Source organism: Arthrobacter sp. AFG20 (assembly GCF_002892795.1).
Classification (GTDB): Bacteria; Actinomycetota; Actinomycetes; order Actinomycetales; family Micrococcaceae; genus Arthrobacter.
This window is the reverse complement of sequence record NZ_PJMC01000008.1, coordinates 113,390-222,991: the sequence shown is the minus strand read 5'-3', so window position 1 is coordinate 222,991 and position 109,602 is coordinate 113,390. Positions and strand designations below refer to the sequence as shown.

Annotated in this window: 103 protein-coding genes, 1 tRNA gene and 1 other RNA gene; 40 read left to right on the top strand and 65 right to left on the bottom strand. The window is 66.8% G+C overall.

Annotation, left to right across the window (positions count from 1 at the left end):
• Window positions 1-124 (top strand): DUF3151 family protein (locus tag CXZ05_RS11915; RefSeq protein ID WP_146033091.1); only part of this gene is annotated, 124 nt, incomplete at its 5' end.
• 73 nt (window positions 125-197) lie between these two features.
• On the opposite strand, the gene CXZ05_RS11910 is transcribed toward CXZ05_RS11915, so the two are convergent.
• Window positions 198-830, bottom strand: a complete 633-nt coding sequence (locus tag CXZ05_RS11910; RefSeq protein ID WP_102972795.1) for a uracil-DNA glycosylase — start codon at window positions 828-830, stop codon at window positions 198-200.
• A gap of 221 nt (window positions 831-1,051) precedes the next feature.
• On the bottom strand, window positions 1,052-2,263 hold the full coding sequence (locus CXZ05_RS11905) for a cobalamin-independent methionine synthase II family protein (protein WP_102972794.1): 1,212 nt from the start codon (window positions 2,261-2,263) through the stop codon (window positions 1,052-1,054).
• 308 nt (window positions 2,264-2,571) lie between these two features.
• Between CXZ05_RS11905 and CXZ05_RS11900 the strand changes: the two genes are divergently transcribed.
• The 4 genes from CXZ05_RS11900 to CXZ05_RS11885 all read left to right on the top strand — a co-directional run bounded on the left by CXZ05_RS11900 (window position 2,572) and on the right by CXZ05_RS11885 (window position 6,066).
• Window positions 2,572-3,861 (top strand): adenylosuccinate synthase, encoded by a 1,290-nt coding sequence (locus CXZ05_RS11900; RefSeq protein WP_102972793.1) that lies wholly within the window; start codon window positions 2,572-2,574, stop codon window positions 3,859-3,861.
• 239 nt (window positions 3,862-4,100) lie between these two features.
• Entirely contained in the window at window positions 4,101-4,640 is a 540-nt protein-coding gene (locus tag CXZ05_RS11895) for a hypothetical protein (RefSeq protein WP_102972792.1), read from the top strand.
• A 104-nt stretch (window positions 4,641-4,744) separates the two neighbouring features.
• Window positions 4,745-5,293, top strand: coding sequence for an RNA polymerase sigma factor (locus tag CXZ05_RS11890; RefSeq protein WP_102972791.1), 549 nt, complete (start codon window positions 4,745-4,747; stop codon window positions 5,291-5,293).
• Window positions 5,290-6,066, top strand: coding sequence for a hypothetical protein (locus CXZ05_RS11885; protein WP_102972790.1), 777 nt, complete (start codon window positions 5,290-5,292; stop codon window positions 6,064-6,066). Before CXZ05_RS11890 ends, CXZ05_RS11885 begins: the two co-directional genes overlap by 4 nt.
• A gap of 284 nt (window positions 6,067-6,350) precedes the next feature.
• On the opposite strand, the gene CXZ05_RS11880 is transcribed toward CXZ05_RS11885, so the two are convergent.
• The 4 genes from CXZ05_RS11880 to acs are packed head-to-tail and all read right to left on the bottom strand — an operon-like array spanning window position 6,351 to window position 11,632.
• Window positions 6,351-6,845: a CoA-binding protein gene (locus tag CXZ05_RS11880; RefSeq protein ID WP_102972789.1), complete on the bottom strand. Its 495-nt coding sequence runs from the start codon at window positions 6,843-6,845 to the stop codon at window positions 6,351-6,353.
• Window positions 6,842-8,194, bottom strand: coding sequence for an O-acetylhomoserine aminocarboxypropyltransferase/cysteine synthase family protein (locus CXZ05_RS11875; RefSeq protein ID WP_102972788.1), 1,353 nt, complete (start codon window positions 8,192-8,194; stop codon window positions 6,842-6,844). Before CXZ05_RS11875 ends, CXZ05_RS11880 begins: the two co-directional genes overlap by 4 nt.
• Window positions 8,194-9,402, bottom strand: coding sequence for a dimethylsulfone monooxygenase SfnG (gene sfnG, locus CXZ05_RS11870; RefSeq protein WP_102972787.1), 1,209 nt, complete (start codon window positions 9,400-9,402; stop codon window positions 8,194-8,196). The genes CXZ05_RS11875 and sfnG overlap by 1 nt, the downstream gene beginning before the upstream one ends.
• A 10-nt stretch (window positions 9,403-9,412) precedes the next feature.
• Window positions 9,413-11,632, bottom strand: a complete 2,220-nt coding sequence (gene acs, locus CXZ05_RS11865; protein WP_258006553.1) for an acetate--CoA ligase — start codon at window positions 11,630-11,632, stop codon at window positions 9,413-9,415.
• 286 nt (window positions 11,633-11,918) lie between these two features.
• Here acs and CXZ05_RS11860 point away from each other — a divergent pair, with 286 nt between their 5' ends.
• Window positions 11,919-12,344, top strand: a complete 426-nt coding sequence (locus CXZ05_RS11860; RefSeq protein WP_102972786.1) for a CoA-binding protein — start codon at window positions 11,919-11,921, stop codon at window positions 12,342-12,344.
• Window positions 12,345-12,362: 18 nt separating this feature from the next.
• Here CXZ05_RS11860 and CXZ05_RS11855 read toward each other — a convergent pair whose 3' ends face one another.
• Window positions 12,363-13,391 (bottom strand): isopenicillin N synthase family oxygenase, encoded by a 1,029-nt coding sequence (locus CXZ05_RS11855; protein WP_102972785.1) that lies wholly within the window; start codon window positions 13,389-13,391, stop codon window positions 12,363-12,365.
• 45 nt (window positions 13,392-13,436) lie between these two features.
• On the opposite strand from CXZ05_RS11855, the gene CXZ05_RS11850 reads away from it, so the two are divergent.
• The 6 genes from CXZ05_RS11850 to CXZ05_RS11825 all read left to right on the top strand — a co-directional run bounded on the left by CXZ05_RS11850 (window position 13,437) and on the right by CXZ05_RS11825 (window position 16,748).
• Window positions 13,437-13,841: an MmcQ/YjbR family DNA-binding protein gene (locus CXZ05_RS11850; protein WP_102972784.1), complete on the top strand. Its 405-nt coding sequence runs from the start codon at window positions 13,437-13,439 to the stop codon at window positions 13,839-13,841.
• Complete coding sequence (locus tag CXZ05_RS11845; protein WP_102972783.1) at window positions 13,834-14,382, top strand: DUF1990 family protein; 549 nt, start codon at window positions 13,834-13,836, stop codon at window positions 14,380-14,382. The genes CXZ05_RS11850 and CXZ05_RS11845 overlap by 8 nt, the downstream gene beginning before the upstream one ends.
• Window positions 14,383-14,395: 13 nt before the next feature.
• On the top strand, window positions 14,396-15,046 hold the full coding sequence (locus CXZ05_RS11840) for a hypothetical protein (RefSeq protein WP_102972782.1): 651 nt from the start codon (window positions 14,396-14,398) through the stop codon (window positions 15,044-15,046).
• A 5-nt stretch (window positions 15,047-15,051) separates the two neighbouring features.
• Window positions 15,052-15,369, top strand: coding sequence for a putative quinol monooxygenase (locus tag CXZ05_RS11835; RefSeq protein ID WP_102972781.1), 318 nt, complete (start codon window positions 15,052-15,054; stop codon window positions 15,367-15,369).
• A gap of 24 nt (window positions 15,370-15,393) precedes the next feature.
• The gene (locus CXZ05_RS11830; protein WP_102972780.1) at window positions 15,394-15,687 is read left to right on the top strand and encodes a DUF503 domain-containing protein; all 294 of its coding nucleotides are present in this window, start codon (window positions 15,394-15,396) and stop codon (window positions 15,685-15,687) included.
• A gap of 119 nt (window positions 15,688-15,806) precedes the next feature.
• On the top strand, window positions 15,807-16,748 hold the full coding sequence (locus CXZ05_RS11825; RefSeq protein ID WP_258006552.1) for a hypothetical protein: 942 nt from the start codon (window positions 15,807-15,809) through the stop codon (window positions 16,746-16,748).
• Between the two features lie 79 nt (window positions 16,749-16,827).
• On the opposite strand, the gene purL is transcribed toward CXZ05_RS11825, so the two are convergent.
• Genes purL through purS form a run of 3 tightly spaced genes read right to left on the bottom strand, consistent with a single transcriptional unit; the run spans window position 16,828 to window position 20,178 of the window.
• Complete coding sequence (gene purL / locus CXZ05_RS11820) at window positions 16,828-19,155, bottom strand: phosphoribosylformylglycinamidine synthase subunit PurL (protein WP_102972779.1); 2,328 nt, start codon at window positions 19,153-19,155, stop codon at window positions 16,828-16,830.
• Window positions 19,155-19,925: a phosphoribosylformylglycinamidine synthase subunit PurQ gene (gene purQ, locus CXZ05_RS11815; protein ID WP_102972778.1), complete on the bottom strand. Its 771-nt coding sequence runs from the start codon at window positions 19,923-19,925 to the stop codon at window positions 19,155-19,157. Before purQ ends, purL begins: the two co-directional genes overlap by 1 nt.
• 1 nt (window position 19,926) lies before the next feature.
• Entirely contained in the window at window positions 19,927-20,178 is a 252-nt protein-coding gene (gene purS / locus CXZ05_RS11810) for a phosphoribosylformylglycinamidine synthase subunit PurS (RefSeq protein ID WP_003798434.1), read from the bottom strand.
• Between the two features lie 255 nt (window positions 20,179-20,433).
• Here purS and CXZ05_RS11805 point away from each other — a divergent pair, with 255 nt between their 5' ends.
• A complete protein-coding gene (locus CXZ05_RS11805; protein ID WP_102972777.1) occupies window positions 20,434-20,691 on the top strand; it encodes a hypothetical protein in 258 nt (85 codons plus the stop codon).
• Between the two features lie 347 nt (window positions 20,692-21,038).
• Complete coding sequence (locus tag CXZ05_RS11800; protein WP_374754653.1) at window positions 21,039-24,119, top strand: S8 family serine peptidase; 3,081 nt, start codon at window positions 21,039-21,041, stop codon at window positions 24,117-24,119.
• Between the two features lie 214 nt (window positions 24,120-24,333).
• On the opposite strand, the gene CXZ05_RS11795 is transcribed toward CXZ05_RS11800, so the two are convergent.
• From CXZ05_RS11795 to CXZ05_RS11785, 3 genes are read right to left on the bottom strand one after another with little or no spacing between them, the layout of a single operon-like run.
• Entirely contained in the window at window positions 24,334-24,738 is a 405-nt protein-coding gene (locus tag CXZ05_RS11795; protein WP_102972776.1) for a serine protease inhibitor, read from the bottom strand.
• On the bottom strand, window positions 24,735-25,691 hold the full coding sequence (locus tag CXZ05_RS11790; RefSeq protein WP_374754652.1) for a 3-methyladenine DNA glycosylase: 957 nt from the start codon (window positions 25,689-25,691) through the stop codon (window positions 24,735-24,737). The genes CXZ05_RS11795 and CXZ05_RS11790 overlap by 4 nt, the downstream gene beginning before the upstream one ends.
• A 4-nt stretch (window positions 25,692-25,695) precedes the next feature.
• Window positions 25,696-26,334 carry an SSI family serine proteinase inhibitor gene (locus tag CXZ05_RS11785; RefSeq protein ID WP_102972775.1) on the bottom strand — a complete coding sequence of 213 codons (639 nt, stop codon included), beginning with the start codon at window positions 26,332-26,334 and terminating at the stop codon, window positions 25,696-25,698.
• 241 nt (window positions 26,335-26,575) lie between these two features.
• Between CXZ05_RS11785 and CXZ05_RS11780 the strand changes: the two genes are divergently transcribed.
• On the top strand, window positions 26,576-29,020 hold the full coding sequence (locus CXZ05_RS11780) for a S8 family serine peptidase (protein WP_102972774.1): 2,445 nt from the start codon (window positions 26,576-26,578) through the stop codon (window positions 29,018-29,020).
• Between the two features lie 91 nt (window positions 29,021-29,111).
• Here the strand turns inward: CXZ05_RS11780 and CXZ05_RS11775 are convergent, their stop codons facing one another.
• On the bottom strand, window positions 29,112-29,561 hold the full coding sequence (locus CXZ05_RS11775) for a MarR family winged helix-turn-helix transcriptional regulator (protein WP_102972773.1): 450 nt from the start codon (window positions 29,559-29,561) through the stop codon (window positions 29,112-29,114).
• Between the two features lie 162 nt (window positions 29,562-29,723).
• Between CXZ05_RS11775 and CXZ05_RS11770 the strand changes: the two genes are divergently transcribed.
• Both CXZ05_RS11770 and CXZ05_RS11765 read left to right on the top strand, forming a co-directional pair.
• The gene (locus CXZ05_RS11770; RefSeq protein ID WP_194718022.1) at window positions 29,724-29,918 is read left to right on the top strand and encodes a hypothetical protein; all 195 of its coding nucleotides are present in this window, start codon (window positions 29,724-29,726) and stop codon (window positions 29,916-29,918) included.
• Between the two features lie 158 nt (window positions 29,919-30,076).
• Window positions 30,077-30,262: a hypothetical protein gene (locus tag CXZ05_RS11765; protein WP_258006550.1), complete on the top strand. Its 186-nt coding sequence runs from the start codon at window positions 30,077-30,079 to the stop codon at window positions 30,260-30,262.
• A gap of 88 nt (window positions 30,263-30,350) precedes the next feature.
• Here CXZ05_RS11765 and CXZ05_RS11760 read toward each other — a convergent pair whose 3' ends face one another.
• The 5 genes from CXZ05_RS11760 to CXZ05_RS11740 all read right to left on the bottom strand — a co-directional run bounded on the left by CXZ05_RS11760 (window position 30,351) and on the right by CXZ05_RS11740 (window position 36,646).
• Window positions 30,351-31,709, bottom strand: a complete 1,359-nt coding sequence (locus CXZ05_RS11760) for an aspartate kinase (RefSeq protein ID WP_102972772.1) — start codon at window positions 31,707-31,709, stop codon at window positions 30,351-30,353.
• Between the two features lie 114 nt (window positions 31,710-31,823).
• On the bottom strand, window positions 31,824-32,423 hold the full coding sequence (gene recR, locus CXZ05_RS11755; RefSeq protein WP_102972771.1) for a recombination mediator RecR: 600 nt from the start codon (window positions 32,421-32,423) through the stop codon (window positions 31,824-31,826).
• A 131-nt stretch (window positions 32,424-32,554) separates the two neighbouring features.
• Entirely contained in the window at window positions 32,555-36,121 is a 3,567-nt protein-coding gene (locus tag CXZ05_RS11750) for a DNA polymerase III subunit gamma and tau (RefSeq protein WP_102972770.1), read from the bottom strand.
• A 32-nt stretch (window positions 36,122-36,153) separates the two neighbouring features.
• An RNA gene (gene ffs, locus CXZ05_RS11745) (signal recognition particle sRNA small type) lies at window positions 36,154-36,250 on the bottom strand.
• 72 nt (window positions 36,251-36,322) lie between these two features.
• Entirely contained in the window at window positions 36,323-36,646 is a 324-nt protein-coding gene (locus CXZ05_RS11740) for a hypothetical protein (RefSeq protein ID WP_102972769.1), read from the bottom strand.
• Window positions 36,647-36,722: 76 nt separating this feature from the next.
• On the opposite strand from CXZ05_RS11740, the gene CXZ05_RS11735 reads away from it, so the two are divergent.
• Window positions 36,723-36,810 (top strand) — tRNA-Ser (locus tag CXZ05_RS11735).
• Between the two features lie 66 nt (window positions 36,811-36,876).
• Here CXZ05_RS11735 and CXZ05_RS11730 read toward each other — a convergent pair.
• On the bottom strand, window positions 36,877-37,785 hold the full coding sequence (locus CXZ05_RS11730; RefSeq protein WP_102972768.1) for an oxygenase MpaB family protein: 909 nt from the start codon (window positions 37,783-37,785) through the stop codon (window positions 36,877-36,879).
• 260 nt (window positions 37,786-38,045) lie between these two features.
• Between CXZ05_RS11730 and CXZ05_RS23595 the strand changes: the two genes are divergently transcribed.
• A complete protein-coding gene (locus CXZ05_RS23595; protein WP_308411002.1) occupies window positions 38,046-39,758 on the top strand; it encodes a M23 family metallopeptidase in 1,713 nt (570 codons plus the stop codon).
• Between the two features lie 618 nt (window positions 39,759-40,376).
• A complete protein-coding gene (locus tag CXZ05_RS11720; RefSeq protein WP_102972767.1) occupies window positions 40,377-41,288 on the top strand; it encodes a phosphodiesterase in 912 nt (303 codons plus the stop codon).
• A gap of 97 nt (window positions 41,289-41,385) precedes the next feature.
• On the opposite strand, the gene CXZ05_RS11715 is transcribed toward CXZ05_RS11720, so the two are convergent.
• On the bottom strand, window positions 41,386-42,957 hold the full coding sequence (locus tag CXZ05_RS11715; protein ID WP_258006554.1) for a stealth family protein: 1,572 nt from the start codon (window positions 42,955-42,957) through the stop codon (window positions 41,386-41,388).
• Window positions 42,958-43,115: 158 nt separating this feature from the next.
• Window positions 43,116-44,045 (bottom strand): hypothetical protein, encoded by a 930-nt coding sequence (locus CXZ05_RS11710; protein ID WP_102972766.1) that lies wholly within the window; start codon window positions 44,043-44,045, stop codon window positions 43,116-43,118.
• A 148-nt stretch (window positions 44,046-44,193) separates the two neighbouring features.
• On the opposite strand from CXZ05_RS11710, the gene CXZ05_RS11705 reads away from it, so the two are divergent.
• A complete protein-coding gene (locus CXZ05_RS11705; protein WP_043417724.1) occupies window positions 44,194-44,493 on the top strand; it encodes a type II toxin-antitoxin system VapB family antitoxin in 300 nt (99 codons plus the stop codon).
• Window positions 44,486-45,160 carry a LytR C-terminal domain-containing protein gene (locus CXZ05_RS11700; protein WP_102972765.1) on the top strand — a complete coding sequence of 225 codons (675 nt, stop codon included), beginning with the start codon at window positions 44,486-44,488 and terminating at the stop codon, window positions 45,158-45,160. Before CXZ05_RS11705 ends, CXZ05_RS11700 begins: the two co-directional genes overlap by 8 nt.
• Before the next feature lie 64 nt (window positions 45,161-45,224).
• Here CXZ05_RS11700 and CXZ05_RS11695 read toward each other — a convergent pair whose 3' ends face one another.
• Both CXZ05_RS11695 and CXZ05_RS11690 read right to left on the bottom strand, forming a co-directional pair.
• Window positions 45,225-45,872, bottom strand: a complete 648-nt coding sequence (locus tag CXZ05_RS11695; protein WP_102972764.1) for a TetR/AcrR family transcriptional regulator — start codon at window positions 45,870-45,872, stop codon at window positions 45,225-45,227.
• Window positions 45,873-45,994: 122 nt separating this feature from the next.
• Window positions 45,995-46,705 (bottom strand): DsbA family protein, encoded by a 711-nt coding sequence (locus tag CXZ05_RS11690; protein ID WP_102972763.1) that lies wholly within the window; start codon window positions 46,703-46,705, stop codon window positions 45,995-45,997.
• Between the two features lie 174 nt (window positions 46,706-46,879).
• Here CXZ05_RS11690 and CXZ05_RS11685 point away from each other — a divergent pair, with 174 nt between their 5' ends.
• A complete protein-coding gene (locus CXZ05_RS11685) occupies window positions 46,880-47,941 on the top strand; it encodes a glycosyltransferase family 4 protein (protein WP_102972813.1) in 1,062 nt (353 codons plus the stop codon).
• On the opposite strand, the gene CXZ05_RS11680 is transcribed toward CXZ05_RS11685, so the two are convergent.
• The 6 genes from CXZ05_RS11680 to CXZ05_RS11655 all read right to left on the bottom strand — a co-directional run bounded on the left by CXZ05_RS11680 (window position 47,904) and on the right by CXZ05_RS11655 (window position 53,406).
• Window positions 47,904-48,929 (bottom strand): Gfo/Idh/MocA family protein, encoded by a 1,026-nt coding sequence (locus CXZ05_RS11680; RefSeq protein ID WP_102972762.1) that lies wholly within the window; start codon window positions 48,927-48,929, stop codon window positions 47,904-47,906. The genes CXZ05_RS11685 and CXZ05_RS11680 overlap by 38 nt on opposite strands.
• A gap of 4 nt (window positions 48,930-48,933) precedes the next feature.
• Entirely contained in the window at window positions 48,934-49,191 is a 258-nt protein-coding gene (locus CXZ05_RS11675; protein WP_258006549.1) for a hypothetical protein, read from the bottom strand.
• Between the two features lie 112 nt (window positions 49,192-49,303).
• On the bottom strand, window positions 49,304-50,305 hold the full coding sequence (locus tag CXZ05_RS11670) for a sugar phosphate isomerase/epimerase (protein WP_102972761.1): 1,002 nt from the start codon (window positions 50,303-50,305) through the stop codon (window positions 49,304-49,306).
• A 1-nt stretch (window position 50,306) separates the two neighbouring features.
• Window positions 50,307-51,512 carry a Gfo/Idh/MocA family protein gene (locus CXZ05_RS11665; RefSeq protein WP_102972760.1) on the bottom strand — a complete coding sequence of 402 codons (1,206 nt, stop codon included), beginning with the start codon at window positions 51,510-51,512 and terminating at the stop codon, window positions 50,307-50,309.
• Between the two features lie 8 nt (window positions 51,513-51,520).
• A complete protein-coding gene (locus CXZ05_RS11660; RefSeq protein WP_102972759.1) occupies window positions 51,521-52,651 on the bottom strand; it encodes a Gfo/Idh/MocA family protein in 1,131 nt (376 codons plus the stop codon).
• The gene (locus tag CXZ05_RS11655) at window positions 52,648-53,406 is read right to left on the bottom strand and encodes a sugar phosphate isomerase/epimerase (RefSeq protein ID WP_102972758.1); all 759 of its coding nucleotides are present in this window, start codon (window positions 53,404-53,406) and stop codon (window positions 52,648-52,650) included. Before CXZ05_RS11655 ends, CXZ05_RS11660 begins: the two co-directional genes overlap by 4 nt.
• Before the next feature lie 136 nt (window positions 53,407-53,542).
• On the opposite strand from CXZ05_RS11655, the gene CXZ05_RS11650 reads away from it, so the two are divergent.
• From CXZ05_RS11650 to CXZ05_RS11635, 4 genes are all read left to right on the top strand, one after another.
• On the top strand, window positions 53,543-54,766 hold the full coding sequence (locus tag CXZ05_RS11650; protein WP_102972757.1) for an ROK family transcriptional regulator: 1,224 nt from the start codon (window positions 53,543-53,545) through the stop codon (window positions 54,764-54,766).
• 82 nt (window positions 54,767-54,848) lie between these two features.
• Window positions 54,849-55,943: a Gfo/Idh/MocA family protein gene (locus tag CXZ05_RS11645; RefSeq protein WP_102972756.1), complete on the top strand. Its 1,095-nt coding sequence runs from the start codon at window positions 54,849-54,851 to the stop codon at window positions 55,941-55,943.
• Window position 55,944: 1 nt separating this feature from the next.
• Entirely contained in the window at window positions 55,945-56,694 is a 750-nt protein-coding gene (locus CXZ05_RS11640) for a ThuA domain-containing protein (RefSeq protein WP_102972755.1), read from the top strand.
• Window positions 56,695-56,827: 133 nt separating this feature from the next.
• Window positions 56,828-58,021: a CynX/NimT family MFS transporter gene (locus tag CXZ05_RS11635; protein ID WP_102972754.1), complete on the top strand. Its 1,194-nt coding sequence runs from the start codon at window positions 56,828-56,830 to the stop codon at window positions 58,019-58,021.
• A 208-nt stretch (window positions 58,022-58,229) separates the two neighbouring features.
• Here the strand turns inward: CXZ05_RS11635 and aceB are convergent, their stop codons facing one another.
• Both aceB and aceA read right to left on the bottom strand, forming a co-directional pair.
• Window positions 58,230-59,900, bottom strand: a complete 1,671-nt coding sequence (aceB, locus tag CXZ05_RS11630) for a malate synthase A (protein ID WP_102972753.1) — start codon at window positions 59,898-59,900, stop codon at window positions 58,230-58,232.
• Between the two features lie 221 nt (window positions 59,901-60,121).
• Entirely contained in the window at window positions 60,122-61,438 is a 1,317-nt protein-coding gene (gene aceA, locus CXZ05_RS11625) for an isocitrate lyase (RefSeq protein WP_102972752.1), read from the bottom strand.
• A gap of 167 nt (window positions 61,439-61,605) precedes the next feature.
• On the opposite strand from aceA, the gene CXZ05_RS11620 reads away from it, so the two are divergent.
• Complete coding sequence (locus CXZ05_RS11620) at window positions 61,606-63,120, top strand: XRE family transcriptional regulator (protein WP_102972751.1); 1,515 nt, start codon at window positions 61,606-61,608, stop codon at window positions 63,118-63,120.
• A gap of 68 nt (window positions 63,121-63,188) precedes the next feature.
• On the opposite strand, the gene CXZ05_RS11615 is transcribed toward CXZ05_RS11620, so the two are convergent.
• A complete protein-coding gene (locus CXZ05_RS11615; protein ID WP_146033090.1) occupies window positions 63,189-63,698 on the bottom strand; it encodes a hypothetical protein in 510 nt (169 codons plus the stop codon).
• Window positions 63,699-63,928: 230 nt separating this feature from the next.
• On the opposite strand from CXZ05_RS11615, the gene CXZ05_RS11610 reads away from it, so the two are divergent.
• Window positions 63,929-65,677, top strand: a complete 1,749-nt coding sequence (locus tag CXZ05_RS11610; protein WP_102972749.1) for a pyruvate dehydrogenase — start codon at window positions 63,929-63,931, stop codon at window positions 65,675-65,677.
• 19 nt (window positions 65,678-65,696) lie between these two features.
• On the opposite strand, the gene CXZ05_RS11605 is transcribed toward CXZ05_RS11610, so the two are convergent.
• Window positions 65,697-66,053 (bottom strand): iron chaperone, encoded by a 357-nt coding sequence (locus CXZ05_RS11605; RefSeq protein WP_102972748.1) that lies wholly within the window; start codon window positions 66,051-66,053, stop codon window positions 65,697-65,699.
• A 223-nt stretch (window positions 66,054-66,276) separates the two neighbouring features.
• Here CXZ05_RS11605 and CXZ05_RS11600 point away from each other — a divergent pair, with 223 nt between their 5' ends.
• Entirely contained in the window at window positions 66,277-67,542 is a 1,266-nt protein-coding gene (locus CXZ05_RS11600; RefSeq protein ID WP_102972747.1) for a serpin family protein, read from the top strand.
• 12 nt (window positions 67,543-67,554) lie between these two features.
• On the opposite strand, the gene CXZ05_RS11595 is transcribed toward CXZ05_RS11600, so the two are convergent.
• From CXZ05_RS11595 to CXZ05_RS11580, 4 genes are all read right to left on the bottom strand, one after another.
• A complete protein-coding gene (locus CXZ05_RS11595; protein WP_102972812.1) occupies window positions 67,555-68,427 on the bottom strand; it encodes a hydroxymethylpyrimidine/phosphomethylpyrimidine kinase in 873 nt (290 codons plus the stop codon).
• 67 nt (window positions 68,428-68,494) lie between these two features.
• Window positions 68,495-69,508, bottom strand: a complete 1,014-nt coding sequence (locus CXZ05_RS11590; RefSeq protein ID WP_102972746.1) for a TAXI family TRAP transporter solute-binding subunit — start codon at window positions 69,506-69,508, stop codon at window positions 68,495-68,497.
• An 8-nt stretch (window positions 69,509-69,516) separates the two neighbouring features.
• The gene (locus CXZ05_RS11585) at window positions 69,517-71,016 is read right to left on the bottom strand and encodes a HAMP domain-containing sensor histidine kinase (RefSeq protein WP_102972745.1); all 1,500 of its coding nucleotides are present in this window, start codon (window positions 71,014-71,016) and stop codon (window positions 69,517-69,519) included.
• Window positions 71,013-71,681 carry a response regulator transcription factor gene (locus CXZ05_RS11580; protein WP_102972744.1) on the bottom strand — a complete coding sequence of 223 codons (669 nt, stop codon included), beginning with the start codon at window positions 71,679-71,681 and terminating at the stop codon, window positions 71,013-71,015. The genes CXZ05_RS11585 and CXZ05_RS11580 overlap by 4 nt, the downstream gene beginning before the upstream one ends.
• A gap of 397 nt (window positions 71,682-72,078) precedes the next feature.
• Between CXZ05_RS11580 and CXZ05_RS11575 the strand changes: the two genes are divergently transcribed.
• Both CXZ05_RS11575 and CXZ05_RS11570 read left to right on the top strand, forming a co-directional pair.
• A complete protein-coding gene (locus CXZ05_RS11575; RefSeq protein WP_102972743.1) occupies window positions 72,079-73,494 on the top strand; it encodes an MFS transporter in 1,416 nt (471 codons plus the stop codon).
• Between the two features lie 247 nt (window positions 73,495-73,741).
• Window positions 73,742-74,434: a queuosine precursor transporter gene (locus tag CXZ05_RS11570; RefSeq protein WP_102972742.1), complete on the top strand. Its 693-nt coding sequence runs from the start codon at window positions 73,742-73,744 to the stop codon at window positions 74,432-74,434.
• A gap of 55 nt (window positions 74,435-74,489) precedes the next feature.
• Here the strand turns inward: CXZ05_RS11570 and CXZ05_RS11565 are convergent, their stop codons facing one another.
• From CXZ05_RS11565 to CXZ05_RS11540, 6 genes are all read right to left on the bottom strand, one after another.
• On the bottom strand, window positions 74,490-75,449 hold the full coding sequence (locus CXZ05_RS11565) for a type IV toxin-antitoxin system AbiEi family antitoxin domain-containing protein (protein ID WP_102972741.1): 960 nt from the start codon (window positions 75,447-75,449) through the stop codon (window positions 74,490-74,492).
• Window positions 75,450-75,612: 163 nt separating this feature from the next.
• Entirely contained in the window at window positions 75,613-76,935 is a 1,323-nt protein-coding gene (tgt, locus tag CXZ05_RS11560; protein WP_102972740.1) for a tRNA guanosine(34) transglycosylase Tgt, read from the bottom strand.
• Window positions 76,936-76,968: 33 nt separating this feature from the next.
• A complete protein-coding gene (locus CXZ05_RS11555; RefSeq protein ID WP_102972811.1) occupies window positions 76,969-77,694 on the bottom strand; it encodes a hypothetical protein in 726 nt (241 codons plus the stop codon).
• Window positions 77,695-77,784: 90 nt separating this feature from the next.
• Entirely contained in the window at window positions 77,785-78,903 is a 1,119-nt protein-coding gene (locus tag CXZ05_RS11550) for a DUF6707 family protein (RefSeq protein WP_102972739.1), read from the bottom strand.
• Window positions 78,904-78,988: 85 nt separating this feature from the next.
• Window positions 78,989-79,528, bottom strand: a complete 540-nt coding sequence (locus tag CXZ05_RS11545) for an NUDIX hydrolase family protein (RefSeq protein WP_102972738.1) — start codon at window positions 79,526-79,528, stop codon at window positions 78,989-78,991.
• 103 nt (window positions 79,529-79,631) lie between these two features.
• A complete protein-coding gene (locus tag CXZ05_RS11540; protein WP_102972737.1) occupies window positions 79,632-80,360 on the bottom strand; it encodes a hypothetical protein in 729 nt (242 codons plus the stop codon).
• 121 nt (window positions 80,361-80,481) lie between these two features.
• On the opposite strand from CXZ05_RS11540, the gene CXZ05_RS11535 reads away from it, so the two are divergent.
• A complete protein-coding gene (locus CXZ05_RS11535) occupies window positions 80,482-81,084 on the top strand; it encodes a YdeI family protein (RefSeq protein ID WP_102972736.1) in 603 nt (200 codons plus the stop codon).
• 61 nt (window positions 81,085-81,145) lie between these two features.
• Window positions 81,146-82,807: a glycoside hydrolase family 32 protein gene (locus CXZ05_RS11530; RefSeq protein WP_102972735.1), complete on the top strand. Its 1,662-nt coding sequence runs from the start codon at window positions 81,146-81,148 to the stop codon at window positions 82,805-82,807.
• 77 nt (window positions 82,808-82,884) lie between these two features.
• On the opposite strand, the gene CXZ05_RS11525 is transcribed toward CXZ05_RS11530, so the two are convergent.
• The 4 genes from CXZ05_RS11525 to CXZ05_RS11510 all read right to left on the bottom strand — a co-directional run bounded on the left by CXZ05_RS11525 (window position 82,885) and on the right by CXZ05_RS11510 (window position 88,132).
• Complete coding sequence (locus CXZ05_RS11525; RefSeq protein ID WP_180987368.1) at window positions 82,885-84,048, bottom strand: ABC transporter ATP-binding protein; 1,164 nt, start codon at window positions 84,046-84,048, stop codon at window positions 82,885-82,887.
• Window positions 84,045-85,637, bottom strand: coding sequence for an iron ABC transporter permease (locus CXZ05_RS11520; RefSeq protein WP_102972734.1), 1,593 nt, complete (start codon window positions 85,635-85,637; stop codon window positions 84,045-84,047). Before CXZ05_RS11520 ends, CXZ05_RS11525 begins: the two co-directional genes overlap by 4 nt.
• Window positions 85,638-85,641: 4 nt before the next feature.
• A complete protein-coding gene (locus CXZ05_RS11515; RefSeq protein ID WP_102972733.1) occupies window positions 85,642-86,688 on the bottom strand; it encodes an iron ABC transporter substrate-binding protein in 1,047 nt (348 codons plus the stop codon).
• Between the two features lie 163 nt (window positions 86,689-86,851).
• Complete coding sequence (locus CXZ05_RS11510) at window positions 86,852-88,132, bottom strand: glycoside hydrolase family 76 protein (protein ID WP_102972732.1); 1,281 nt, start codon at window positions 88,130-88,132, stop codon at window positions 86,852-86,854.
• 170 nt (window positions 88,133-88,302) lie between these two features.
• On the opposite strand from CXZ05_RS11510, the gene CXZ05_RS11505 reads away from it, so the two are divergent.
• Both CXZ05_RS11505 and CXZ05_RS11500 read left to right on the top strand, forming a co-directional pair.
• Window positions 88,303-89,133, top strand: a complete 831-nt coding sequence (locus CXZ05_RS11505) for an SDR family NAD(P)-dependent oxidoreductase (RefSeq protein ID WP_102972731.1) — start codon at window positions 88,303-88,305, stop codon at window positions 89,131-89,133.
• Entirely contained in the window at window positions 89,130-90,362 is a 1,233-nt protein-coding gene (locus CXZ05_RS11500) for an acyl-CoA dehydrogenase family protein (protein ID WP_374754651.1), read from the top strand. The genes CXZ05_RS11505 and CXZ05_RS11500 overlap by 4 nt, the downstream gene beginning before the upstream one ends.
• A gap of 104 nt (window positions 90,363-90,466) precedes the next feature.
• Here CXZ05_RS11500 and CXZ05_RS11495 read toward each other — a convergent pair whose 3' ends face one another.
• Window positions 90,467-91,285 (bottom strand): DUF1684 domain-containing protein, encoded by an 819-nt coding sequence (locus CXZ05_RS11495; protein WP_102972730.1) that lies wholly within the window; start codon window positions 91,283-91,285, stop codon window positions 90,467-90,469.
• A gap of 75 nt (window positions 91,286-91,360) precedes the next feature.
• Here CXZ05_RS11495 and CXZ05_RS11490 point away from each other — a divergent pair, with 75 nt between their 5' ends.
• A complete protein-coding gene (locus CXZ05_RS11490; protein WP_102972729.1) occupies window positions 91,361-91,693 on the top strand; it encodes a hypothetical protein in 333 nt (110 codons plus the stop codon).
• Between the two features lie 115 nt (window positions 91,694-91,808).
• Window positions 91,809-94,619: a phosphoenolpyruvate carboxylase gene (gene ppc / locus CXZ05_RS11485; RefSeq protein WP_102972728.1), complete on the top strand. Its 2,811-nt coding sequence runs from the start codon at window positions 91,809-91,811 to the stop codon at window positions 94,617-94,619.
• Window positions 94,620-94,820: 201 nt separating this feature from the next.
• On the opposite strand, the gene CXZ05_RS11480 is transcribed toward ppc, so the two are convergent.
• From CXZ05_RS11480 to CXZ05_RS11470, 3 genes are all read right to left on the bottom strand, one after another.
• The gene (locus CXZ05_RS11480; protein WP_102972727.1) at window positions 94,821-95,579 is read right to left on the bottom strand and encodes an ABC transporter ATP-binding protein; all 759 of its coding nucleotides are present in this window, start codon (window positions 95,577-95,579) and stop codon (window positions 94,821-94,823) included.
• On the bottom strand, window positions 95,572-96,537 hold the full coding sequence (locus CXZ05_RS11475; RefSeq protein ID WP_102972726.1) for an iron ABC transporter permease: 966 nt from the start codon (window positions 96,535-96,537) through the stop codon (window positions 95,572-95,574). Before CXZ05_RS11475 ends, CXZ05_RS11480 begins: the two co-directional genes overlap by 8 nt.
• A 214-nt stretch (window positions 96,538-96,751) precedes the next feature.
• Window positions 96,752-97,885 carry an ABC transporter substrate-binding protein gene (locus tag CXZ05_RS11470; RefSeq protein WP_102972725.1) on the bottom strand — a complete coding sequence of 378 codons (1,134 nt, stop codon included), beginning with the start codon at window positions 97,883-97,885 and terminating at the stop codon, window positions 96,752-96,754.
• Window positions 97,886-98,068: 183 nt separating this feature from the next.
• Between CXZ05_RS11470 and CXZ05_RS11465 the strand changes: the two genes are divergently transcribed.
• Window positions 98,069-98,842, top strand: coding sequence for a DUF6390 family protein (locus CXZ05_RS11465; RefSeq protein ID WP_102972724.1), 774 nt, complete (start codon window positions 98,069-98,071; stop codon window positions 98,840-98,842).
• A gap of 53 nt (window positions 98,843-98,895) precedes the next feature.
• Here CXZ05_RS11465 and CXZ05_RS11460 read toward each other — a convergent pair whose 3' ends face one another.
• Genes CXZ05_RS11460 through CXZ05_RS11410 form a run of 12 tightly spaced genes read right to left on the bottom strand, consistent with a single transcriptional unit; the run spans window position 98,896 to window position 108,435 of the window.
• Window positions 98,896-99,270 carry a hypothetical protein gene (locus CXZ05_RS11460; RefSeq protein WP_102972723.1) on the bottom strand — a complete coding sequence of 125 codons (375 nt, stop codon included), beginning with the start codon at window positions 99,268-99,270 and terminating at the stop codon, window positions 98,896-98,898.
• Window positions 99,248-99,553 (bottom strand): HypC/HybG/HupF family hydrogenase formation chaperone, encoded by a 306-nt coding sequence (locus CXZ05_RS11455; RefSeq protein WP_102972722.1) that lies wholly within the window; start codon window positions 99,551-99,553, stop codon window positions 99,248-99,250. Before CXZ05_RS11455 ends, CXZ05_RS11460 begins: the two co-directional genes overlap by 23 nt.
• Before the next feature lie 13 nt (window positions 99,554-99,566).
• The gene (locus tag CXZ05_RS11450) at window positions 99,567-100,136 is read right to left on the bottom strand and encodes a hydrogenase maturation protease (RefSeq protein WP_102972721.1); all 570 of its coding nucleotides are present in this window, start codon (window positions 100,134-100,136) and stop codon (window positions 99,567-99,569) included.
• Window positions 100,133-100,237 carry a hypothetical protein gene (locus CXZ05_RS23695; RefSeq protein WP_374754650.1) on the bottom strand — a complete coding sequence of 35 codons (105 nt, stop codon included), beginning with the start codon at window positions 100,235-100,237 and terminating at the stop codon, window positions 100,133-100,135. The genes CXZ05_RS11450 and CXZ05_RS23695 overlap by 4 nt, the downstream gene beginning before the upstream one ends.
• Before the next feature lie 14 nt (window positions 100,238-100,251).
• Window positions 100,252-101,634: a phage tail assembly protein gene (locus CXZ05_RS11445; RefSeq protein WP_102972720.1), complete on the bottom strand. Its 1,383-nt coding sequence runs from the start codon at window positions 101,632-101,634 to the stop codon at window positions 100,252-100,254.
• Entirely contained in the window at window positions 101,631-102,284 is a 654-nt protein-coding gene (locus CXZ05_RS11440; protein ID WP_102972719.1) for a DUF6084 family protein, read from the bottom strand. Before CXZ05_RS11440 ends, CXZ05_RS11445 begins: the two co-directional genes overlap by 4 nt.
• Window positions 102,281-103,018, bottom strand: a complete 738-nt coding sequence (locus CXZ05_RS11435) for a DUF5947 family protein (RefSeq protein WP_219726549.1) — start codon at window positions 103,016-103,018, stop codon at window positions 102,281-102,283. The genes CXZ05_RS11440 and CXZ05_RS11435 overlap by 4 nt, the downstream gene beginning before the upstream one ends.
• 1 nt (window position 103,019) lies before the next feature.
• Window positions 103,020-104,252: a NifU family protein gene (locus CXZ05_RS11430; RefSeq protein ID WP_258006548.1), complete on the bottom strand. Its 1,233-nt coding sequence runs from the start codon at window positions 104,250-104,252 to the stop codon at window positions 103,020-103,022.
• Between the two features lie 3 nt (window positions 104,253-104,255).
• Entirely contained in the window at window positions 104,256-106,049 is a 1,794-nt protein-coding gene (locus CXZ05_RS11425) for a nickel-dependent hydrogenase large subunit (RefSeq protein WP_102972718.1), read from the bottom strand.
• 28 nt (window positions 106,050-106,077) lie between these two features.
• Window positions 106,078-107,136, bottom strand: coding sequence for a hydrogenase expression protein HypE (locus tag CXZ05_RS11420; protein WP_102972717.1), 1,059 nt, complete (start codon window positions 107,134-107,136; stop codon window positions 106,078-106,080).
• 30 nt (window positions 107,137-107,166) lie between these two features.
• Complete coding sequence (gene hypB / locus CXZ05_RS11415; RefSeq protein ID WP_102972716.1) at window positions 107,167-108,102, bottom strand: hydrogenase nickel incorporation protein HypB; 936 nt, start codon at window positions 108,100-108,102, stop codon at window positions 107,167-107,169.
• A gap of 3 nt (window positions 108,103-108,105) precedes the next feature.
• Window positions 108,106-108,435 carry a hydrogenase maturation nickel metallochaperone HypA gene (locus tag CXZ05_RS11410; protein ID WP_102972715.1) on the bottom strand — a complete coding sequence of 110 codons (330 nt, stop codon included), beginning with the start codon at window positions 108,433-108,435 and terminating at the stop codon, window positions 108,106-108,108.
• A gap of 174 nt (window positions 108,436-108,609) precedes the next feature.
• On the opposite strand from CXZ05_RS11410, the gene CXZ05_RS11405 reads away from it, so the two are divergent.
• On the top strand, window positions 108,610-108,915 hold the full coding sequence (locus tag CXZ05_RS11405) for a hypothetical protein (protein WP_102972714.1): 306 nt from the start codon (window positions 108,610-108,612) through the stop codon (window positions 108,913-108,915).
• A 33-nt stretch (window positions 108,916-108,948) separates the two neighbouring features.
• On the opposite strand, the gene CXZ05_RS11400 is transcribed toward CXZ05_RS11405, so the two are convergent.
• Window positions 108,949-109,578, bottom strand: coding sequence for a DedA family protein (locus CXZ05_RS11400; protein WP_102972713.1), 630 nt, complete (start codon window positions 109,576-109,578; stop codon window positions 108,949-108,951).
• Between the last annotated feature and the right edge of the window lie 24 nt (window positions 109,579-109,602).

Here is a 109,602-nt window from a genome sequence, read left to right as displayed (position 1 = left end):
GCGGGCGCTTTACTCGCTGGGCCGCGCCTCCGCCGCCATCAACGAGGCGGAGGAACCTGAGCGCATCGAGAAGTTCCTTAACGACTCGGACCCCGCGGCCAAGGCTGCCATCGAGGGCAAGTAGCAAAAGCAACGCGGGGTCACTTCCCGCCCAATCCACGTCGTGGAACGGGCGGGAAGTGACCCCGCGTTGTGGATTAAGAGGCCTTCTGCAGGCCGGTGCGGGCCATGGCGTCGGCGTAGGCAACGTGCATCTCGTCGAGGTACTGCTTCTGCCGCTCGGGGCTTCCGGCGAAGGAGCGGCCGCTCAGCGAACGGACCTTGTAGGTCTTCAGTCCCCGGCGCCACAGCAGCGGAACCTCGGTCTTGAGCAGCAGGCCGGCGAGGCGGTTGGCCTCGGTGCCGTGAGCCACGATGACCGAGGCACGGGGCACCAGGGCCAGGAATTTCAGCAGCGGCTTGAGGCCGGCCTGAATCTGGTCGGGGGTGAACTTGCCGTTCGGCTCACCCGGAATGTGCCACGGGTGCACGTTCCACGGCATCATGTACTCCGGCCGCAGGCCCAGTTTCCACTGGATGCCCAGCATGCGGGTGGCGGCATCGTCGTCGCCCGGCATGATGAAGCCGGTGGGCGATGCCGTGCCGATGTTGGAGTAGAGGCTGATGATGCGGCATTCATCAACGTCGTGCGCGGGATCGACGTACGGCACCTGGGTGCCCGGCTTGGCGCTCTGCAGTGCATCGCAGAGCTCATTGACAGCGGCAACGTTGGGTTCGTAACGGCGCCTCAGGAGCTGTTCATGGAAGGATTCGGTAGCCAAAGCTGTCATATGGTGCTGTGTCTCCTGCAGGTGGGTCGCGCTGCCGCGCCGCAGGCCAGCATGCCGCAGGCATGCCGAGTGCGGCGTGGTGTGAAATGAGGTGTGGACCGGTACCTGACCGGTCCTCTTCAGTTTAGCAAGGCGTCCCAAACCGCAAGGCCCCGACCCCGCACACCCCCGTAGCGGAGCCGCGCTGGAGAGGGCCTGAGGGGCAGCAAATGAGGGCTAAATCACTTCCAGAGCCGTTTGGTGGCGAGGCGCGCGCCCTCTCCAAGAGCCTCGAGTTTCGCGACGGCAATCTGCGGATGGACGCGGCCGCCAAGGCCGCAGTCGGTGGAGGCGATCACGCTCTCGCGTCCCACGAGCCTGGCGAAGCGCTCAATCCGGTCCGCCACCAGTTCCGGATGCTCCACGACGTTAGTCGCGTGCGAGACAACACCCGGAATGATGACCTTGCCTTCGGGAAGCTTCGTGTCTTCCCACACGCGCCATTCGTGCTCGTGCCGCACGTTGGCAGCTTCGAACGAGTAGCCGCCTGCATTGACCTGCAGGACGGAGCTGATGATGTCGGCAAACGGAATGTCCGTGGTGTGGGGGCCGTGCCAGGAACCCCAGCAGACGTGCAGCCGGATCTGCTCCTCGGGCAGGTCGCGGAGTGCCCAGTTGGTGGCCTCGACCCGGAGCTGGATGAAGCTGAGGTAGTCCTTGAGGCTGGGCTCCGGGTTGATCTGATCCCAGCTCTCCGCCAGCGACGGGTCATCGAGCTGCACGGTCAGCCCGGCGTCGACGATTGCCTTGTATTCCTCCCGCATGGCGTCGGCGCACGCGTAGACCAGTTCCTCTTCGGTCTTGTAGTAGTCGTTGGCAACCCGCGCGCAGGAGCCGGGCGAAAGCGACGCGACGAAACCCTCCGTAAGGCCGGCTGCCTGCATGCCGGTCTTGAGGTTGGTGACGTCCGAGGCCACGAGGTCCTGCCCGGTGTAGGTCAGCGGACCGGCGATCTTGGGCTGCGCGACGCTTTTGCGGTGGGCGAGGATCCCGGACGAAGGATCGCTGTAGGCGTCATTGAACTTCTGCCTGTCCCGGCGGTCCGGGAAGGACGTCAGGACGATGTTGCCCGGCGTGGAACGGTGCACCTCGGCATCGGCCCAGCGGTCCACGTCGGTGGGCTCCAGGCCGCCAAGGCGCGCAAACGAGTAGTTCCACCAGGCGCCGTAGTCAACGCTGCTGGACATCGCGTGCCCGTATTCGCCGTCGTTGGGGATGTCGATGCCCAGGTCCTTTTGGCGCTGGACGATGTCCACCACCGAGGTTTCCAGGAGGTCCAGGAACTCCGGCGTGATTCCGTCCGCTTCCTTGGCGGCGTTGGCGGCGATGAGCTCCGGGGTGCGGGGCAGGGATCCGGCGTGGGTGACGCGGATGTGGTCGTTGTTCAGTGACAAGCTGGGGTCTCCTCGGCCGCTCCGGGTGGTTCACTCTCACTTAAGTCTCCGGATGGAGACGGAGGCAAATCGCAGGTGGAATGTGTCGCCGGGATCTGCTGTAGGGACGAAACACCAAAAGCCATACTTTTGCCCCTCATCCGCTAAACTTGGGTGGTAAGAGCCCCGGAACTCTTGCGTCCCTTCCCCGGTCAGCGCCGCGGGTTTGGGCGACGAATTCGGGGCATTCTCATGAACGGCGCCGACCTCCGGTTGAAGCACCTCGGTGATGCAGCCGGGCTAGGCCCGAACGAATGGGGGAGGATCCCATGCCAGCAATCGTGATCGTCGGAGCCCAGTGGGGCGACGAAGGAAAAGGTAAGGCCACCGACCTGCTTGGCGGCCGCGTCGACTACGTAGTGAAGCCGAACGGCGGCAACAACGCCGGGCACACCGTCGTCGTAGGCGGTGAGAAGTATGAGCTCAAGCTCCTTCCGGCCGGCATCCTCAGCCCCAACGCCGTCCCCATTATCGGCAACGGCTGCGTCGTCAACCTCGAGGCACTTTTCCAGGAGATCGAAGGCCTCCAAGCCCGCGGCGCGGACACCTCCAAGTTGCGTGTCTCCGCCAACGCCCACCTCGTCGCGCCGTACCACCAGGTGCTGGACAAGGTCACCGAACGCTTCCTCGGCAGCCGCGCCATCGGCACCACCGGCCGCGGCATCGGGCCCACCTACATGGACAAGGTTGCCCGCCTGGGGATCCGCGTCCAGGACGTCTTCGACGAGTCCATCCTGCGCCAGAAGGTCGAAGGCTCACTTCGCCAGAAGAACGAGCTCCTGGTCAAGGTCTACAACCGCCGCAGCATCGAGGTCGAGGAAGTGGTCAGCTACTTCCTCTCCTTTGCGGACCGGCTGCGCCCCCTGGTCATCGACAGCACCCTGGTGCTGAATACCGCCCTGGACGAGGGCAAGGTGGTGCTCATGGAGGGTGGCCAGGCCACGTTCCTCGACGTCGACCACGGCACCTACCCGTTCGTCACCTCCTCCAACCCCACCGCCGGCGGCGCCTCGGTGGGTTCCGGCATCGGCCCCACCCGCATCTCGCGGTCCATCGGCATCATCAAGGCGTACACCACCCGCGTCGGTGCGGGCCCGTTCCCCACGGAGCTCTTTGACGAGATGGGCATGTACCTGCAGAAGACCGGCGGCGAATTCGGCGTCAACACCGGACGCCCGCGCCGCTGCGGCTGGTACGACGCCGTCCTGGCCCGCCACGCCTCCCGCGTGAATGGCTTCACCGACTACTTCGTCACCAAGCTGGATGTCCTCACCGGTATCGAACAGATCCCGGTGTGCGTGGCCTACGACGTCGACGGTGTCCGGCACGACGAAATGCCCATGACCCAGACGGAATTCCACCACGCCAAGCCCATCTTCGAATACTTCGAAGGCTGGACCGAGGACATCACGGGGGCCCGCACGCTGGCTGACCTGCCCGAGAACGCCCGCAACTACGTGCTGGCGCTCGAGAAGCTGTCCGGCACTCGCTTCTCCGCGATCGGTGTCGGACCGGACCGCGACCAGACCATCGTGGTCAACGACCTGATCAACGACTGACGCCGGAAGCGTCCGGCAGCAACAGCTCAAGCAAGCAGTTCCCGACGGCGGCGGGTCACCTTACGGTGGCCCGCCGCCGTCGTGCTTTCCGGGCAGAAACATCCCGTCAGAAAAAAGTTTCCGGAACCGCGTAACCTGCCGGCCCTCGGCTGCGATTACGTATATGTAAGCGCCGGGCAGGAGGTTGTCCCCCATCGGCCTCCGGCCCGGCCTTCAATCAACCAAAGGATTTTTTTCTGATGAAGAGTGTTAGCAAGACCACCAAGATTGCTGTCGCAGCCGCCATCGTCGCTGTTGGAGGTTTCTCCAGCATCGGACTGGCCAACGCCGCCCAGGTTTCCAGCTCGCAGCATGCAGAGGTGACCCCCGCTACGCCCGCCACCCCGGCCGTTCCCGCCACCCCCGAGGTTCCGGCAGTGCCCGCCGTCCCGGCCACGCCGGACACCCCGACGGTTCCTGCAGCCCCGGCCGCCAAGGCCAAGGCTGCCGGCGAAGCTGCGGACGCAGCCGACGCGGCAGTGGAAGCTGACAAGAACAACGCTGCCGCCAACGCCAACGTTTCCGCCGGAGACAAGGCTGCAGGCGCCAACGTGAACGCCGCCATCCCGGCCACCCCTGCTGTTCCCGGTGGCGCCGGCGTTCCGGCCACCCCGGCCCTTCCCGCCACCCCGGCTGTCCCGAACGTCGCGGACCACGTGGCCAAGCCGGCCGCGCCGTCCGTCGCTGCAGACGCTGACGTCAAGGCTGACGCTGCGGCCGACCTGCCCACCGGCAAGTAGTCCACAGCACGCGAAACAGGGCGTTCCCCGAATAGGGGCGTGAGGTGTGCGGCGGCTAGGCTTTACTACCGCCGCACACCTGCAGTAAAGGGAAGGACCGCTCCTTGGCAGCTCAGCTGACCGACGACGAATTGTCAGCAGCCCTGTCTGGCGACCCTTCCGGCTTCAGCGCCGTCTACAGTGTCATTTCCCCGGCCGTCCTGGGTTATTTCCGGGCCCGCGGAGTGGACGACGCCGAAGCCCTCACACAGGACGTCTTCGTAGATGTCCTGCCGAAGCTCAGCAATGTCAGGGGCGGCCACACCGGCCTGCGGACATTCATCTTCTCCGTGGCGCACGCCCGGCTCGTGGACTATCACCGCAGGTCCGCGAGAACGCCGCAGCTTACCGAATTCGACCCGCTCCTGGATGAGCGTCGGTCGAGTTCCGCCGAGGACGAGGTGCTCGGTTCGCTGGGCGGAATCACTTCATCACTTGCCATGCTCAACGACGACCAGCGGGAAGTGCTCGTCCTGCGGATCGTCGCGGACCTTTCGGTGGAACAGGTGGCCGGCATCATGGACAAGACCCCAGGGGCCATCAAACAGCTCCAGCGCCGCGGGCTGATAGCCCTGCGCGAACTCGTCAGGGAAAAGGACCACGCAGCATCATGAGTGTCACGCCGGCAGGCCGCGAAGAGGGAGAGATCCAGGCGATCCTCCTGGATTCCGGGCTCGAAGACGACGCCGACCTCCGCAGGTCCCTCGAAGTACTGCGCGGGCTCGCCCGGGACTCCGCGCCCCAACCGCGCGCCGATCTCGCCGCGATGCTCGCTCATCGGGCATCCGCTTCGGGTGTACCCGCGCCGGTCGTGCCCACCCAGGGCGGAGCCATGCGACGCGCCGCCTCCAACGTCGCGAGCCTCGAAATGCACCGCCGCAACCGGCAGCGACGCATGGGCTTTGTGGTGGGCGCCGCGGTGGTTGGTGCGATGGGGCTTGGGGCAGGCGCTGTCGCCGCCTCCAGCGAGGACTTCCGCAACAGCGTAGGCCACACCGTGGTCCGGATCTTCCAGCCGACCAGCGAGACGACCGCGCCGACGCCGGTGCCCACGTCGCCCGCCGGCATACCGGCGGCTCCGGCGCCGACTGTTACTGCACCCAAGCCATCGGTTACCGGAACGGCTGCTTCGCCGTCGGCACCCGTAACGCCCACCCAGACGGATCCGGCTCCCGCGAAGGGATCATCGAACTCCTCGGCGGCAAACGGTTCCTCCCGCGACGCAGCGAAGAGCCAGGCCCCGACGCCGGGCCGGCCCAGCCAACTGCCCACGGTCCCCGGAACCGGCGTGGCTCCCAAGCTTCCGGCCAAGCCGCTGCCGGCAGTGCCCTCGCTGCCAGGCGGCATGCCGACCGTCCCGGCCAAGCCGGTCCCCGGCACGCCGTAGAGGGAGCCGCCCGAGTTTTTGTCCACTTATTGGCCGCAAAAGGCCGCTGAAGTCGCGATACGTGGACAAAAACTCCCAGCTAGCCTGGTCGAGTAGACGGGCTAAAGCGGGCCAAGCCGGGCCGTAAAAAAGTTTTTGAAAAAGTTTTGGAATCGGCGTAACCCATTCGGGTTCCCCGTCGATTACCTAAATGAGAGTGCCGGGCTAGAAGTTGTCCCCCATCAAATTCCAGCCCGGCATTTTTAATGCCTTCGGCCCTGCCGGCCTGATTCCAGGCCAGTTTTCTAGGCCAGGACCTGGCGCTTCGAGGAGATCACTCCCGTATCAAATCCGGCCAGGTGAAGCCCGCCGTGGAAACGTGCGTGTTCGATCTTGACGCAGCGGTCCATCACCACGTTCAGTCCCGCGGCCTCGGCATCCTGCGCAACGCGCTCGTGCCACGAGCCGAGCTGCAGCCACAGGGTCTTGGCACCCGCGGCCACGGCCTCGTCCAGCACGCCGGGCAGGTCATCGTGCTTGCGGAAGACGTCCACGATGTCCGGGCTTTCGGGCAGGTCCGCCAGTGACGCGTACGTCGGTTGGCCGAGGATCTCCTTGACCACAGGGTTCACGAAGTACACCTTGTACCGTGTCGAGGACTGCAGATAGGTGGCCACGAAATAGCTCGCCCGGGACGGCTTGTCCGATGCGCCCACGATGGCAATCGACTTCGCCTCACGCAGCAGGTTCAAACGCTCCGGCGCAGACGGACCGGCCCAAGTTCTGTCAGTGGTGCTCATGCCCGTGCTCCGATCGTGCAGGAATCAGCAGGTTCTTCGAGGACGACGGCGTCATCCGCCGTCGCGCTCTGCGCTTCCGTCAGCGCCTGGTCCAGGTCCCACAGGATGTCGTCGATGTCCTCCAGGCCCACGGAGATGCGGACCAGGTCCTCGGGGACGCCGGCGGATTCAAGCTGCTCCGGGCTCAGCTGCTGATGCGTGGTGGAGCCGGGGTGGATGACCAGCGTGCGTGAGTCACCAACGTTCGCAAGGTGCGAGGCCAGCTGGAGCGACTCGATGAACTTCTGGCCCGCCGCACGGCCGCCCTTCACACCAAAGGAGAACACGGAGCCCGGCCCCAGGGGCAGGTACTTCTGCGCCCGCTCAAAGTGCGGATGGGACGGCAGGCCGGAGAAATTCACGTAGGCCACGCGGTCGTCGGCCTCGAGCCATTCGGCCACGGCCTGGGCGTTTTTCAGGTGCTCGTCCAGGCGCTGGGGCAGGGTTTCCACGCCTTGCAGCAGCTGGAACGCGGACTGCGGCGAGAGCGCCGGGCCGATGTCACGCAGCTGCTCGCAGCGCAGCTTGGTCAGGAAGCCGTATTCGCCAAAGTTGCCCCACCAAGAGACGTTGCCGTAGGAGGCCACGGGCTCGGTCATGGTGGGGAATTTGCCGTTGCCCCAGTTGAACCGGCCGCTCTCCACGATCACCCCGCCCAGCGTGGTGCCGTGGCCGCCGAGGAACTTGGTGGCGGAGTGGATCACGATGTCCGCACCGTGCTCGATCGGCCGCACGAGGTACGGCGTGCTCAAGGTGGCGTCGACGACGAGGGGGATACCGGCGTCGTGCGCTACCTTTGCCAGCCCCTCAAGGTCCTGGACCTCCGACGACGGGTTGGCCACCACCTCGACAAAGATCGCCTTGGTGTTCTCCCGGACGGCCGCCGCGTAGTCGGCGGGGTCGGTGCCGGGAACGAACGTGGTGTCCACTCCGAAGCGGCGCAGGGTCACGTCGAGCTGGGTGACAGTGCCGCCGTACAGCTGCGACGCCGCCACGATGTGGTCGCCCGCCTGGGTGAGGGCGGCGAAGGTGATGAACTCCGCGGCCATGCCCGACGACGTCGCAACCGCTCCGATCCCTCCCTCGAGGGATGCAATGCGCTCCTCGAACGCGGCCACCGTCGGGTTGCCGATGCGGGAGTAGATGTTCCCGTACTTCTGCAGCGCGAAAAGGTTGGCGGCATCCTGGGTGTCCTTGAACACGAAGGACGTGGTCTGGTAAATGGGGACGGCACGGGCGCCATGCTCGGCGTCGGGGGTGCCGCCGGCGTGCAGGGCGCGGGTACGGAACCCGAACTTGCGGTCAGCCATTACGCGTTCACCAGCCCGGTGGTTGAGCTTGCAGAAGCCACCGGCGTCTGGGACAGGTCCAGCTCGGTGCCGTTCCTGCGGGCCAGGTCGGCCTCGAGTTCGCGGACGATCGGCAGGACGTCGCGGCCGAAGGCGGCGATTTCCTCCTGGAAGTGCAGGTAGCAGGTCAGGAACAGGTTGACGCCGATCTTCTTGTACGCCACGATCCGCTCGGCGATCTGCTCCGGGGTGCCGATCAGCTGCGTCTTGAAACCGTCGTTGTACTGGACCAGGTCCTCGAAGGACGAGTCGGCCCACATGCCCTTGCCGTCCTTGGTGGACGCGCCGGCTTCCTGGACTGCGTCGCGGAAGCCCTGGACGGCGGGTTTGTGTGCCTTCTCCACGATTTCGCGCAGGGTGTCGCGGGCTTCCTTCTCCGAGTCGCGGGCGATGACGAAGCCGTTGAGGCCGAACCGCGGGGCGGCCAGCTGGGCTTCCGTGCCGCGGCCGGTCTCCCCGGAAGCGGCGACGACGCCTGCGATGTTCTCCTTGAAGCCCTCAAGGTCCTTGCCGTTGGAGAAGTACCAGTCGGCGACACGGCCCGCGGTGGCTTGGGCCGCCGTCGAGTTTCCGCCAAAGAAGATCTCCGGGTGCGCGCGGCCTGGAACGTCCACGGGGGCGGGATTCAGGGTGAAGTCGGTGATGTTGTAGTATTTGCCGGCCTGGCTGTAGTCCTTCTCGGTCCACAGTCCGCGTAGCACCCTGATGAATTCCTCGGTGCGGACATAGCGCTCGTCGTGCTCCAGCCATTCGAGGCCGAAGTTGATGAACTCGTTCTTGAGCCAGCCGGAGACGATGTTGACGGCGGCGCGGCCGTTGGAGATGTGATCGGCGGTGATGATGTACTTGGCCAGCACGCCGGGGTGCCACATGCCCGGGTGGACGGCGGCGATCACCTTGAGGCGTTCGGTGGCGGCGAGCAGGGCGAGGCTGAAGGACGTCGCTTCGTGCTGCTTGTCGGCGCCGTAGGATGCGGCATAGCGGGTCTGCGTCAGGGCGTATTCGAAGCCGGACTCCTCCGCGATGCGGGCCAGCTTCTTGTTGTAGTCAAAGTCCCAGCTGGTGCGCTGCTCGATGGTGGAGACCACCAGGCCGCCGGATACGTTCGGCACCCAGTACGCGAACTTCAGCGGTTCGGAAAGACGGGCTATGTTGCTGATGTCGTTCATGATCGTTCCTTTACTTCTGCCCGGAGTTGGGGTTTCCGGGGACGGCGGTAGCGCGGCGGTGCAGCGCATCCTGGATACCGGCGATGGCCGGTTCGTTCTGGAGTGAGGTGGTGTCGCCCAGCGCGGTTCCCTCGAAAAGCTGGGTCAGCAGGCGGCGCATGATCTTGCCGCTGCGGGTCTTGGGTACGTCAGGAACAACGACGACGTCGCGTGGCTTGGCGATCGGGCCGATCTCCTTGGCAACGTGGTTGCGGAGGGTTTCGCTGGTTGAGCTCGCCGAAACCCCGTTCTTCAAAACAACAAACGCGACGACGGCGTGCCCCGTTTTGGGATCGGCGACCGGACAGACGCCCGCTTCCACCACATCCGGGTGGGTGACGAGGGCGGACTCAATCTCGATCGTGGAGAGCAGGTGGCCTGAGACGTTGAGCGTGTCGTCCACCCGCCCCAGGATCCAAATGTCGCCGTCGTCGTCGTACTTGGCGCCGTCGCCGGCAAGGAACCAGCCCTGCTCCGCGTACTGGCTCCAGTAGGAGTCGAAGTAGCGGCGCGGGTTGCCCCAGACTGTCCGGGCGATTGCCGGGCCGGGCTGGTCCACGACGATGAAGCCCTGTACCCCGGGTGCGGTGCGGTTCCCGGCCTCGTCCACCACGCGGGTGCTGACGCCGGGCAGCGGCCGGGCGGCGCAGCCGGGCTTGAACTCGGTGTCCGTGGGCGCGGGGGACATGATGGTGGCCCCGGTTTCGGACTGCCACCAGGTGTCCACGACGGGGGCGGACCCCGCACCCAGGTTGTCGCGGAGCCAGCGCCACGCCTCCGGGTTCACGGCCTCGCCCACGGTGCCCAGCAGGCGGATGGAGGAGAAGTCGTAGCTGTCCGGGACGCCGTCCGGGAACCAGCCCATGAGCGAGCGGACCAGGGTGGGCGCTGTGTAATACTGCGTGACGCCGTAGCGTTCGATGATCTCGAAGTGCCGGCCCGGGTGTGGTGTGTTGGGCGTGCCCTCGAAGATCACCTGCGTGACGCCGTTGGAGAGCGGGCCGTAGATCTCATAGGTGTGCGCGGTGACCCAGGCGAGGTCGGCGGTGCACCAGTGCACGTCCTGGTCCCGGAGCGCGGGATCCGGGTTGCTGAACAGGTGCTCGAAGCTCCACGATGCCTGGGTCAGGTAGCCGCCCGAGGTGTGGACCAGTCCCTTGGGCTTACCCGTGGTGCCGGAGGTGTACATGATGAACAGGGGAGTCTCGGCGTCGAACGCCTCCGGGTCGTGCACGTCGGAGGCGGGTTCGACGACGTCGTGCCACCAGACGTCGCGGCCTGCGGTCATGGGGACCGTTGCGAGGTCTGCGGGGGCCGTGGTGCGGTTGATGACCAGGACGCGCTCGATGGCGTTGTCCCCGGCGACGGCGGCGTCTGCGTTGTCCTTGACCGGCACCGCGACGCCGCGGCGGAACTGGCCGTCGGTGGTCACCAGCATCTTCGCGCCGGTGTCCTCGACGCGGAACCGGAGTGCCTCGGCGGAGAACCCGCCGAACACCAGGGAGTGAACGGCGCCGATCCGGGCCACGGCGAGGGTGATGATGACCGTTTCCGGAATCACGGGCAGGTAGATGACCACGCGGTCGCCCTTGGTGATACCGAGGGCCAGCAGCGCGTTGGCGGCCTTGGACACCTCACGCTGCAGCTCGTCGTAGGTGATGGTGCGGCGGTCGCCGGGTTCGCCCTCGAAGAAGAGCGCCACCTTGTCCCCGCGGCCGGCGGCGACGTGGCGGTCCACGCAGTTGTATGCGACGTTCAGCCTGCCGCCGTCGAACCACTTGATCTCGGGTCCGCGGCCGGCTTCGACGTCGGCGGGCCGCCAGCTGTGCGCCGTGTGCCAGGGCTTGTGGGTGCCAGGTTTCTGGTTGCCGGGTTCCTGGCCGCCGGGGCGCTCGGCCCAGTCCAGCCGGAGGGCCTGTTCCTCCCAGAAGGCCACGTTGCCGGGATCGACAATGCCGCGGGGGTCGGCAATGGGGGTGGTGCCGCTGTGACGCGCCGGCCCGTCGGTGGGGACGCCGTGCACTGCGCCGTCCGTTGGCTCGGTCGAGGACCATCCCGAAGAGCCGCTGAAGGAGCCGGGCGCGTCACGCAGCCCTGCTTCGTTCGCCGTCGCGTTCGAAGTGGTTTGTGGGGTTGCCTCAGACGGAATCCGGGCAAGGGCGGGCAGGGCAAAAGTATTGTCTGGGGTCATTTGCAGCACTCCATCGGTCCTGGCAGTAGCACCCCAAGTCCTCCGCCGGAACGGAAAAACAGTAACGTGGGAATGGTCGTCTCACGTCACCGGGGTTGCTGCGGCTTCATCGATCCAGGTCTCTCGGCCGCTCGGGATGGTCACTACCTACTAGAACCGAGTTGCAGGATTTCTCATAATTGGCGTCTCTGGAGTTGTAATATTCGTTCATCACTGCCCTGACCGCCGCCTGCCATCCATATATTCGGAAAAGGATGCCAAATTACCGCAGGAGTAGAGTTGAGGCATGGCTCACGAAAACGATCAGGCGGTTATTGACCGACTCATGCGAACGAAGGGCACCTGGGCCATCGTCGGCCTGACCCGGAATGAGTGGCGCTCAGCGTACGATGTCTCGCTGTTTGTCCGCGACCGAATGGGCATGGAAATCATCCCGGTTAATCTGCCGGGTGACGACGTGCACGGGGAGGAGGGTTACCGGTCACTCGCCGAGATTCCGGCGGAAAAGAACCCGATCGACGTCGTGGACTGCTTCGTCAATTCACAGAAGGTGGGGGCCGTTATCGACCAGGCCATCGCAGTCGGCGCCAAGGCCGTGTGGCTGCAGCTGGGCGTGTTCGACGACGCCGCCGTGGAGCGCGCTAAGGCCGCCGGGCTGGACGTCGTCGTGAATTCCTGCCCTGCCCGGGAAGGCTGGCGAGTGGGCATCTAGCCCGTGAAGGGCTCCGGTTCAGGGCCTCATCAGCTCGGGGTAGTGACGCTCGGTGACATCCGGGTGGGCACGCATCCGGCCTTTGAGCATGTTCAGGCCGAACGAGGCGAGCATCGGGTTGGTCGGGTCGTCTGAGATGCCGCGCGCCTGCGCCTTGAGTTCCGCCGGGAGGGGCACCGGATCGATCACCGCGTCGAGCCGGGGTGACCAGAAGAACGGCACGGAGTAACGGTCCACACCGGGCGGCGGAGCCTTGACCCGATGGATGGTGGCGGCCAGATAACCCTCGGTGGCCACTTCGAGCATTTCGCCCAGGTTCACCACCAGCGCTTCAGGAAGGGGCTCGACCGGTGCCCACGAGCTCGCGCCCGGCGGCAGCACTTCGAGCCCGCCCACCTCATCCTGGAGCAGGAGGGTCACAAATCCGTAGTCCGCATGTGAGCCCACGCCCTGGTCACCCGCCGCTTCCACTACTCCGCCGACGTAATGGACCAGCTTGCCCATCCAGGCCGGGGTATCCCCGAACGGCTCGTCGAAATAGTTCTCCGGCTGCCTGAGGGACACTGCGATGGCCCGCATGAGCTCCGCCCCCACCTTGGACATGAGCCCGGCCCAGGCCATGGCCGCCTGCTTCAGCTCCGGCATCGACTCATCCGGCCAGAGATTGTGGCCCTGCAGGAGCCAATACGGCTGCTCGGGCGGATAGTCCTGCACCGGTTCACGGTCGGGTGAGTAGTCGATCTGCTCGCGCGCGTCCGCCCTTCCCTGCGTGACCTCCGTGCCCATCCGGGTGTAGCCACGGAAATGCGGTGACAGCCGGTTGTCGAGCTTCATGCGTTCCTCGAGGGGCAGGTCGAAAAAGCGCCTGATCGTCGCCAGCAGCTCCTTGGCCTGGCCGGGGGCACCGCCGTAGCCGATGACCTGGAAGAAACCGACGCGGTGCGTGGCATCGCGGAGCTCCTCAATGAACTCCGGATTGAACGAACCGTCGGCCCGGCGTGCGGAGCCGAGATCCAGTACAGGTATGGTCTCCCGGGCAGCTGCCATGTTCGCAGACTAGCACCGCCCGGAAAGGGTTTGTAGGCTCGCAGAATGGATCCAGCCGAACTGAGAAAAATCTGCCTGTCGTTCCCGGGCACCTTCGAGGATTTCCCGTTCGGGCCCGAAACGTCGGTGTTCAAGGTCAGGGCGGCGGTGTCCGGTGGGGCGCGTCAGGAGGCCAAGATGTTCGCCGCGTCCGCCATGGATCCCGATGACTGGTCGGTGAGCCTCAAGTGCGAGCCCGCCCTGGCAGAACAGCTCCGGGCCGTGCATCCGGAGATCACCGGGGCGTGGCACATGAACAAGACGCACTGGAACGGCGTCCGGCTGGACGGTGGCCTGCCGGATGACATGGTCCGGGACATGGTGGAGGACTCCTACGACCTTGTGGTTGCCTCACTGAGCCGGAAACAGCGGGAGCAGCTTGGGTGGGCCAGGCAGGTGGGCAATGGCTGAAAAGCGGCTGGCACGGGGTGCCCTCAACTACGCGGAGATCGGCGCCACCGAGCGCGGCGGGTCGCCGGCAGGCTACCGCCTGGTGGCGTCCCGCACCTATCTCGGAGAGGGGGCGGACGTGTACCGCAAGGTGGCGCAGGGGATCCTAACCTGGGAACTGCAGCGCCGGTCCGGGCTGCGTGTCCGGAGCGAGTCCGGCGTCGTCGTTCCCGGGGCGCGCGTGGTGAGCGGCTTCGGCGTCGGGCCCTTCCGCCTCAACGCGCCCTGCGAGGTGGTGTGGGTGCACCGTCCTGCGCCGGGCGGCGGACCGCAATCGGCCGGCTTCGGCTACGGCTCCCTGCCGGGCCACCCGGTGCGCGGTGAGGAGTCGTTCGAGGCCGAGATTGATGCCCAAGGCCGGGTCTACCTCAGCATCACAGCATTCAGCCGGCCGTCCAACTGGTTCTACGCTGCCGGCGGCGCGCTGGCCCGCCGCGCGCAGCGCCTCATGACTTCCCGATACATTGAGGGTGCACGCCAACTCGCCGCAGGTGAAAGCTGATCAGGAGAGGTACATGCTGGACCAAAAGAGCCTTGACCTTTTGTGGAACTTCGAGGATCCGAAGCTGTCCGAGCAGCGCTTCCGGGACGCGCTGGCGGACCCCCGGTACGATGCCGACGAACGGGCCGAACTGTCCACGCAACTGGGCAGGGCCATCGGCCTCCAGGGCCGCTTCGAAGAGGCCGATGCCCTGCTCGACTCAATTGACGGGGACGAGCCGACGGTTGGTGTCCGCGTCCTGCTGGAGCGCGGGCGGGTCCTGAACTCGAGCGGGCACGCGGCCATGGCCGTGCCCCTGTTTGAGCAGGCGGCCGAGCTCGGTGACCATCTTGGCGAGGAGTTCCTTGCGGTGGACGCACTGCACATGCTGGCCATCGCCGACTCCGCCCACGCGGAGCTCTGGACCCGCAGCGCGCTGGAGTACGCCTCGACGGTCCACGACGAGCGGACCAAGCGCTGGATGGTGGCGCTGCACAACAACCTGGGCTGGACCCTGCACAGCGCGGGCCGGCTCACCGAGGCCCTCGTGGAGTTCCAGTTGGCCGAGCAGTGGGCCGAACGCGTCGGAACACCGGCCCAGCAGAAGTATGCCCGCGAGGCCATCGAGGAGTGCGAGCAGGCGCTCTCCTCCGGACAGAACGCACAAACCCAAGGAAAGGCGTAAATCCCGTGATATTCATCGTCGTCAAGTTCAAGGTCAAGCCGGACTGGTCCGACAAATGGCTCGGCCTCGTGTCTGACTTCACCGAGGCCACCCGCCAGGAGCCAGGCAACCTGTGGTTCGACTGGTCCCGCAGTGTGGACGATCCCAACGAGTTCGTCCTGGTCGAAGCGTTCAAGGACGATGGCGCCGGGGACCATGTCAACAGCGCCCACTTCAAGAAGGCCATGGCGGACATGCCGCAGGCCCTCGCCGAGACCCCGCGCATCATCAGCCGCCAGCTCGACGGCGACGGCTGGGACGCGATGGGCGAACTCACCATCTGAACCGGCATCGCTAGCATTAATGGCATGTGGATCGGCTGGATTGAGTTCGACATCCTCCTCGGCGACGTGCACAGCCTCAAGGAGAAGCGGTCCGTGGTGCGGCCGCTCCTGGCTGAGCTGAAACGGCGCTATGACGTCTCCGTGGCCGAGGTGGGGGACCACGACCAGTACCGCCGCACGCGGATCGGCGCCGGCCTGGTCGCCGCAGACCGGGCGCACCTCGTGGAGGTGCTCACCGCCGTCGAACGCTTCGTGGCCTTCCGCCCCGAACTGGAGCTGCTGAGCGCCCGGCAGCGTGAGATCCACAGCGAGGATTAAACCCCATCGATTGCTCCGTAGCCGCCCTTTTCAGCCCTGAAAAGGGCGGTTACGGAGCAACCGATGGGGGCTGTGGATAACCTCAGCGGGGCAGGAGTCCTTTCTGCTCTTATGTAGCCATGAAGACCGCACGCCCGCTGCCGAACAAATTTCAGGACAGGCCGTTCACCATCGGTGAGGCCGGCCGCGCCGGCATTACCTCGAAGCGGCTCCGGCACCGCTCGCTCATTCCGTTGGGCAGGGGCATTCGTGCAGAAGGCCCGACGGCGGGACTCCCGTTGTGCGTCCGGGTGCGGCCCTTCATCGAGGTCAACGAGCGATGCGCCGCATCGCACCTCACCGCGGCGGAGCTTCTCAACATGCCGCGACGACGGCAGAAAGGGGCGTCCGACATGTTCGACATCATCAGGCCTGAGGGTGCAGCCCACCTGAACCGGCCACACGTCATCGTCCACCGGATGAAGCTCTACGACGATGAAGTCACCACCGTTGACGGCATCCCCGTCACCACACCGGAACGGACGTGGTTGGATCTTGCCGAAATGCTGAGCGTGGATGAGCTTGTTGTGGCGGGGGACAGCTGTGTTCGGGTGCCGCGTCCGGAGCTGGAGGGCCGGGACCAGCCCTTATGTACGCTGGAGGACCTCCAGAGCATGATCGACCGGCACAAGGGTAAAAGGGGGCTGCGCAAGGCAAAGGAAGCCATCAGGCTCATCCGGGTGGGCTCGGACTCACCGCAGGAGACCCTGCTTCGGCTCGCGATTGTCCGCGCGGGCCTGCCGGAGCCGGAGCTGAATGTGCCGATACTGTCCGATGATGGCCTGCGCCACCATGAGCCGGATCTGTCCTACAAGCAGTACCGCATCGGCATCGAGTATGAAGGCGAGCATCACGGTGACGAACTGCAGATCGAGCGGGACATCGCGCGGTCGGAACGGTACGCCGCTTTGGGCTGGACGGAAGTCCGCATCTCCAAACGTCACATGTTGAATGACGGCAAGGCGGCCGTAGCCAAGGTCCGCAGCGCGCTGGTCCAGGCCGGCTGGCGGCCCGGGCGTTAAACAACGACTGCTCCATAACTGCCGTTCTGACGGGTCAAAAGGGCAATTACGGAGCAGTCGACGATTATGCGGTGCTGCCTTAGCCGAAGTACTTCGGCAGGGTGGCCTCGTGGGCTTCGCGGAGGGAATCCAGCGAGAGGGTGTCCACGCCGTTGATCTCCAGCTGTCCGCTGGCTGCGTCCACCACGCCGATGCGCAGGTGCTCGAAGCCGCGGGCGGTGCACATGTCCTTGAAGCGGACTTCCTCGGAGCGCGGAACGCTCACGACGGCGCGGCCCTGGGTCTCGGAGAACAGTGCGGTGAAGAGGTCCACGCCGTCGCGGTCCAGGACGTCCTGCAGCGCGATCCGGGCGCCCACTCCGTAGCGCAGCGACGCTTCCACGAGGGCCGCGGCAAGGCCGCCCTCGGAGAGGTCGTGGGCCGAGTCCACCATGCCGTCGCGGGACGCGTTGATCAGGATCTCGCCCAGCGCACGCTCGGCCTCGAGGTCAACCTTCGGTGGCAGACCGCCGAGGTGGCCGCGCAGGTTGGACCATTCGGAGCCGTCCAGCTCTGCTGCCGTGGTGCCCAGCAGGTAGATGGCTGCGCCGTCTTCCCGCCAGCCCGACGGCGTGCGGCGGGCGACGTCGTCGAGCTTGCCCAGCACTGCCACCACCGGGGAGGGGTGGATCGGCGTGGTGCCGGTCTGGTTGTACAGCGAGACGTTGCCGCCGGTGACCGGGATGCCCAGCACCATGCAGGCGTCGGAAAGGCCGCGGATGGCTTCGGCCAGCTGCCACATGACGTCCGGGTCCTCGGGGGAACCGAAGTTCAGGCAGTCGCTGACGGCCATCGGCACGGCGCCGGAGGTGGCCACGTTGCGGTACGCCTCGGCCAGTGCCAGCTGGGCGCCGTGGTACGGGTCGAGGTAGGTGTAGCGGCCGTTGGCGTCGGTGGCCAGGGCAACGCCCAGGCCGGATTCCTCGTCCACGCGGACCACGCCGGCGTCGTCCGGGAACGCCATGGCGGTGTTGCCGCCGACGTACCGGTCGTACTGGTTGGTGATCCAGGACTTGTCGCACATGTTCGGCGAGGCAACGAGCTCGGTGACGGCCGCGGCCAATTCCGCCGGGGCGGAGGGGCGGCCGGCGTCCTGCGCGGACCCGGTGAAGGAGTCGGCCTGGAGGGCGTCCTGCCACTCGGGGCGGGCGAACGGCCGGTCGTAGACCGGACCGTCGTGGGCCACGGTGCGCGGATCGACGTCGACAATGACCTCGCCTTCCCACGTGATGATCAGGCGGCCGCTGTCGGTCACCTCACCCAGCCAGGCGTACTCCACGGCCCACTTGTCCATGACGGCTTCGAAGGCCTCGACGTTCTCCGGAGTCACGACGGCCATCATGCGTTCCTGCGACTCGGACATCAGGATCTCGCCCGGGGTCAGCGTGGGGTCGCGCAGCAGGACAGAGGTCAGCTCGACGTTCATGCCGCCGTCGCCGTTGGAGGCGAGCTCGGACGTGGCGCAGGAGATACCCGCGGCGCCGAGGTCCTGGATGCCCTCGACCAGCGAACCCTTGAACAGTTCAAGGCAGCACTCGATCAGGACCTTTTCGGCGAACGGGTCGCCCACCTGGACCGCGGGCCGCTTGGACGGCTTGGTGTCATCGAAGGACTCGGAGGCGAGCACCGATGCGCCGCCGATGCCGTCGCCGCCGGTGCGTGCACCGAACAGCACCACCTTGTTGCCCTTGCCGGAGGCGTTGGCCAGGCGGATGTCCTCGTGGCGCATGACGCCCACGGCCAGGGCGTTGACCAGCGGGTTGCCCTGGTACACGGAGTCGAAGACCATCTCGCCGCCGATGTTCGGCAGGCCGAGGGAGTTGCCGTAGCCGCCGATGCCGGCAACCGCGCCGTGCATGACGCGGGCGGTGTCCGGGTGGTCGATGGCGCCGAAGCGCAGCGGATCCATCACGGCTACCGGGCGGGCGCCCATGGAGATGATGTCGCGGACGATGCCGCCGATGCCGGTGGCCGCACCCTGGTACGGCTCAACGAACGACGGCGAGTTGTGGGACTCGATCTTGAACGTCACGGCCCAGCCGTCGCCCAGATTGGTGACGCCGGCGTTCTCGCCGATGCCCACCAGCATGTCCTTCTTCATCTCGTCGGTCACCTTGTCGCCGAACTGGCGCAGGTGGTTCTTCGAGGACTTGTAGGAGCAGTGCTCGCTCCACATCACGGAGTACATGGCCAGTTCCGCGCCGGTAGGGCGGCGGCCCAGGACCTTGACGATCTCGTCGAACTCGTTCTGCTTCAGGCCGAGTTCGGCCCACGGCAGTTCGGTGTCCGGCGTCTTGGCCGCGTGCTCGACGGTATCGATGTTGAACTTCTTGGTCTCGGTGATCGAGCTTGTTGAGATCTCGGTCATTAGTTCACTCCCACAATCTTGTTCAGTACCGAGGTGAAGAGACCGAGGCCTTCGGTGTCGGACCCGCCGATACCGTCCAGCGACTCGGGGCCGAAGCCCACCTCCACCGCGTGCTCCGGGTGCGGCATGAGGCCCACCACGTTGCCGGCGGAGTTCGAGATGCCGGCAATGTCGCGGCGCGAGCCGTTCGGGTTGAAGCCCACGTAGCGGAACACCACGCGGCCCTCGGCCTCGAGGGCGTCGAGGGTCTTGTCGTCCGCAATGTACTGGCCGTCCTGGTTCTTCAGCGGCACCGTGATTTCCTGGCCCGCGGCGTAGTCCCCGGTCCAGTAGGTGCTGTTGTTCTCGACCCGCAGCACCTGGTCACGGCAGATGAACTTCAGGTGGTCGTTCTTGATCATGGAACCGGGCAGCAGGTGCGACTCGGTGAGCAGCTGGAAGCCGTTGCAGATGCCGAGAACCGGCAGCTTGGCGTCCGAGTTGGCGGCGTCGATGATCTTGGACATCAGCGGGGCGAAGCGCGCGATGGCGCCGGCGCGCAGGTAGTCACCGTAGGAGAATCCGCCCGGCAGGATGACGGCGTCGACGTCGCCCAGTTCGGAGTCCCCGTGCCAGAGCTCCACGGGCGTGCCGCCGGCCAGCCGGACGGCACGGGATGCGTCCCGGTCATCCAGGGTTCCGGGGAAGGTAACGACGCCGATTCGTGCGCCCGCGAGGCGCGGCTCGGAGGCGACGGCGACTGCCTCGCCGATCAGGGGAAGTTCAGTCATCTCAGGCCTCGACGACCTCGACGTTGACGACGTCCTCGATCACCGGGTTGGACAGCAGGGTTTCGGCGGCATCGCGGGCCTGGGCCAGGATGTCCTCGGTCACCTCGCCGTCAACGGTCAGTTCGAAACGCTTGCCCTGGCGTACAGAGCTAAAGCTGGTGAAGCCCAGGCGGGGGAGTGCACCCACGATGGCCTTCCCCTGCGGGTCCAGAATCTCGGGCTTGGGCATGACGTCGACAACGATCCGGGGCATCCGGTAACTCCTGTGCGTGTGCATTGGGTAAGGGCGCAGCGGAGTGGTGCCGTCTCACGCCATTCCTGAAATTGCCTCGCCGGTTCAAATGGCAGGGCATTCAAATGGCATGGTGTGGACGGGCGCTCCGCGAGCTTGCATGCCTATTCTACCGGCCGCAGCGGACCACTCCGTATTCGGTGCGGCCGACGCCGCAGCGAGGGAAGAACGACGCCGGCTCTGGTCCGCCGGGGGCACGCTCAGTAGGATTGCGGAATGGCTGAGAATTCGAAATCCGTCCTGTTGCCTGTGATGGCCGTCGCCGTGTTCGCCGGTCTCGGGAGGATGGTGTTCCAGAAGATCAAAGCCGACCGCGCGGCCCGCGAGGACCGTGCCGGGTCGGGCGGTGCCGGGCAGACCCGCGTTGGGCGCCGTGTTGGCCGTGGTGCTGCAGGGCGTGACCGGGTGGCCGGTCCGGTCGACGAGAAGACGCGCCAGTGGATCAGCGAGGTGGTCCGCACGCCCCGGCAGTAACTCGCGGCGAGGCGGCAGTACAGACTTAAACTCCCAGCGGCGGGCGCCCCTTTCCGGGCGCCCGCCGCTACTTTTTGATGCCCGTGTCAAGGGCGGTGACAAAAAAGTAAATTCATGGATTGCGCCCTATGTCATATACGGCTCTCAGTAGGTACTGTGGGGATCGGTCGACGATTGCTGGGATCGACAGGACCTGTCATCTTCACGTGTCGTTGCCGCCTGCGCCCGGCAATGTAGCCGGGGCTGTTCCTTAGGAAAGGTTCCAACCACTCGTGAAATCAGCAGGAAAAAGCTTATTCCGAAGCCGGGGGGCCGGGAAAGCAGTGGCACTGGTTGTCGGCTTGCCTTTGCTTCTTTCGTCAGTCGGCGCGCTGCCGGCAACCGCAGCGCCGTCGCAGGTTGCGGTTACGGCCGCACAGCAAAAGAACGTCGACCCCAACGACTACTCGGCCGGCCGCTATATTGTGGTCCTGACCGAGAAGCCCGCCGCCACCTACGAGGGCGGCACTCCGGGCCTGCAGGCCACAAAGCCGCGGTCCGGCCACAAACTCGACGCCAACCGGGCAGAGGTACGCAAGTACCAGGCCCACCTGGAGGCGAAACAGGCCGCGCTGGCTGAGAAGGAAAACGTGCAGATCCGCCGCAAATACACGGCAGCTCTCAACGGTTTCACCGCCAGGCTTACCGCCGACCAGGCCGTGAACCTTGCCAAGAACCCTGAGGTCCTCGCGGTGGCACCCGACACCCAGCAGGCCCCGGACTACTCCACTACGGACTTCCTCAAGCTCAGCGGAGCGTATGGCACGTGGAACAGGCAGTTCGGCGGCAAGGCCGGCGCCGGCAAGGGCATTGTGGTGGGCGTCATCGACTCCGGCTACACGCCGGGCAGCCAGTTCTTCGCCGGCACTGAGGTTGCACAGCTCAAGGGCAACCCGCAGGTGGGCGTTCCCTACCGCACCGCCGGCGGCAACATCGCGATGCTGAAAGCAGACGGCAGCACCTTCGAGGGCGAGTGCCAAAAGGGCGAAGAGTTCAACGGAACGGCCTGCAACTCCAAGGTCCTCAGTGCCAGGTACTTCTCCGACGCCTTCGAGGATTCCGTGGCCAAGCAGGACCGTGCGCCGGAGGAACTGATTTCGCCGGTGGATGTGGGAAGCCACGGAACCCACACGGCAAGCACCGCGGCCGGCAACGCCGACGTGGAAGCGTTCGTCGACGGTCGCAGCTTCGGCCTGACCGGCGGCATCGCACCCGCCGCCAAGCTTTCCACCTACAAGATCTGCTGGGAGGACGACGATCCCAACACCGGCGGCTGCTACACCTCGGCCGCTGTCGACGCCATCAACCAGGCCGTACTCGACGGCGTGGACGTCCTTAACTACTCGATCTCGGGCACCACCTCCACCACCACGGACCCGGTGTCCATGGCATTCCTGTCCGCAGCCTCCGCCGGCATCTTCGTGGCCACCTCCGCGGGCAACTCCGGCCCCGAAGCCAGCACCGTGAACCACGGCGAGCCGTGGGTTACCACCGTTGCGGCCAGCAGCTTCTCCCAGGAGCTGCAGGGCACCGTGGAGTTCTCCGACGGCAGCAAGTTCCGCGGCGCCAGCATTATGAACCGTGAAGTTGCCGGCGCAGGCGTTGTGCTGGCCGCGAATGCAGCATCCGGACAGTCCGCCGACCCTGCCCTGTGTGCCCCCGGCTCCCTCGATCCGGCCAAGATCGCCGGCAAGGTGGTAGTCTGCGACCGGGGCGTCTATGACCGGGTGGCCAAGAGCGCCGAGGTTGCGCGAGGCGGCGGGGCCGGCATGATCCTCGTGAACCTGGCCGCATCATCGCTCGACGCCGACAAGCACTCCGTCCCCACCGTGCACGTGAATCCGCCTGCCACCGAAACCATCAAGGCCAAGGTGGCGGCGAACCCGGCCATCACGGTCTCCCTGGTCAACAAGGACACCACGGGACTGCCTGCAGAGGCGCAGCCGCAGATCGCCGGCTTCTCCTCCCGCGGACCGCTCCTCGCCACCGACTCTGACCTGCTGAAGCCCGACGTCGCCGCACCTGGCGTCGCTGTCCTGGCCGGCGTTTCTCCGATCGGTGCCGGCGGCGACGAATTCGGGTTCATGTCCGGCACCTCCATGGCGGCGCCCCACGTGGCCGGTTTCGGTGCCCTCATCCTGGGCAAGAACCCCACCTGGTCCCCGGCCGCCGTGAAATCGGCCATGATGACCACCGCCAGCGACGTCAAGCTCGCAGACGGCAGCAAGAACACTGACGTCCTCGCCACCGGCGCAGGGCAGGTGGATCCCGCCCGCGTCCTGGATCCGGGCCTCGTGTACGACGCCACCACCGACGATTACCTGCGGTTCATCCAGGGAACCGGCATGGACCTTGGCATGCCAGGGCTCGGCAGCACGCGGCCACGCGACATGAACGTCCCGTCCTTCTCGCTAGGAAACCTGGCCGGCAGGATCGAGGTCACCCGGACGGTGACCGCCCTGACACCGGGTGTGTACAGCGCAAAGGCCAGCGTGCCCGGAGTGAAGGTGACGGTGACGCCGTCGGTCCTGTCCTTCAGCGCGGCAGGCGAGAAGCGCACGTTCAAGGTGGCCTTTGAAAACCGGAGCGCCAAGCTGGGCGAGTTCGCCTCGGGCTCACTCACGTGGCGGGGTGCCAACAAGACCGTGACCTCACCGATCGCGGTGCGGCCGCAGTCGGTGGTTGCTCCCAAGAACATTGCGTTCACCTCCCAAGGGGCCAACGGTTCAGGGAACATCGGCATTGTCTCGGGCTCGAACTCGCCCACCAACGTGACGCTCGACGGCCTGTCGAAGGCAGACTCCTCGGCCATCGAACTCGTGCCCGGTCCCTTCCGGTACGAGGCCGACGCCTCGAACTTCGTCAAGACGGTGGAAGTTCCGGCCGGCGTGCCCCTGGCCAAGCTGTCCGTGATCTCCGCGGATGAGAACGCCGATTTCGACATGGTGGTGGTCACGCCGGACGGGCAGGCAATTGTGGTCGCCACGGCCTCGGCGAGTGAGTCTGTTTCGATTCCGAACCCTGCTGCCGGTACCTACAAGATGTTCGTGAATCTCTACGACAGTCCCAACCAACAGGCAACAAAGGCCTCGGTGGACGCTGCGGTCCTGGGAGCAAATGAGGGCAACGCCACCGTGACTCCTGATCCGGTCCGCCTTTCGAACGGGCTCAGCGGGAAGCTCGCCCTCACCTGGAAGAACCTGGCACCCGGCTCCTACATCGGGCGGATCACCTTCGACGGGGCCAGCGCCCCGACGTTCGTGAGCGTCGTCGTGGCGGAGGGCGGCGCCGTCGTGGTTGCACCGGCTTCGGAAGATCCGAAGAAAAAGAAGGAACGGGGGAAGGTCCAGAACCAGGACCTGACGCGGTCACCGGATAACTCCATCTAGGAAGGTCCCGGAACCTGGCTCCTGAAGGGGCCCCACAGTGAAGGCCGGCGGGCCTGGCGCAAAATGCCAAGATCCCGCCGGCCTTCGCCGTGCGTTTCGTTGGAGTTTTTGTCCAGATAATGGGCGCTAAACGCCCCGCAAGTCGCGATACCTGCACAAAAACGCTTCCTGGGCCGCGGCCAGGGATGCACGGCAGCTCAGGTCGCGCAGGGGTTCAGACGGCGCCCGTGGACCCGGCCACCCCGCCCAGCAGCGGGGATAGCGCCCGCCAACGGGCAATTTCACAGCCGTCCGTCATGGAAAACCGGGAGTTCACAGTGCGCCCGTTGAAGGTGCCGGTGACCACGGCCACCTGAGGGCCGCCGTACTGCTGGGTGCACAGTCTGGGCGGGCCCGGTTCGGGGAAAAAGATCCGTTCACCGAAACGTCCGACGGCGGCAATTGCCGCCGCTGGATCCGGCAGGGTTGATTCCACCAGTTGCCCGGAACGGCTGACCAGGACAAAGACGTGTTCCGGGCCGCCCGGGGCGTGGGTGAGGGCGACGGACAGTTCAAGGTCCGGCTCGGGAGGTAGGTCGAAGTTCTGGTCTGCACCCGGGAAGGGAGGTGTATCACTCACTGTTCGGTCTCCGTTCCGAGGCTGCCGAAGAGCGGCGCGAGGGCGGCCATCAGCCTGCCACGCAGCTCCTGGGCTTCGGCCGAGAAGGCACGCTGCTGCTCCACGTAAGCAGCCTTGCCGTCGGGGGTCTCAATCGGAATGGCCGGGTAGCCCCAGTCTGTGAGGTCATAGGGGGAGGCCTGCATGTCCATGGCCCGCACCCGCCAGGACAGCTCGAAGCAGTTCATGACGAGTTCGCTGGGCAGGGCAGGGGAGAGCTTGTACGCCCACTTGTAGAGGTCCATGTTGGCGTGCAGGCATCCCGGCTGCTCCATGGTCCGCTGGTTCTCCCGGCTGGGGGAAAGCTCGTTCAGAGGCACGGCGTCGGGTGTGTAGAACCGGAACGCGTCAAAGTGCGAGCACCGGATCCTGTTGTCCTCGACCACCTTGTCCGTGCCCGCGCCGCCCAGCCGCAGCTTGAGGTACTCGTGGCGCAGCTCGAACTTCTCCTGCCGGTAGACCATGGCCCACTCGTGCAGGCCGAAGCAGCCGAACTGCGCCGGCCGCGCGGCTGTTCCGGCCAGAATGGTCCGGGCAAACAGGAGGGCCTCGCTCCGTTCGGCCAGGAACGACTGACGGTCGAACGCCACCGCGGTGCTGCCGGGCGGGAGGCCCGCGCCGGCCAGCTCACCGCCGTCGAGCGCTTTGTAGTATTTCCAGTCCTTGCGGGCAGCCGCCTCCGTCCCGGAGAGGATCACACCGTCGCCGGGATGCCAGCGCAGCAGCTGGCCGGGCTTTTGCGTGTAGTACGTGAAGAGGAAGTCCTCCACGGGATGCTTCCGCCCCGCGGAGCGGCGGGCAAGGTAGGGATCGGCATAACGGCGCACCCGGCGCACGTGAGCGGCTTCCCGTCCACTCCAGTCGGCGGGGGAGAGGACCTGGGCGGCGGGGATCGTCAATGCAGTGCCTGCCACGGTGCTAGAGAGCCCCGCCTGCAGCACCGAGGATGTCCTTGGCGGCGTTCCAGGCTCCGATCTGGCAGCCGTCGCGCAGGGCGAAGGAGGTCTCCACGGGAGTGCCATTGACTTCGCCAGTCACGGTGGCCACCTGCGGCCCCCCATACTGCTGGGTGCAGGAGATACCCTTGGGCGGCGCGGCCGGGTTCACGATGGCTGCGTTGTCCTTCAGTGATGCGCAGGCTGCAGCGGCTTTGGGGTGCTGGCTTTCTGCCATCGCAGCGCCGCCCTTGCAGACCAGCGTGTAATTGGCGGCCTTGCCGTCCTTCGACGCCTTTACCGTGATGGACAGTTCGGCATCGCCGGCGCCGGGCCCGGACGGCAGGGGAGAAGCGGCAGGGGGTGCGGGCGCCGGAACCGTCGTTTCGGCGTCGGGTGGTGTGGAGCCTGGCGCCGCGGTACTGGGAGTGCCAGTGCCGGGGGTCTCAGTGCCCGGAGTCTCGGTGCCCGGTGATGAAGTCCCGGGCGATGAGGTCCGCGGCGAGCCGGTAGCGGTCCCGGGGGTGGCCGAAGGCTGGCCGGTTCCGGTGTCCGGGGTGCAGGCCGCGAGACCGCCCGTGGCTGCGAGGGCGAGCAGCACAGAAATCAGTTGCTTGCGCATGCCGGGTCTCCTCACGTTTTTCCCATTCTACCGTCGCGGCCCCGGGCCGTCCGGTACAGCCGGATAACGGTACCCGGCAATTGCTAACGGAAGGGTATCGATTCTTGGGGGCGTCCGCGGTATCTTTCTGACATCAACGGGTGCGCGGCATAACCAAATAGTGATGACGCCCATGGGGGGCAGAGCGTCCAGTTCGTGGGACCGAAGGTCTACAGGTCCTGAACCAAGGAAGGCATCCCCCATGATCCCTCAGCAATCCCCTACCCGCCCCGGACACGGCAGCAGGCTGCCGGCCATCCTCGCCGTAGCCCTTGCCATGGTCATCGGCCAGGGCCTCGCCGGACCAACGGCGGCGGCTCCCGCACCTGCATCGGCGCAGCGGGCCGCTCTCCTGCCAACCGCTGCCCAGCCGGCGGCATCCCCGCTTAATGACGGCCACTACATCGTGATGCTCAAGGACAAGCCGCTGGCCACCTACTCCGGCGGCGTCCCGGGCATCCCGGGTACGGCGGTGCCGAAGGGTAAGAAGCTGAACCCCTCCGGACCCAACTCCCGCAAATACGATACTCACCTCAGGGCCAAGCAGCGGCGGGCGGCAGCATCCAAGGGCGTGACCATCAACAGAAGCTTCACCCTCGCCCTCAACGGCTTCAGCGCTGTACTCTCCGCGGCGCAGGCCAAGGCGCTCGCCGGTGACACCAGCGTGCTGGCCGTGGTCCCGGACAGCATGCGCAAGCCGGACTACTCGAGCACCGACTTCCTTGGGCTTCCGGGCGGCGACGGCGTGTGGGACCAGCAGTTCGGTGGCACGGATAAGGCGGGCAAGGGCGTCGTTGTGGGCGTGGTGGACACCGGCTACACGCCCGACAACCCGTTCTTCGCCGGCGACACTGTCGATCCGCTCTCCGGCACCCCGGACGTGGGCGTGCCGTACCACCTCCAGGGCAACGTGATCGCGATGCGCAAGGCCAACGGCGGAACGTTCGTGGGTGACTGCGTGGCCGGCGACGGTTTCGACGGCACGGAATGCAACAGCAAGGTCATCGGCGCCAGGTTCTACGACAAGGCCTACAAGGCGGCGGTCCCGCCGGAATTCCGGTCCCCGAACGAGAAGTTCTCGCCGCTGGACGTTAACGGCCACGGATCCCACACGGGCAGCACCGCAGCCGGAAACAGTGACGTCACCCAGACAGCAGGCGGCCGGGGCTTTGGCAAGAGCTCAGGCGTTGCGCCAGCGGCCAAAATCGCCGTCTACAAGGTCTGCTGGGAAGGCTCCATTCCGGAGGCTACCGGGTGCGTCGAGTCGGACATTCTTAACGCCATCCAGGATGCCGTCCTCGACGGTGTGGACGTGTTGAACTTCTCCATCTCGGGAAACAACAACTCCACTGTCGACGCCGTTTCGCTCGCCTTCCTGAACGCCGCGGCCGCAGGGATCTTTGTTGCCGCCTCCGCCGGCAATTCCGGCCCGACGGCCTCGACCGTCAACCATGCCGGACCCTGGATCACCAGCGTGGCCGCCTCGACGTTCGACAACACGCTTCGCGGAACCGCTGAACTGTCGGACGGAAGCAAGTTTGCCGGTGCAAGCGTTATGGGCAGCGAGGTGAACTCCAAGCCGATCGTTCTGGCCGTGGACGTGAAGGCGGCCGCCGCCCTGGCTACCGATGCGGCGCTGTGCGCGCCGAACTCCCTGGACCCGGCCAAAACCGCAGACAAGATCGTGGTCTGCGACCGCGGCGTTGTGGCACGCGTTGACAAGAGCGCCGAAGTCAAGCGCGCCGGCGGCGTGGGCATGGTCCTGGTCAACCTGACGCCCAGCTCGCTCGACGCCGATCTGCACAGCGTGCCCACGGTGCATGTGGGCGACCCGAAGGTCAAGGACCTGGTGGCGGCGAACCCGGGCATCACGGCAAGCCTGAAGGCGACCGACACCACGGGGGCAGAACCTCCTCCCGTGCCGCAGATTGCCGGATTCTCCTCACGCGGGCCCACCCTGGCAGCCAACGGGGACCTGCTCAAGCCTGACGTGACGGCTCCGGGTGTGGCAGTGCTGGCCGCTGTCTCACCGGTCGGCTTTAAGGGCGAGAACTTCGGTTTCCTGTCCGGCACGTCCATGGCGTCGCCGCACATCGCTGGCTCGGGTGCGCTGCTGCTGGCGAAGAACCCGAAATGGTCCCCGGCGGCCGTGAAATCCGCCATCATGACCACGGCCTACGATCTGGTCAACGCGGCCGGCACCGGCGTGCATGACGTCTTTGCCCAGGGCGCCGGCCATGTTGATCCGGCCCGGTTCGACTCGCCGGGGCTCGTTTACGACGCCGGCATCACTGACTGGATGGGCTTCCTCCAGGGGCAGGGAATCAACCTTGGCGTCGCCCCCATCGCAGCCAAGGACGTCAACCTTCCCTCGGTGGCACTGGGCGCCATGTCCGGCAGCCAGACCGTCACGCGGCGGGTCACGGCGGTGACAGCAGGTACCTACCGGGCCGCGATCGCCCTTCCCGGAATCACGGCCACTGTCAGCCCGGCAGAAGTGACGCTGGCCGAGGGTGAAAGCGCCACGTTCACCATCACGTTCACTACCGCAGGGGCTCCGCTGAACGCGTACTCCACCGGATCCCTGACGTGGACGTCGGGTGACAACACCGTCCGCTCACCGGTGGCGGTGCGCCCGGTGCCATAGTGCCTCTGATCCCAGGACGGACGACGCCGGGACTCACCGCTGGTGGTGAGTCCCGGCGTCGTGCCTGGACCGGTTAAAAAGCAAAGGGAAGTCAGCCATGGGCGGAGCCTGTGGCGGCAATCAGGTCCATCATGGAGCTATGCAAGCTCTCCACCTGGTCCCGGCTGAGGCCCAGCTTGGTCATGATGGTCCCCGGAACTGCCGTGGCCTGCTGGCGGAGGGCCGCTCCTTGCGGAGTCAGGTCCACTGCCAGGGCACGCTCGTTCCCCTCCACACGCCTGCGCGTGATGAGGCCGGCCGCTTCCAGGCGCCGCAGAAGAGGCGATATGGTTGCGGGCTCGTGCAGGAGGGCCTGGCTGATATCGCGGACCGAGCGGGGGCTGGACTCCCAAAGGCACAGCATGACCAAGTACTGGGGATGGGTGAGCCCCAGCTTGTCCAGCACGGGCTTGTAGGCGCCCACGACGCTGCGCGAGGCGACGGTCAGGGCGAAGCAGAGCTGCCGTTCCAGATGGAGGTCGTCCTGCTCGGAAGCAGGCATTGCGGCTGTTCCGGCAGTACCAGGGGCCGGGGGTTTCGGGCGGGTAGCGATGAGCATCCCTTTCGATCGTTAGTGCACTAATCATTAGTGTATCCTTGATTCTGGCAGTAGTCGTGGAATGGAGTGGACACCGTGGCAAAAGAGAACGGCGCGCAGCGGTTCATGCGGGCAACCGGCAAGCTCAGGGCGGTTTTTGGCCCCGCCAACAGGAGTTCGCTGGTTCACGACATGACCGAGGAAAACCGCAAACTGCTCGCCCAGCGTGAGGCCGAGACGCAGCAGTGGGAAACGGTCCGGCGACCGGACGGCAGTACTTATGTGGTGCCCCGCAACCCCGATGACAAGTCCCTGCGTTAGCCGCCGCCGGGCCGGTCCCAGCGGCCGGGCTGTACCTGCCGGGATCCTTTTTCGGGGTCCCGGCGTAAAATAAGGGCACTGGCAGTCGAAGGGCAGACGCTCTCCGCCTTCAAGCAGGGAAGGGGGTGGGACTTGTGGCACACGTGCTCAGTGGCTTTATGAACCTGACAGACAGGCTCCGGTTCGTATTCGGCCCTGCCGCCGTCGGCGACGCAGCAACGCCGGTGGTTCACCTGCATGACGATTATGAGCATGCTTCCGAAAACGATCTGGCCCAGTTCGAAGTCGAGACAGACTCGGAGGGGCACCACTATGCTGTCCGCAAGGGCGGCCTGGACAAGTGACAACGCCTTTAAGAAGTGAAGAAGCCCGGTGCGCGTGAGCGCACCGGGCTTCTGTCTGCCCGGACTGGGCAGTGCCTGACCGGGACCTTTAGCGGCCGGTGCCCCCGTAGACGGTGGCAACAGCTTCGCTGTCCAGATCGAATGCCTTATGGATGGCGCGGACGGCGTCATCGAGCAGGTCAGCATGGGTCACCACGGAAATGCGGATTTCCGAGGTGGAGATCATGTTGATGTTGATACCCGCTGCGGACAGGGCCTTGAAGAACGTGGCCGAAACGCCCGGGTGGGAGCGCATGCCGGCGCCGATCAGCGACAGCTTGCCGATCTGCTCGTTGTACTCGATGCTTTCGAATCCGATCTCGGCCTGCGCAGCCCGGAGGGCGGCGAGGGCGTCGGCGCCCTCGACGATGGGCAGCGTGAAGGAGATGTCCGTCCTGCCGGTGCCGTGCGTGGAGACGTTCTGCACGATCATGTCGATGTTCGAGTGCGCGTCCGCGATGACCTGGAAGATCGCGGCTGCCTTGCCGGGGATGTCCGGAACACCTACGACTGTGACCTTTGCTTCCGAGCGGTCGTGTGCAACACCGGAGATGATTGGCTGCTCCAAGGCAACTCCCTCTTGAGTCGTGATCTTGTCATCGGCGCCGGGCAGGACCCAGGTGCCTTCGTTCTGGCTGAATGAGGAACGGACATGCAGCGGCACGCCGAACCGCCGGGCGTATTCGACGCACCGGAGGTGGAGGATCTTGGCCCCGGATGCGGCCAGTTCCAGCATCTCCTCGCTGGAGATGCGGTCGATCTTCTGGGCTGACGGAACGACGCGGGGGTCCGCCGTGTAGATGCCGTCAACGTCCGTGTAGATCTCGCAAACGTCTGCCTCGAGGGCGGCGGCGAGGGCCACCGCCGTCGTGTCCGAACCGCCGCGGCCGAGGGTGGTGATCTCGTTCGTGGAGCGGCTCATGCCCTGGAACCCGGCGACGATGGCAATGTGCCCCTTGTCCAGGGCGGTGCGGATGCGGTGCGGGTCGACGTCGATGATCCGGGCCTTGCCGTGGATCCCGTCCGTGATCATGCCGGCCTGCGAACCCGTAAAGGACTGCGCGGACGCGCCGAACTTGTTGATGGCCATGGCCAGCAGGGCCATGGAGATGCGCTCACCGGCGGAGAGGAGCATGTCCATCTCCCGGGCCGGGGCTGAGTCGGTGACCTGGGCGGCAAGGTCAAGGAGTTCGTCGGTGGTGTCACCCATCGCGGAGACGACGACGACGACTTCGTTGCCGGCCTTCTGGGCGTCGACCACGCGCCTGGCTACGCGCTTGATGCCGTCAGCGTCAGCCACCGACGAGCCGCCGAACTTCTGCACAATGAGCTGCGTGGTGGCAGCAGTATCTGCGGGCAGCTCCTGCGGCCGCGGTTCGGTTTTCACATCGGTACTGGGCATACTCATGCGTGCACCCTCACTGGATCAATTGGAGTTCTGGAGGCCAGGCGGCCTTACGGCACGGCGGCATACCCAGTTTATCGCCGCGGCCCGCCCGCTGTGGAATTGTGACCGTTGCGGTCAGCTGAGGGCGTTCCGGCGGCCCTCGAAGGCCCTGCCCAGGGTGACTTCGTCGGCGTACTCGAGGTCGCCGCCTACCGGCAGCCCGGAAGCGAGCCGCGTTACTGCGATCCCGATGGACTGCAGCATGCGCGCCAGGTAGGTGGCCGTGGCCTCGCCCTCCAGGTTCGGGTCGGTGGCAATAATGATCTCCTGGACGGCGCCATCGCTGAGCCGGCTGAGGAGTTCGCGGATCCGGAGCTGCTCCGGGCCGACGCCCGCAATCGGGTTTATGGCACCGCCGAGCACGTGGTAGCGGCCCCGGAATGAGCGGGTGCGCTCCACGGCCAGCACGTCCTTGGACTCCTCCACGACGCAGATAATGGAGGGGTCGCGCCTCGGGTCGCGGCAAATGTTGCACAGTTCCTGCTCGGTCACGTTGCCGCAGGCGGCACAGAACTTGACCCGTTCCTTGACGGTGGTGATGGCCTCCACCAGCCGCTTCATGTCCTGCGGGTCTGCCTCCAGGATGTGGAACGCCAGGCGCTGCGCCGACTTCGGTCCCACACCGGGTAGACGTCCGAGCTCGTCGATCAGCTCCTGAACTGCACCCTCGTACACTGTTTCCTCGATTGCTTGGTTGAAAGGTGGCCGGTGCCGCCAGGCGGGGCACCGGTACGTCACAGGGCGATCGGCCCGGCCCTTGGGTCCTCGCTTCGGGCGGGAGCTCCTTCAGGGCCGGGTGCCGCGGCCTAGTACCGGGGCACCAGGGGGCTGCCGTCCAGCGACCGTTCTTCGATGAGCTTCCCGCCCAGAATACGCTCGACGGCGGCACGGCCAAAGACGCCCGACTCCTCGATGGTTTCGTCATCCGCGCTGGGGATGTCCTGCACGTACGGTGCCGGTTCCTCGGTGCTCCGCGCCGGCGCCTTGGCCCGACCGGCCTCGGCCTCCGGGCTGTTGGAGAGCCTTTGGTAGAGGCTCAGCTTGCCCCTTGCGGGAATCTCGGTTGCAGGCTCCGGCGCCGGTGCAACGGTGCGGGCAGCGGCAACCGAGGGGCCGGCCTGGACCGCTGGTCCTGCCTGCGCTGCGGGCCCTGCCTGCGCTGCTGGGCCGGAGGCGAATACGGGAACGCGGACCGGGGCGGCGTCGGTCGCAGCGGCGACGGCGGGCGCGCGGACCCCCTGGTTCGGGGTGGGAGCTCCGTACTCGTGGCCGGCAGGCGCCGGGGCGGATGCCATGGCGTAGGCAGGCTCGAACTCCGGGCCACCGCGCTCAACCGTTTCCGGCGCGCGCTCAGCAGCCGCGATCTCAGCTGGGCCGCTTGCCCCCGGCCGGCTCACACCCGGGGCGCCTTCACCTGAGGCGCTCCCGCCCGGGGTGCTGGACAGCTGGCCTCCCGCGGCGTCCCCGCCGGCGTGCGGCAGCTGGGCTGCGGCGGGCGGGTAGACCGGTGCAGCGGAGCCGGTGGACTCCTCGTCGCGGTCGACGTCAGGCGCGGCCGGGTTTTTGCCCACGTTGCTTTCGGAACCGAGCGCCCATACGCCAGGTGTCTGCTCGACAGCACGGGACCACGGATCAGCCGGGGTGTTTGGCGCAGGCTGGCGCTCCGCCTCCGCTGGGGCAGCAGTTCTTGCGCGGGTTTGCGCAGCCGGGGGTGCGGACTCGGCAGGCTGTTTTACCGCCGGTGCCTTTATCTCCGGCGCCGACGATGGCGCGGGGCTGCCCTGCCACTGGCGCGACGGCTCCCAGTCCATGGGAGGCTCTTCGTCCAGCGGAGGTGCATCCTCGTCGAGTGGAGGGCCCCAGTCGTCATCGGGATAGGAGTAGTCGCCTGCCTGCTGCTGATGTCCGTGTGCCGCCTCTTGCTGGGCGGCAACGGACTCGGCGGGTGGCTGTGTGGCAACGGGCTGCGTGGCAGGCTGCTGGGAGAGTGCGGACGGTTCATTGCCGGATGCTCCCGCAGCGCTGCCGGCGTCGGCGCGGGCGGTGGGCGCCGATGGTGCAGGAGTGCTGGATGCGCCAGTAGCGCTTCCGGCGCCGGCGGGGGCGGCGGTGTCCGGCCGGGACGCCGTGATGGTCGGTCCTGACCACTGCGGCGCGGACACCGCAGAGGCCTCCGGCGAAGACGCAGGGGCATGCCCGGCCGCGGGTACGGTGGACGAACCCGGCGACGCCGGAGCCGAGCCAGTTGCCGCAGGGCGGGCAGGGGGTGGCTCCGGTTCTCCGGAGCCACCTGGGACAGGGGCCAGGCCCCAATCAGCGTCGGTGGTGGTAGCCGGAACGTCCCGGCTAGTAGGTGCTTTTGGGTTTGGTTCAGAGCTCGCTGAGCTGCCGGCGCCTGCCACCGCGGTGATCTGGCAGTCGATGCCGATCGTCTTGTGGATGGCCTGGCGCAGATTCTCGGAGTGGTCTGCCCGGCCGAACGCACCGGCCAGCCCGGAAGTACTGAAGACGAGCGTCAGGACCTGGCCGTCGAACTGGCCAACCTGGGCGTTGGGCTCCACGAGCGCCCACGTGCTCCGCTTGATTTTTGTCAGCGTCTGCAGGACCTCGGGCCAGGCGCGGCGCAGCACCTCGACGTCGGCATGCGCCCCGGCGGGAGCTGCACCGGCAGAGGCTGCGCTGGAAGAGGGCTGGGTGTGGGACTGCGGAGCGGGAGCCGACGCGCCCGCGTGTGCGGCAACCGGCTCGGGGCCCTGGGTCTGTTGGCGCGGGGTCTCGTGGCGCTGAGCTTGTTCAGGCCGCGGGGCGGACTGCGGGGTCTGTGAAGCAGCGGGGCCCTTGGCGGCGGACTCCCGTCCCTGCCCGTCGTGCGAGTCCGCGGCGGGGCGGCGGTCGCGTGCGGCGGCGACATCCGTGGGCCAGTCGCCAGTGGTGATGCGCGGTGCGGCCAGGGCTTCCCGTGTGGGTGCGTTCTGGGCCCCGGGCGCGGCCTGAATGCCGGGCGCGCCCACCTGCGGCGCGCTGGACGCAGGAGCTGCCTCGGCCGGAGCGGCGGGAACTGACGCCGAAGCTGCCGGAGCAGGGGAGGCCGGAGCGTTCTGCGCAGGAGCGGCAGATGGAACAGGCGCAGACGGTGCCACCGGAGAAGCCGCAACCGGCGCAACCGGAGCCGCAGCGGCGGCGGGAGCACCGGCGTCGGGCCCCGCGTAATTCAGGCGCCGCTCCACGCGGTCGATCCTAGCGGCGATGCCGCGTTCGGTCTGCTCGGAACTGGGCAGCAGGATGCGGGCGCAAAGCAGTTCCAGGTGCAGGCGCGGCGACGTGGCACCCGTCATCTCCGTCAGCGCAGTGTTGGTGACATCGGCCGCGCGAGACAGCTCAGCCGCACCGAGATTGTGTGCCTGGCTCTGCATCCTGGCGATCTGGTCCGCTGGCATGCCACGGAGGATGGCCTGGGCGCTTTCCGGCATGGCCTGCACGATGATGAGGTCGCGGAAGCGCTCCAGGAGGTCCTCCACGAAGCGGCGGGGGTCGTGGCCCGTCTGAACCACGCGGTCCACGGCGCGGAAGACCGTGGCGGCATCGGAAGCGGCGATTGCTTCGACGACGTCGTCCAGAAGCGAGGCGTGCGTGTAACCGAGAAGTGCCACCGCGAGCTCGTAATCGAGGCCGTTGGGTCCGGCGCCCGCCATGAGCTGGTCCAGCACGGACAGCGAATCCCGCACGGATCCCGCGCCCGCGCGGATCACCAGCGACAGCACTCCGGGAGCTACCGGGACGTTTTCCTGGTGGCAGAGCTGCTCGAGGTACGCCATCAGCGGCTCCGGAGGCACCAGCCGGAACGGGTAGTGGTGCGTGCGCGAGCGGATGGTCCCGATCACCTTGTCCGGCTCGGTGGTGGCGAAGATGAACTTGATGTGTTCCGGCGGCTCTTCGACGATCTTCAGCAGGGCGTTGAAGCCCGCCGAGGTGACCATGTGCGCCTCGTCAATGATGAAGATCTTGTAGCGGTCCCGCACTGGCGCATAGGTGGCTCGTTCGCGGAGGTCGCGGGCGTCATCCACGCCGCCGTGGCTGGCGGCGTCGATCTCGATGACGTCGAGGGAGCCGGCTCCGCCGCGGGCAAGTTCGACGCAGCTGGGGCAGACACCGCACGGGGTGTCCGTGGGGCCCTTCGCACAGTTGAGGCAGCGGGCCAGGATCCGCGCAGACGTGGTCTTGCCGCAGCCGCGCGGGCCTGAGAAAAGGTAGGCGTGGTTCACGCGGTTCTTGCGCAGGGCAGTCATCAGCGGCTCGGTGACATGTTCCTGCCCGATAACGTCCGTGAACGAGTCCGGGCGGTATCTGCGGTAAAGGGCAGTCGTAACAGTCACAGGGAAAACCTACCTATAGGGACTGACATTAAATAAGAGACCCCTCATGCACCCGCCAGAGCCCATCTACCCTTGCTACCTTCCGGTCCTGGGGGAGTTCAACAGGATGACGCCACATGAGGGGCCGTCAGATACTTTACCCGAACTTTCGGCGTGGCCCGAATCGGCTCCGATGGGGCAGGGGTGGGCACCGCCGTGGTCTTATCGGTGCCCGTTCACCGGCCAGCTCATGAACGCCGGCTCCTCGTAGGGGTGGGCCCGCCGCAATCCCTGCACGACGGCGTCGAGCACGTCATCCTCCACGATGCACTCGACCCGGGTCTCGGAAACTGCTTCCGGCGCGCCCACGATGCCGATGTAGGGCCGGGCTCCGGGCAAAGGGGTAAAGCGTCCCGTACCGGGCGATGTGAAGGAGCAGTGCGAATAATCGCCCAGCCGGCCGGCGCCGGCGTCTCCGATGGCGGTGAGCACCGCCTCGGCATGGGAATCGGAAACGTAAATCACGAGTGCATGCAGCTGGGACATGGCTCCATTTTCGGCCGATTGGGAGATGCCGGAAAGTTCAGGTATTCTAGTATCTGCTTTTGGTTCAAGAGCAGCTGGAGAATTCGCCTAGCGGCCTATGGCGCACGCCTGGAACGCGTGTTGGGTTAACGCCCTCGGGGGTTCAAATCCCCCATTCTCCGCCAATGGAAAGCCCGGTCCTGAAGTCAGGACCGGGTTTTTCTGCTTCCAGCCCCGGATACGAGGGAGAGCTACGTCACGCCCAGCCTCCGGAGCCGCTCGCGGGCGGCTAGCTGGCTGGGGCTGGCCGGACCCAATGCGAGGCGTACGACGGCGAGGGTCGCCCGGGCGGCCGACCTCACCGGCAGCGGCAGGGGACCGATCCGGGCGGTCCGCAGTCCGAGCAGCCGGCGGTAGTCGGGGTCCAAGCTCAGGACGGCGGCCGCGAACAGCACTCGGTAACCCGGTTTCAGCAGGGGATGTAGGGGCGGATTCCTGATGAACGCGACTGTTTCGGCGACCCGTTCATCATGGCGGAGAGTGCCTGCGGCAGACCATTCCGCGAGCTCCCGGACGAGGGCGGACTTGCTCTCCGGCGGGGACTCCACTCCCATGAGCCTGCCCGCCTGCGCCCACTCACGCACGTAGGCATCCGGGCCGCCCGGAATGGGGCCGTCCCACAGCTCATGAGTGCGGAGAAACGAGTCGGTGAATGTGATGTGCACCCAGCGGAGCAGCTCAGGATCGTTGGCGGAGTACTTCTGGACGGTGCCGTCGCCATCGACATACTTGCCGTTAACGGATTCGTGCAGCCGGGCCACTCTGGCGGTCGCCGCCCGGGCGTCAGCAGTGGACCCGTACGTGAGGGCGTGGATCCAGGCAGTGGTGCGGGCCAGTCGGCCCAACGTATCCTCACGGAAATTTGAATGGTCGTGCACCCCGGCGAGGACTGCGGGGTGAAGTGTCTGCATCAACAGGGACCGAATGCCGCCGACGATGGTCGGCACCCCGCCATGGACGGCCCAGACCGCGGACCCGGGGAGGAAATACCCTGGGTCGTCGCCCCGGGCAAACTTCCGGGACCAGTCCGGCAGCGCATCCGGGCTGCCGGTGAGCGTGCGCTTCAGTTCCGCCTGCCACTCCCTCAGGAAAGTCCGCATATTTCATTCTCGCGCGCCGAGGCGGGTCGGTTAAGTGGAGGAGTCGCCTCATTTTCCGTCTGTGCCCCGGGCACGCCCGAAGAGCCGGGTATCCAAATAGCCCGCGGCCAGTACCAAGGCAGCACTCGTTAAAAAGCCTATGGACCCGTACCGGCTGACCCCCCAGTTTTAGGGGTTTCGCCGCTCTTGAGCCTGTGGCCACAATGGAGGACACGCTCGTCGAGATAGGAGTTTGACGGGTACTGATCCAGGAGAATTCAGTGGCAAATCACGGGGGACACAAGCACGCACCGAGGGTGATCGGCCCGGGCCGGATCGCCCTGCGGAGCCTGTCCGCGGCAGTGGTTGTTGGCTTCTCCGTCTTCGCCTTCGGATTCCAGGGGCCGGCCACTTCCCTCCAGCAGCCCGTGGGTGCTGCCGTCCCAATTGCAGCTCCCTCGGGAGTCGTCGGGCCGGAGCTCCTCGATCCCGACACCACACCGCCCGGGTACCCGGCCAGCGGGTCCGGCCTCGCTGCGCCGGTGAAGGCCCCCACCGGACACACCGTGTCCAACTCCAAAGTCAAGGCAATCAAGACAGGCGCCGCCAAATCTCCGGGCGTGGCCTCCACCGCGCTGAAGCGGCCCGGAGCCGGCTTCCTCATGGCGCCCTTGGAAGACCTCACGCCAACTTCCCCGTTCGGCCTGCGGCACAGCCCGATCACCGGCGAATCAGGCGAATTCCACTGGGGCCAGGACTACGCAGCCGCCTGCGGCACCCGCGTTTACGCAGCCGATGGCGGCGTGGTCCGGGCCGCCGGATGGCACCCCTGGGGCGGGGGCAACAGGGTGGAGATCGACCACGGCAATGGCCTGATCACCACGTACAACCACCTGCAGGGCATCGCCGTCGAAAAGGGCGACCAGGTTCGGGTCGGCGAGATCATCGCGGAGGTGGGCACCACCGGATCCTCCACCGGCTGCCACCTGCACTTCGAGGTCATCAAGAACGGACAGCACGAGGATCCCCTCAAGTGGACCCTGCTGCCCATCCGGCAGACCGACCAACTGACACCCGCTGTGTTTACCAGCTTCGCAGGGGGCGCTGCCAGCACGTACGGGTGGGCGATCCCCAACATCCCGGGCAACAGCGGGCCGGGCAACACCGACGACGGCCTGACACCGGTGACTGCGGCTGCGATGGCCTACCCTCGGGCCGGCCGGGCAACTGCTGCGCGACCCACCTTGGTCGCCAGTTCATCGTTCTCCGGGTCCGCTTCCTCCAGCCAAGCGGAAACCTCGACCGTCACGACAAGTCCCCAACCGACGCCGCCGAAGCTGACGCCTCCCGCGACAGCCAAGCCCAAGCCGGCCCCGACTCCTACTCCGACCCCGAAGCCTACTCCGACGCCGAAACCGGCTCCCGCGCCCACTCCCGCGCCGCCCACTGCGACACCTGTGCCGCCGGCTGACCCACCCACTGTGCCGGTGGTTCCGGCCGTGCCCGAGCCACCGGCACAGACCGAGCCCGCGCCGCCGCCCACCGAGTCGGCGCCGCCGGCTGACCCGCTGCCCACCGAGCCGGTAGTTCCGACCGAGCCCGCGCCACCGGCACCCGCCGAACCGGCCGTGCCCGCCCCACCGAACACGAGTTCCGGGCCTGGCCCAACGGAAGCTGCACCTGTTGAGCCCGCACCGGTGGTGCCGGAGCCTGTCCCCGCGCCGGCGGTCCCGGCAGCGCCGGCCCCCGTAGTGCCGGCGGTCCCGGCAGCGCCGGCCCCCGTAGTGCCGGCGGTCCCGGCAGCGCCGGCCCCGGTAGTGCCGGCGGTCCCGGCAGCGCCGGCCCCGGTAGTGCCGGCCCCGGCGCCAGTTCCCTCTTCGGCACCGGCAACCGCCACATTGCCAGGTGCTGCGCCAGTCGAGGATGCTGCCGTGGCAGAAGCGAAGGCGGCAGCAGAATCTGTACCGACCGCGGAGCCCGCGGCGGCGCCGTAAGCGGTAGAGGGCGGCCGCTGTCGGGCTGTTCGCTTACCGGATGAATCCAACTGGTCAGGAGGTCAGGGAATGCAACGGAAGCCAAAGCCGTTGTCATTGATGACAGCCATGCACCCGGCGAGAGAGCACGATGTGACTTCCCTCCAAACGATTCCGCCGGCACCCGACGGAACCCGCCCGGGTTTCGGATGCCCTGCGGGGGATGCCCTGCTGGCAGCGGATGCATCCTCCGAGCCCGGCTGTACGGGCTCTCCCTGGTCTGCTGGGCGCTTTGTCCGCGCGCGGCAGTGCGCCGGAGTCCTCCTTTCACGCTGCCCGAGGCGCGGTAAGCCGGGTACGTTCCGGAAGAGCATTCCGCCTGGAACAGCCGGCGGACTTCTGTCTCCGTGTCTATCTCTGCAAATCAAACAGTGCGCGGCAAACTAACGAAGTGGCCATCGGGGGGTGCCCACGCAAGGAAACGAAAGCGAGGAAGGTAGCCCGAAAGCGGCGGCGGTGTTGTAATTTTTCAACATGCCAACTCCCGTTTCCCCATAGTTCGTTTTTTATCTGGTTGGATGGAACGTACTGGAAGGGACACAGGAGGCGCCCCGCTTCCTAACTACCGCGAAGGCAGCAATGGAGCTCATCGAGGCCGAGCATCCCCGGCCACGCCATTTTCTACTCCACCTGAGTGACACCCATCTGTTGGGAGGTCCGGACCCCCTATACGGCGCAATTGACAGCGAAGCCCGCCTGATCCAGCTCTTCGACGAGGTTCAGGCATCCGGCGCGCGCCCGGAAGCTGTGATTTTCACCGGCGACCTGGCGGACAAGGGTGACCCCGAGGCCTACGCCAAGCTCCGCGCGGTCGTGGAGCCCGCGTGCCGGGATCTCGGCGCCCAGGTCATCTGGGCCATGGGCAATCACGACAACCGCGCCAACTTCCGTGCCGGCCTGTTCAACCAGCACGGCAACGACGATCCCGTCGACCACAGCTACTACGTCAACGGGCTGCGGGTCATCACCATGGACACGTCCGTGCCTGGCTACCACCACGGCGAACTCAGTGACAACCAGCTGGACTGGCTCGCCGGGCAGCTGGAGACCCCCGCGCCGGACGGCACGATCCTGGCCCTGCACCATCCGCCGGTTCCGTCGGTGCTGGACCTGTCTGTGCTCGTGGAGCTCCGCGACCAGGCGTCCCTGGCAGCCGTGGTCCGGAACTCGGATGTCCGCAGCATCCTTGCCGGCCACCTGCATTACTCCACGACGGCGAGCTTCGCCGGCATCCCGGTCTCCGTGGCCTCAGCCACGTGCTACACCCAGGACCTGAATGTTCCGGTGGGCGGCACCCGCGGCCGCGACGGCGGCCAGGCCTTCAACCTGGTGCACGTTTATGAGCACACGGTGGTGCATTCCGTGGTGCCGCTGGGCGCCACTCCCACGGTGGGCGAGTATGTCAGCCCCGAGGAGACGGAACGCCGCCTGGCGGCAGCCGGAATCCGCATCCCCGAAGGGGCCAAACGTCCCGTCCTCACGCGGAAGTAGCAGCGAAGGTCTGCTCCAACAGATGAGCCCCCGCCGGATCTGAGTGGTCAGTTCCAGCGGGGGCTTCCTGCGGCACAGTTCTTGCATTTCCCCGTGGTTACTTTTCCCAGGGCGCCTTGATGGGGTAGTACCTCTCCAGGAACTCTGTGACAAGGTCCGCCCGTTCGTCGGCCGGCACCTCCGGAAAGCTTCCGTCGTTGAGGCAAAAGAAGTCCATGTTGCGCTTGGTCAGCAGCTTGGGCAGGTACGTCAGGCCGGACCGCAGCGTGGTGTCCACGTACCGCACCTTGGCCGCCGTCTGGGTCACAGCCCGGCCGGTCAACAGCGCGTAGTAGTGGTAGAAGGAATTCGTCACGGAAATATTGTCTGCGGCCCGGAATGTGCTGGCGGCGGTGTTCGCGAACTCGGCCGGGAACTCTTGCTCCATCTGGGCTACGACGCTCCGGCGCAGCGGCGCCGCCGAGTGCTCCAGGTGGCGGGTGGTGATCCGGCCGAAGCGGTTCCAGAGCAGCTTCCGGTTGACCCGGGCAGCGTTTTCGAAGCCGCTGCGTTCGGCGTCGTTTTCGCCGAGGCCGATGCGGGTCTCGGCCTCGATGAACTTGGTGATCCCGCCCGGAGTGAAGAACATGTCCGGGCCCACCGGCCGCCCGAAGAACATATCGTCGTTGGAGTAGAGGAAGTGCTCGGAGAGGCCCTCGATGTGGTGCAGCTGGCACTCCACGGCCTGCGAGTTGTGGGTGGGCAGCACCGACGGGTCAGCGAAGAACGCCTCGCTCCGGACGATGGTCACCGACGGGTGGTCGTTCAGCCATTCCGGCGCGGGGGAGTCCGTGGCGATGAAGATGCGGCGGACCCACGGTGCAAACATGTACACCGAGCGGAGCGCGTATTTGAGCTCATTGATCTGCCGGTAGCGCGCCTCGTGGTCGTCGCCCTCACCCAAAACAGCCCCCGCCATCCGGGCCCGCCGGGCGGCGATGTATTCCGGCGAGGTGCCGTCCACCCAGGAGAAGACCATGTCGATGTCAAAGCTGATGTCGCTCGCGTGGTCAGCGAACATGTTCTCGATGGTGGGCCAGGTGTGGCCGTAACGCTCAACCGTTCCGCGGACGGCTTCGTGGGCCATCATGGTGCGGCGGGTGAGCGAGTTCTCGATCGGCAGGATCACTTCGTTGCCCAGGAAGCTCCAGAGTTCCACCTGGACGCCGGCGGATGCACCAAATTCGAAGCCGCCCTCGGGCTCCACCCGCGGGCGGTACAGCCGGAAGATGCGTGCCTGGCGGTTGACGGAGAGCTCGCCGTCGGCGACCAGGACGGATGTTTTCTTCTTCGCGTCCACGGTCATGGAGTAGAACGGTTCGTGCCGGCATGCGTCAACGAGGGCGGACCGCAGCTTCTTCCGGTCCTTCCAGTCAAGGGCGATCACGGGACGGTCGTTGTTGCCCCTGACCAGCAGATAATCCAGCCCGGCCCCGTCCAGCACATTCCGAAGGAAGAGCAGGTCCTCAACCATGGCCTGGTAAGGCGTCCGGGTGTCGTTGATCAGCGCATACCGGCCTGATCGGCGGACGACGTCGGGGCGGTGTTTGAGGCGCGCCACAGCCGCCGGCGACGTTGCTTCCGCGAGTGCGGGTACGTCGTCCTCGGCTGCCTGACCGCCGTAATAGATGTCGTCCTGAACCGTTACGTCCGTGATGGCGTTTCTCCCATGCTGCTAGGGGTGGTGAAGTCTTACTTGCATGATAGTCCTGCCGGGAAACATGCCGGGCAGGCGGCCAAGGCCTGCCCGCGGGCCCTGGCCCGGCCCGCTGGGCCGCGGCAGCGGGCCTAGCCGAGGAGCGCCTGCCGCCAACTGGACAGGAACGCCGCCCCGGCGTCGTCGTGAATGACCGTTTCCTGCAGGCCCAGGTCGGCGGCGGTGAGGACGTCGTAGGGCTTGGCCGGGATGCCGTCCGCAGGTCTGACGTCGACGTGCTTCACGGCGTGGTCGTTGTGGTGCAGCCAGTCGGCCATGGCGTAATCCGTGCGGGAATCGCCGACCGTCCGCCACGCCTGCGGCATGATGCCCTGGGCCGCAAGCAGCTCCACAGCGCGGCTCGCGCCGAGGTCCTTGCCCAGCCGCACCGATTCAATGTCCGTGGAAATGATGGTGGGGTCCACGCGGTAGTCGATCTCGTCGTCGGAGTTGGGTGCATGGTGGTCCAGCCGCACGACCCCCAGTCCGTGGCGCTCCATCAGCTGCATCGCCTCGGCATCAAACAGCTTCTGCTCGGCGAGGTATTCACTGCTGGGCACGTCAATGTGCTGCTCCACCGACACCATGGCGCGCTTGGTTTCGTCGAAGAACATGTGGGCAGAGTAGTCCTCAGCCACCATGCGACGGACATCGTCGCCGTAGGCTGCCGGCACGGCAAGCTCGTGGTCCACGTGGATGGGTCCGGGGCCGGCCGCGGTGTAGCTGAACCAAACCGCGCCTTTTTCGCAGATGGCGTGGATCAGCGTTCCGCCCGGCATTCCGGCGGCGATCATGGGCTCCATGACCTGCTCGCGGATGAAGGCGTCCGAGCGCCCGGTGTTGAAGATGACCGGTACTCCGGCGTTTGCGAGAGCCACCAAATCAGCAATGATTTCCGGTTTCACATCCCTGGTCACCGGGCTGGCAACCGGGCCGTCAACGTCCAGGAGCAGGGCCAGGGCGGGTGCTGACGGCGTGTGGGCGCCGAACCCCGGGGCAGCATTCGCGGTAGGTGCAGTCATGGTTCCATTCTGTCAGCCGCCACCGGGCAATCCGCCCGGGCCGAGGCAGGCGGCCAGCATGTGACAGATAGTTACTGTTTGGCTACAACCTCCCGCGGCGCGCTGAACCCACATTCCCTTGAACCGGCCAGTTGCTTAAGCTGGCAGAGTGATATTCAAAGCTGTGGGCGAGGGACGCCCTTACCCCGACCATGGTTTCAGTACCCCCAAAGACTGGGCGGCTCTTCCGCCCCGTCCCGTGCGGCTGGATGAACTTGTGACCACCAAGCGGACCCTGGATCTTGAAGCGCTCCTTGCCGAGGACTCCACTTTCTTTGGGGACCTGTTTCCCCACGTGGTGCAGTACCAGGGCACCCTCTATCTGGAGGACGGCCTGCACCGGGCGGTAAGGACTGCACTCCACCAGCGCACCGCGATACATGCAAGGGTGCTTGTGATCGATGGCTAGAAAACCCAGAGACGTGACCGTCCTTCACGGTCACCGCGTAATTAGTGGCCCCGAGCTCAGGGCCACGTTCGTCGAGGACGACGAGAACGCGGAAAACCCCGGCCGCCTTCGCCGCCGGATCCTGCACGGTGTGGTGCTCGTGCTGCTGCTTGGCCTCATTGTCGCAGGGATCATGGGGGCAATGGGTGTGATGAGCGGGCAGATCAAGTTTCCGTCCGCTATCCAGGCCCAGGAGAACTCCTCCGTCTGCCCGGCCACGACCTTCGACTACACGCCGCCCGCCAAGGTGAAGGTGAACGTACTCAACGCCACGAGCCGCAACGGCCTGGCCAAGGCGGCAGCCAATGAGTTCAAGGCCAGGAAGTTTGTTCTCGGCAACGTGGCCAACACGGAAACCGGCTACCGCGGCGTGGCGGCCATCGTCTCAGGTGCCGCCGGACAAGCGGCGGCCTTTACCGTCCAGCGGAATCTGCCTGGCTCGGACTACTTCCAGGACGGCCGCAAGGACGCCAGCGTGGACGTGATCCTGACTGGCGACTACCGCGGCCTGGTCAAGCCGCAGCTTGTTGACCAGACGCCGGGCCAGCTCAGCTGCCCGCGGGAGACTCGTCGCGTTGCCGACGAGTCTCAGTGGCCAGTCATGCCCACCCAGGGCGCCAAGCCCTGAGCCTTTGCAGCCTGAGCCTTTTGCAGCCTGAGCCTTTGCAGCCCGAGCCTTGGCTGGCTGTTCCCTAGCCGGCCGCAGCGGCAGGCGGCTGCAGGCGCAAGGGGCGGCCGCCGTCGTCGAACCTTGCCCCGGCGCCCAACTGGATGAAGCGGACGGTCCGCGAGATCCGTTCCTCCAGGTCCGCGGAGGCGTCGCCGCGGGCGGCGCTGGAGGAGAGCGTGCCGTGGATCAGCTGCGCCTGCTGGAGGGGGTCTGCCACCGGGAAGTAGGCCTGGTCCATGCCGTCGCGAAGAATGTCCTGCAGCATGTCGCTGAGCCCGCCGACGTGGTCGGCCAGCTTGGCGAACGACGCCGGCGAGAGGACGGCGCCCATGGCCGGACCCGGCGGCAGATGCCGGCGGCTGAGATCCTCCACCTGGGCCCGCACGTACAGGGCCAGCCGGTCCACCGGATTGTCCAGCCGGGCGAGCGACTCCCGCAGCCCAGTCATGAACCGTTCCGTCTCCACGAGTGCGTAGGCAATCAGGAGCTCTTCGATGTCGGCGTAGTAGTTGTACACAGCCGTACGGCCGATCCCTGCGTGCCGGGCAACGTCCGTCATAGTCAGTCCGGGCAGCCCGTGCGAGAAGAGAAGCTCACCGAAGGCGTTCAGGATGCGGCGCTGGGTCTCGGCGCGCTGCGCGGCGTTGCTGGGAGCCGAAATCCGGGGCATAGGGGCACTTTACCGCGATCTGTCACCAAACCGTTCCGAGTTTTTGTACAGATAATGGGCGCTAAACGCCCTTCAGGGGACGATATCTGTACAAAAACTCGAAGAACCTAGCTGCCCAAGGCTCAGACGGGGCAGCCGTCCGGGCCGCATGCCTCGGCGTTGTCCCCGTTGGCTTTGTCGCCCACCATCACCAGCGGGTGCGACTCTTGCCAGGCCTGTTCGAGGGCCACGGTGAAGCTGGCCGCGGGCTGGGCTCCGGACAGACCGTACTTGCGGTCGATCACGAAGAACGGCACGCCGCTGATGCCCAAGGCGCGGGCTTCGGCGAAGTCGCGGCGGACGTCGTCGGCGTACTTGTCGGTACTGAACAGCTCGGCAACGTCGTCGGCGTCGAGCCCAAGATCCGCGCCAACCGACGCGAGGTAGTCGGGGCTGCCGATGTCCTTGCCGTGCTCGAAGTGGTCGCTGAGCAGCCGCTCCTTGGCCACGTCCTGCTTGCCCTTCGCGGCGGCCAGGTGGATGAGCCGGTGGGCCGTGAAGCTGTTGGCAACGACGACGGCGTCGAACCGGTAGTTGAGGCCCTCGCCTTTGGCCTGGGCTGCTACATGGTCAAACATCTGCGTGACCTGGTCGGGGGCCATGCCCTTGCGCTTGCTGAGGTAGTCCAGTTCCGTGCCGTCATAGTGCTCGGGCACGCTGGGGTCCAGCTGGTAGCTGCGCCACTGCACCTCCACCTGGTCGCGGTGCGGAAACTCGGCGAGGGCGGCTTCGAATCGGCGCTTGCCGATGTAGCACCAGGGGCAGGCAATGTCTGACCAGATCTCAATCTTCATGCCTGCGACAACTCCCGGTCTTTCCCCTGCATTCCTGCGCGGACAGTTGCTTTGGTCACTCGGTCCTGGGGCGGCTGCTGCGCCCGGACTCGCACAGCCCTTGTTTGACGGCAGGACCGGCCATATTGTTTGGACTAACTCCCGGCGGTCAGCCGTACATTCATGGGAGGCAAAGTGCGCATCGGACTGATATCGGCACCGTGGATTCCCGTTCCGCCGCCCGGCTACGGCGGCACCGAACGGGTGGTGGACAGCCTTGCGCGAGGGTTCGCCAAGGCCGGGCATGACGTCCTGCTGGCGGCACCCTCCGACAGCACCTGCCCCGTTCGGCTCGCCCCACGGATGCGCCCCTCGGAACCGGCGGACCTGGGGCTCGCACTGTCGGAGCTGAGCCACATCATCAGGGCCTACGATGGCATGGCAGGGGTGGACATCATCCACGACCATACGTTGAGCGGACCGCTGTATGCCCACCGGCCGGCCGGAGTCCCTGTGGTCACCACCATCCACATCCGCCTGGCTCCGCAGGCCGTGGACCTGTACACCGCCATCGGAAAGACCACAGGCATCATCGCCATCTCCCGTGACCAGGTGAGCCGTTCGCCGGAGGTCCCGGTGACAAAGGTGATCCACCACGGCATGGATGTGGCATCCGTTCCGGTGGGCCAGGGGAACGGCGGTTACCTGTGCTTCGTCGGACGGCTGTCCCCGGACAAGGGCATCCTCGAAGCAATCCAGATCGCAGATGCCTCGGGAATCCCCCTGCGCATCAGCGCCCGGATCCAGGGATCCGACGAGCAGGGCTATTTCGACGACGTCGTCAAGCCGGCGCTGGGCCCCGGCATGGAATTCATGGGGCCGCTGTCCGACGCCGAGAAATACGAACTGATGGGTGGTGCGCTCGCGTTCCTGAACCCGATCCAGTGGCCCGAACCGTTCGGGCTCGTGATGATCGAGGCACTGGCCACCGGAACGCCCGTTGTGGGGACCCCTTTCGGTGCTGCTCCGGAAATCGTTGACCACGGCGTCACGGGATACCTGGGCAGCACCGACCAGCTCGCTGGATTCGCCGCCCAGGCCGCGGGCCTCAGCCGGGAAGCCTGCCGCGCCGCCGTCGAGCAGCGCTTCAGCTCGGCCCGCATGGTGGCCGACCATCTGGCGCTCTACGAACAGATCCTCGGCGGACAGCCCGGGGCTGTCACTGCAGCGACGACGGTGCGTCGGCGTCGTACTTGAGGCCGATCTGGCGACGGATCTCGTCCATCGCGGCCATGACAGCCACGCTCCCGCTCGGGGGAAGAACAGTGCCTGCGGTGAGGCCTTCGCTGACGAGGCGTTCCATTTCGGCAGCCTGGAACTGCATCCCCCGGCTGGTCACCGGCTGATCGAACTTCTCCAGGACGTTCCCCGCATTGTCGAACCACGTGAAGGGCGTCGGGTTGTACCAGGTGGACTCAATGTCGATCCAACCCTCTGTCCCGATAACCACTGCCCGGTTGTTTGAGGCGATGTCCAAGGCGCAGTCCAGGAGCGCCTGCTGTCCGTCCGCGTACTCGAAGATTGCTGCCGTTTGCCGGTCCACGCCCGTGGCCGTCATGGAAGCGCTGGCCCGGATGGTGTCCGGCATGCCAAGGACGTCGATGGCGAACGAGACAGGGTAGACGCCGAGGTCCAGCAGGGCCCCGCCGCCCAGGGCAGGATCGTTGAGCCGGTGCGCGGGATCCTTGGGAAGGTTCTGGTTGTGGCTGGCCGTGACCTTCCGGATCTGCCCGAGTGAGCCCTCAGCGATGATCTCGCGGAGCCGGATCATGTGGGGGAGGAAGCGGCTCCACATGGCCTCCAGTGCCACGAGCCCCTTGGCCTCAGCCAGCGCAAAGATTTCCTGCGCTTCCCGGGCGTTGATGGTGAACGGCTTCTCCACCAGCACGTGCTTTCCGGCGTTCAGGGCGAGCAGCGCGTGCGCGTGGTGGTACGTGTGCGGTGAGGCGACGTAAACGACGTCGACGTCCGGGTCCGCAACCAGTGCTTCGTAACTTGCATGTGCGGCGGGAATGGCAAACTTTTCACTGAACGCGTTACTCGATTCCGCGTTGCGGGAACCGACGGCCTGCACCTTGAAGCCGTTCTCGGCCAGGTCCTGTGTTTGCAGTCCCGCGATGAATCCCGTGCCGAGGATGCCCCAGCGGATTTGCCCGTCGGAGGTGCCGGTGTGTTGTTTGGTCACGTACTTACTCCTTTGAAGTGTCGGTGGTGGCGAGCGGGTAGGCGACGTACGCGAACCGGGCGGAATCGGGCGACCAGCTATTAACGTTCAGTGTTCCCTGCCCGCCGAAGAAGGGCCAGGTGTGCAGCGGCGTGGCCCAGTCATCCGTGGAGACAAGCACGACGTCGACAGGCAGGTCCGAGGGGTGGCCTTGCGTGCCGCCGGGGAACCGGATGTAGCTGGCCAGCCGGCCGTCGGGAGAGAGATGGGGGAACCAGTCCACGGAATCGCTCCATGGCGTCGTTGCCGTGCGCTGGTCCGTGGAGTTTTTGTACAGATATCGGCCCCAAAAGGCACTTTTGCTCGCGATATCTGTACAAAAACTCCAAAGGGCGTCAGTCTTTGCTGCTGAAGGCGGCGTCGAAGCTGGTCTGTGATGCGGGGAAGTCGAATTTCTTGAGGTTGGCGAGGGCTTCGGGGGCGCCGTGGAGGCGGTCCATGCCGGCGTCTTCCCATTCGATGCTGATGGGTCCGGTGTAGCCGATCGCGGTGAGGGCACGGAAGGATGCTTCCCAGGGGACGTCGCCGCGTCCGGCGGAGACGAAGTCCCAGCCGCGGCGCGGGTCGCCCCAGGGCAGGTGGGAGCCGAGGACGGTGTTCCGGCCGGTGGGGCGGAGCTTGGTGTCTTTGCAGTCGACGTGGTAGATCCGGTCCTTGAAGTCCCAGATGAAGGAGACGGGGTCGATGCCCTGCCACATGAAGTGGGACGGGTCCCAGTTGAGCCCGAACGCGGGGCGGTGTCCGATCGCTTCGAGGGTCCGGACGGTGGTCCAGTAGTCGTAGGCGATCTCACTGGGGTGGACCTCGTGGGCGAAGCGGACCCCGCATTCGTCGAAGACGTCCAGGATGGGGTTCCAGCGGTCCGCGAAGTCCTGGTAGCCGGCGTCGATGACTTTCTCCGGGACGGGCGGGAACATGGCGACGTACTGCCAGATGGAGGAGCCGGTGAACCCGACGACGGTGTCCACACCCAAAGCGCGCGCGAGCCGGGCGGTGTGTTTCATTTCCTCGGCGGCGCGCTGGCGGACGCCTTCGGGGTCGCCGTCGCCCCAGACTTTGGATCCGACGATGGCTTCGTGGCGGAAGTCGATGGGGTCATCGCACACGGCCTGGCCCTTGAGGTGGTTGGAGATGGCCCAGACCTTCAGGTTGTACTTTTCCAGGACTGCGAGTTTGGATTCGACGTAGCCGGGTTCGTCCCAGCGCCAGGCGTCCAGGTGGTCCCCGGAGACGGCGATTTCCAGGCCGTCGTAGCCCCAGCCTGAGGCGAGCCTGGCGACTTCCTCGAAGGGGAGGTCGGCCCACTGGCCGGTGAACAGGGTGTACGGGCGGGGCATGTCAGGCTCCTTCGGTCGGTGCGGCTGCGGCGCCGGTGGGCTGGACGAGTTGGATGGTGGCGCTTTTCGCTGCGGCGGACTCCTCGACGGCGGCCAGCACGCGCTGGACGGCGAGGCCCTCCTCGAACGACGGCGACGGCGCGTCACCGGTCCCGATCGCGGCCAGGAAGTCGCGGATCTCGTGCGTGAAGGTGTGTTCCCAGCCGATGATGTGGCCCTGCGGCCACCAGGCATCCAGGTAGGGGTGGTCGGGTTCGTTGACCAGGATCCGGCGGAAGCCCTGCTCCCGCACCGGGGCGGTCGCGTCCAGGAAGCCGAGTTCGTTCAGGTTCTCGAGGTCGAAGAGGATGGTGCCTTTCTCGCCGTAGATCTCCAGCTTCAGGGAGTTCTTCTGGCCGGTGGCCACCCGGGAGACCTCGACGGAGGCGATGGCCCCGGAGGCGAGGGACAGCGTGGCCCAGGCGGCGTCGTCGACCGTCACTTCCTCCAGGCCATGTGCGCCCGGACGGTGGGTAGTGAAGGTGTGCAGCCGGCCCGAGACCTCGGTGACGGCGTCCCCGAGGAGGAACAGCACCTGGTCGATCGCGTGGGAGGCGATGTCCCCGAGGGCGCCGGAGCCTGCTGTTTCCTTGTTCAGCCGCCAGGTCATCGGTGATTCCGCATCCGCGAGCCAGTCCTGCAGGTACGCGGCACGCACATGCCGCACGGTGCCGAGGCGGCCCTCCGCGATCAGTTCCCGGGCCAGTGCCAGGGCGGGCACACGGCGGTAGTTGAACCCGACCATGGACTGCACCCCGTGTGCGCGGGCCGCTTGCGCTGCCGTGGCCATGGCCTCGGCCTCGGCGAGGGTGTTGGCCAGCGGCTTCTCCACGAGCACATGCTTCCCGGCTTCGAGGGCGGCGACGGCGATCTCGGCATGCATCCAGCCGGGGGCGCAGATATCGACGATGTCGATGTCATCCCGTTCCAGGACCGAGCGCCAGTCCGTCGCGGACTCGGCCCAGCCATACTTTGCCGCGGCCGCGGCCACCTGCCCGGCGTCCCGGCCCACGAGCACTTTCTGCTCGAAAACCGGCACGTCGAAGTAGGACGCGACGTTCCGCCACGCGTTCGAGTGGGCCTTGCCCATGAACGCATAACCGATCATCGCCACACCCAAAGGGCGATGGGCTGCCGGCGGAGTGCCGGGGGATTCGTGGGAAGTCATTGGTATTCCTAGAGGGTGGGAGCGGTGGGGTTCCAGTCCTCGGGGAGGGCTGCGGACGCGGGAGCGGAGCTTTCGACGTCGACGAACGTTCCCGACTCCATGGACTCGGAGATCGAGACCATGGTGTCCAGGACGTGGTAGGCGAGGTTGCCGGTGGCGCGGTGCGGAACACCGGCGCGGATGGAACGGGCCATGTCCAGCACGCCCAGGCCGCGTCCGTTAGCCGCGCCGGTGGCGGGGATGACCGTCCAGTCCTCGTCGCCGGCACGCCAGAGGCGGACGTCGCCGTCGAAATAGTTGGGGTCCGGGAGCGAGATGGTGGCTTCGGTGCCGGTGATTTCCACGAAGCCCATCCGCAGGCGCGGCGACTCGAAGGAGAAGACGCTGTGTGAGGACTGGCCGTCCTCGAACTGCGCCATCGCGGAGACGTGGGTGGGGACCTCCACGCTGAATTCCTCGCCGGCCTTGGGCCCGGAGCCGATGACGCGGATCTCCTTGGCTTTGGACCCGACGGCGGCCACCTTCCGTACCGATCCGAAGGTCTGGACCAGGGCGGTGAGGTAGTACGGGCCCATGTCGAACAGCGGACCGGCGCCGTACTGGAACAGGAACGCCGGGTTCGGGTGCCAGGCTTCCGGTCCCGGCGTCTGGAAGGTGGTCATCGCGGTCAGCGGAGTTCCGATGTCGCCGCGTTCGATGAGGCGGCGCGCGGTCTGGAGCCCGGCGCCGAGGAACGTGTCCGGGGCGCAGCCGAGGCGCAGTCCGGCGGCGTCGGCTGTTTTCAGCAGTCCGAGGCCTGATTCGCGGTCCAGTGAGAACGGCTTCTCAGTCCAGACGTGCTTGCCGGCGTTGACGGCGGCGGTGGCCACCTCGACGTGGGCGGCCGGAATGGTCAGGTTGACGATGATTTCGACGTCGGGATGGTTCAGTGCGGCGTCCACGCCGCCCCACTCGGGGACGCCGTATTCCTTGGCGCGCGCCTCGGCGGCCTCCTCGAAGAGGTCGGCGATGACGTGGACTTTCAGGTCCGGGAAGGCGGTCAGGTTGTCCAGGTACTGCTTGCTGATGACGCCGGCGCCGATGACGGCGACGCCGACGGGCCCCCGGAGGGAAGACGGCGTGGATGCTGCGCCACTCATGCCTGTGCTCCCTCGGTGGCCTTCGCGGAGTCGGAGTTCAGGAAGCTGAGCGACTGGGTGATGCCGTGGAAGATGTCCCCGGAGTAGTCGTCGAATTCCACGACGCCGACTTCCAGCGACTTTGCGGCGTTGATGACGTCCCAGACCGGGATCTTGCCCTGGCCGGCAGGCTGCTGGGCCTTGGTGTCGGTGTTCAGAGGGCCGTCCTTGATGTGGATGAACTTCACCCGGTTGCCCAGCTTGGTCAGAATCTCCACCGGGTCCTGGCCGCCCACGGCAACCCAGTAGGTGTCCACTTCGAGGACCAGTTCGGGGTCCAGCAGCCCTTCGAAGTACTCCAGGGCGGTCTGGCCCTCGATGGTGGACTCCAGCTCCCAGGCGTGGTTGTGGTAACCGACGCGGATCCCGTATTCGGCGCCCTTCTTGGCGGCCGCGTTGAGTTTGGCTGCGGTGGCCTGAATGTCCTCGGCGGACTGCCAGTGCTCGGCGGTGATGTACGGTTCGATGACCGTGCTGATCCCGAGGGCCCTGGCTGCAGCGAAGATCTCGTCTTGGTCCTGGCTCAGCAGCGGAGCGTGGCCGGAGGGTGCCGTCAGGCCGTTCTCCTTCAGCGCGGCGCCCAGCTCCTTGGCCGTGGCGACGAAGTTATAAGGCTCGACTTGCGTGAAACCGATCTGCGCCACCTTCCGGATGGTGCCGGGCAGGTCCTCCTGGATGGCGTCGCGCAGGGTGTACAGCTGGAGTGAATACGACATGGCGCTCCTTTGCGGGTTTCTGTCTATCCGACTCAACCTAGAACCGCTTTTGACGAGCGTCAAGCAAAAGTCAGAAAGTTATCGACAATCTTTTTGCCCTGTGACACGCAGAAGCATCCGTGCTATCACTGGAGCCATGAGTTCACGAACGGGAAATGGCCCGGCTGCGGAGCCGGTTTCCGCCGACGGCACGGGCAGCCTGTCCCGCGCCGGCGACCTTTTTCAGCTGCTCCGCGACGGCAAGGCCCGGACCCGGGCTGAACTGGCGCTGAGCACGGGGCTCGCGCGCTCCACGGTGGCTTCCCGGATTGATGCACTGATTGCCTCAGGTCTGGTCGGCCCCGCAGGTGAGGCGACATCGAGCGGCGGCAGGCCGCCGTCGCGCTTTGCCTTCAAGCCGGCCGCCCGCGCAGTGCTGGCCGTCGACGTCGGTGCTACCCACGTGATCATCGCGGTCACTGACCTGGGCGGAAACATCCTCAGCGAGCGGCGACTGGCGCAGGACGTGGCCGACGGGCCGGAGGCAGTGCTGGGCCGGCTCGTGGCCGAGGCGACGTCCCTGCTGGCGGAGTCGGGACGGACCGCGAAGGACCTCGCGGGCGTGGGGATCGGCCTGCCGGGGCCGGTGGAGCACGACACCGGCAGACCGGTGAAGCCGCCCATCATGCCGGGCTGGGACGGGTTCGACGTGGTCAGCCACGTCCAGCGCTCATTCCCGGTCCCGGTGCTGGTGGACAACGACGTGAACATCATGGCCTTGGGTGAACGCACAGCCCACTGGCCGGAGCACGACAACTTCCTGTTTATCAAGGTGGCCACAGGAATCGGGGCCGGAATCATCAGCAGCGGTGAACTGCAGCGCGGCGCCAACGGCACGGCCGGCGACCTGGGGCACGTCCGCGTGACCCGCGGCGACGACGTCCTCTGCCGGTGCGGCAACTACGGCTGCCTCGAGGCACTCGCGTCGGGCCCTGCCGTGGCGCGGGCACTGGCGGCGCAGGGTGTTCAGGCAGAAAGCGGGGCCGACGTCCTCCGCCTGGTGGCCGGGGGCAACCTGCAGGCCATCCAGGCCCTTCGCCAGGCCGGCCGGGACGTGGGCGATGTGCTGGCCACGGTGGTGAACCTCCTGAATCCCTCGGTCATTGTCGTGGGCGGAAGTCTCGGCCAGGCAGGCGAACACCTCATGGCGGGCGTGCGCGAAGTGGTCTACCGGAGGTCGCTACCGCTCGCCACCACGCACCTGCGCATCGGCCTGTCGATGGCGGGGGACCAGGCGGCCGTGCTGGGAGCGAGCCGGATGGTGACCCAGCACGTCCTGTCCCCGACGGTCATCGAAGCCACGCTGCAGGCCACGGGCTAGTCCGCGCAGCCTCCCCGCATGCCGGGTTGGTGACCGCAAGAAAACCAACTTTCACATCCAAGCGAAATCGGAGTCTTGAAAATTGAGCAAGCAGAAAAACGCGCCCCTGAAGGTCGGCGTCGTCGGCATTGGCTGGGCCGGCCAGCAGCACATCAAGGCCTACAAGGACATGGACGGCGTGGAGCTCGTTGCTGTCGCCGGGATGGAAGAGGACCTGCTTAAGGGCATCAAGGACGAGTACAGCGTCCCCCACACGTTTGCCCGCTGGGAGGACCTGGTCGAACTCGACGGGCTCGACGCCGTCAGCGTGGCGGTGCCGACCTTCCTGCACGCCCCGATTGCCATTGCCGCCCTGGAACGCGGGCTGCACGTCCTGAGCGAAAAGCCCCTGGCGCGCAACGGCGAGGAAGGCCTGCAGATGGTGGAGGCTGCACGTAAGGCCGGCCGCGTCCTGGACGTGGCCTTCAACCACCGCCGCCGCGGCGACATCCAAAAGCTGAAAGGAATCATCGACGACGGCGAACTCGGCCGGCCGTACTACGCCAAGGCTTCGTGGCTCCGCCGGCAGGGGATCCCCATGCTGGGCAGCTGGTTCACCAACCCTGCCTTGGCAGGCGGCGGCCCGCTGGCCGACATCGGCGTCCACGTCCTGGACTATGCACTGCACCTGCTGGGCGAACCCAGGGTCCTCTCCGTCTCGGCGTCGACGCACTCCGAGCTGGGCCCCCGCGGCCTGGGCGGCAACGCCCGCTACACCGCAATGAAGTCCTCCCACAAGTTTGAGGTGGAGGACTTCGCGTCGGCGTTCATCCGCCTTGAAGGCGGCGGCACGCTGATCCTCGAAGCCGGCTGGGCAGCCTACCGGGACGAGGAGGACCTGATGGACTTCACCGTGTACGGCACCGACGGTGGCGCAGAACTCCGCGCCGTCGGGGCATCCAACGTCCCCGTCGCCGACGTCCGGGTCTTCAAGGAAAAGGACGGCGAGAACGCCGACTACGTGGTGGTGGCGGAGCCCGGCAGGGCGCACCAGGCCGTGGTGGAGGACTTTGTGGAAGCCGTGCGCGGCGGAGAGACCGTGTGGGGAGCCCACGACGGCTCACTCGCCCTGACCCGGGCCCTGGTGCTCGACGCCTGCTACAAATCCGCCCTCGAACAGCGCGAAGTGAGGCTCTGACATGACCGGCAAACTCAACATCCTGGTATGGAACGAAGGCGTCCATGAGGCGAACAACCAGCCGGAAACCATGGCTGAGATGTACCCCAACGGCATGCACGGCGCCATCGCTGACGGGCTCAAGGGCTTCTACCCGGACTCCGACATCACGACCGCCACGCTCGCCGACCCGGAGCACGGGCTTTCCGAGGAGACCCTCGCCGCCACGGACGTGCTCCTGTGGTGGGGGCACGTGGCCCACGGTGACGTCAGCGACGAGGCGGTGGAGCGGGTGCAGCGGCACGTCCTGGGCGGCATGGGGCTGATCGTGCTGCACTCCGGGCACTTCGCCAAGATCTTCACGAAACTGCTCGGCACCACGTGCTCACTGAAGTGGCGCAACGAGGGCGAGCGGGAACTCGTGTGGACGGTGAAGCCGTCGCATCCGATCGCCGCCGGCGTCGAAAGCCCCATCGTGATTCCAAAGCAGGAGATGTACGGCGAGCTCTTCGACATTCCCGAGCCGGACGACCTCATCTTCATCAGCTCCTTCGAAGGCGGCGAGGTGTTCCGCTCGGGCGTGACGTTCACGCGTGGGAAAGGCCGGATCTTCTACTTCAGCCCGGGCGACCAGGAGTACCCCGTGTACCACCAGCCGCAGATCCGGCAGGTGATCGCCAACGGCGTGGGCTGGGTGGCGCAGCCGGGCCGCTTCCGCGAGGAGCCTGGAGTGAGCAACGCCGCGCGGGACTGGTTTCTGCAGGCTCCCTAAGAACCCTCTGAGCGCGAGCGGACACTTGGGGCCCCGGGGTGCAGCGCCCTTTCCGCGGTAAGGGGCGCCGCGTGATAGCAATGAGGGTGATGAAACCCCATGCCCGCTTCCAGCACCCTGCCCTCCGCGCACTATGAGGGACGCCATCGGGACGAAGGTTCCCCGCAGCTGGATCCTGCTCGCGTGCATCGGCCTCATTGCCCTCAACATGCGGGGCCCCTTCGTGGCGGTGGCACCGGTGCTGGGTCCGATGCAGCAGGAGCTGGGATTCACACCCGTGGAGCTGGGCCTGCTGACCGGGATTCCGGTGCTGTGCTTCTCGCTCGCTGCGCATCTTGCCTCGCTGGCCGGGCGCCGGCTTGGTGCGGAATTGGCCATCACCCTCACGCTCGCGGGCGTCCTCGCCGGCGTGGCGGTCCGTTCGGCCGGCGGCGGTGCCATGGTGATGGCGGGTACGGTCATCCTGGGCCTGGCCATCACCGTGGGCAACATCGCGGTGCCGCTGATCATCCGGCGGGACTTCTCGCCGCGGCGCCAGGGGACCGCCATGGGGATCTACACCGCTGCCCTGAACGTCGGTTCGTTCGTCACTTCCGTGGTCACGGCGCCGCTGGCCGAGTTGGCCGGCTGGAGGGCAGCTATTGCAGGGTCGGCGGCCTTCGCCATCGTGGCCGTCGGATTCTGGATTTTCGCGACCGGGCACCGGGCCTTCCTCCCAGCAGCAGACGACGGTACGGGCGGCCCGCAGGCTGCCGGCCGCCCGGCCTCCCGATGGATCACGGTGGGTTTGACGGTCGGGTTCGCCGGCCAGGCCATTTCCTACTACGGCGTGACGGCCTGGCTGCCTACCCTGCTGTCCGATGAACTCGGCATGACGCCCGCAGCCGCGGGGGCAGGCTCCTCACTGTTCCAGATCATGGCCATCGCGGGCGGCCTGGGCGTGCCGCTTGCGGCCCGCTTCGCAAGTACGACGGCGGTTGCGGTCACCTTGGGTGCCATGTGGCTGACCGTTCCGCTGGGGCTGCTGTTCGTTCCCCAGTTGTGGTGGCTGTGGTCTTCGCTCGGGGGAGTGGCACAGGGCGGGGGCATCACCCTCATCTTCATCGCCATCATCAAGCTCGCCCGGGACCAGGCGTCCGCGGGCCGGATGTCGGCGATCGTCCAGGGTGTGGGCTACGGCGTCGCGGCGCTGGCTCCAACTGTGGTGGGCTATGTCCACAGCTCCTCGGGCACCTGGTCCATGCCGCTGCTGGTGATCCTTGGTTCCGTGCTGGCGTTCGTCATTTCAACGACGCTGTCCGTACGGAAGGTGCCCCGCCAGCGTTAGGCGGGCTCCCGCCGTCGTACTTCCCCTTGACCTCGAAGCGCGAACGGGCAGCTAACGCCCTCAAACCTGGGTTTTCGGGTCATTAGCTGCCAGTTCGCGCTATGGGTGGTTCCGCTGCCGGGTCGCCTCCCCGGCCTTCGGGGGTGCCTGTTGCGAAGGGCGTGGCGGCCCGGCGGGCGGAAATCTGTGCCTGTTTTGCCGGTGGGGACTAGGCGGCGACGAGCTCGTCCTCGATGGCCTCGGCCGTGGCGTCGATGCCCTCGCGGGCCTCGTGCAGGTACCGGGCGTAGGCGGGAACCGTGAGGAAGCTGGGGAACTTGTCGCTCAGCGTGACCTCCTCGAAGATGTCGCGGGCATCGGTGAAGCGGTCACCGTCGAAGCGCTCCAGCCGGGTGAACTCCTCGTCCAGCATCTCCTCCACCCATTCGCGGCTGATGATCTCGCCGTGATCCGTGATGGCGCGGGAGTAGATCCACTGCCACAGCTGCGAGCGGGAGATCTCCGCGGTGGCGGCGTCCTCCATCAGGTTGTGGATGGCAACTGCACCGTTGCCGCGCAGCCAGGACTCGATGTAGCGGATGCCCACTTCGATGTTGTTCCGGATGCCCTGTTCGGTGATGGTGCCCTGCGTCGCAGCCACGTTGATCAGGGCCCGGTCGTCCGGGGTGACGTCTTCACGCAGGCGCTCCAGCTGGTTGGGCTTCTCGCCGAGGACGCCGTCGAACACCTCGCGGCACACCGGAACGAGGTCGGGGTGGGCCACCCAGGAGCCGTCGAAGCCGTCGGCTGCCTCACGGGTCTTGTCCGCGCGGACCTTCTCGAAGGCGTTGGCATTGGCGGCCTCGTCCTTCCGGTTGGGAACAGCGGCGGCCATGCCCCCAATAGCCATGGCGCCGCGCTTGTGGCACGCGCGTACCAACTGTTCGGTGTAGGCGCGCATGAACGGGGCAGTCATGGTCACCTGGCCGCGGTCCGGCAGGACGAAGCGCGGGCCGCGGGTGCGGAAGTTCTTGATCAGGGAGAAGATGTAGTCCCAGCGGCCGGCGTTCAGGCCCGACGCGTGGTCGCGCAGTTCGTACAGGATCTCCTCCATCACGAAGGCTGCGGTGATGGTTTCGATCAGCACCGTGGCGCGGATGGTGCCCTGCGGGATGCCGAGCAGGTCCTGGGCCAGGATGAAGATGTCGTTCCAGAGCCGGGCTTCGAGGTGGTTCTCGATCTTGGGCAGGTAGAAGTACGGACCCTTGCCCTGAGCGAGCAGGCGCCGGGCGTTGTGGAAGAAGTACAGGCCGAAGTCAACGATGCCCCCGGCGATGGGTTCGCCGTTGACCAGCATGTGCTTCTCGGGCAGGTGCCAGCCGCGGGGCCGGACCACGATGGTGGGCAGCTCCTCGGCGGTCTTGAGCTTGTATTCCTTGCCTTCCGGCGACGTGAAGTCGATCCGGCGCTCCAGCGCGTCTGTGAGGTTCAGCTGGCCCTGGATGACGTTGCGCCACGACGGCGTGGAGGCGTCTTCCATGTCCGCCAGCCACACCTTGGCGCCGGAGTTCAGGGCGTTGATGGTCATCTTCTTATCCACCGGGCCAGTGATCTCCACGCGGCGGTCCTCCAGGCCCGGAGCCGGGGGAGCGACCCTCCAGTGCGGGTCATTCCGGACGGACTCGGTCTCACGCAGGAAACGAGGGTCCTGGCCCCGGGCGATGTCCTCCCGCCGGGCACGGCGGGCCCGCAGCAGCTCCTCGCGCCGCCCCGCGGTCGCCTTGTGGAGCTTTGCAATGAAGGCCAGAGCGTCCGGTGTAAGCACCTCGCCCTGCCGGCAAATCGGCTGTGCGGTCAACGTGATGCCGTTGATAGTGAAGTTGTCGGTGAAGCTGTTCATTTCTGTCTCCTTAAAGACGAAAAGGAAGTTCGACGGCGGAGGGAGCCAAAGGTGCGCTACTCACCAGGCCGAAGGTGCCGGTATTGCGGCAGCCTGCGTAAAAGGGGCCCTGTGCCCGGGTCCGACCTCGCTCAGCGAGGTAGGACCCGGGCATGGGGAATAGCAGGCAGAGCAATGCCGGACCGAAGGCCGAAGGCGACAGCCGCCGTCGGACGAAAAAGTTAGTGGAACTGGCCTTCTTCGGTGGATCCCACCAGGGCCAAGGTGGATGCGTTCGGGTTGAGCGCAGTGGAGATGTCGTCGAAGTAGCCGGTGCCGACTTCGCGCTGGTGCTTGGTTGCGGTGTAGCCGCGGGACTCGGAGGCGAATTCCTTCTCCTGCAGTTCGACGTAGGCGCTCATGCCTTCGCGGGCGTAGCCGTGGGCGAGGTCGAACATCGAGTAGTTCAGGGCGTGGAATCCGGCCAGGGTGATGAACTGGAAGGTGAAGCCCATGGCGCCGAGTTCGCGCTGGAACTTGGCGATGGTGGCGTCGTCCAGGTGCTTGCGCCAGTTGAATGACGGCGAGCAGTTGTAGGAGAGCATCTGGTCCGGGAACTCGGCCTTCACGGCTTCGGCGAACTTGCGGGCCAGCTCGAGGTCCGGGGTGCCCGTCTCCATCCAGATGAGGTCCGAGTACGGGGCGTAGGCCTTGGCGCGGGCGATGCAGGGTTCGATGCCGTTGCGGACCTTGTAGAAGCCTTCCGGGGTGCGTTCGCCGGTGATGAATTCCTGGTCGCGCTCGTCGACGTCGGAGGTGATCAGGGTGGCTGCCTCGGCGTCGGTGCGGGCGATGACGACGGACGGGGTGCCGGCGACGTCGGCGGCCAGGCGGGCCGCGTTCAGGGTCCTCACGTGCTGCTGGGTGGGGATCAGGACCTTGCCGCCGAGGTGGCCGCACTTCTTTTCCGAAGCGAGCTGGTCTTCCCAGTGCACGCCGGCGGCGCCGGCCTGGATCATGGACTTCATCAGCTCGTAGGCGTTGAGCGGTCCGCCGAAGCCGGCCTCGGCGTCGGCGACGATCGGGACCAGCCAGTCCTCGACGGTCTGGATGCCTTCGGAGAACTCGATCTGGTCTGCTCGGAGGAGAGCATTGTTGATGCGCCGGACTACCGTGGGGACCGAGTTGGCCGGGTACAGCGACTGGTCCGGGTAGGTGTGGCCGGAGTTGTTGGCGTCCGCGGCGACCTGCCAGCCGGAAAGGTAGATGGCGCGCAGGCCGGCCTTGACCTGCTGCACGGCCTGGTTGCCGGTCAGGGCACCCAGGGCGTTGGTGTACTTGCCTTCCTTGTGCTCCTCGGTGAGCTGCTTCCACAGCTTCTCGGAGCCGCGGCGGGCCAGGGTGTGCTCTTCGGAGACCCGGCCGCGGAGACGGACGACGTCCGCTGCCTTGTAGTCACGGGTCACACCTTCCCAGCGCGGGTTGGCAGCCCACTCGAGCTCCAGTGCGGCGGCCTGCTGCTCGGGCGTCTGCTGGTTGGGCTCAAATGCTGCAGTCATCTTTGTCTCCTTGTTTGCTCGCCCGGGCCATTCCGGGTGATCGTTTTCCGGCCCGACCTTCGCTGCGCCTTTGCAGCTCCGGCCGGCTTTTCCGGTGGTGTTTCTTTCCGTGACACCTACTTTTCTGCACTTTCCGACAGCTTTCTAGGGGAAAAGTGTGGAAAGAAATGCACTTCTTCACGTATTCTTCAGAAATGTCGCCTTCAAGCTGGAACAGGGAAGTTTCACACCCGTCGTCACCGCAGTCGACGGCCGAACTGGACGTGATCTCGCTCGGTCGCCGCGTCCGCCATCTGCGCAAGCAGGCGGGACTGACGCTGGATGACCTGAGTGCCGCCGTCGGCACCGCACCGAGCCAGTTGAGCCTGATTGAGAATGGCAAGCGGGAACCAAAACTCGGCTTGCTGCAGCACCTGGCAACGGCGCTCAACGTCAGCATTGACCAGTTGCTCGGAGCCGAACCGCCCAGCCGCCGGGCAGGCCTGGAAATCGAGCTTGAACGCTACCAGCGGGGCCCGCTCTATGAGTCGTTGAACCTGCCCAAAATCCGCATCAGTTCGCGGTTGCCGATGGATGTCCTGGAGGCACAGGTGGGACTGCTGCACGAGCTCGAACGCAAGATGAATGAGCAGGTGGCGACGCCGGAAGAGGCCCGCCGCGCGAACGGCGAGCTGCGTGCAATGATGCGTGAGCGTGGTAACTATTTCCCTGAGTATGAGGCAGAGGCGCAGAAGGTGCTCAAGGGGGTCGGGTACACCACCGGGCCGTTGAGCCAGCACGTCATAGCCGACATCGCTGAGAACCTCGGTTTCAGCCTCCATCACGTGGGCGACCTGCCGCATTCCACACGTTCGGTGACCGATTTGAAGAACCGCAAAATTTATCTGACGCAGAGCCAACGGCAGGACCACGACCCCCGGTCTGTGCTCCTGCAGGCCCTGGGCCACTACGTCCTTGGCCATGAAACGCCCCGCAACTACGGCGATTTCCTCGCGCAACGGGTGGCCACGAACTATTTCGCGGCGGCGCTCCTGCTGCCGGAGCAGGCCACCGTGGAATTTCTGCAAAAAGCCAAGGCGGCGAAGGAAATCGCGGTCGAGGACATCCGGGACGCCTTCGCCGTGTCCTATGAGACCGCTGCGCACCGTTTCACCAACCTGGCCACCAAGCACCTGGGCATCACCACGCATTTCCAGAAGACGCACCAGAGCGGAATCATTTACAAGGCCTACGAGAACGACGGCGTGAACTTTCCGCAGGACCACACGGGGGCGATCGAGGGGCAGCCGTCCTGCAAGGCCTGGACCTCCCGTGCTGTGTTCGATGTGCCGGACAAGTTCAGTGCCTACAGCCAGTACACGGACACGACGTCGGGCACGTACTGGTGCACCGCCCGCACGGACCGGTCCGCCAGCGGGCAGTTCTCGCTGAGCATCGGGGTCCCGTACCAGCACGTGAAGTGGTTCCGCGGACGGGAAACCACTGCCCGCGCAACGTCCAACTGCCCGGACCCCAACTGCTGCAAGCGGCCGCCAGCCGCGCTGACATCCGAGTGGGCAGGCAATGCCTGGCCCTCCGCACGGGCCCACTCCCACCTGCTCGCGGCCATGCCCCCGGGTGCCTTCCCCGGCGTGGACGAGACCGAGGTGTACACGTTCCTGCAGGCCCACTCGGGCAGCTGACGGACTCTCCCGCAGGTCCTGCGGGCTTTCGGCAAGGCTCCGGCATTGCCCCGGATTGACGGTGGCGCTCACGCACTCCTGCGTGAAGCCTGACGACTGCTTCCGGCTTGCGTGCGCGGCCACCCTGCGGGGGAAATATCTTCATTCAGAATCCCGTGGTAGAGCACGTCATGCAAAACCTGGTGACGTTCATCGGTGCCGGACCAGCGGCCCGTGTGCCTCAGAAAGGGCATGTATTCAAACAGGACGGCACAGAAAAAGGATGCATATTCGGGATCACGCTCTTCGAGTAACTCCACATGTTGAGCGATAAGTCCCGGATCCATCGCCGTCACCGCAGCGCCGCCCGATAGCTCGGCGTAAAGCGGAAAGAACGCTTGCAGTTGGGCGAGGACGAAAACAAGTTCTGGCAGTATCCCGTGCTCCCGGTGCCAATCCACGAATGCAAATAGGGAACCGAGCTCCTGATCGCGTTGGTGCGAGGCAGCGGAAACTGCTCTGCTGGCGGGTTTCCCGGCAGGATGCCCGCTGCGGGGCTTCCGATTTTTCTGTCGACGGCGGCGGGATTTGTTGGCCAAGATCGATCCTCACTGAGGTTGTTTGAGAGACTGAATGCCTTTCCAGAAACGCTATGACCGCCGAGGCCAGGGCCTCAACGGCCGACCATCCGTATGTGGAAAAGCGGGCCGGACGGGCCCCGAACGGCAACGGCCGCCGTCGTCGTTAGAAGAGCCTGAAACCCCCGCCAAGGTGAGCGGACTATATTGGCCCTTGTCAGCCCACCAACCTGATTGCGGGAGCGTGCACCATGGCCAAGGAACTTGCCACCCAGCTCATCGAACAACTCCAGGCTGCCGGCGTCCAGCGAATCTACGGGATCGTCGGGGACAGCCTTAACCCGATCGTGGACGCCGTCCGCCAGACCGGCGGCTCACAGCAGGGCGGCATTGACTGGATCCACGTCCGGCACGAGGAGGCCGCAGCCTTCGCCGCCGCGGCCGAAGCCCAGCTGACCGGAAAACTTGCCGTCTGTGCCGGTTCGTGCGGCCCCGGCAACCTGCATCTGATCAACGGCCTGTACGACGCGAACCGTTCCGGCGCACCAGTGCTGGCCATCGCCTCGCACATCCCCAGCAAGCAGATCGGCAGCGGTTTCTTCCAGGAAACCCACCCGGACCGGATCTTCAACGAATGCTCCGTTTACTCAGAGCTCATTAGCACGGCGGAACAGGCGCCGCGGGTGATGCACAGCGCCATCCAGCACGCTGTCGCCCTGGGTGGCGTCGCCGTCGTGACCCTGCCCGGCGATATCGCCGGGCTGGAGGCGACCGGCGAAAGCCCACTGCCCGCAAAGTTCCGGCCCGCCACCCTGACGCCGGACGCCGAAAGCGTCAGGGAGCTCGCCGATGCCATCAACGCGGCGGGCAAGGTTGCCATCTTCGCCGGGGCGGGCACGCAGGGAGCCCATGACGAGGTCGTTGCGCTCGCGGAACTGATCGGCGCGCCCATCGGCCACACCCTGCGCGGCAAGGACTTCCTGCAGTACGACAATCCCTTCGATATCGGCATGACCGGGCTGCTGGGCTATGGCGCCGCGGCGGAGGGGATCGAGGACGCGGACCTGCTGCTGCTACTGGGCACCGACTTCCCGTACGACCAGTTCCTGCCCGGAACCCGCACCGCCCAGGTGGACCGTGCCGCGCACAGGCTGGGCCGGCGGACCGACGTCGACATCGCCGTCCACGGCGACCTGCTGCCTACCCTAAACGCGCTGATGCCACTGGTGGCTCCGAAGAAGAACCGCCGCTTCCTCAACCAGATGCTCAAGAAGCACGACCGGCTGATGAACAAAGCCGTGGGCGCGTACACGCGCAAGGTGGAAAAGAAGCAGCCGATCCATCCCGAATATGCGGCGTCCCTGCTGGACCAGGTGGCGGCTGAGGATGCCGTGTTCACCGCGGACACCGGCATGTGCAACGTGTGGACCGCCCGCTACATCAACCCGCTGGGCACCCGCCGGCTGATCGGCTCGTACCTGCACGGCTCCATGGCCAACGCGCTGCCGCACGCTATCGGGGCGCAGGTGGCGTACCCCGGACGCCAAGTCATTTCGGTCTCGGGCGACGGCGGGCTGTCCATGCTGCTCGGCGAGCTCATCACCGTTGCCGCCCACCGGCTTCCGGTCAACGTGGTGGTCTTCAACAACTCAACCCTGGGCATGGTGAAGCTGGAGATGCTGGTGGACGGCCTGCCAGACTTCGGTGTGGACGTGCCCGACGCCGACTACGCCGCCGTGGCCCGCGCCCTCGGCTTCCACGCGGTGCGCGTCACGGATCCCGCCCGGATTGAGGACGCGTACCGTGAGGCCTTCGCCCATCCAGGGCCGTCGCTGGTGGAGCTCATCACGGATCCCAAGGCGCTGTCGATCCCGCCGAAAATCACCGGCTCGCAGGTCCTCGGGTTCGCCACCGCCATGTCCAAGGTGGTCCTGAACCGTGGCGCCGGCGAGGCGGTGAGCATGGCGCGCAGCAACCTCCGGAACATTCCGCGGCGGTAGTAGAAGGTACCGACGGCGGTTATCGTCTTTGGCGCTCGGCGGCGAGAAGCGCCGCCGTCCTTTCGATGAGCCCGTAGGGGATGGGCTTGCCGAGGGGGAACTTGAGCGTGCCCTTGGCGGACCGGAAGGGCGCGATCTCAGCCTGGAACGCGTCGTCACCGGACGGTAACGGGTAGACCGAAATATGGTGCGCCCAGCCTGCGAAGTACACGACATACTTGCCGCCGAGGGTGACCGTGGGGATGCCGTAGCTGATCATTTCGCCGGAACCCGGCACGGCAGCGCGGCATCTGCGCCGGACCTCCTGGAGGACATCCTGCACGTCGGCGGGAAACTGCGCGATGTAATCGTCGACGCTGTCGAAATGCTGGGCCATGCCGTGCTCCTTCACGATCGATCCACCGCGCTCCGCCGGGATGCCTTGAGAATACGCCCGCAGGAATGAGAGCGCGTTGCCGAAAACGTTGCGGAAACTGAGAGGGCGTCGGACGGGTGAGACCAAAGCGACGGCAAACCGTGACCGGGCAGGCATCGTTACTGTCGGACCCCGCTGGTTGACTGAGTACGTACGGTGTTCTCCGGATGAGCCGAGGACTGCAATGAACAGGATTCGAATGGCCAAAATGGTGGCGGCCTCGGCCGTAGTGGCGCTTGCGACGGCGTGTTCGGCGCCGGTGCCGGGACTGGTGAAGGCCGACGGCGTGGAGCGGGTTTCGGTGGACGGCACGGCTTACGCCGCCGAATACCGCTCGTTCCGGGACGCCGCCCTTGGGCTCGGCCTGGCACTGCTGGCCGACGGTTCGGGCGGGAACGTGGTGTCCTCGCCGGGAAGCCTGCTGGTTGCGTTGGCCATGCTTCGAGCCGGCGCCTCCGGGGAATCGGCTGCCGAGCTGGACAGCGTTGTGGGGTTCCCGGAGAAGCGCGATCAGGCCATGAATGCGCTGCTCGTGTCCCTGGCGACGTTCGACGGTGACCCGGGGGCCGTGGACGAGGACAACCCGCCGCGGCAGCCGGTCATGCATGCCGCCAACGGATTGTTCGTGGACAAGGACGTGCCGGCCAGCGAGGCATTCCTCGGCACGCTGGCCAGGCACTACGGGACCGGCGTATATGCGGTGGACTTCAGCAATGAGGGTGCCACCAAGCCCGCGATCGATGCCTGGGTGGACAGCAACACGGGCGGCCGGATCAAGCAGGCGCCGGCGGAGTACGATCCGCGGAACACCTTCAGCCTGCTCAATGCCGTGTACTTCGCAGCAGCCTGGCAAACCCCGTTTGACCCGGGCTCCACATCGGATTTGCCCTTCACCACTGGCGGGGGAGAGGAAGCCGACGTCCCCGCGATGCACAACCTGCTGGAGATGAAGTACGCGGAAGGCACCGGCTGGCGGGCCGTGGACCTCCCCTATGCCGAGGGATTCGTGATGCGTCTGGTCCTGCCGGAAGCTATCGACTCCCATGCCTCATTCGGGGCGCCTCAACTCACGGAAATCGCGGATGCCATGGGCGCCGCGCCTCTGGAGACGGTGCAGATCCAGCTGCCCCGCTGGGACCACAAAAGCAGCTTCGACCTGCGCCGAGTCCTGGAAGCCGCCGGACTGCATAGGACGCTCACCACCACTGAGGACTTCAACGCGATCCAGCCGAAAATGACCATCACGCAGGCAGCGCAGGCCGCCAACATCACGGTGGCGGAGAAGGGAACGGTGGCCGCAGCGGTGACCCAGATCAACGGCATGGTCACTGGCGCGCCACCCCAGCCCGAGCACACCATCGACTTCGACCGGCCGTTCCATTACCAGATCGTGCACGTCGAAACAGGGCTGCCGCTGTTCATGGGAACAGTGGCCGACCCCCGCTCCTGATCAAACCAACGCTTAGCGCGGGCCGCCCTGCCAGAGGGCCTCGAACGGGGCACCCGAGGCCACGCGGTTGCGGATGCCGGCGGTCACGAAATCCTTGGCCGTGCGCGCTGCCTCCAGCGGCGAAGCGCCCTTGGCCAGCTCGGCCGTCACTGCCGCGGCGAGCGAGCATCCGGCGCCGGAGACGGCGACCTCGCCCACCTTCGGAGCGCTGAGGACCTCGAGGGTTTCGCCGTCGTAGAAGACGTCGACGGCGTCGTGCCCGGACAGGCGCACGCCCCCCTTGGCCAGCACCACGGCTCTGCTCAGCTCGTGGATACGGACTGCCGCAGCCTTGAGGGAGTCGACGTCGGTAATCTCCAGGCCGGACAGCGATTCCGCCTCGAAGTGGTTGGGCGTGACGAACGTGGCGAGCGGCAGGATCTGCGCCTTGAGTGCCTGGTCCGTGTCCAGCGCGTGGCCCGGTTCCTGGCCCTTGCAGATCAGCACCGGGTCCAGGACAACATTGCTGAACGCACCCGCAGCCAGCGCGGAGGCCACGGTCGAAATGGTGTCCGGGCTGCCCAGCATGCCGATCTTCACCGTGTCCAGGACGGAAGGTGCGCCGGAAGCGGGACCGTAGGCCGCCGTCGTCGCCTCCAGCTGGTGCGCGATGACTTCCTGGTCCACGGGCACGAAGCGGTGGTTCCAGTCATTCTTTGGGTCGAACGAGACGATGCATGTGAGATTGGCGATGCCGAGGACGCCCAGTTCCTGGAAGGTCTTCAGGTCGGCCTGGGCCCCGGCACCGCCGGTCGCCTCCGAGCCGGCGATGGTCAGGACGACGGCGGGAGCCGTCCCGGCGGCCGGGTTCGCCCTGGAAAGGTTTTCAGAAGCAACAGAAGTCATCATTCCATCCTGCCATGCCCCGGGAGCAGCGCCATGCGCCGAAGCCGGCCGCAGCTGGGGGCCCTGCCTAACCATGCAGCGTGCGGTAGGCCTCCGCCGCAGCGGGATGCAGGGGCAGATCCGCCGTGTTGATCAGGGTGTCCGGGCTCAGGAACTGAACGCCGAGGCTGGACCGGGGAACGAGCTCGTCGGCATGATCGACCAGCAGCCTGACAGTGTTCCGGACGATGCCGCCGTCAAGGTCGCCACGGCACAGCAGGAGGTTCGCGACGCCCACGGTCCAGACGGACCCGGCTCCCGGGTAGCCGCTTCCGGGAATCAGGACACGGTCGTAGAAAGCACCGAAGCGGTCGCGAAGGGGCCGGACCAGGCTGGACAGGTCGAGCAGCCGAAGCCCCGGCTCGTCGTTCGCCTTCGTGATGGCGGCTGTCGGAACACCGCCCGACCAGAACAGCGCGTCCACGGCTTTCCTTCGGAGCGCGCCCAGCCCGTCGTTGAGACCCAGATTGACTTCCGCAACGGCCCTGGCCGAGCCTGCCAGCCCCGACACTTCCAGGATCCTGCGGGCCGTAAGCGACGTTCCCGACCCCGCCTCACCAATCCCGATCCTCCTGCCCGTGAGATGGCGGTAGTTCCCGATTCCGCTGTCCCGCCGCACCAGGCAGTGAACATAGTTTTCGTAGACCTTTCCGACGGCGACCATCGCCCCGGCGGGCTGGCCCACAGTCTGCTCCGGACCAGTCTCGGGCGCGGCCGGCTGGTGCACACCTGCCTGCTGCGCTGCGGCGTCGAGGAGTGCGACGGCGAACGTTGCCTCGTCGGCGACTAGTCGCTTTATGTTGTCAAGACTGCCGCCGGTGGTAAGGGCTTCTGCGCGTTGGGCGATTCCGTGGCGCTGGAGCGACTCGGCAAGGAGTGCGGCGAACTCGAGGTAGAAGCCGCCGGCTTCGCCGCCGGCCACGGTGACCCTGGCCGGGCCGGGTGACGCAGTGCATGCGGCCATGCCCGGGAGACCAGCCACCCCGAGGACCAGACCCAGTCCGGATTTCAGGACCCCGCGTCGGCCCACTGGGTGCTGCATTGCCGGTCTCATGGTCGCCGTCGGTCCTGGACAGCAGCGCCCGCCCCAGGAGTCGCTCCGGCGCCGCCGTCCCTTTCTGGTGCCCGAGCGGTAGTTGATGCCCGGGCGGCGGGAAATTCCAGGATTGCAAGGAGACCGTGCGGATCGCGTCCCCGAAGCGTCAGGCGTCCCCCGTTCGCACCTGCCAGCCGGTCCACAATGGTCATTCCCAGTCCCGTGCCTCGAATGTTGCCATGGCTCGGGGAGCGCCAAAACCGCGTGGCTGCAGCGCCGAGCTCTTCGGGCGGCAGCCCAGGGCCGTCGTCGGACACTTCTACCACCACTGAGGCGCCCAGCGGGCGGGCCTTCACCGTAATGGTGGCCCCGGGGGCGTACTTGATGGCGTTGGTGATCAGTTCACCCATCATCTGGGCGAGCTCGGCGGCGCTGCAGCGAAGCTCCAGTGGCGGTTCCGGAGGAGCAGCCAAAACGAGGCTGGAGCCGACGGATTTGGCGGCGGGGCGTGCCCGGTCCACTTCCTCCTGCAGCACGGGGTACGGATCGATGGGCTGCACGGTGCCGCCCGCGCCCGGTCTCAAAGTTTCGTTGGCCGCGCCCTCGGAAGCCCGGTGCTCGGCGGTGGCCAACTTCAGGACGTCGTCCAGGATCTCCTCCACGCGCTCGAGTTCCTTCACGACCCCCGCAGCTTTGGCCCGTTCAGCGTCGGTCCGGAGTTCCAGCTGCAGCAGGTCGATCCGCAGCCGCAGCGCGCCGATGGGGTTGCGGAGCTGGTGGGAGGTGTCGGCGATGAGCCGACGCTGGGACTCGGTGCTGCTGCTCAGTGTCTCGGCCATTTTGGTGAAGGAGCGGCTCAGTTCCTTGAGTTCGGGTGGCCCGGCTTCAGGAAGCCGCGCGGCCCTGCCGGTGGCCTCCAGTTCCGCTACCGCGGAGTTCAACCGCAGCACCGGCCGGATCACCCATCCTGTGGCACGGAGCGCCCCCAGGAGCAGGACCGCCGAAAGCCCCGCCGCGCCCAGGCCCACCAGCAGCCAGCGTTCGCGAAGCTTCTGCCGTGCCGGCCCGAGGTCCACTTCCAGGACGGCTTCACCCAGCACCTGGCTGGCGCTGCCGAACGAGCGCGAAATAAGTGCTCTGCCCGAGCCAAACGGTTGCAACGGCTCAAGCGTTGTGTCATTGAGGTTCAAGCTGGCCCGGGAGATCGCATCCCGCACGTCGGGGCGGTCCGGGGTAAGCCCGCCGGACTGCACCGTGGCGGCCTCCTGCAGTCGAACGATGACGCCCTCGCCGTAAAGGCTGGAGTAACGATCCATCTCGCGCCGGAGCTGCGTCGTGTCGCCGCTTTGCGAGGCGTCGTACGCAACCTGGGCAAATCGGTTGAGTCCCGAGACGCGATTGATCTGGACTTCCTGGGTCAGCTCCCGGCCAGCCGAGGTGAGGATGGCGGTGGAGACCGCCAGCACCATCACCAGGGCGAACAGGCTCAGGATGCCCAGGACCCGGCGCTTCACGTTTGATCCGCTTCGACCCGGTATCCCACGCCCCGGACGTTGATGATGAAGCCGGGCAGCTGCAGCTTGGACCTCAGTCCGGTGAGGTGCACATCCAGGGCCCGGGACGAGGCCAGGAAAGCATCACCCCATAGGGCATCGAGGATCTGTTCGCGGGTCACCACGGAGCCGGCGTTCCGGGCCAGCAGGGCAAGGAGATCGAATTCCGTTGCCGTCAGTGAGAGGACCCGGGATCCGATGGCCGCCACCCGCCGGTCGAGGTCGACGTCGAGTTCCCCCAGGACGATGCTGTGGGACCTCTCCGGGCCACCGCGGCCCGCCCGCCGTGTCACCGCTTCAATCCGGGCGAGGAGCTCCACCAGCTTTACCGGCTTGACCAAGTAGTCGTCAGCGCCGGAGCGGAGGCCCAGGACCACGCTTCGTTCGTCGTCGCGTGCAGTGAGGATGAGGATGGGGCAGCCCGTAACCTGGCGAAGCTTCCGCAGGAGCTCGAGGCCGTCCATGTCCGGAAGCCCGAGGTCCAGAAGGATGACTTCGTGTTCGCGGTGGACCAGCAATGCGTCCGCACCCCGGGACACACGATGTGGTTTGTGGCCTGCGGATACGACGGCCGCCTCGAGGGCCGACGCCATCGCGTCGTCGTCCTCGACGATGAGCACGCGCATTGCCTGTTTCCTCTGCCTTCGTTGCTGTTGGCGGACATCGGAGTCCGTTTGGACATTACTCCTTGTCCGCGGATTTCGCCTTGTTGCCGTCGTGGCAGGATGACGGAGTGCCTTCGATGCCGTTGGGTGAAGTGCAAAGACGACCCGCCGCCGTCGGCAGTTTCCAATTCCTAAGGAAGTGTTAGGAAATGCCTCTCCACGTTGGATGTGCCAAGGATCACGCATAAGTTGGCAGGTGTCCTCTTGCACTATCTGCCGGCAAGGCGACCGGTTCGGGGTAGCCGGCTGAGAACCCCCAACGCCGCACAGACGCAGGGAAGCCCGGAGCAGGATTCCGGCAGGACACCCATTTCGCACCTCGGACGCCGACGGTGGCACCGACCAGGAAGGTTCATTGATGAGCACCCAGCACGCCGCGCCCCACAGCGCGGCACCCAGCGAGGCCGCACAGACACGCAGGGCCGTAAGCAACATCCTCAAGGGCTCCGCCGGCAACCTCGTGGAGTGGTACGACCTCTACGTCTACACAGTCTTCGCGGCGTACTTCCAGGCACACTTCTTCAATTCCAAGGACGAACTCCAGGCCGGCCTCGAAGCGATGGCCGTTTTTTCGACGTCGTTCCTCATGCGCCCCATCGGCAGCTGGTTCTTCGGACGCTACGCCGACCGCAACGGGCGCAAGGCGGCCCTGACGCTCAGCGTGACCCTCATGTCCGCGGGGTCCTTCGCGATCGCGATCCTCCCGACGAAGGACGTGATCGGGATCTGGGCCCTGGTCCTGCTGATCCTCATCCGTGTGCTGCAGGGCTTCTCCGTGGGCGGCGAATACGGCACCAGCGCCACGTACATGTCCGAGGCCGCCACGTCCAAGCGCCGCGGCTTCTTCTCCAGCTTCCAGTACGTGACCCTGGTCGGCGGCCAGATGCTGGCCCTGCTGGTTCTGGTAATCCTGCAGAACTACCTGGGTGACGGCCTGCTGAAGGAATGGGGCTGGCGCATCCCGTTCGCCATCGGCGGTGTGGCCGCGCTGGTGGTCCTGTGGCTGCGGCGCTCCATGGAGGAGACGGTTTCGGCGGAGCAGGTCCAGGCGGCCAAGGCCCCTGCCACAGCCGGACAGGCCCAGCCCGGTACCCTGAGGCTCCTGTTCACCGAGCACTGGAAGCCGCTGCTGATCTGCATCGGCGTGACGCTGGGCGGCACGGTTGCCTTCTACACCTACACCAACTTCATCCTGAAGTTCATGAATGATACGTCCGGCATCGCCAAGACCGACACGTCCGTGATCAACTTCTGGGCGCTGTTCATCTTCATGCTGCTCCAGCCCGTCTACGGCATCATTTCCGACAAGGTGGGCCGCAAGCCGCTGCTCCTGTGGTTCGGCATCACCGGCGTGCTCTTCACCTGGCCGCTGCTATCCACCCTGGCCGGCACCAAAGACCCCTTCACGGCGTTCCTGCTGATGATGGGCGGCCTGCTGATCGTGGGCGGCTACACGTCCATCAACGCCCTTGTGAAGGCCGAGCTCTTCCCGGCGTCCATCCGCGCGCTCGGTGTGGGCCTGGGCTACGCCATCGCCAACTCGCTCTTCGGCGGCACGGTTCCGCTGATCGGCGCCGCGCTGCAGAAGTCGGACCAGGTGGACATCTTCTTCACCTACGTCAGCGTCGCGATCGGTGTGTCCCTGCTGGTCTACATCTTCGCGCTGAAGAACAAGAAGACCACGCACCTGGACCGCGAACAGGGCCACGCCTGGTCCGGTACGGCTGCGGGCGCGGTGCGCAAGGATGACGACGAGGACTTCGTCAACGCCTGACCTCAGCGAGCGGTCAACACGACAACGCACGACGGCGGGTGGCCGGCTGTGGACTTCGGTTCCGGAAGCCGGCCGCCCGCCGTCGTCGTAACCCCTGCGCCGCGAACGGGCCTTGCCCGGTAACCGGGTGCGACAATTGGAGGCGGCCCGGCGCTGATGCCCGGGTTTCCAGTGCTAATACAGCCGGCTGCCAAACCCCTTCCTCGAGGCGCACGCAGCCGAGCGAACCACTACGAATGGAACTCCCATGACCACCGCCCAGTCCTCCGTGCCGAAAGCAGCGCCGAAATTCGCCTCGGTCGGCTCCCCCTACTTCGGGATCATGCTTGCCGTCATGGCCGTGGTGCTGATCCTGTCCAACATCGGTGCCTCAAAGGGCGTGGCATTCGGCCCAATCGTCACGGACGGTGGCTTTTTCCTGTTCCCGCTGGCGTACATCCTGGGCGACGTGATCAGTGAGGTCTACGGCTTCAAGGTGGCCCGGAAAGCCATAGTCACCACGTTTGCCCTGTCCGTCTTTGCCTCGCTTTGCTACTGGGTGATCATTGCGCTGCCCGGCTTCGACGACGATTTCGGCACCGCCAAGCAGGCCGCCCTCGAAGGCGCCATCGGTCCGGTGCCGCAGATTGTGCTGGCCTCGCTCCTCGCGTTCTTCGCCGGACAGACTATCAACTCCTGGATCCTGGTCCGGATGAAGGCGCGGACCGGGGAGAAGTCGCTGTGGGCCCGCATCATGAGCTCGTCCGTGGCCGGGGAATTCGTGGACACGCTGATCTTCTGCAGCATCGCGGCCTCGGTGATCGGCATCAGTGACTTCGGCATGTTTTTGAATTACGTGCTGGTGGGCTTCCTCTACAAGACCCTCGTGGAGTTCCTCTTCGTTCCCGTGACGACCCTGGCCATCGGCTGGGTCAAGAAGCGCGAACCGAGCTACGCCTAGTCCCGCCGAACTCGCCGTTTCGACGGTTCCGTGCCCGTTCGACGTTCCGCAACGTCTAGCCGGCAGGGAACCGTCGAAACGGCCCCGATCCTTGGTCCAGCGCCCGCAGCAGCCGGTATTTGAACTCCTGCTCCCGGAACAGGTCCTTCCATTCGACCCGGACGAAAACCCACCCCTGCTCCATGAGCGCCTTTTCCCGTCGACGCTCCTGAAACACCACCTCGCTTGTGGGCCGGTAATCGAAGTACTTTGTCTTGCCGTCGAATTCCAATGCCACTCTTTGTGCGGGCCATGCAAAGTCCAGCCGGTGTTCGCCCAAGGGTGTCCGCACCACGTATTGGAGCTCCGGCGCGGGGATCCTAAGTCTGTGAATGAGCTCCCGGGTCAGGCTCTCACCGGCAGATTCGGAGCGGGCGTCCACAAACTCCAGTGCCCGGCGCAGTGCCACGACCCCGTTGCGGCCCGCCAGCGCGGTGCAGTAGTCCCGGAGCAGCGGCAGATCGGCACCAAGACGGGCCGCGTGGTCCACCAGGATAACGGACTGGCGAACGTTGAACATCAGGCAGCAGTCCACTACAGTCCGCTCCAACGAGGTGCAGGGCACATCATCCACGAACGTCACTTCCCGGCTGTCCAAGCGCCGTGTGTGAGCCACCACGCCCCGCCCATGGGAGACTGCGGACGGGCAGCCCGCCTGGGTCAGATGGACCGTCTCGTCGACGCCCCACAGATGGAGGCAGTGCAGGCTGGCACCGGAAGTGTGGCTGTAGACGAAGCCTCCAGCCGACGTCGTGCGTGTGCCATGGGCATGAGCAAAGACCAGCTGCCGACGGCGGGCCGAAGAACTCAGGCGTGTCCACCATTCGCAGCGTGCATAGCAGCCACGGCGCACCCGGATCAGCGTTCCGTCCCGAACCAGCTGCGCGATTGCCCGCGAGTTCAGCCCGTACTGCAGGAGCTGGTCGGTACGCCAGAGGTCCTCGGTGACGGGCAATACGGGGAACGGTCGGCTCATAATGCCACCATTGCCTCTCCGGAAAGGGAGGCCCAGTGGGTCTCTTCGCTATGTGGAAACAGCCCGTTTCGACGGTCCGGTGCCCGTTCGACGTTCCGGGACGTCTAGCTGGCAGGGAACCGTCGAAACGGCACGGCGGCGCGACGGCGGCGCGGATCCGGGCCTAGGAGTAGTACCGGCCCAGCGTCTCGGCCTTGAACTCGAAGAAGTCGCCGGACTCGATCGCGAGCCGGGCGTCGTCCACCATCTTCACCACGAAGCGCTCGTTGTGGATGGAGATAAGCGTGGCGGAGAGCATCTCCTTGGCCTTGAACAGGTGGTGGATGTAGGCCCGCGAATAGTTCAGGCACGCATAGCAGTCGCAGCCATCCTGCAGCGGGCCGAAGTCGCGCTTGTACTTGGCGCCGGACAGGTTGAAACGGCCGTCGGGCGTGTAAAACGCGGAGTTGCGGGCCACGCGGGTGGGGGAGACGCAGTCGAAGGTGTCGGCGCCGTTCTCGATGGCGGTGAAGATGTCGTCCGGCTCGGAGATGCCCAGCAGGTGCCGCGGCTTGTTCTCGGGCAGTTCCTCGTTGCACCAGCGCACGATGGTGCCCAGGTTCTCCTTCTCGAGGGCACCACCGATCCCGTAGCCGTCGAACGCCATGGCACCCAGGTCCTGGCAGGCCTTGCGGCGCAGGTCCTCGTACTGGGCGCCCTGGATCACGCCGAACAGCGCCTGGTACGGCTTGCCCGAGCGTTCGGCAGTGAGCCGGAAGTGCTCCACGATGCACCGTTCGGCCCAGCGCCGGGTTCGTTCCAGCGATTCCTCCTGGTATCCGCGCGAGTTCTGCAGCGTGGTGAGCTCGTCGAACGCGAACATGATGTCTGCGCCAATCTGATGCTGTACCTTCATGGAGATCTCGGGCGAGAAGCGATGGCGGTCGCCGTTGAGGTAGCTCTTGAACCACACGCCGTCCTCGTCCACGTGGGCCAGCCGCTCCTTGCCCGGAGCCACAGCATCGTCGGGCCCCGAGGAGTCGACGGACTTCATGTCGATGACCTTCTTGAACCCCGACCCGAGGCTCATCACCTGGAAGCCACCCGAATCTGTGAAGGTGGGCCCGGGCCAGTTCATGAAGGCGCCCAGGCCGCCGGCCTCGTCCAGGATCTCGGGGCCGGGCTGCAGGTACAGGTGGTAGGCGTTGGCGAGCAGGGCCTGGGCGCCGAGCTCAGCCATGGACTCGGGAAGCACGGATTTCACCGTGGCCTTGGTGCCGACGGCGATGAAGGCCGGCGTCTGGATCTCGCCGTGCGGCGTGGTGATGGTGCCGGTCCGGCCGAGGAACGCGCCGCCGTTGGCCGACTCCTGCTCGGAGGCGGGGCGGCATGTTTCAGTGAGCCGCTCGCCCATCCGGAAGGAAAACTCCGACTGGCGGGCGGCCGGCACCGGTGCAGAAGGGGAAAGCCGCGCAGAAGGGGAAGACGGTTCAGGATTGGCTGGCACGGTTCAAGTGTGCCAGCTAACAGCCGCGGACCCTTACTGGAGGGGTTCTGATGTGGGGTAGTTCTCAGCACGCCAGTCGTCCCAGAGGGAGCGGATCGTCTCCATGCTGTGGGCGCCGAGATCGTACAGCGAGAGGATCACCATCGAGCCGCCGTCGGGCCTTTTCTCGGGGATTACGGGCTGGTCAGCCACAATCAGCAGGCCCTCTCCGTGCTCCGCGTAGCTGTGTACGGTGAGCCCCACTTGGTGGTTGGTCTTGTGCCATACCCTGCCCGAGACCTCCTCGCCGGTGCCCAGGGTCAGCGAATACTCTTCGCCGGGGGCGGGGATGTCCTTGAGCCCGAGTTTCTCGATGGCGGAGCCGCCCGCGCCGGGGACGGAGAAGTAACAGGTGCGGCGCTTGCCGTGGGGATGGCGCTCCAGCGCGAACCGCAGCTGCTGCAGGAAGATCAGCCACCCCTGGGTGGCGTCCTCGTCCCACGCGGCCCATTCGGAGTTGTGGTCCACACCGGCGCGGGTGACGCTGACCTCAGTTCCCGTTGGCACGGGCTTCAGCGTGAAGATGTCGCCGTTGTTGACCGTCAGTGTGGTGTGGTCCGGTCCTTCAACCACGGATTTGCTGAAGTAGATCTCATTGATTTCGGCCCCCAGCTCGTCGGCTTCCCAGCCATGCCATTGCGCGACTTTCGAGGGTTCACGCAGCATCGTCCAAATCTGTGGGGCGTCCGAATTGATCACGACGCTGAGATTGTTCGTCATGGCCTGAATGTACAACTTGGGGTGCAATGCGGGCTAGAGGAATACCCGGTGGAAGACAGGTTCGTCGTCCCAGGGTCGGGCCTGGGCTGCCTAGCCCCGCACAGACTCCAGTTCGTTCGCAATCCGCCGCTCCAGCTCCGACGCGCTGATGGTCTGCGATCCGCCGTGGGCGCGAAGGAACAGCAGCGATTCCAGGCGCAGCAGCCGCCACTCGCGCTCGGCCTCATGGTTGGAGTTGTCGATGGAGCGGAAAATCTCTTTGTCGTACAGGTTCGGCTCGTTGAGTGAGCGCTGGCGCACCCTGGCCTGCATCCGCGCCTTGAACGGATCCGTCTCCTGGTTATCCGGAGCCCTGAGCAGCTTCTCGTACACGGCGGCCCGGTCTTTGTGCCCTGTCTGGCGGCACACGTAGCTGGACAGCGCGAGCGACGCCTCCACCGATCCCCAGCGCCCCGGGTTGCCGTCGAAGGGCAGCACGTTCAGCAGGTCAGCCACTGCCAGCGCGGCCTCGGCGTCCTTGAGCATGATGAACAGCTCATGCGCGAGGTCGCTCAGGTCCTTCAGGCAGCTGCCGGACTTGGTGTTGATGCCCTTGACCAGCTTGTCGGCCAGCAGCTGCACCCCGGTGGAGTCCGGATGGGCCTCCGCCACGGCTTCCACCACGGATTCCGGCGTTCCGGAAGGCTCCGGGATGAGGGCAAGATCGTCAGCGCTGGGGCCGACCACCGCCGGGGTGGTGGACGGCAGGGGAGGGACGACGACGGCGGCAGGCGCCGTTCGCGCAGCCTCCCCGGCTGCTTCGTTCCCCACTACGGAGGTCCCCACGACGGAAAGGGGAGTGCCGGCGTCGGACGCCTGGGCGTCGGCCCTAGGGGCTTCACCGCCCGCCGTTCCGGCGCCGTCTGCGGTGGCAGCACCTTCGACGACGGTAGCGGTCTTTACGGCGTCATGGTCGGCGTCTTCGGGGGCGGGGAAGTCGTCAGCCGCGGGTCCCGGGGTCTGGACGGACGAGCCGGCAGCGATGCGCAGCGTGCCGCCGCCGGTGAGGGTCGCAAGGATGATGGCAGGGCTGCCGAAATCATCGGTTTCGACTTCCACGGAGTGGATTTCCGCGGACCGCTCGCCGTCCGGCAGGAGCAGGTGGTCGCCCGCCCGCAGAGAGCCCGCCTGCTGTTCACGGTAGGTCTTGGCAGCTGCAGGGTGGTTCATCGGGAGTCCTTAAGTTCTCTTGCGGTCCGCCCAACAGTCTACAAAGGAGAGGGTGCGAAGTCCGGGAGGCGCGGGCGCCCGGGCGTCAGGTGCCGACTCCGGCGTAGGCCAGGGCCTGCTTCGCCAGGGCGCCGCGGCCGCCAGCGAACTCGAGCTGCACGCCGTCGCTGAGCACTTCCTGGGGTGTCATCCAGGTCAGCTCCAGCGCGTCCTGGCGGGGGTCGCATTCGCCGGTCACGGGGATGATGTAGGCCAGTGACACGGCGTGCTGGCGGTCGTCGGTAAAGCCGGTGTGGGACGGTGCGGGAAAGTATTCGGCCACGGTGAAAGGCACCGGGCTGATGGGGAGTTGGGGGAATGCCAGCGGGCCGAGGTCTTTTTCCATGTGGCGCAGCAGGGCGGCGCGGATGGTCTCGCGGTAGAGCACCCGGCCGGAGACGAACGACCGGACCATGGTGCCGTCCTCGTCCGCCTGCAGGAGCGTGCCCACCTCATTCACGAACCCGAGTGGATCCAGCCGGACCGGCACCGCCTCCACGTAGACCATCGGAAGCCTGCCTCGGGCTTCGAAGAGATCTTCGTCCGAGAGCCAGCCGGGGTTGGGGTCAGGGGTGCGCACGTTCATGAGTCATTTTTACCCCATCGCCACAGCTCCGGCCGCCGAGGCGTGAGATTCCACCGCTCAGAGGCAGCCAAAGCGACGACATATCACTCCTCGATTTGCCGCCCTACGACGGGCGCCGGGCGGAGATCCAGAGCGGTGCCCGCTGGGCTGCCGCCCCGTCATTGTCCGGGTGGGGCACATGCAGGGTGCGGCCGAAGGCCTCCTCGGTCAACGACACGTCGTGTCCCGCGGCGGTGAGTCGGTCCCGCAGGGCGCCAAGGTCCCCGGCGTACTCGAAACCCAGTCCCGCGTGCGCCGCTCCCGTGCCGGACCGGGCCATCAGCACACCACCGTTCTTGGCCGTGAAATCGGCGGTTTCGTCGTCGTCCGGCACCGGCCGGAAACGCGCACCGATATCCCGGAGTGCTTGGGCGGCGGCGGTCACATCCTCGCTGAACCAGACCTCCACCACGGCCAGCGCCGGATCGGCATCCGCGCAGTTGGCCCCGTGGGCGGACTTGTCCGCGAAGAAGCTGAAGCCGTCCGCGCCAGTGATCCGGCAGGAGTCGCCGTGGTCTGCCCGCACGAGTTCGGCGGAGGAGGTGTCCGATTCCGCGCCGGACTGGTTGGTGCGCCGGGCAAACTCCTCAAGGTCGCCGACCTCCACGCCAAAGTGCGTGACGCCGTCCTCCGCAGCACCCGGTTCGGCCTGGTGCAGCGCCAGACGGCCCGCTCCGGCGTCGTACTCCCGCCAGGAGCCCTCGTCGGTGGTCTTGAACATCCCCAGGTCGGTGAGGAGCCGCTCCCAGGCTTCAACCCGGGACGTGAAGTGGATGGGGCGGACACGAAGCATGCTCTCTCCTCGAACTCGAAACACCTGGATCCCGAAAATGGCGCCGACATGGCCATGATGCCACGACTTGAATCGCGTGGCACCGGGTTGAATCTGGAGGCACTGAAGGCAGAATAGGCGCATGGCTGTGGAACTCGAGGAACTGCTGGTGACCGACGCCGCCGCGTGGCGGACGTGGCTGGAATCCCACCACAGCGACAGCCCGGGGGTCTGGCTCGTCCTGCACAAGAAGGGCGGCAACGTCACCGAACTCGACTACGACGCCGCTTTGGACGAGGCGCTCTGCTTCGGCTGGATCGACGGCCAGGTCAAGAAGCGCGACGGCGACAGCTACCTCCAGCGCATGACCCGCCGGGGTGCCAAGAGCCCTTGGTCGGCACGGAACGTTGGGCACGTGGCACGCCTTGAGGCGGAAGGGAAGATGACAGCCCCGGGCAATGCCGCCGTCGACGCCGCCAAAGCGGATGGCCGCTGGGAGGCCGCCTATTCGGGACAGGCGACGGCGGAGGTCCCGGCGGATCTGGCCGTCGCCATTGCCGCCGTGCCCGAGGCGCAGGCCATGTTCGATGTGCTGACCTCGGTGAACCGCTATGCGCTGATCTACCGCACCAACTCGGTCAAGCAGGCCTCCACCCGGGAGCGGAAGATCGCCGGATTTGTCGAGATGCTGGCCCGCGGCGAGACGCCGTATCCGCAGAAGAAGCGCCCGCCCGCACAGGCCTGAGCAGCAGGGAAAGGGCCGTCCGGGCTAAAATTGGTGCCAACTCCCAACATGAACGGCGAACATGCAGCGGTATTCCCTACGCACGCTGAGCCCACGCGGGCGGTGGATTGCGGCGGCAGTGGTCCTGGCTCTGGTGCTCGCCATGGCTGCGGTTATCAGCCTCGCCGGGCGTTCGGGCGACGGCGGAACGCAGGGCGGTGCCGGACCCGAAGCCCCGAAGTCATTCAGCCGGCCGGAGGGCGCCTCGCAGTTCCGGCCCTCCTACCACCTCACTCCCGCCAAGGAGTGGATGAACGATCCGCAGCGGCCATTCCTGCTGGACGGGGTTTGGCACTACTACTATCTCTACAACGCGGACCACCCCGAGGGGAACGGCACCGAATGGTTCCACGTCACCAGCACCGACCTGGTGCACTGGAAGGACGAGGGTGTCGCCATCGAGAAGTTCAAGAACGGACTCGGGGACATCGAGACCGGCAGCGCCGTGGTGGACCAGGACAACACGGCGGGCTTCGGTAAGGGTGCCGTCGTCGCCGTCATGACCCAGCAGGACAAAGGCGTGCAGCGGCAGTCCCTGTTTTACTCCACGGACAAGGGCCATACCTTCAAGGCCGCCGACGGCAATCCGGTCATGGAGAACCCCGGTGCCCAGCACTGGCGCGATCCCAAAATCATCCGTGACGAGGCGCGTGGACGCTGGGTCATGGCGTTGGCCGAAGGGGAAAAGATCGGTCTCTACACCTCCCGGGACCTCAAGGACTGGCGCTACGTGTCCGGCTTCGAGCGGAAGGGCCTGGGGATCCTCGAGTGCCCGGACCTCTTCCAGATGGATGTCGACGGCGACCCCGCCAAGCGCACCTGGGTCCTGGCCGCCAGCGCGAACGGCACCGCGGAAGGCCGGACCACCGGGGTGGCCTACTGGACCGGGACTTTTGACGGAACCACGTTCACCCCTGCGGAGGACAAACACCAGTGGCTCGACGCCGGATCCGACTTCTATGCCGCCGTCACCTGGGACGATCCCCGGCTCCCGCAAAATGAACGGATGGCGTCCCGCCGCGCCATTGGCTGGATGAACAACTGGACGTATGCCCGGCAGTTGCCCACCACCGACTGGCAGGGCGGCGCCGACTCCATCGTGCGGGACATCCGGCTGAAGACCGTGCAGGGCCGGCCTACGCTGGTCTCCACCCCCACCGCGGCCCTGTCCGCGCTGGACGGCGAAGCCAAGACGGCCGGCAGCCGGGCGCTCACCCCGGAGGGTGCCGGTGACCTTCCCGCGCCCGCAGGCGGCGCCTACCGGCTGGATGTGACCCTTGAACATGCAGCGGCCGACGACGGCAGGGAGGCCTTGCTGAAACTTGGCAGCGGCGGCGCGGACTACGCCACGGTGGGCTACGACTTCGAGGCGGGCACGGCGTGGGTGAGCCGGGCGGCGGTGGTGCCGGGCGCTGAGGCACTGGGACCGCTATTTACTGAGCGGAGGAGCGCCCAGAGCCCGCCCCGCAACGGAAACCAGCAGGTTAGGGGCAACGTGGACCTGACCATCTTCGTGGACTACTCCTCGGTGGAGGTCTTCGTGAACGGCGGGGAGCAGACCCTGACGTCGGTAGTGCTGCCGCGGTCCGGGCAGCCGGCAGTCAGCGCCGCCACCTCCGGCGGAAAACTTACGCTGAAGTCGTTCAAGTACACGCCACTGGCCACCGCGCTGACGGCTCGCTAGACGCGCCGCCCGGAAAGAATTAGGCGCAGCGGCGGCGCAAGACCGAGCGGCACGCCCGGCCGAGCCGCTGCGGAACGTTAGTCGGACTCGAGCGGGAAGGCCACGGCTTCGCCCACCACGCGCAGGCACAGTTCGGTACCGGGCTGGGCGATGGACGCGTTCCAGTGCCGGATGGTGATCACCTCACCGCCGCCGGGATAACGGTGGTCAGGCATGGCGCCCGCCAGCTTGGGCGGCACGGCGAGCTTGAGTCGCACGGTGGTTTCGGGGCCGAAGTAGTCGGTATCCACCACCACGCCGCGGATGGGTCCGTCCTCGGCGATCCGGATCTGCTCCGGACGCAGCATAAGCTGGACGCGGCCCTGTGCGGGCGGGCGCCGGACAGGGATGCCGCCCAGTGAGCAGGTGGCGAGTGAGCCCTCCATCCACGCGTCAAGGATCACGGCGTCGCCTAGGAATTCGGCCGTGGCACGGTCCGCCGGCCGCGTGTAGACCACGAACGGGTTGCCGATCTGTGCCAGCTTGCCGCCCCGCATGACGGCCACCTGGTCGGCGAAGGACAGCGCCTCGGCCTGGTCGTGGGTGACCAGGATGGTGGTCACGCCGGCCTCGTTGAGGACCTTCGCCACCGCCCGACGGGTGGCCACCCGGAGTCCGGCGTCGAGCGCGGAGAACGGTTCGTCCAGCAGCATGAGCTCGGGTTCCCGGGCCAGTGCCCGGGCCAGGGCGACGCGCTGCTGCTGCCCGCCGGAGAGCTGGTGCGGCCGGCGCTTGGCCATGGCCGTGTCCAGCGACACCATTTCGAGGAGTTCGTTGACCCGTGCGTTAACCGCGCGCCGGCCGCCGTCGAGCTTTGCGGCACTGAGCCCGAACGCGATGTTCTGCCCCACGGTCAGGTGCGGGAATAGGGCGCCGTCCTGGGCCACGTAGCCGACGTGGCGCTTGTGCGCCGGCTTCCACACGCCGTCGCCCGCCACCGGGGTGCCGTTCAGCGAGATGCTGCCGGTGCCCGGGTGTTCAAAGCCGGCGATCAGCCGGAGCAGGGTGGTCTTGCCTGAACCCGAGGGGCCCACGATCGCGGTGGTGCCGCCCTTGGCGACGGACAGGTTCACGCCCTTGAGGACGGCCTGCGAGCCGAAGTTCTTGGTGACAGAGTCGATCTCCAGGTGGCTGTTGGTGCTTGGCGCCACGGACCGTGAGATCCGCGGTTCCGGAAGCCTGGACGGGGATTGTTCGGTCACTGTCCCGCTACTTTCTTGGACTGCTGGAAGAGCAAATAGGTCATGGGCGCCGAGATCACGATCATGAGCAGGGCGTACGGCGCGGCGCCGGCGTAGTCGATTTCGCTGCTCTTGCTCCAGAACTCGGTAGCCAGGGTCCGGGTCCCGTTGGGGGAGAGCAGCAGCGTGGCGGTCAGCTCGTTGGCGATGCCGAGGAAGACGAGCGCCGCCCCGCCGGCCGCAGCGGGGGCGGTGAGCCGGAGCGTCACGCGGATGAAGGACAGCAGGGGAGGCGTTCCCAGGGCCTGGGCCGCCTCATCCAGTTCCTTGGGTGCCTGGGCCAGGCCGGCACGGATGTTGACCAGCGCGCGCGGCAGGAACAGGAGGATGTAGGCGGCCACCAGGACGCCGGCTGTCTGGTAGACGTTCGGGACCAGCCGGATGCTGACGGTGACGAAGGCCAGGGCCACCACGATGCCCGGCATGGAGCTGGTGACGTAGTTGGAGAGTTCGAGGGCCTTGCTGAACCAGCTGGCATGCCGGACGGCCAGGTACGCCATGGGGAAGGCGACAACGGTGGTGGCTCCGGCGCCGGCCAGCCCGTACAGCAGGGTCTGCCACAGCGCAGGAACGAATTCGTCGGCCGCCCAGATGTCGGCGCCGCCGGCAATGATCCAGCGCAGCACGAACAGCAGCGGCAGCCCGAAGGCAAGCAGGGTCAGGCCGAGCAGGGCCAGCTGGGCCGGCACCTGGTAGGCGTGCAGCGGCAGGCGCAGGGCCTTGGCCTGCGCACCGGAGCCCACGCGGGCGTACCGGGCGGTGCCGCGGCTGCGCACCTCGACCAGGAGCAGGAGGAGGCAGAAGAACACCAACACGCTGGCCAGCATGGTGCCTGCGGCGCCGTTGAACGTGGACTGGTACTGCACCATGATGGCCGTGGTGAACGTGTCGAAGCGGATCATCGCGAAGGCGCCATACTCGGCCAGCAGGTGCAGAGCCACCAGCAGCGCGCCGCCAGTCATCGCGATCCGGAGCTGCGGCAGGACCACACGGAAAAACGCCCGCCAGGCCCCCAGCCCGAGGGACGCAGCCGATTGCTCCACGGCGGGATCCAGCCGGCTCAGCGTCGCGGCGGCGGGAATGTAGACCAGCGGGAAGTAGGAGAGCGTGGCGATGAGCACGCCGGAAAACAGGCCGTGCAGGGACGGCACGGCGGAAACCCACGCGTAGCTGTTGACGAAGGCCGGGATGGCCAGCGGCGCCGCGAGCAGCACGGCCCACACCTTCTGCCCGCGCAGCGTGGTGCGTTCCACGAGCCAGGCGCCGCCCACGCCCAGGACGAGGCAGAGCGGCACCGTGAACACGATCAGGAGCACGGTGTTGAGCAGCAGCTCGCCGACGCGCGGGCGAACGATCAGTTCAAGGGCGGTGTCCCATCCCGTGGCCGCGGTCATCACCGCGACGTAGCCGAGGGGGACGAGGGCGAACAGGGCGATCAGCACCGCCATGACGCCTACCGCGGAAACGCCGAAAGGCGGGCGGGGGCGCTTGCCCCGGCCCGCCGTCGTCGTGCTTCCGGATGTCTCCGGCGCCGATACTTGCGTGGTCACAGAATTAGAGCAGTCCTGCCTTGGTCATCAGTTCCGTGACCTTCTCGGAGTTCAGCTTGGCGGGGTCCACGGTGGGAGCCTGAAGTTCCTTGATGGGAACCAGCTTCTCGTTGGCGGGGACGCCCGAAGCGATGGCGTATTCGAAGGACGTGCCCTTCTGCAGGACTTCCTGGCCCTTCTTGCCGGTGATGAACTTCAGGAAGGCCTGGGCGTTCTCGGCATTCTTCGAGGACTTCAGCACACCGCCGCCGGAGACGGACAGGAATGCGCCCGGGTCCTGGTTCTTGAAGTAGTACGGCGTGACGTTCTTGGAGTTCTCGCCCGTCTTTGCCTGGTCGCCGTAGTAGTAGTAGTGGTAGATCAGCGCGGCATCAACCTCGCCGGCGTTCACTGCCTTCATGGCGGTGCTGTTGCCTTTGTAGGCGGTGAAGTTTTCCTTCATGCCCTTCAGCCACGCCTCGGCAGCGGCCGCACCTTTGAGCTCAACGAGGGCGGAGACGATGGCCTGGAAGTCGGCGCCGCTCGGGGAGGCTGCCCACTTGCCCTTCCACTCCGGCTTGGCCAGGTCCAGCATGGACTTCGGCAGCTTGTCCTCGGAGATCTTGTTCTTGTCGTAGACCAGGACGGTGGAGCGGGCGGCAATGCCGGTCCACTTGTTGGTGCTGGGGCGGAACTCCGCCGGGACCTGGGCCACCGTGTCCTTGTTGACGTCGGCGAACAGGCCGGCGTTTTCCACCTGCGCCATTGCGGGGGAGTTCTCGGTAAGGAAGACGTCCGCCGGTGAGGCTGCGCCTTCCTGGACGATCTGGTTGGACATCTCGGTGTCATCACCCTGGCGGAGCGTCACCTTGATGCCGGTTTCCGCGGTGAAAGCGTCCACCCATTCCTTGGTGAGGCTTTCATGCTGGGCGTTGTAGACAGTGATCTCGCCCTTGGAGGCGTCAGCCGAGGACGAGGCAGCGGGGGAGGTGCTGGAGCCGCAGGCCGAGAGGCCCAGGGCTGCGGTGGCGGCGATCGCGATGCCGGCCAGCGCGTTAATGCGGATCTTCATCGGGGTGCTTCTTTCTGCAAAAGTCTCGTGGGCCAGGCCCGCCGTGAGCTGGGGAAGTTAGGTGAAGCTCACTCGAAAAACTGTAGGTTAGCCAAACCTAAGCACCAAGCGACAAAGGCCTTAAGTGATGAGGATCACATCAATTACGACACTGTTGCGTGTCCTAATTGGCACCCGACTCGGAGCCCGCTGTTGCCGGCGCCGCCGTTACTGATGCCGCTGCCTCCAATGCCATCCAGGCCTGAAGCTGGGTGGAAAGTTCGACGGCGGCGCCCGGCGGATATGTGTCGCTCGCCGGCCGCCGGGGTTCCGAGGAGAACACCGGATCGCCGCCCAGCCCGTGCCGGGCCAGCGGTTCGCCTGCCGCGATCAGCCGGCGGTTAGCCCAGAGGGCCCCGGCCGTGCCGGTCACCAGCCCGGCGGCGGTGGCCCGGACGTCCTGCGGCAGCCGTTGGTCGTTGGCGGCCAGTGCCAGGTAGCGGGTGAGGATGCCGGTGAACAGTCCGCCGTCACCGGTGCCGTCGCAGCGCAGAATCAGGCTGGGTGCGGGGCTGGCGTCGGCGCCTGTGCTGTTGCCGGCCTTCCTGCCGCCGGCCTCTGGCAGGGTGAGGTGCGCCGCCACTGCGCGCACCACGGTCGATGCGCGTTCCAGGTTGGCGGTGCCGCCGAGCTCCAGCAGGGCACCCAGGACGGGCCCCTGGTTGTAGGTGTAGATGGCCTCCTCCAGCACGGTCTCCCCGGTGCTGCGGATCCGGATGCCGTCGAGGTAGAGCCCGCGGGTGGGGTCGAACAGCCGCGCGTCCAGCCAGTCGAGCAGGGCCTGCGCCTTGGCGGTGTTGCCCGTGCGGGCATAGTAGAGCGCCACCGGTGCCGTGGCCGGGGTGTTCTTGAAGTCCCGCTTGGTGCTCCAGAACGTGCCGCCGCCCAGGTCGTCGGTGGATGCCGAGTCGAACTGCAGCGTCAGGCTCTTGCGGATCCTCTCCTGCCGCCGGGTGCTGGGCCGGCGGCTCTCCTCGGCCAGCCGCTCCAGCCGGAGTGTGGAGAGGGCCAGCCAGGCCATGTCGTCGTAGTAATGGTTGACGAACGTCAGGAAATTCCGCAGCCGGATGCCGGTGACCAGCCGTGAAGCGAGCTGGCCAGCACTGGGGCGGGTGCCGCCGTCGAACTTTTCCGGCGGCCGCCCAGCCCTCCCGAGTTCGCGAAAACCCGCGTCCACAAGGCAATCCAGATAATGCGCCTGCCACCAGTAGTGCCACGGGCGGCGGAGGTTCTCGATGCGGCCGGAGGGGCGGGCGGTGGCTGCGATGTGCGTCCCGGGCAGGAAGAACAGCCGCTGGCCGAACAGGTGCGTTACCGACCGTGCGGCCTCGTCGGCCCGCTCTGCCCAGGCCGTTGCGGGGGCGGGGCTGCCATCTGGCGTGGCGTCAGCATCTGGCTGGATCATTCGGCCAGCCTAGCGAACCGCCAGCCCGGCAACCGGCAGCGTGGCGAACAGTCAGCCTAAAGCGGCCCGGGCGGGATGCATCCGCCCGCCGTTTCAGTTAACATTCACTAACTAACGTTCGCGGCCGGGATCCGGATCCGCGTCGACCGGTTCCGCATCAAGGAGGATGTATGGAGATCGAGGGTTCCGTCGCGCTCATCACGGGCGGTGCATCCGGTCTGGGCGCCGCCACGGCCCGACGGCTGTTCGACGCCGGCGCCTCTGTGGTTCTCGCCGACCTCGGCACCTCGGCCGGTGCCGCGTACGCCGACGAGCTGAATGCGGCCGGCCCGCAGAACCTTTCGGGCACCGCTTCAGGCCGCGAGGTGGCAGCCCCCAAAGCGGTTTTCGTTCCCGCGGACGTGACCAACGAGGATCAGGTGCAGGCCGCTGTGGACGCCGCCGTCGGGATGGGACCGCTGCGGATCGTGGTGAACTGCGCCGGCATCGCCACGCCGGGCAAGGTCCTGGGGCGCGACGGCGTGCTGCCGCTGGAGACCTTCCGCCGCGTCATCCAGATCAACCTGGTGGGGACCTTCAACGTGGTCCGGCTGGCCGCCGCTGCCATTGCCGCCACTGAGCCTGCTGTCACCGAGCTCGGCGGAGAGGAACGCGGCGTTATTATCAACACCGCCTCGGTAGCCGCGTTCGACGGGCAGATCGGCCAGCCTGCCTATGCTGCATCCAAGGGCGGTGTGGCCGCCATGACCTTGCCTCTGGCCCGCGAACTGGCCCGGTCCCTGATCCGCGTGGTGACCATCGCGCCCGGGATTTTTGAGACCCCGATGATGGCCGGGCTGCCGCCGGAGGCGCAGGAGTCCCTGGGCCGGCAGGTCCCGCACCCGTCCCGCCTGGGCCGGCCCGCCGAGTATGCAAACCTCGCCGCGCACATCGTGGAGAACGCCATGCTCAACGGGGAAACCATCCGCCTCGACGGCGCCATCCGGATGGGCCCGAAGTGACCGGCACCAAACCGGGCGGGGCCACCCAGGTGATATCCGCCGTCGACACCCTGCCCACCGCCGACTTTTTCGGCTACGAGTCCCTGCTGAGCGCCTCCGAACAGCGCAAGCTGGGCGAACTGCGGGAGTTCCTGGCCGCGGAGATCGCGCCGTTCGCCGGGGACTGGTGGAACAAGGCTGAATTTCCGGCGCACATCCTGCCCAAGCTGGCCGCCCTGCAGCTGAGCACGCCCGCCCAGCGCGGCTACAGTCACCTGTTTGCGGGGCTGGTGATCGCGGAGATGACGCGCGTGGACACGTCGATCGCCACGTTTTTCATGGTCCACCACGACCTCTTCGTCGAGTCGCTCTACCGGTTCGGCTCCGAGGACCAGCGCAACCGGTACCTCGGCGACGCCTCGAACCTCAGGACCACGGGTGCGTTTGCCCTGACCGAACCGGACCACGGCTCCGACGTCGCCGGCGGCATGGAGACGCGGGCACGCCGGATATCGGGCCGTACTGGAGATCCCGACGGCGGCGGGGACTGCTGGGTGCTGAACGGCGCCAAGCGGTGGATCGGCAACGGCACGTTCTGCGACTACATGCTGGTGTGGGCGCGGGACGAGGCCGACGGCGCGGTCCGCGGCTTCATCGTGGACGCGGCCCTGCCCGGGGTGGGCCGCAGCCGGATCGAGAATAAGATCGCGCTGCGGACCGTGCAGAACGCCGACATCGTTTTCGACAACGTGCGGGTTGCCGAGGCCGACCGCTTTTCCGGAATCGGCAGCTTCGAGGACACCAACGAACTGCTCCGCGGCTCGCGCATCATGGTCGGGTGGCAGGCCGTGGGGCAGCAGCTGGCGGCGTTCGACGTCGCCCGGCAGTACGCCGTCGAACGCCAGCAGTTTGGCCGGCCGCTGGCGAAGTTCCAGCTCATCCAGCAGCAGCTGGTGTCCATGCTGGGCAACGCCGTCGCGAGCATGGGGATGATGGCCCGGGTCGCGCAGCTGCAGGAGCAGGGCGTTGGCATGGCGCAGGTGGCGCTGGCCAAGTCGTACACATCGGCGAGGATGCGCGAAACTGTGGCGATGGGCCGCTCCATCCTGGGCGGCAACGGCATCGTCACGGACTACCGGATGGCCAAGATTTTCGCCGACGCCGAGGCCATCTACACCTACGAGGGCTCGTACGAGATCAACACGCTGATCGTGGGCCGCGAAGTCACCGGTGTGTCCGCGATCGTCTGACGCATCTCGCGCAGCGTTCGGAGCGCGAACGAACACTTGAGGCCCTGCGGTGCGGGGCCTTAAGTGTTCGTTCGCGCTTGTGGCTGGGCTGAGGGGACGCCGGCTCAAGAGGCGGGCTGCTTCTCCCCGGCTTCGATCCGCGCGTCCAGGCTGTTGTTCCGGACCGGCATCGGGCACGTGCCGTAGGGCGTGAAGGCGCTGGGGTAGTTGATGGCGCGGTTGAAGTCCAAAACCACGGAGCCGTCCGGCCGCGGGCGAGCGGTGGACACCTTCCGCCATTCGTCGGTCGTGTCGCCGTTCGTCTCGTCATGGAACGTGACTGTCAGGGCGCCAAGCTTCTCCTCCTCGGCATGTAGCCGGTACTCGTGGTCCTTGCCGGGCAGCCGGAACACCAGTTCGCCAACGCTGCGGTGCACCCCGTCCACCAGCGGATTGGCCGTGGAAATGGGCACGTCCACCGGCTCCGGGTAGGCCTCGAACCTGGCCTCCACCGCAAGATCGGGCCGGTAATCAAAGGTGGGCACGCCGTCGAACTCGGTGAACACCGGCGACGCGGAATCCCGGGTGCGGATCGCGTACCTGTCCGCACGCATCGCCAGTTCCACCACAACCTGCCGGCCGTCCGCGCCGCCGAACTGCACCCACATGAGCGACTCCTCATTGGCGAGCTGCGCACTGACCGTCCCGTCCACCGGCTCCCCGGTCTCCACGAGCGTCAGCCCGTCGGACGCCGCGGCGGTGAGCGTCGCCGTCGTGCCGTCCGCTGACCACAGTCCGGGGACGAGGTCGACGGCGCCCGGCTGGCTTTCCAGCCACTGGAACGATGTGAGCGTGAGCCAGCCGTGTTCGGCCGCGAGTGCTGTGTTGCGGCCTTTGCGGAAGCGGAGCCAGCGCTCCAGCTGGGCGTCTGCTGCGGTGCTCATGTGTCCTCCAACGTGTATGCCAACCTGGCCAGCTTAGGGGTCAACCCCCGGCCGCGGCAGGCGTAGCCTTGGGGTATGGCCCTGGACGCTGTTTTGACGGTGCTGGTGTGCGTTGCCATCGTGTCGGCGCTGACCTTCGCGGGGATGGCTGTGCAGAAGCGGGGCGTCGATCCGAAAGGTGCCGCGGGAACCCTGGGCAGCGCCCTGGCAGGGTTCGATCCCGCCACCGGCACCCCGACGCATTCGGAGGCGTTGGCGGCGCGGGAGGAACAGAAACGAAAGCGGCATGAAGCGCCCAGCGCGGGTCTCGGACCGGAGGCCGACGGTCCGTATTCGGGCCGGATCCGGCTGCCCGCCGCCCCTCTACAGCCACCGGCCGCTCCGGTTCAAGGGCCCGACAACATCTGAGACATATTCCCGGGCTCCGGCCGGCTGCGGGTAACATCCCATAGGAACAGTAACCGGGCTCACAGTATCCAGCGCAGTGTACGAGCCAAAGTCGAACACTCGAAAGATAGTTTCCATGGCTGACACTGCAATGAATTCAGAAACAGATCTCGCCGCCGAACTCCGCGCCGACGTACGCCGGGTCTCCACCCTGCTGGGCGAATCGCTGGTCCGCCAGCACGGCCCCGAACTCCTCGACCTGGTAGAGCAGGTGCGCCTGCTCACCAAGGAATCCAAGGAGGCCGCCCGGGGCGGCGCGGAGGCCACCGGCCCCTGGAGCGCGCACGACGTCGTTGCCCAGGTCCGCGAGCTGCTCGCCTCCCTGCCGCTCGAGCAGGCGACCGATTTGGTCCGGGCCTTCGCCTTCTACTTCCACCTCGCCAACGCCGCCGAACAGGTCCACCGGGTCCGCGGGCTGCGCACCCGGCAGGAGAAGGACGGCTGGCTGGCCAAGGCCGTCGAGGACATCGCGGGGCAAGCCGGCCCGGCGGTGCTGCAGGAAGTCGTCAACGAGCTGGATGTGCGCCCGATCTTCACCGCGCACCCCACCGAGGCATCCCGCCGCTCCGTGCTGGACAAGATCCGCAAGCTCTCGGACGTGCTGGCCCAGCCCACCGAGGAGGGCACCAGCGCCCGGCGCCGGCAGGACCGGCAGCTGTCCGAGATGATCGACCAGATGTGGCAGACGGACGAACTGCGCCAGGTGCGGCCCACTCCCGTGGACGAGGCCCGCAACGCCATCTACTACCTCGACAGCATCCTGACGGACGCGCTGCCGGAGATGCTGACGGATTTCTCGGAACTGCTCGGCGAGCACGGCGTCACACTGCCGGCCCAGAACGCCCCGATCCGGTTCGGCTCCTGGATCGGCGGTGACCGCGACGGCAACCCCAACGTCACGGCCGCCGTCACGCACGAGATTCTGCAGCTGCAGAACCAGCATGCCGTCCGGATCAGCATTGCCATGATCGACGAACTCATCTCCGTCCTGTCCAACTCCACCGCCCTCGCCGGCGCCGACCAGGCGCTCCTCGATTCGATCGATGCCGACCTCGCGAAGCTCCCCGGCCTGGACCGCCGCATCCTGGAACTCAATGCCCAGGAGCCCTACCGGCTGAAGCTGACCTGCATGAAGGCCAAGCTCATCAACACCGGCAAGCGGGTGGCCGCGGGGTCCAAGCACCAGCCGGGACGTGACTACACCTCCACCGAGGAGCTCATCGCCGAACTCGAGCTGCTGGAACTGTCCCTGCGCAACCACTCGGCGTCCCTTGCCGCGGACGGGGCGCTGGCACGTGTCCGCCGGGCCATCGCCTCCTTCGGCCTCCACCTGGCCACCCTCGACATCCGCGAGCACGCCGACCACCACCACGACGCCGTCGGTCAGCTCATGGACCGCCTCGGCGGTCCCGGCATCCGCTATGCAGAACTGACCCGCGGCGAGCGCCTCGAGGTCCTGAGCGCCGAGCTCGCCTCCCGCCGTCCGCTTTCCGGCCACCCGATCAAGCTCGACGGCGCCGCTGACGGCACGTACGACGTTTTCCGTGAGATCCGCCGTGCCCTGCGCACGTACGGGCCGGACGTCATCGAGACCTACATCATCTCCATGACCCGGGGCGCTGACGACGTCCTGGCTGCTGCCGTCCTGGCGCGCGAGGCCGGCCTGGTCAGCATCTTCGGTGATGCCCCGTACGCCAAGATCGGCTTCGCGCCGCTGCTGGAGACCGTCGACGAGCTGCGTGCCTCGGCGGAGATCGTGGACCAGCTGCTGTCCGACCCGTCCTACCGCGAGCTGGTCCGGCTTCGCGGGGACGTCCAGGAAGTCATGCTCGGCTACTCGGACTCCAACAAGGAATCCGGCGTGATGACCAGCCAGTGGGAAATCCACAAGACCCAGAGGAAGCTGCGCGACATCGCCTCGAAGCACGGCGTCCGCGTGCGACTGTTCCACGGGCGCGGTGGTTCCGTGGGCCGCGGCGGCGGACCCACTTACGACGCCATCCTGGCGCAGCCGAACGGTGTCCTCGAAGGCGAAATCAAGTTCACCGAACAGGGCGAGGTCATCTCGGACAAGTACTCCCTGCCGGAACTTGCCAGGGAAAACCTGGAGCTGTCCCTCGCTGCCGTGCTGCAGGGCTCTGCGCTGCACCGCACGCCGCGTACCTCGGACGACCAGCGCGAGCGGTTCGGGCATGTCATGGAGACCATCTCCGACGCCGCGTTCGCCCGCTACCGCAGCCTCATCGACCACCCGGACCTGCCGGCGTACTTCCTGGCCTCGACGCCGGTGGAGCAGCTCGGTTCGCTGAACATCGGTTCCCGCCCGTCCAAGCGACCGGATTCCGGTGCCGGGCTGGGCGGCCTGCGTGCCATCCCATGGGTCTTCGGCTGGACCCAGTCCCGGCAGATCGTGCCGGGCTGGTTCGGCGTCGGCTCCGGGCTGAAAGCGGCACGGGAAGCCGGGAACTCCGCCCAGCTCGTCGAGATGATGCACGGCTGGCACTTCTTCCGCTCCGTCCTGTCGAACGTGGAGATGACCCTCGCCAAGACGGACATGGAGATCGCCGGATATTACGTGGACACACTGGTCCCGGTGGAACTGCACCATCTTTTCCGCGCCATCCGCGAAGAGTACGAGCTCACCGTCTCAGAGATCCAGAACCTCACCGGCGAGAACCTGCTGCTGGACGCCCAGCCCACGCTCAAGCGGTCCCTGGAAATCCGTGACCAGTACCTCGACCCGATCAGCTACCTCCAGGTGGAACTGCTCCGCCGCGTGCGCGCAGAAGGTGCCAGCATTAGCGCCGGCGAGATCGACGAGCGACTGCAGCGGGCCATGCTCATCACCGTCAACGGCGTGGCAGCAGGTCTCCGCAACACCGGGTAACCCACACCGCCCCAGACGCTTCCTCACTTTTCGTCGGTCCCTTCCGGACGCTTCCTCACTTTTCGTCGGTTCCTTCCAGACGCTTCCTCACCCGTTGCGGGAGGGTTTGGAAGGAACCGACGGGATCTGCGGGAGGGTTTGGCTTGAGGCGACAGGAGCTGAGGAAGGGTTGATGGAATTGTTGCGAAAAGTGAGGAAGCGTCAGGTGCCGTAGTGCACCACGATGGTCCGGCGGGGCGTGCTGCTGGGGAAGCCGTCGCCGTCGTCGGAATAGGCCATAGTGCTCACGCGCACACCGTAGAGGGCCGAGAGTTCGGCGTCGGTCAGGAGCTCCGCAGCGTGGCCGGTCCGCACCCCCGAGCGGCCCAGCAGGACCACCCGGTCGGCCAGGTGCAGGGCGTGGTCGGGATGGTGGGTGCTCAGGAGCAGGGCCATGCCGTCGGCCATCAGTTCGCGCAGCAGCGTCAGGACGCGTGCCTGGTTCTTGAGGTCGAGACCGGTGGCGGGCTCGTCCAGCACCAGGATGGGCGAGCCTGCGGCGATCGCCCGGGCGATCAGTATGAGCTGCTGCTCGCCCCCGCTGAGGGTGGGGAAACGCCGGTCCCGCAGCCCCGCCGCGCCCACCCGCTCCATCGCGTCCAGAGCTGCGTCATGGTCGCATGGCCCGGGCGTCCGGAACACGCCAACGTGCCGTACCCGCCCCATGAGGACCATGTCCAGCGCCCGGTAGGCAAAGGCGCTGCCGTGGGCCTGCGGGACGTAGCCGGCGCTCTCACTCTGCCGGACCACTCCCTCCTGCGGGTCCAGCAGCCCGGCGGCACAGCGCACCAGCGTGGTCTTGCCGCTGCCGTTGGGACCCAACACGGCGGTGGCGGTCCCCGGCGGCACGCGGAAGCTGACGCCGCGGAACACCCAGTCCCGGGGCGAGTAGCCGAAGCCCACTCCGTCGAGTTCAAGCACTGTCCCAGACCTTCTCCCGGTTACGGCGCAGGAGCAGGAAGAACACGGGCGCGCCGATCAGGGCCGTGAGGACGCCGAGCGGGATCTCCCCGGCGGTGGCGGTGCGGGCGATGGTGTCCACCAGAGCGATGTAGGCGCCGCCGAGCAGGAAGGACACGGGCAGGAGGACACGGTGGTCCGGTCCCACCCACATCCGGGCAAGGTGCGGGATCACGAGACCCACCCAGCTGACGGCGCCGCTGACCGCCACTGCGCCGGCCACGATCAAGGCAACCGCCACGAGCACCACCCAGCGGAGCGGGCGCGGGCGCACGCCCAGGGCGGCCGCGTCCTCGTCGCCGAGGGACAGCACGTTGATCCGCCAGCGCAGGGCCACGAGGACGGCGGCCCCGCCAAGGACAGGGATCAGGGCCACCGCCACTTTGGCGAAGGTTGCCGTGGATACGCTGCCCAGCAGCCAGAAGACGATGGCGGGCAGCGTGGTGTTGGGGTCCGCGATGTAGGTCACCAGGGCCACCAAGGCTGAAAAGAAGGACCCGGTGACCACGCCGCCGAGCACGATCATGAGCATCGGCGTCCCGGCGCGGCCCGAGGTGATCAGGAACAGGGTCCCGAGTGCCAGCAGCCCGCACACGAAGGAGCCGCCCACCAGGAGGATCGGACCCAGTCCGAGCAGCAGCGCCAGGGCTCCGCCGAAGGATGCGCCGGCAGACACGCCGATGATCTCGGGGCTGACCAGGGGATTGCGGAAAATGGCCTGCAGCGCTGCGCCGCCAATCGCCAGGCCGCCGCCCACCAGCAAAGCGAGCAGGACCCGGGGCAGCCGGACCAGCAGCACCACGTTCTGTTCGGTGCCGCTGGCTTGAACCGGGACCGGCACGAGCTGTGCCGTCAGGATCTGGACCACGTGGTCCAGCGGCACGCTGTACCGCCCCATCGCGAGTGCCAGCACCGCCACTGCGAAAAGGAAGCAGGCAGTGAGGGCAATGGGAACGACGACGGCGGGTTCCCGCCGTCGTTCTCCCGCCTCTCGTTTCCCAAGCGTGTGTTCCCGTGCCTGCGGTTTTACAGCGCGGCCCGAGCCGGTAGCCGGGCCCGCTCGTGGCAGTGCCGGCTGCGCTGGCCCCGGGCCGCCGGGCCGCCGCCTGCCTAGCCGCGGGGAACCTGCCTCATCAAGCATTGAACTGCCGGTAGTTGGCGGACTGCCCGTTCTCCGCGGTCCGGAGAATCTTGTCCAGCTCAGCGTTGGTGAGTTCGTGGTTGTACAGGAACCTGAAGTATTCGGAAGCCTTGCTCCGCACCGCCGACCTCTGCTGCGGGAAGGCGATGTCGCCGAGCCAGTGCCACATCAGCGCCGACTCCTGCCCGGGCGGATCCCAGCGGTAGCCGCCCAGCGGTACCTTGTACACGCGCTTCGAGCGGACCGCGGCCACGTTCTGCCACACCGGGTCGGAGTAGATGTCCTGCGGCATGGCGGCGTCGAAGTTGCCCAGCAGGATGACCTCGGGGTCCCAGCGCAGGACCTGCTCGATGTCCACGCCCACCATCCCGGAACCGGTCAGCGGGTCCTTGCCTGTTGGCGGGTTGGAGCCGCCCACGAGCTTGATGTAGAAGTCGTTGTAGCTGTTGGCGCCGGCAACCTTGAGCCCGCCGGTGAAGCGGTTGAAGTACAGGATGCTCGGGCCCTTGGATGCGCGCCCGGCCGCCAGGGACTTGACCTCGGCAAGCTCCCGGTCGCTACGGGTCTTGAGCTCGGTGGCACGTTCGGGCTTGCCGAGCATGGCGGCGAACATGGCGACCCATGCGTCGACGTCCTCCTGGGTGCCGGAGTTTTTCAGCCCCAGAACCTGAAGCCCCGCCTTCTCCAGGGGCTCGATGAGCTGCGCGTCCGACCATTGGACCACCACGTCCGGGTTGAGCGCCCGGATGCTTTCAACGTTGGCGGTGAAGTCCTGGGTGGCGATGTCGTGCGGGAGACCCAGGGCGGCAGGAAACATGGAGCCCATGATGCCGTCGCGCATGGCCACCCAGGAGGCGTTGTGCAGGGCCGCGAGATGGTCGGCGCTGCGGTCGACGGCAACCAGAAGGGACGCCGACGGCATCGGGATGGTGACAACCCGGGCCACCGGCCGGTCAAAGGACAGGGTCCGGCCCCGCTGGTCCGTGAGGCTGATGCTGTTGGTGCTGCCCGCAGGGGACGACGGCGGGGCGGTGCCGGATGCGCCGCATCCGGCCAGCAGGGCGGCGGAGCCGCCCGCCATAAACACCTGTAGGGCGGAGCGGCGGTTTAGGTCTGCAGCTGTCATCGTTGACTCCCTGCGCGTGGGTCTTCACAGCATCCGCTTCGGGGGCAGGGCTGTCAACGCTTTCTCCTGCGTTCGGCGACGGGCCGGTCTCGCTGCCCGGACCTGCCGGCCCGCGGCCGGTCCCTTGTCGGCACCATGGCCGGGTGCTACTTTCAGAGGACGCTCGCAGAAGGTGGCCACGGGATGGTTATCGATGGTGCCCAGTTGTTCGTCCGCTATGCCTATCCGCCCAATTCACGGGGCAGCTGCGGCCCGCCGGACAGCGACGCCCTGCTGCATTACGGGCAGTCCGGCGTCACGGACCAGGGGCTCCGCGAACTGGCCAAGGGCTTTGCCGGAGCCTGGCCCTACCTCGAACTGATCGCCGGATCGCATGGCATCGCCGATCCGCTGGACGTCCGCGTGGTGGAGGCCTACTGGGTGGGCAACAGCCTGCTGGATACCGTCGGCATCGCCAACCTCGGCAATTCCATGGAGGACAGGTTCCGGGCGCGCACCGGGCGGCAGTTCCCGCATCTGGTGGAAGGCGTGCTGGCCGGCGGGGTCCCGCACCACAGTTTCCACGTGTTCGAAATCTACCCGTGGCTGGGCCTGCTCCGCGACGAACGCCGGCACGCCACCGCGCTGAACGTGCTGGACAGGTGCCGGATCCGCTGGGGACAGGTGCTCGCGATATCCGGGGACGACGCCGTCGTGCGGTCCCGGCCGCTGGTATGGGACGGCACAGCCCTGGACATCGGCGAGCCCGTGGTGGAATCAGCCAAGTTTGCCGTGAACGGGACCGGTTTCGTGGCCGGGCTGGCAGTAGGCGACGTTGTCTCACTGCACTGGGACTGGGTATGCGACCGCCTCTCCACCCACCAACTGCAGCAGCTCAAGCACTTTACGGCGCGGCACCTCCGGATTGCCAACAGCGGCGTCGAACACCGCGGCGCAGCCATAGCGCTCGAACATTAGCAGCGAGCAGCAGCGCCCGGACACCAACCCCTGCGAACAGCTTCTGCGGCCGCCTACGGTGACTGCGGCGCCGCACCGTCGGGATGCTCGGGGGTCTTGACGGCCGTCGCATCGCGGGCGGACGACTCGCCGGCTGGCCGGCCGGCAGGCGAATCATCGGTTCCCGCGTGCTCGCGTCCCGGTTCGGTACCCTCCTCCTTGATGACGTCCTCGCCCCTGCGGGTGGTGCTGACGCCGACGTCGGCCGGAGCAGGTGCCGCGTCTTCAGGGGTTTCGTCCGCTCCGGGCTGGGCGGGTTCCTTCAGCGGCGGTTCGCTGCCGAAAGCCCGGGCTGTCCCTGGCGCGGTGCCCTCAGCGGTGCCCTCTGCGGCGCCCTGGGCGGCGCCCGTCTCCTCGCCGGCGGGGTCAGGCTGGTTCGTGGGTGACATGCTGCTCTCCTTGTGGTGGTTGTGCCGGTTGGGATCCGGGGCCGGTGTCCGCCGGGCGGCCCATCAGCTCCAGTCCTTCCATGGCCTGTTCCGCGCCCGCGGCATCCATGCGTTCCAGCGCAAAGCCCATGTGGATCAGGACCCATGTGCCGGGTACCAGGGGCCCCTCATCCAGCAGTCCGATATTGATCTTCCGCCGCACTCCTGCCACATCGACGAGGGCGAGCTGGCCGCCGTACCCCTCGAGGAGTTCAACGACCCTGCCGGGTATTCCGAGGCACATGTACAGACACCGCCTACTTTGAAGTGGAAAACGGGCGTGGAGTGGAAGAGTGCCGGCCGAGCAGGGACCCGACGGCGGCGGCCGCCTTGGGTACCGCCGCGGCCACCGGTGCCGAGAGGCCGATCCCTTCGGACAGGTCTGCGGGGACACAACCCACCACATACGTGGCAGGCAGGCTGCCGCCCATGGACCGAAGCCGGCCCAGCACGGCCGCCGGGTCCATGCCGTGGGGATCGAGCATGGCCCTGCCGTCCAAGTCCGCCGCGCTGACCCGCAGCACGCGGATGCTGCCGGGGGCCGAGGTCCCGTCCGCAGGCACCGTGTCCACGAGGACCAGGGTGTCCACGCCGGCCAGGAGATCGTAGGCCAGATGCATGCCGCGGATGCCGTAGTCCACCACGCGGACGCCGGGGGCCAGCGGCTGCGGATTCTCGGCGAGGTGCCGTGCCACCTCGGGGCCGAAGCCGTCGTCGTGCAGGAACAGGTTCCCCACGCCGGCCACGAGGACGCCGCCTGGGCGCTCGTCGTCCCCTGGCGCGGCGGACCCTTGCGGCACGGACGCGGCCCTGCTGTCGGCGGTCACATCCGCCGCACTTTCATGTACCGCCGGATATCCGGAACTGCGCGGATCCCGACGTAGATGCCCCAGAGGGCCATCGCTGCCAGCACTGAAACAGTGGCCATCCCTATTGCCTTCATTACGGGTTTTCCTTTCCCTCCAGCGGCTCCAGTTCGTCGGGCGCGTAGTAAAAGGACCGGCCGTAGCCCTCGTGGAGATCGGCCGCCGGATCCTGCTCGAGGACGAGCCCGACGTGGGTGCTGCCGTCGACGTCGAAATGTACGCTGGTGACCCGCCCGGTCTGTCCGCCGAAGAACAAGTCCTGGGCGTCGGCCCGCCGGTTCGGGTGCACGCGCACACGGCTGCCGCGCGCCACCGCGACACCGTTGATCACGACGGCGTCCTGGTCCGGCCGGACACGGGCCTCCGCCTCCGGATTCCACCATGGGACGTCCTGGCTGGCTGTGCCCCACGATTCGGCCGGGGCATAGTCCTCGGGACCTGGAGCGAACGCGTGCGGGTTCCGCAGGGCGCCGTGCAGCTGCTGGAGGTCCTCCGGTGACATCGCCTCGCAGCGGTCGATGACGGCGGCGGCCCGCGGGTCCGTCGCCCGCGCCTCGGCCTTTTCCTCGTCGGTCAGCGTCAGCACCCGCAGGGTGAGGATCTCGTCGATCTCGGTGGAGTCGTACAGCGCCACCGAGCTTTCCGGGGCGACGGCGGGGTGGTCGTACAGAATGATGGGCGAGACCAGCAGCACGTCGGTCTGGCCTTCGGGGCCGGCCAGCACGGGCCAGCAGCGGTGCTGGGAGCACCGCCCGGCCGCCGGCTGCGCCCACCCCGGAGGGTCCAGCAGCGAGACGAAATCCCCGTCCCGCACGCCGAGCAGCACGTGGGCCCCGATGAAGGAGGCCGCGGTGGCGTCCTGCCGGTTCCCGGCGGGCAGGGGATCGGCCGTGTTTGTCGCGGTGACGCCGAGCCGCAGCAGCCGGCCGGAATCTTCGGCCGCGTTGAGCCGCAGTTCACCGCGGAGGGCACGACGGCGGCGCACCAGCCGCCCGGCCGGCCTCCCGGCGTCGTCCTTGAGTTCCTCGACGTCGAGTCCCTCCGGGACCTCCACGGGCAGGACCTGTCCGGCCCGGAGCTGCGCCACGGAAAACGGCCCGAACGCCACTTCCTGTTCAACGGCCTCGTCCCAGCTCAGCCAGTTCGCACCGCCCACGGCGAGGCTGTCCACGGGAGTGAACCGGCCGCCGTCGTCCGCCTTTTCAGCCGTGCGCGTCTGCAGGTGCAGGAAGCGGAAATGGATTTCAAGGCCGGCCTCGGCTCCCGGGGCCAGCAGGCAGTCGGCGGACATGGAGGGTTCCTCCCCGCAGCCGTCCTCAGCGGCGCCCGGGGGACCCAGGATGCCGAACTGCCAGCGGGCACGGTTCTTCTGGGCGGAGGCGCGGTAGGGGTAGAGCAGGTAGCCCTCGTAGAGGACGGCGTCGGCGACGGCACGGGCAAGGGCGAGGCTGGTGTTCATGGCCGTTCCCCGGACACATCGGCCGTGGCCTGGGCGAGCAGTTTCTCCACCGCGGCTTCCCACGACGTGAGACCCGCGGCGGACTTGTACCGGGCGAGTGCTGCCAGGACGTCGCGGTCCAGGCGGATCCATCCGGCGTTGGGGAAATACTGGTCCATCAGGCTGCGCCAGGCGGCGACCGGCAACCGGTACGACGCCTCAAGGTCCCAGGGCACCTGTTCCACGGTGAACCCGGTCTGCCCTTTTGTGAACACGGTGCCGGAGAACAGCAGCTCCAGCGGTATCTCGCCGGCGTGCAGGGCGTGCAGGTATTTGGCGGCGGCCACGTCGAAATCAAAAGTGCAGGGCAGTGGGAGGTCCGCCTCGGTGCTGCCCGTGAAACCCTGCACCATGGTGCTGCATTGCATCCAGACGAACGACTTGAGCGTGGTGGGCCAGCGTCCGCGGTCGCCGAAGAGGTCCAGCAAACCCGTCTCCTCCTCCGGCGCGTAGCCGCGGCGCTGCGGCTGGATCCGGACCTGGCAGCGCAGCGCCACAGCGTGCACCACGGCCCCGGTGCCTTCCGTCAGCTGCAGCCTGGCCGTCATCTGCGGTGCGGCGGCGTAGGGTTCGGGCCGGATCTCCAGCACGGCGAAGGAAAGCTCGGTCACCGGAAGCCTCCCGTGCCGGACGCCGTACTGCCTGATGCTTCGCTGGCGGAATCTGGCGCCGGAACGCTGCGCCGGGAGACCCGGTCGAAGAAGGAGGCGAGCGCATCGCGTGCCTCCTGGCCGCCGTCGAACCCCCGCCAGAGGCGGCGCAGCCGGCCCACAAGCTCGTAGCAGGCGTCCACCGGAACGAGGTGGCAGTCCGCGGCGGCCCTGCCCGGACCCGGGCCGCGGATCAGCAGCGCCTCGGTGTCCGGCGCCGCGAGGCCGAGGGCCGGGTTGCGGGCCAGCACGCCGTCCCAGGCCGCGAGCGGCAGTTCCGATTCCGTGGCCCCGGCCGGGCCCGGGTAGAACGCCACCGTGCGGCCGAGTTTGGAACTGCGGAAGAAGAACGCCAGGCCCACCGGAATTTCCAGTTCGTCCCACTGCCCAAGGCCGAGATCGAAGCCGGGGAAGGAGAGGTACCTGTCCGGCACCGAGCGGTAGCGCAGATGGGCGGTCGCATCGGTGAAGAGGAGGTAGCAGGGCCGGCAGGTGCACATCATCGCGTGGCTCTCCAGGTCCACCACGTGCTGGTGTGCATCGGAAATCGGCTCGCCGCACATTTCGCAGCATTCCCCGGCGGCGGGAGCGGGCCGGTTCGCGGAAATCCGCCGCAGTAAGGCCACCGGCAAGGCGCCGTTGGCCTGGCCGGTTCCCGGGCCGCGCCCTGTACCTCCTCCGTTCTCCATGTTCATTTCAGCGGTCCTGTCCGCCGGCTGCCTGCAGTTCCGGGGCCATGCCGGGCGCCGGCGTCGGGGTGGGCACGGACGCCCCAACCGCAGGTGCTGACTGCACGGACACCGCCGCAGGCACGGACACCGCCGCAGACACGGACACCGCCGCAGGCACCGGGGCCGGCTCCGCCGGTTCCGGTCCAGGCGCCGCCGGGACGGGTTCCAGCCCGGCCGGTGTCACCAGCGGGATTGCCTGCACCGGCGTCACGGCTGCCGGGGCTGCCGGTACCGGGGCAACCGGCAACGGCGCGGACTGCGCGGACAGCGTCGGGACCGCCACGGACATCACTCCGTTCCGGACCAGCAGCGGAAGCGGCTCCAGATGCAGCTCCTTGTCCTCGAGGCAGACGCCTGCCCCCCGCACATCAAAGTGGCCGCGGCAGGTGGGGCAGGTGAGCAGCCCTCCGCCAACCGGTGCCGCGAGGGCGCGCTGCAGCACTGCACCGGCCATGGAACCGGTGCAGCGCGGGCAGTAGTCGCGGTAGGCGTAGATGTCCTGTCCGGTACGGCAGGCCAGCACGGGGTAGCCACCAACGAGGAAACCTGCCACCTCGCCGGCTTCAAGCCCGGCGATCTCCGGAACCGGTTCCCACGTGCCGCCGGACATGTCGTGCCAGGATTCGGCGGGTGTGCCGCCCGCCGGATTGTTCACCCGGACAAGTAGTGAGTCCACCGGGATCAGCGCCGGGGCGCCCGGCTGCTTTTCCGCTTCGACGACGTCGATGGCCGTCACTTCCGGGGCAGCGTTCTGGATGGCCTCCTCAACGGCGTACTTGAGGGTGACGGACGACGACGGGCAGCCCTGGCAGGTGCCCAGCAGCTTGAGCCTCACCACGCCGTCGGGACTGATGCCTTCGAGTTCCACGTCGCCGCCGTGGGAGCCCAGATAGGGCCGGACACTGTCCAGCGCCGCGGCCACCCGTGCCTCCAGCGGATGGGGGTGCAGCCCGTGGATCACCAGGAGGGCGGCGACCAGGCTGTCAGCGGTCAGCGCTTCGAGAGTGACGTCGTCGAGCTTTCCATGGGCCTGCAGGATCTCCATGATCCGTTGCAGTCCGGCACCGTAAAGGTCTGTCACCTGCCGGACCAGGTCCTCGGCACGGCCGCGGGCCACCGCCCCGCCGGCGCCGAGGGCGTCAAGGAGTGTGCCGATTTGGTCGCCGCTCTGCAGCGCCGGCCGGTCCCCGCCGAGCATGGCCTACTCGCCGGTCAGGGTCTGGGTGGGGGAATGGAGCATGTCCAGCGTCTGCCCGTTGCCCAGGTACATGTGGACACCGCACGGCAGGCAGGGATCGAAGCTGCGGACGGTGCGCATGATGTCGATGCCCTTGAAATGCTCCCGGTCGTTTTCCTCGAAGATCGGCTGCCCCTGGACCGCGTCCTCGTAGGGGCCGGCCACGCCGTTGGAGTCGGTGGGGCTGGCATTCCACGGGGTGGGCGGGTAGGGGTGGTAGTTGGCGATCTTGCCGTCGCGGATCACCATGTGGTGGGACAGGACTCCGCGGACCGCCTCAGTGAAGCCGCAGCCGATGCCTTCATCCGGGACCTCGAAGGTTTCCCACGTCTTGGTCCGGCCGGCCCGGATCTCCTCGAGGGCCTTTTCCGCGAAGTGCAGCGCAGCAGCCGCGGCGTAGGCCTGGAAGTAGGTGCGGGCGCGGTTGCGTTCGAGCGTGTTGCTCCACTGCGGGATGTTCCACTCGAAAGTGACCGGCCCCTTCAGCGCGGTCTTGGGCAGGTTGATCTGGACGCTCCTGCCGGTGGCCTTGATGTAGCCGATGTCCACGAGTCCGGCGAGCGCCGTGGCCCAGAGCCGGGCCAGCGGGCCGCCGCCGGTGTCCAGGGCGAGGTTGTCCTGGCCGTCGAACCAGCGCGGGGACATGACCCAGCTGTACTTGTCTGAGAGGTCGCGCTTCTGCGGCCGCGGGTTGGTGTGCTGGTTCCACGGATGCCTGCGGTCCACCGGGTTGCCCAGCGGATCGTGGGTGACGAACATTTCCTGGTCTTCCCAGTCCTCGTAATACGAGGAGCCGAGCATGATCCGCAGGCCCAGATTGATGCGTACCAGGTCGGTGGTGACCAGCTTGCCGTCCACCACCACGCCCGGCGTGACGAACATCTTCCGGCCCCACTCGGTCATGTCCTTGTACTCGAAGTTGCAGTAGTCCGGGTCCTGCAGCGATCCCCAGCAGCCCAGCAGCGTCCGCCGCAGCCCCACCTGCTCGTAGCCCGGCAGTGCCTCGTAGAAGAAATCGAACAGGTCGTCGTGCATCGGGACGACCTTCTTCATGAACTCGACGTAGCGCATGAGCCGGGTGAGGTAGTCCGTCATCAGCTGGATGGTGGCCACCGTCCCCACGCCGCCCGGATAGAGCGTGGAGGGGTGCACGTGGCGGCCCTCCATCAGGCAGAACATTTCCCGGGTGGCGCGGCTGACCTGCAGGGCCTCCCGGTAGAACTCGCCGGTGAAGGGGTTCAGCGAGCGCATGATGTCGGCGATGGTCCGGTAGCCGTGGTCGGCCTCATGGGGTGCCCGGGTGTTTTCGGCCTTGGCGAGGACGCCGGGGTTGGTTTCGGAGACCATCCTTTCGCAGTAGTCCACGCCAACGAGGTTTTCCTGGAAGATGTTGTGGTCGAACATGTACTCCGCCGCTTCACCCAGGTTGACGATCCATTCGCCCAGGTTCGGCGGCTTGACGCCGTATGCCATGTTTTGCGTATAGCAGGAGCAGGTGGCGTGGTTGTCGCCGCAGATACCGCAGATGCGGCTGGTGATGAAGTGGGCGTCCCGCGGGTCCTTGCCCTTCATGAAGATGGAGTAGCCGCGGAAGATCGAGGAGGTGCTCTTGCATTCCACCACCTGGTTGTTCTCGAAGTCGATCTTGGTATAGATGCCGAGGCTGCCGACGATCCTGGTGATGGGATCCCAGTTCATTTCCACCAGGTTGTTGTTACCCGTTCCGCTTCCGGAACCCATGGGAATTGTTGACGTCATTGTCTTCGCCTGTCTGGAATTGGGTGGGTTACCAGGTGCGCCGGGCCCCGGTGAGGAGCTCGGGTCCGGGCCGGCGCCACTTGGGCTCCTGGTCCAGGGTGTGCGTCGTGATGCCCCGCAGGGTCCGGATGGCGGAGCCGTAGGGCCGGATGGTGCTGGTGGAAAGCTTGCCGCCGGGAGGCTCATCCATGAAGGGCATGAACTTGTCCGGGAAGCCGGGCATGGTGCAGCCGATGCAGATGCCGCCGACGTTGGGGCAGCCGCCGATGCCGTTCATCCAGCCGCGCTTGGGCACGTTGCACTTCACCACGGGACCCCAGCAGCCGAGCTTGACGATGCACTTGGGGGAACCGTACTCGGTGGCGAAGTCGCCCTGCTCGTAGTAGCCGGCCCGGTCGCAACCCTCGTGCACCGTCTTGCCGAACAGCCATGTGGGTCGCAGGTTTTCGTCCAGCGGGATCATCGGTGCCTGGCCGGTGGCCTGATAGAGCAGGTACGTCATGGTTTCGGAGAGGTTGTCAGGCTGGATCGGGCATCCGGGCACGCAAACGATGGGGATGCCGGCCTTGGACTTCCAGTCGTAGCCGAGGTAGTCCGGCACGCCCATGGCGCCGGTCGGGTTGCCGGCCATGGCGTGGATGCCGCCGTAGGTTGCGCAGGTTCCGGCGGCGATGATCGCGGTGGCCTTGGGTGCCAGGCGGTCCAGCCACTCGCTGGTGGTGATGGGCTGGCCGGTCTCGAGGTCGTTGCCGAACCCGCACCAGTAGCCGCCGGGGTCATGGAGTTTCTCGTTGGGGATGGATCCCTCGACCACCAGCACGAACGGTTCCAGTTCGCCCCGGTCCGCTTTGCGGAACCATTCCAGGAAGTCGTCGGCCCCTTCCTGCGGGCCGCATTCAAAGTCGATCAGTGGCCAGTGCATGGCAATCTTCGGCAGGCCGGGCAGCGCCCCGAGGGCGATTTCCTCGACGCTCGGCTGGGTGGCCGCGGTCAGGGCGACCGAGTCGCCGTCACAACTGAGCCCTGCGTTGATCCACAGTACGTGGATGAGGGCTTCTTCGGCCTTGAGGGAAGTTTCCGTAGGCATCGTTGCCTCTTTCAGTGCCCCTGCTGGGGTTCAGTGTGCTTTTGTCAGGGCGCCGGTCAGGGGTTCTGACCCGGCTGTCCCGGAGGTTGGCGCCGCCGGTGGGGATGTGGCGCCGTCGAGCCAGCCGTACCAGGCGGCGAGGCCTTCGCCGGTGGCGGCGGACAGGGTGAGGAATTCGGCCCGCGGATTGATCTGCCGGATGCGGCGCAGGCACTCGTCGACGTCGAAGTCGACGTAGGGGAGCAGGTCCGACTTGTTGACGATCACGAGGTCGGCTGCCATGAACATGTGCGGGTATTTCTGGGGTTTGTCATCACCTTCCGTTACCGAAACGATCACCACCTTGGCCGTTTCGCCGAGGTCAAAAAGAGCGGGGCAGACGAGGTTGCCCACATTTTCAATGAAGACCGTGGAGCCTGGCTCCGGGTCCAGCGCATCGAGGCCGTGCCGCAGCATGTCGGCATCGAGATGGCAGCCGGCTCCGGTATTGATCTGGATGACGGGGCGCCCGGTGGCGCGGATGCGGTCCGCGTCGAGTGACGTCTCCTGGTCCCCTTCGATGACACCTGCTTCCAGGTGCCCGCCGAGTTCCGTCAGCGTGCGGACCAGGAGAGTGGTCTTGCCGGCACCCGGTGAACTCATGACGTTGAAGGCGCGGACTCCGCGGCCGGCCAGCCAGCCGCGGTTCGTCGCGGCCAGCAGGTCGTTCTTGGCCAGCAGGTTCTGCTCAAGCACGATGGTTTCTGAGCCCGCTGCCGCATGGTGGTGGCCGTCCGCGTGCCCGCTCATGTCTGCATGGTCGTTGGAGGCGGCGTGCGTATGCGAGTCGGCGTGCTCGTGGGTGTACGTGCCCCCGTGCTCATCGGTATGGCTGTGCGGGTGCCCCTGCCCGGGTGTTTGCAGTTCTCCTGCGAGGTTTGAAATGCGGGTGCCGGCCTCGTCGCCGCAACCGCATGTTGTACACATGCCCTATGCCACCTCCACGGACATCAGCATCAGCTCGCGGCCGCTGAGGACTTCGACGTCCGCGCTTCCGCAAGGGCAAAGCAGAATGAGATCGCTCAGATTGAATTCGTCCTGGCAACTGCGGCACCGTCCCCGGCCCTGCGGTTCATCGATCTGCAGCCGGGCGCCGGCCAGCGGGGTGCCGGCCGCAGCCACATCAAAACAAAAACGCACGGCATCAGCCAGCACGCCGGAAAGGGGACCGATCCTTAGGTTGACCGCAGTGACCGTCCGTTCACCTGTGCGGTCCAGAACGGCGTCGACAAGCCCCTGCGTGATGGAGAGTTCGTGCATAATCGCGCCCCTTTTTGCCAAGATAGGCTCACGCCGGAGAAAACGCAACCGTCCGAATTTCCGCCCGCCCATCCCCGGTTCGAACGGACAGTTACGGCCCTGCCGGGGCCGGACTTTGGGGCGTCAAGTGTCCGTTCGCGCTGTGTTCATCGCGCCCGGCGCTAGGGTTGGAGGATGCCGTCCTTCCAGACCAGACTCAAGATCACCGGGCTGAAGCCGGGCAACCGTCCCGAGACGGTGATGGACACCGCCGTCGAATGCCTGGGGTCGCGGCACCATGTTGAGTCGCATCAGCTGGAACTGGCCGGCGGCGTGCCGCAGCTGAACCTGCGGTTCCTCGTGGAGGCTACGGAATACAACAGTGAGAACAGCGCGGCGCGCGAGTCGGCAGCCGTGATGCGCGACGCCGTCGAACGCGTCGCGCTGACAGGCTCGCTTTCGGTGCTCCGCCGCAGCCGCGGCCGCTGGGCGCCCGTTTAATGCTTTGGCGCCCCGACCTTAGTTGCCCCGATCTTAGTTGTCCGGACCGGCGGCGCCGCCCGGCTCGTCCACGGGGGAGCGGTCGCCGCGCCGGCGTGTGACAATCAGACCCACGACGGCGCCAATCACCAGGCCAACGGCCACACCGATCAGCGAACTCGCCCAAAACGGCAGCCCCGTCGCGGAGCCTGTGAAGAAACCGAGGCCCACGAGCCACGTCGCCCACAGCACCGCTCCCAGCCCGGCGCACAGGCTGAAGCCCCGGGTGGAGACGTCGGCAATGCCTGCGGCGGCCGACGTCGCCAGCCGCCCTCCGGGAATGAACCGGGCCCCGATGATGGTGCCGTAGGCGGAGGACCGGCCCGCCTTGGCGATGGCCTGGTGGATGCCGCGGTGGATCTTCCGGCCCCATGTCCAGCGGTCCAGGATATGGCTCAGCCGGCGTTTGAACAGCTGGAACACCACCATGTCGCCCAGCCACGAGGCGGTGGCTGACAGGACACCGACCAGGAACAGGTTGGCCCGTCCGGCGGCGGACAGGGCACCGCCCGTGATCAGGACCATCTCGGACGGGATGGGCGGAAAAATGGCATCGCCGAGGACGGCCGGGATGATCCAGAAGTAGATGGCCGTGCTCCACGTGTCCGGATTGCCGAAGTCCATTTGCACAACGTACCGCACCGAGGC

Coding starts and splice junctions, on each gene's coding strand:
- CXZ05_RS11910 (WP_102972795.1), bottom strand. CDS start 830: ATGACAGCTTTGGCTACCGAATCCTTCCATGAACAGCTCCTGAGGCGC.
- CXZ05_RS11900 (WP_102972793.1), top strand. CDS start 2,572: ATGCCAGCAATCGTGATCGTCGGAGCCCAGTGGGGCGACGAAGGAAAA.
- CXZ05_RS11895 (WP_102972792.1), top strand. CDS start 4,101: ATGAAGAGTGTTAGCAAGACCACCAAGATTGCTGTCGCAGCCGCCATC.
- CXZ05_RS11885 (WP_102972790.1), top strand. CDS start 5,290: ATGAGTGTCACGCCGGCAGGCCGCGAAGAGGGAGAGATCCAGGCGATC.
- CXZ05_RS11880 (WP_102972789.1), bottom strand. CDS start 6,845: ATGAGCACCACTGACAGAACTTGGGCCGGTCCGTCTGCGCCGGAGCGT.
- CXZ05_RS11875 (WP_102972788.1), bottom strand. CDS start 8,194: ATGGCTGACCGCAAGTTCGGGTTCCGTACCCGCGCCCTGCACGCCGGC.
- sfnG (WP_102972787.1), bottom strand. CDS start 9,402: ATGAACGACATCAGCAACATAGCCCGTCTTTCCGAACCGCTGAAGTTC.
- acs (WP_258006553.1), bottom strand. CDS start 11,632: ATGACCCCAGACAATACTTTTGCCCTGCCCGCCCTTGCCCGGATTCCG.
- CXZ05_RS11860 (WP_102972786.1), top strand. CDS start 11,919: ATGGCTCACGAAAACGATCAGGCGGTTATTGACCGACTCATGCGAACG.
- CXZ05_RS11855 (WP_102972785.1), bottom strand. CDS start 13,391: ATGGCAGCTGCCCGGGAGACCATACCTGTACTGGATCTCGGCTCCGCA.
- CXZ05_RS11850 (WP_102972784.1), top strand. CDS start 13,437: ATGGATCCAGCCGAACTGAGAAAAATCTGCCTGTCGTTCCCGGGCACC.
- CXZ05_RS11845 (WP_102972783.1), top strand. CDS start 13,834: ATGGCTGAAAAGCGGCTGGCACGGGGTGCCCTCAACTACGCGGAGATC.
- CXZ05_RS11840 (WP_102972782.1), top strand. CDS start 14,396: ATGCTGGACCAAAAGAGCCTTGACCTTTTGTGGAACTTCGAGGATCCG.
- CXZ05_RS11830 (WP_102972780.1), top strand. CDS start 15,394: ATGTGGATCGGCTGGATTGAGTTCGACATCCTCCTCGGCGACGTGCAC.
- CXZ05_RS11825 (WP_258006552.1), top strand. CDS start 15,807: ATGAAGACCGCACGCCCGCTGCCGAACAAATTTCAGGACAGGCCGTTC.
- purL (WP_102972779.1), bottom strand. CDS start 19,155: ATGACCGAGATCTCAACAAGCTCGATCACCGAGACCAAGAAGTTCAAC.
- purQ (WP_102972778.1), bottom strand. CDS start 19,925: ATGACTGAACTTCCCCTGATCGGCGAGGCAGTCGCCGTCGCCTCCGAG.
- purS (WP_003798434.1), bottom strand. CDS start 20,178: ATGCCCCGGATCGTTGTCGACGTCATGCCCAAGCCCGAGATTCTGGAC.
- CXZ05_RS11805 (WP_102972777.1), top strand. CDS start 20,434: ATGGCTGAGAATTCGAAATCCGTCCTGTTGCCTGTGATGGCCGTCGCC.
- CXZ05_RS11785 (WP_102972775.1), bottom strand. CDS start 26,334: ATGCGCAAGCAACTGATTTCTGTGCTGCTCGCCCTCGCAGCCACGGGC.
- CXZ05_RS11780 (WP_102972774.1), top strand. CDS start 26,576: ATGATCCCTCAGCAATCCCCTACCCGCCCCGGACACGGCAGCAGGCTG.
- CXZ05_RS11775 (WP_102972773.1), bottom strand. CDS start 29,561: ATGCCTGCTTCCGAGCAGGACGACCTCCATCTGGAACGGCAGCTCTGC.
- CXZ05_RS11770 (WP_194718022.1), top strand. CDS start 29,724: ATGCGGGCAACCGGCAAGCTCAGGGCGGTTTTTGGCCCCGCCAACAGG.
- CXZ05_RS11765 (WP_258006550.1), top strand. CDS start 30,077: ATGAACCTGACAGACAGGCTCCGGTTCGTATTCGGCCCTGCCGCCGTC.
- CXZ05_RS11760 (WP_102972772.1), bottom strand. CDS start 31,709: ATGAGTATGCCCAGTACCGATGTGAAAACCGAACCGCGGCCGCAGGAG.
- CXZ05_RS11740 (WP_102972769.1), bottom strand. CDS start 36,646: ATGTCCCAGCTGCATGCACTCGTGATTTACGTTTCCGATTCCCATGCC.
- CXZ05_RS11730 (WP_102972768.1), bottom strand. CDS start 37,785: ATGCGGACTTTCCTGAGGGAGTGGCAGGCGGAACTGAAGCGCACGCTC.
- CXZ05_RS11720 (WP_102972767.1), top strand. CDS start 40,377: ATGGAGCTCATCGAGGCCGAGCATCCCCGGCCACGCCATTTTCTACTC.
- CXZ05_RS11710 (WP_102972766.1), bottom strand. CDS start 44,045: ATGACTGCACCTACCGCGAATGCTGCCCCGGGGTTCGGCGCCCACACG.
- CXZ05_RS11700 (WP_102972765.1), top strand. CDS start 44,486: ATGGCTAGAAAACCCAGAGACGTGACCGTCCTTCACGGTCACCGCGTA.
- CXZ05_RS11695 (WP_102972764.1), bottom strand. CDS start 45,872: ATGCCCCGGATTTCGGCTCCCAGCAACGCCGCGCAGCGCGCCGAGACC.
- CXZ05_RS11690 (WP_102972763.1), bottom strand. CDS start 46,705: ATGAAGATTGAGATCTGGTCAGACATTGCCTGCCCCTGGTGCTACATC.
- CXZ05_RS11670 (WP_102972761.1), bottom strand. CDS start 50,305: ATGCCCCGCCCGTACACCCTGTTCACCGGCCAGTGGGCCGACCTCCCC.
- CXZ05_RS11665 (WP_102972760.1), bottom strand. CDS start 51,512: ATGACTTCCCACGAATCCCCCGGCACTCCGCCGGCAGCCCATCGCCCT.
- CXZ05_RS11660 (WP_102972759.1), bottom strand. CDS start 52,651: ATGAGTGGCGCAGCATCCACGCCGTCTTCCCTCCGGGGGCCCGTCGGC.
- CXZ05_RS11655 (WP_102972758.1), bottom strand. CDS start 53,406: ATGTCGTATTCACTCCAGCTGTACACCCTGCGCGACGCCATCCAGGAG.
- CXZ05_RS11650 (WP_102972757.1), top strand. CDS start 53,543: ATGAGTTCACGAACGGGAAATGGCCCGGCTGCGGAGCCGGTTTCCGCC.
- CXZ05_RS11640 (WP_102972755.1), top strand. CDS start 55,945: ATGACCGGCAAACTCAACATCCTGGTATGGAACGAAGGCGTCCATGAG.
- CXZ05_RS11635 (WP_102972754.1), top strand. CDS start 56,828: ATGAGGGACGCCATCGGGACGAAGGTTCCCCGCAGCTGGATCCTGCTC.
- aceB (WP_102972753.1), bottom strand. CDS start 59,900: ATGAACAGCTTCACCGACAACTTCACTATCAACGGCATCACGTTGACC.
- aceA (WP_102972752.1), bottom strand. CDS start 61,438: ATGACTGCAGCATTTGAGCCCAACCAGCAGACGCCCGAGCAGCAGGCC.
- CXZ05_RS11620 (WP_102972751.1), top strand. CDS start 61,606: ATGCACTTCTTCACGTATTCTTCAGAAATGTCGCCTTCAAGCTGGAAC.
- CXZ05_RS11610 (WP_102972749.1), top strand. CDS start 63,929: ATGGCCAAGGAACTTGCCACCCAGCTCATCGAACAACTCCAGGCTGCC.
- CXZ05_RS11605 (WP_102972748.1), bottom strand. CDS start 66,053: ATGGCCCAGCATTTCGACAGCGTCGACGATTACATCGCGCAGTTTCCC.
- CXZ05_RS11600 (WP_102972747.1), top strand. CDS start 66,277: ATGAACAGGATTCGAATGGCCAAAATGGTGGCGGCCTCGGCCGTAGTG.
- CXZ05_RS11595 (WP_102972812.1), bottom strand. CDS start 68,427: ATGACTTCTGTTGCTTCTGAAAACCTTTCCAGGGCGAACCCGGCCGCC.
- CXZ05_RS11590 (WP_102972746.1), bottom strand. CDS start 69,508: ATGCAGCACCCAGTGGGCCGACGCGGGGTCCTGAAATCCGGACTGGGT.
- CXZ05_RS11580 (WP_102972744.1), bottom strand. CDS start 71,681: ATGCGCGTGCTCATCGTCGAGGACGACGACGCGATGGCGTCGGCCCTC.
- CXZ05_RS11575 (WP_102972743.1), top strand. CDS start 72,079: ATGAGCACCCAGCACGCCGCGCCCCACAGCGCGGCACCCAGCGAGGCC.
- CXZ05_RS11570 (WP_102972742.1), top strand. CDS start 73,742: ATGACCACCGCCCAGTCCTCCGTGCCGAAAGCAGCGCCGAAATTCGCC.
- CXZ05_RS11565 (WP_102972741.1), bottom strand. CDS start 75,449: ATGAGCCGACCGTTCCCCGTATTGCCCGTCACCGAGGACCTCTGGCGT.
- CXZ05_RS11555 (WP_102972811.1), bottom strand. CDS start 77,694: ATGACGAACAATCTCAGCGTCGTGATCAATTCGGACGCCCCACAGATT.
- CXZ05_RS11550 (WP_102972739.1), bottom strand. CDS start 78,903: ATGAACCACCCTGCAGCTGCCAAGACCTACCGTGAACAGCAGGCGGGC.
- CXZ05_RS11545 (WP_102972738.1), bottom strand. CDS start 79,528: ATGAACGTGCGCACCCCTGACCCCAACCCCGGCTGGCTCTCGGACGAA.
- CXZ05_RS11540 (WP_102972737.1), bottom strand. CDS start 80,360: ATGCTTCGTGTCCGCCCCATCCACTTCACGTCCCGGGTTGAAGCCTGG.
- CXZ05_RS11535 (WP_102972736.1), top strand. CDS start 80,482: ATGGCTGTGGAACTCGAGGAACTGCTGGTGACCGACGCCGCCGCGTGG.
- CXZ05_RS11530 (WP_102972735.1), top strand. CDS start 81,146: ATGCAGCGGTATTCCCTACGCACGCTGAGCCCACGCGGGCGGTGGATT.
- CXZ05_RS11515 (WP_102972733.1), bottom strand. CDS start 86,688: ATGAAGATCCGCATTAACGCGCTGGCCGGCATCGCGATCGCCGCCACC.
- CXZ05_RS11510 (WP_102972732.1), bottom strand. CDS start 88,132: ATGATCCAGCCAGATGCTGACGCCACGCCAGATGGCAGCCCCGCCCCC.
- CXZ05_RS11505 (WP_102972731.1), top strand. CDS start 88,303: ATGGAGATCGAGGGTTCCGTCGCGCTCATCACGGGCGGTGCATCCGGT.
- CXZ05_RS11495 (WP_102972730.1), bottom strand. CDS start 91,285: ATGAGCACCGCAGCAGACGCCCAGCTGGAGCGCTGGCTCCGCTTCCGC.
- CXZ05_RS11490 (WP_102972729.1), top strand. CDS start 91,361: ATGGCCCTGGACGCTGTTTTGACGGTGCTGGTGTGCGTTGCCATCGTG.
- ppc (WP_102972728.1), top strand. CDS start 91,809: ATGGCTGACACTGCAATGAATTCAGAAACAGATCTCGCCGCCGAACTC.
- CXZ05_RS11470 (WP_102972725.1), bottom strand. CDS start 97,885: ATGACAGCTGCAGACCTAAACCGCCGCTCCGCCCTACAGGTGTTTATG.
- CXZ05_RS11465 (WP_102972724.1), top strand. CDS start 98,069: ATGGTTATCGATGGTGCCCAGTTGTTCGTCCGCTATGCCTATCCGCCC.
- CXZ05_RS11460 (WP_102972723.1), bottom strand. CDS start 99,270: ATGTCACCCACGAACCAGCCTGACCCCGCCGGCGAGGAGACGGGCGCC.
- CXZ05_RS11455 (WP_102972722.1), bottom strand. CDS start 99,553: ATGTGCCTCGGAATACCCGGCAGGGTCGTTGAACTCCTCGAGGGGTAC.
- CXZ05_RS23695 (WP_374754650.1), bottom strand. CDS start 100,237: ATGGCCACTGTTTCAGTGCTGGCAGCGATGGCCCTCTGGGGCATCTAC.
- CXZ05_RS11445 (WP_102972720.1), bottom strand. CDS start 101,634: ATGAACACCAGCCTCGCCCTTGCCCGTGCCGTCGCCGACGCCGTCCTC.
- CXZ05_RS11435 (WP_219726549.1), bottom strand. CDS start 103,018: ATGAACATGGAGAACGGAGGAGGTACAGGGCGCGGCCCGGGAACCGGC.
- CXZ05_RS11430 (WP_258006548.1), bottom strand. CDS start 104,252: ATGCTCGGCGGGGACCGGCCGGCGCTGCAGAGCGGCGACCAAATCGGC.
- CXZ05_RS11425 (WP_102972718.1), bottom strand. CDS start 106,049: ATGACGTCAACAATTCCCATGGGTTCCGGAAGCGGAACGGGTAACAAC.
- CXZ05_RS11420 (WP_102972717.1), bottom strand. CDS start 107,136: ATGCCTACGGAAACTTCCCTCAAGGCCGAAGAAGCCCTCATCCACGTA.
- hypB (WP_102972716.1), bottom strand. CDS start 108,102: ATGTGTACAACATGCGGTTGCGGCGACGAGGCCGGCACCCGCATTTCA.
- CXZ05_RS11410 (WP_102972715.1), bottom strand. CDS start 108,435: ATGCACGAACTCTCCATCACGCAGGGGCTTGTCGACGCCGTTCTGGAC.
- CXZ05_RS11405 (WP_102972714.1), top strand. CDS start 108,610: ATGCCGTCCTTCCAGACCAGACTCAAGATCACCGGGCTGAAGCCGGGC.
- CXZ05_RS11400 (WP_102972713.1), bottom strand. CDS start 109,578: ATGGACTTCGGCAATCCGGACACGTGGAGCACGGCCATCTACTTCTGG.